Origin of the sequence: Natrinema hispanicum (assembly GCF_900111485.1) — an archaeon.
GTDB classification, from domain to species: domain Archaea; phylum Halobacteriota; class Halobacteria; order Halobacteriales; family Natrialbaceae; genus Natrinema; species Natrinema hispanicum_A.
Genome location: NZ_FOIC01000015.1, coordinates 1 through 82,881, shown reverse-complemented (window position 1 = coordinate 82,881; position 82,881 = coordinate 1). Strand labels below are relative to the sequence as shown.

Below are 82,881 nucleotides of genomic sequence, written 5' to 3'. Positions count from 1 at the left end.
TGCACAGAAAATCCACGACCAACGACCGATACTACAGGAGACGCTCGCAACCGCTACACAACCGAGGGGTGAGGCTTAGCTAAAGACGCATGATATCATCGCATTCGTTTCCAGATGAGGGGGAAACGTCGCTGGTTACTTGCTGTCGGGGATCAACGTTTAGAGTATGATGTTTCGCATCGTTCTGGCGGTCTTTGGCGTCATTGAGTTGCTCTTCCCAAGACAGGTCATTGACTTCATGATGGGTGTTACGACCACGGCGGAGACTACATACGAGTTCAAGTCGTGGGTGTACAAACTCGCCAGACTCGAAGGACTTGTCTTCGTTCTGGCCGCATTCTGGTGGGGCAAGAACCGGGCTGAAAGCAGTTAGAAAGGCGATCTCACGGATAGTCCTACTGCTATGCATATCCGAACAGTATAACCCGGAAGGCGATACTCGGCCAAACAGATCACACGTGTGTTGAATTATGGCTCATTATGGCTCTATATTCAGCAGGCGGCTTTTGGCATAGTTCGGATAGATCAATAGCCACTTCGGTAACTGCTTGCCCTGTATCGATCACTTCGGTCACTTCGAAGCGTACGAGAAGCATTCTATGACATGCTGCAGTATCGTACCCACTGCAACGATGTCTACACCGATCACAAGGCAGTCCGCGCAATCGGGTGTGAGTGACGATTAGTCCGCGGCCCTTTCGCTGTGATTTGGGGTAACTGTTACCAATGTCCGTGTAGAACTGTCGTCTATGAGTGACGAGTCACCGTTCGAGTCAATCACGCTGACGAATCAGGCAGTCCTGCTTACCGTCGCCGAACTCGCCCGTCAGAACGAAACGCCAGTTCAGACACATGATCTTCGGAAACACTGTCAGGAGCGACTCGCCGATGTCGAGACGGAAGTCATCGGCACGATCTCAGAGGCCGACATCATCCGCTCGCTGTACCAACTCGAGGACGAAGACCTCGTCAACGAGATTCACCAGTCGGCGACGTCGCCGACGGGCAAGGGCCGACCAGCGTATACCCTCGCTGTCTCCGAGACGACGGTCTACGACAAGATCGACGAGCGACTACACGAGACGCTCGTCGAATAGCCGTCGAGTAGCCCGGCTGGCTGTCCGGCGTCGCCGACCCCGCCGTCACGATGGGGTTCCGAGAACGGCGATATCGTAGCTGGCAACAGCGACCGGAGACTCGAGGACAATCACCTGGAAGGCCCACCTCGAGCCACCGTTGAGGTCGCCGGTGCTAGCGAGATAGCGCCCGAGCATGCTCTCGTCGTCGTCGTAGACACGCGTCCGTACTTCGACGGTCTGAATCCGGCTGGAGCCCGTGTTCTCGACGATCCCCTGAATGGTCGACCCGAGATAGCCGCTCTCGACGACGAACTCGTGATCGCGCAGCGAGAGCGGCTCGAGCGGCGTCACCGAGTCGCTGGGTTGTTGCTGGGCGAGTGCCGCTGCCGCCGACAGCTGTGTTGCCGATCGATTGGAGACGTTGTTCGCGTTGATGCCGCTGACGGTGCCGTCCTCGTAGGTCGGCTGGCCGCCGAGGTCGCCGCTCCCGAGACAGCCGGCGGCCGCGGCCGCGACCCCCGTCCCTACTGTCGTGAGTACTCGCCGTCGGCTCGTCGACTCCGGGCGGCTCATTGCCGTCGCGCGTTCGTCTGCGAGGGAGTTCCGTCACGGTACATGTGTCGGAGCGACGCCACGGACCCATTTCAGTGTGGGCCTTGAAGCGGCTGTGCTCGTCCGTGGGTGGACGGACTGCTGGCGCAGCTCGTCGAGCCCCGCCCGTCCGTTTATAGTGTCGGACAGAAGTCAATACGAAGTCGGTCGCGGATTCGCGGCCGTCTCCACCGGTGACGGCCGCAGCAGAGCGACCGATCTTCACGTAGTTCTGTCCGGCAGTATTAGTACCGGCGTGTGGCGATGTGCAACGCAGGCCCTTATTGCCGGGTCGGTTGGACGTGTGGCTATGGGATCTGCCGAAACCGACGAGACGCTCGAGTCGTACGGGGCCGATATCGGTACCCGTGGGGGAGTGTTGACGCGGTTCCGGGAGTGGATGCTTGTCGACGGAAACCGGTTATCCGTCGCCGCGATCGTCTTGCTAGCCGTCTTTGCGGTGGTCACCGTGTTGTACGAACTCGGCGTCATCACCTTCGTCAACCCGAACGCCGTGACGCGCGTGGCAAGCGGCATGATCGCGGGGACGTTCTCGCTCGTGACGCTGGTCGTCTCGGTCAACCAGCTCATCCTCTCCCAGGAGTTCAGCGCAGCGGGCCGCGCCCGCGACCGACTCGAGGACGTCATTGAATTCCGTCGAACCGTCGCGGACGATGCGGCCGTCCCCGCGAGCCCGGCAGCCCCCACGCGGGTCCTCGGATTGCTTCTCGAATCGATTCATCACGACGCAACGGCATTCGCCGATGCGGTCGGGGATCACGACAACGAGTTCTCCGAGACGGTCAGCCGGTATACGAACGGTATCCAAGAGCGAACGAACCGAATCGACGACCGAATCAAGCGCGCCGAATCGGACGCGTTCACTGCCGTTTCGGCGGCGATTACGTACGACGAGTCATGGCACTTGTACGTCGGCACCCATCTGCGCGGCGAGTACGCTGACTCGCTGTCGCCGACCGCTGCCGAGCGACTCGACGACCTGATCGGTTCACTGAAACTGTTTCACGTGGCTCGAGAGCAGTTCAAGACGACGTACCTACAGCAGGAACTCACGCGCTTTTCGCAGCTCACGGTCTACTGTGGCGTGCCATCGATCCTGTCTGCGATCCTCATCGGGTTGCTATACGCCGACGTCACTGGGCCAAGCGTCAGCGCCGCCGTCCTTCCGTACGTCGTGAGCGGACTCTTTCTCGTCGTCTTCTCCCCGCTTGCTCTGCTCGCATCCTACATTCTCCGGACCGCGACCATCACACGGCGAACCGCGTCGGTCGGCCCGATGGTCTCACAAAAGGATCCCGACGCGGGCCCGTTCGACGTGAGCTATGGCCACGACCGGGATCGGTGATCACGGCTTCCCTCTCGGTGCCGTGGCTGTCCACGAGCCGACGGACCGACTCATTCGTATGGCCTCGTCCCCTATCGATGGCTGTGATCGTCATCTGCGGGCCGCCGGGTGTCGGAAAAACCACCATCGCGACCCGCGTCCGTGACCGACTCGCGGAGCGGGACGTTCCAGTGCGACTCTACCACTCCGACGACTTCTCGAGTCGGACCTACGAGCAACTGGCCGAACAGGCCGGTTCGGCCCCTGTAGCCGGCGTGACGCTCGTCGACGGGACGTTCTACCGTCGGCAATGGCAGACGCAGTTTCGCGCCCTCGGCGACGTGCGGTTCGTCCACGTGACCGCGAGCCTTGAGACCTGCCTCGAGCGCAATCGGCGTCGGGACGATTCGATCTCGGAACAGGGCGTCCACGTCGTCTACCGGGAGTTCGAGGCCCCCGACGCCGACCTCGAGATCGATACCGACCGGTGTGAGCCCGTCACCGCTGCCGAGCGAATCGTGACGGCGATCGAAACGTGGGGCGAGCACAACGCGGAGCCACCGGTCGACAGCATGCGTCACTGATCCGCCCACCGCAGCGGTGTCCGCCGTCGATCCCTCCAGCCGTCGGGAACGATCTTATCAGGCAGTAAATACGGGAACGTCGAGTGAGCCGATGACTCGGTTCGTGATCGATCCCAGCAGCGGCTTGTCCGGATCGGAGCGCCCGCGCTTTCCCATGACAACGAGGTCGATATCGTGTTCGTCGACGTAGTCGGTGATGGCTTCGACCGGCGTGTTCGCCTTGACAGCCGTGACACAAGAGACGTCGGCATCGTCAGCAAGGTCTTCGACCTCCGAGACGAACGTCTGACCCTTCTTCTCGAGTCGGCGTCGCGTCTGTCTGATATCGCTTGGCACCGCGACGTAGTCGGCATCACCCATGTCCATCGCGTACAGGACGTGTAGCGTCGCGTCGTTTCGCTGTGCGAACTTGATCGCCTGTTTTGCCCCGTTGCGGGCGGCTTTGCTGCCGTCAGTCGGCACGAGAATGTCGTCGAAGTCGTGTGGCTCGTCCATACGTCCCACACGACGCCGAAATGCGTAATCCTTGCCCACTCCGTTCAGACGGACTCCTGTCAGCCAGTTTCGTAGATATCCGCGACCGCCCTGCGGGTATCCCGAGAATTCGTGATCCCGATCGAACCCGCAGCCGGAGCTCAATGTCACGAAACCGATACGTGATCCGGTGGCGGATGGATTCGGACGGACTGCCCGAGCCCGTCCAGAAGCAGGCCGATCGCAGTTTCGTGTGCCTCCTTCGAGCGGTGGATGTGCTGTGGCCGAACTGGCTGCGCCTCGTACGCATCGAATGCGTCATCGGCCACCATCCCTTCTCGCTCGAGCGCCGCCCGTAATTCGAACAGTAATGCGTGTAGGTGGACGAGTTCTTGCGCGTTCACGCGGCAATGCACACTATTGTTTCTCTTAGTTCTCTCTGTACTATTCTTGTAGTGTCTGTCCGACCGAGACGTGTGGCAGACGACAACATGCCGCGTCGATGTTCGTCTCCGTCGCGTCCCGATTGTGAGTGGCTTACTCGAAGTAGTCGCCAGCCAGCAGGTCGATGCGCTCTCTGGTTTCCTCGGGAATCGCCTCCGGTGGCGTGTTGATCGTCCCCTCGAGTGCAGTCCAGGCCTCGCTTTCGAAGTCGTCGGGCATCGTTCGGATCGCGTGTTCGACGACCGCGTTGATCGACCCCCGGTTCGCCGTGGCGTTTTCGCGGACCTCCTCGAGGGAGACCTCGCTATCCGATTTCCAGACGTCATAGTCGGTGACGCCGGCGATGGTGGCGTAACTTAGTTCGGCCTCGCGGGCGAGTTTGGCCTCGGGGATGGCGGTCATACCGATGATGTCCCAGCCCTGCTCGCGGTAGAACTCGCTTTCGGCTTTCGTCGAGAACTGCGGCCCTTCGATGCAGACGTAGGTGCCGTCCGCTGCAACGTTGGTGTCGGCGTCAGTCGCCTCGCGAGCCGAATCGACGAGATGAGAGGCCAGTGACGGACAGTAGGGGTTGGCAAACCCCATGTGGACGACCATCCCGTCGCCGAAGAACGTCGGCGAGCGGTGTTTGGTCCGGTCGAAGATCTGGTCGGGGACGACCAGCGTGCGGGGCGGCAGGTCCTCGCGGAGGCTTCCGACCGCGTTCGTCGAGATCACCCGATCGACGCCGACCGATTTGAGCGCGTAGATGTTCGCCTGATAGGACGCGTCGGTCGGCGGGTGCCGATGGTCTTCGCCATGACGTGGCAGAAACGCGACCTCACGGCCGGCGAGGTCACCCATAGTAACCGCGTCGCTTGGCTCGCCGTAGGGTGTCGAGACGTGCTCGTGACGGACGTTCTCGAGTGGCAGTGCCTCGTAGATGCCGCTTCCACCGATGACGCCGATTGTCATACTGAGACGTGGGCGGACGACCCTCCTAATACTGCCGGACAACACGGGTCACACAGCGATCGCGAGAGACGCTCGAGTGTTCACGGACTGTTGTTCGACAGTCTCAGCTGTTCCGTTCGATCACCGTTCGCAGCTGCCGCTCGAGATCGCCCTCGTCGCCGGGTCGAAGCGAGAGCCGATCGTGTCGCTCGTCGGCATCGAAGTGTTCCGCCAGCAGACCACCACGGCGATCGACCTCGAGCAGCAGATCGAAGCCGTCGCCCTCGGGAAGCGTGACGACCTCGAGTTCGTCCAGTTCGCCCGCGAACGGCCCCGATTGGGGGACGAACTCGAGTTCCTGGACGAAGCGATGGTCGGCGAACAGCGACTCCGTGGCCTCGCACTTGGCCGAGCGGAGCGTAAAGCCGAGCGACTCGAGGGCGTCGAACAGCGCCTGCCGGAGCGGGTCGGGCTTGATCTCGACGGGGTCGCGGTCGTCGGGGTCGACCGCCCAGTCGATGTCGAGCCCGGTGTCGAGCCAGACCTTCGTTTTTCCCAGTGTGACGGGCGTGTGGTACGGGACGTCGACCGAGACGGTAAAACTCCGCTCCTCGTCAGGCTCGATGGTAAACGAGTCCGCGAGACGGAACGTGTCGATCTTCGCCGTTCCCGTGCTGTCGTCGGTCTCGTAGCGCGTCTCGAGCGCGAAGTAGATCCCGTCGACCTCCTGGCTGTCGTTGCCGCCGGTGACGTCGACGCGTGCGTCGACGGATTCGCCGGCCGTGAGCGTCGTTGGGAGAACCGTATCGACCGTCGCCGCACCGATGCCGAGACTCGTGAGGACTCGTTTCATACGTCGAGACCAGTCACAGCCAGTCCATAAATACTTGTCCCGTTGACACTCGCGAGTACTGATCATTGCTCACGATATCGGACGGTCATCCCGTCGATCACCTCGAACGAGCGAGCACTGGCTGGTAGTCGCCAGTATCGCGTCCGGCAGAAGCGGCTCCTGTGGGAGGGCTGCGAGACCTACTCGCCGATGAGCGTCCACTCGTCAGCCCCGGTCGACTCGAGCACCTCGCGTCGTTCCATCTCGGCGAGGACTTCGGGGAGCCGGTCGGGCTGAGCGATCTCCATCTCGATGCGGTCGATTCCGTGGTACGCCGCGAGGAAGTGACGGAGCTCCTCGTTCGTGAACGTCTCTTGGTCGGCCTTTTCCATGGCGCTCGAGGTCAGATCGATCATGTCCTCGATGAAGTTCCACGGGTAGACGACCCAGGTCCACTCCTCGAGTCGTTCGCCGATGTAGTCGGGTTGGAACTCGCTGGTACCGAGCAGTTGCAGGGTCGCAGTGCGGACCTCGCTGGCCTCGCGGTCCATGACGTACTCGTAGGCGTGGCTGATCGAGCCGCCGGTGTCGGCGATGTCGTCGATGATGAGGACGTCCTTACCCTCGACGCTGCCTTCCGGCATCGGATAGCGGACAGTCGGTTCGTCGGCCTTCGCGGCGGTACCGACGTAGTGTTCCATCTTCAGGCTCGTCAGGTCGTCCAAACCGAGGAAGTCACAGAGACACCGGCCCGCGAACCAGCCACCGCGGGCCAGCGCGACGACGACATCCGGCTCGAATTCGTCGTCGCGGACGTCGTCGGCCACGTCTCGGCACAGGCCGTAAATGTACTCCCAGTTGGTTATGGTACAGTCGAAATCGTCCGGTAGATCGGACATCTGATGGCCACCTATCCGGTGTCTCGAGCGCGGTCCCCTTAAGTTGGCTGAAACGGCCGTCAATCACTGCCTTCGTTTGATCGGATCGTTCACGGCCGTAGACAGTTATTTATAACTTGATAATACAACCTAGTTATCGATGGCGCAGACACAGCTTCAGGCCGCCCGCGAGGGGACGGTAACACCCGCAATGGAACGCGTCGCCGAGCGAGAGAACCGCGATCCCGAGTTCGTTCGCGAGCAGGTCGCCGACGGACAGGCCGTCATCCCGGCCAACCACAACCACGACACGCTCGATCCGATGATCATCGGCCGCGAGTTCGCGACCAAGGTCAACGCTAACATCGGCAACAGTGAGACGACCAGCGACCTCGAGACGGAACTCGAGAAGCTCCACACCGCGGTCCACTACGGCGCGGACACGGTGATGGACCTCGGAACGGGCAGTGACTTAGACGAGATCCGCGAGGCCCACGTCGCACACTCGCCGGTGCCACTCGGGACGGTGCCGCTGTACGAGGCGGTCAAGCAGGCCGGTCGCCCCGAAGACATTACGAAAGACCTGCTGCTCGAGATCATCGAAAAGCAAGCCGAGCAAGGCGTCGACTACATGACGATCCACGCCGGAATCCTCGCGGAACACCTACCGCTGACCGACGGCCGGAAGACGGGCATCGTCTCGCGAGGCGGCTCGATCATGGCGTCGTGGATGGAAGCACACGGCGAGCAAAATCCCCTGTATCAGGTGTTTCCGGAGATCTGCGAAATTTTCGCCGAACACGACGTGACGTTCAGCCTGGGGGATAGCCTCCGGCCGGGCTGTCTGGCCGACGCCTGCGACGATGCCCAGTACGCCGAACTCGACACGCTGGGTGAACTCACACGCGTCGGCTGGGACCACGGCGTCCAGGTGATGGTCGAGGGTCCGGGCCACGTCCCGATGCACAAGGTCGCCGAGAACGTCGAGCGCCAGCAGGAGGTCTGTGACGGCGCGCCCTTCTACGTCCTCGGCCCGTTGGTGACCGACGTTGCACCGGGCTACGACCACATCACCAGCGCCATCGGGGCCGCGATGGCAGCGCAAGCGGGTGCCGCGATGTTGTGTTACGTAACTCCGAAAGAACACCTCGGGCTCCCCGAGGAAGAAGACGTCCGCGACGGCCTCGCAGCCTACCGGATCGCCGCCCACGCCGCCGATGTGGGCACCGAACGCCCCGGCGCACGCGACTGGGACGACGCCCTCTCGGAGGCCCGCTACGCGTTCGACTGGCGCGAGCAGTTCGCCCTCGCGCTCGATCCCGACCGTGCCCGGTCGTTCCACGACCAGACGCTTCCCGGAGACAACTACAAGGAGGCCCGCTTCTGCTCGATGTGTGGCGCGGAGTTCTGCTCGATGCGGATCGACCAGGATGCCCGCGCTGACGGCGAAATGGACGCGCTCGCGGACAACGAAACCGACCTCGAGACCTCGCCCGCGGCCGAAGTCAACCGACCACCCGTCGGCACCCACGCGTCGGGTGACTTGCCACCGATGGCTGACCACGACGGCGTCGATCGGCCCGCGGAAGCGGGTGACGACTGAAACTGCTGTCCGACGACCGAGGATTCATACGCCAGTCGACCGAGCCACGTCGTATGGAGACGACTCGAGTCGTGCAGGTCGATGCGTTTACTGACGAACCGTTGACCGGGAATCCGGCTGGCGTCGTGCCGGACGCTGACGGACTCTCGGCAGAGCAGATGCAGTCGATCGCCGCCGAAATGGCGGTCAGCGAGACGGCGTTTCTCCGCTCGAGCGAGCGCGCCGACCATCGAATCCGCTATTTCACACCCACTCAAGAGGTCGATCTCTGCGGGCACGCGACGATTGGAACGTTCGCACACCGCCACGACGAGGGACTCGAGCCTGGGACGACGACCCTCGAGACGAACGTCGGCGTCCTCGAGATCGAGGTCGACCCCGACGGGACGGTCTGGATGGCCCAGGACGAGCCGACGATCCGCGAGGTCGACGTCGGGTACGACCGCGTCGCCGACGCGCTGGGCGTCGATCGAGCCGCCCTCGAAGGAGCGAGCGCCGATCTTCCGCTAGCGGTGTCCTCGACCGGCCTTCCCTTCCTGATCGTCCCGATCACGTACCTCTCGGACGCCGGCAGCGCCGAGCCGGATATGGCTGCGATCGAGGCGGTGACCGACGCGGTCGACGCGACCGGGATCTATCTCTTCACGTTCGACGCGCTCGAGCGCGAGTCGACGCTCCACGGCCGGATGTTCGCGCCGGGCGCTGGCGTGTCGGAAGATCCCGTCACCGGCACCGCAAGCGGGGCCGTCAGCGCGTACCTCGATCGCTTTGGCGCGTTCGACGACGACCTGCCCGAGGAACTCCGTCTCGAGCAGGGCCACTACGTCGACCGGCCGGGAACAGTCCGCGTTCGCCTCGACGACGGGGTTCGAGTCGGCGGCCGCGGAGTGACCGTCCTCGACGGCTCACTCGTCATCCCCGACGACGAGGAGGACGACATCCTCGAGGCCTGAGTCCGAATCCGAGTGGACGGTCGACGGGTGGTCGCGCTATAGCCGACGGGAACGCCGATCGTGATCGCTGTCGGTGTTCGCTTGCGTGAGTCGAATCGAAAATACATCTCGATTACGTCTATCGGTGTTGGTACTATCGTCTCGGAGTCTAGTTTTTGTTTTCCATCGCAGAAATAACTGCGCTGGCACCGATCGACGGGTAGACAGGAAACCCCTATTTGGTGAGTATTCTGACTCCGAGCGGCCGTTCGCAACCTTCTTTATTCGGTCCACTGTCTCTCCCAATAGAGATGGCTGTACTCTGGCTGGACGAGATCGGTGCCGACGACCTCGAGAAGGTCGGCGGTAAAGGTGCCTCCCTGGGCGAACTTACGGGTGCAGGGCTACCCGTCCCACCGGGATTCGTCGTAACCGCCGGGACTTATCGTTCGTTTATCGAAGAAGCCGAGATCGACGAAGAACTGTTCGCAGCCGTCGACGTCGACGTCGATGACTCGGCCGCGCTGGCCGACGCTGCAAACCGCGCACAGGAACTCATCCTCGAGACGCCGTTCCCCGACGAGCTTCGCGAGGAGATCCTCGAGAGCTACCGCGAGGTCGGCGACGGCGAGGCGTTCGTCGCCGTCCGCTCGTCGGCGACCGCAGAGGACCTGCCCGACGCGTCCTTTGCCGGCCAACAGGAGACGTTCCTCAACGTCACCGAAGACGAGCTCCTAAAGCGCGTTCGCGAGTGCTGGGCGTCGCTGTTTACCCAGCGGGCGATCTACTATCGCCAGGAGCAGGGCTTCGACCACTCCGTCGTCAACATCGCGGTCGTCGTCCAGCAGATGGTCGACGCCGAGAAGTCGGGCGTGATGTTCACGAGCCACCCCTCGACTGGCGATCCGACGATGATCATCGAGGCCGCGTGGGGACTCGGCGAAGCCGTCGTCTCCGGTGCCGTCTCACCGGACAACTACATCATCGACCGCGCTGACCGATCGATGGACGTCACCGTTGCCGAGAAGAAGGTGATGCACGAAAAAGACGAGGAGACCGGCCAAACAGTCGAGAACGAGGTCCCAGAGGACAAGCGAACGGCACGGGTCCTCGACGCCGAGGAGATCGACGAACTGATGGATCTCGGCGAGCGCGTCGAGGACCACTACGGCGAGCCACAGGACGTCGAGTGGGCGATCGTCGATGGCGACGTTTACATGCTGCAATCGCGGCCGATCACGACGATCGACGAGAGCGACACTGACGCCGCGACGACCGAAGGCGTCGACGTCTCGAAAGGCGTGACCGACGGCAGCGGGAGCGTCCAAGCCGCCACGGCCGGCGACACCGATGTCGGTGACGAGAGCGGCTCCGGCGACGTGCTCGTCGACGGACTCGGCTCGAGTCCGGGGACCGTCAGCGGCCCCGCCCGGATCGTCGCCAAACTCGACGACCTCGCGAAGGTCGGCGAAGGCGACGTGATCGTCACCGAGATGACGATGCCCGATATGGTGCCCGCGATGAAACGCGCCTCGGGGATCATCACTGACGAGGGCGGCATGACCAGCCACGCCGCCATCGTCTCCCGTGAACTGGGTGTCCCTGCGATCGTCGGGACGACCAACGCGACGACGACGTTAGAGGATGGCCAGGTCGTCACGCTCGATGGTGACAAAGGTGCCGTCCTCGAGGGCTCGACGGTCGAACCCGACGAAGAGACCGAACCGGTCGAGGAGGTCCGTCCGCAGTCGCCGGTCAAGCCAATGACCGCGACGGAAGTCAAAGTCAACGTCTCCATTCCCGAAGCCGCCGAACGCGCGGCCGCGACGGGTGCCGACGGCGTTGGCCTGCTCCGGACGGAGCACATGATCCTCTCGTTGAACCAGACTCCCGAGAAGTACATCGAAGAAAACGGTACGGACGCCTACATCTCGGAACTCGTCGACGGCATCCGCGGCGTCGCCGATGCGTTCTATCCGCGTCCCGTTCGCGTGCGCACACTCGACGCACCGACCGACGAGTTCCGCCAGCTCGAGGGCGGCGACGACGAACCCGAAGAGCACAATCCCATGCTTGGCTACCGGGGTATCCGCCGCTCGCTCGACCGGACTGACGTCTTCGCCCACGAACTCGAGGCCTTTTGCCGGCTCTACGAGATGGGCTATGACAACGTCGAGATCATGTTCCCGCTGGTCAACGACGCCGAAGACGTCTATCGCGCCAAAGCGTGCATGAAAGAGGCCGGCATCGACCCCGAGAAGCGCCGCTGGGGTGCCATGATCGAGACGCCAGCCGCCGCGCTGTCGGTCGAAGAGATGGCCGAAGCGGGGATCGACTTCGCCTCCTTCGGGACCAATGACCTGACCCAGTATACGCTCGCGGTCGACCGGAACAACGAGAACGTCGCCGACCGCTTCGACGAACTCCACCCCGCCGTGTTGCGTTTGATCGGCAACGTCATCGAGACCTGCCGCGAACACGACATCGACACGAGCATCTGTGGCCAGGCCGGCTCCAAACCCGAGATGGTCCAGTACCTCGTTAACGAAGGAATCAGCTCCATCTCCGCGAACATCGACGCTGTCCGTGACGTCCAACACGAGGTCAAACGCGTCGAACAGAAGCTGTTGCTCGACTCGGTCCGCTAACGGGTTCCGGCACTGATTTTCGACCGTCGCTGTCGTTGTGATCGCTCGAGTGATGCGTCTCGAGCGGGGAAAGGCCCATGCTGTCGGCCGCCTTCTGGTCAGCCATGAGCGACCGCTCGGACGAACTGACCGAGCGTCGGAACCGGGACGTGCCCGCGACTGACGACCTCCTCGAGGAGACGGACCGCCTGCGTTCAGAATCCGGCGTCGCTGGCGTCGACGAGTCGGTCGCGTCAGCAGGAGACAGCTCGAGTGTGGCGGGTGGAGAGACAAGCTCGTGGTATTCGCCGCTTACGGCACGGCTCTCGCTTGGGCGCTATTTTTCGCCAAAAGGGTACGCCGCGCTCGTGGCGCTGCTCGGTGTCGGGTTACTGGTCGGCGCGACCGTACTGCCGATCGCCGGACGCATGATCGGCATGTTCGTCACCGCCTTTCTCATCGGGCTGGTCGCATCGAAGCGGCGCTATCTCGAGGTGACGGCAGCCGGCATCTCTGTCGGTGCTATTACTGCCGTTCTCAATAACGCGATCATCACCGTGGCTGGTTCCGGCCAAACGGTCGTCGCCATCGGAGCGACGTTCGGACTCTTCGCCTCACTCGTCGGGTACTACTTCGGCCGGGACCTGCACGACGGCCTCAACCGCGACCTCGAGTGAGCGATCGACACGTGCGCCGATCGGTGACCGTGTGTCACTTGCCGCTTACCCGTTTGTCGTCAGCTCCCAGCCGTGTTCGGTCCGGCGAACCACGCCGTTGTCCGCCATCACCTCGAGTAACTCGGTGACGACCTCGCGTGGCGCGCCGAGGTCCTCACTGAGTTCGCCGACGGATTTGGGCTCCGAGCGGACACTCGCGAGCAGATCGGCGTAGATCCGACTTTCCGAACCGGCCCCGACGGCCTCGGAGATATGATCGAGCACGTCAGAGAGGCGTCCCTGCACCCAGCGCTGGGCCAGCGAGAGTTCGTTTTCGAGTTGCTCTAACTCATCGAGGACGGCCAGCAAGTCGTCGAGGTCGTCCGTCTCGTCCCAGGCGACGTCGAGCGAGAGGTGCCGACAGGCCGTGATATCGAAGCTGTTGTTGGCCGGATAGGCGCTTTTGCTCGCGAATCCGTACGGGGAGACGGTCACCTCGAGCCTGACGTTGCGGGCGATGTGAAAGTACTTCCGTCGCTGGTCGTCAACGCGGCTCTCGACCAACCCCGCTTCCTCGAGTTTGCGCAGGTGTTCGATGACTGCCTTGGGACTCACGCCGAGGTAATCAGATATTTCGGTGACGTAACACGGTTTGCGGGCGAGCAACCGAAGGATTCGTCTTCGGTTTTCGTTCCCGAGTAGATCCAACAGCGCGGCGGAGTCCATTACGCAAGCGTTAGTGACTGTCGCTGAAAAGCGTGTCTGCTCGAAATACGACCGGGGAATCGGTGGTTCGGCACACGGTGCCACACGTTAGTTGTCAGCAGCGCCGCGCGAGCCGCCGGACTCGGTGGGTGAGGTACCGCCACCGTTCGATTTGTCTGTCGATGGACTGGTTGGTGTCTCCGTGGGACGACCTGGCGACTGGTCGGTCGAATCGCTCTCCGATGGTTGATTACCCGAATTGCTTTCCGATGGCTGATCAGCAGAACCGCCCTCCGATTGCTGATTACCCGAATTGCCCTCTGATTGCCGATCAGCAGAACTGCTTTCTGATGGCTGAGTAGCTGAATTGCCCTCTGATGGCTGCTCAGCTGGACTGGCCTTCGACGGTTTGTCATCCAGCCCGCCTGCCGGCGACTGCTCGGTGTCGGGGCCACGCTCGCTCGGCGGTCCAGTGGGCACGTCAGACGGAGCGTTGCTAGCGATTCCCTGAGCGACTGCCGCGACGCCTGGACGGGCTTGCTTTGCGGTGTTCTGCCGGACTGCAGCCACGTCTCGCTGCAGGTCAACAAGTCGATCTTCCGCGACGCCGACCTCCGCGGCACGACGTTCGGTCCGTTCGATCGACCGCTCGAGAGCAGCGAGTTGTACCGTCAGTCGGGACAGCTGTGACTGGTAAGCACCCTGCGAGAGCTGTTCGCGGTTCGCGTTCAGTTGTTCGCGTTCGGCCTCGAGGGTGGCGACTTTTTCCTCGAGTTCAGCTGCGCGGTCGCTGACGAGTGTCGCCTTACTCTCGGTATCGGTACGTTCGTAGGCCGTCTCGAACAGTTCGGTTTCGATCGCGTTACTCGTGTCGGCTGCGCTGGCTTGCATCATCGTGCCGACGGACGCGTTCGTCGAGGCCGACTGGGTTTCATCGGTGTCGGCCGCGGTGAACGTGCCCGCGACGACACCGCTCGTAACTGGCGCGACCGTGAGGCCGATGATAGCGAGGGTCACCAGGAGGGCGACAGACCGCGTGGTTCTCATCGATCGTATTGTCGTTCAGAACATCCTAAAAAGACAGACCTTCGTTCGAATCGTTTACTCGGATCGTTCGACCGTTGAAATCCGTTTTGAGCGTTCACAACGGGCTGACGTTCCGTGATATTCTCATCCGGCTGTCGACCGCGTGACCCAGCTGTCACAGTGGCTGACAGAGCGTACACGCAGTTTCATTATACGGTTTCACGAAATCAATCACGTCTATACTGTGACTTGGCAGTAGCTGTCGGCCGGAAACCCCATTGATAGCGCGTCGTTGTAACCCTGTCCGAAAACAGTTATGCCGCTCCAGTCCTTGTTACTAGCTAGCATGTTCGAGCTCTTCTCTCGAGGCTACTATCTCGGACGGCTCTACGTGACCCCGACCGACGGGGACCACGCGCTCATGCACAACGAGCAACACGAGCGGATCAACGAGGAGGTGTACGCGACCGGCGACGGACTCGAGCGGCTCGATACGCCGCTGGTGATGAAACTCGAGACGCGTCATTTCCCGGTTCACGGGGCTGCCGACGTTCCGACGAATACGCTTGCGCTGCCGGAACCGATACTCGAGGGAACCAGCGTACGGAATCCGCCCTCGCTTCAGGAGGTGTTTCTGGCCCGTCGGGAACGCGCTCGCCAGCTGCTCTCGATTGCTGGCGGCTGGCAGGCCGACGACGCAACGTCGTCTGACGACTGGCCGTCGACTGCCGGAACCTAGAAGTAGTCTCGCTTCCCGATTTCGGCCGCATGCTCGACGAGTTGCTCGGCCGCGCGTCGCTCAAACAGCGTATCGACGAGCTCGAGGCGGAAACCGAGCGGTTGCGAAAGCGCTACGAGGCCGAAGCCGAACGCCGGGCTGAAGCCGCCACTGCCCGACAGGAGGTCGAAGAGCGTAACAATCGGCTCGAGGACCGGATCGCCCAGCTCGAGGGCGAACTCGAGCAGTTCGAAGACGACGAGACTGCACTCGAGGTCCGCCGCCGTGAACAGCTCCGTGGGGCCCGACTCGAGGACGTCCTCGATCGACTCGCGTCGTTTCAAACAGGGCCCGAGGGAGCGCTGACTGCCGTTATTGACGACGAGGTCCCTGACACGATCCGCGACGACCTTGCGGACGTCCTCGGTGAACGGGTCGCCCTCATCGACGAGACTGCGCCGTGTCTCTGCTGTATCGACGATGCCGGCCTGCTGGCAGTGACGCTCGAGCCGCCGATCACCCCCGACGTCGACGCGACCTGGGGCGATCGATTCGAACTCGAGCGCGAGTGGTTCCTACCGACCGGCCGCCACGCAGTCGCGCTGGTCCGGACCGACCTGTTCGCCTGCGGCGTCTATGAGGGCGACGAGCGCGTCGACTACCGCGGTTTCGAAAGCGACGTCAAAGGCAGCCACTCGAAAGGTGGCTTCTCACAGGCCCGGTTCGAGCGGATCCGTGACGATCAGATCGACACCCATCTCGAGCGCTGTCGCGAGGCGCTTGCGGCGTACGAACCTGGCGGCGAACGCGCCGAGACGCCGCTCGTTCTCGTGGGCCAGCGCGGGATCGTCGACACCCTGGTCGACGAATCGGGCCTCGAGCCGACCGCGACGGCCGCCGTCGACGCGACCGGCGATCCGGAGCCGGCGCTTGCAGACGCCGTCCGCTCGTTTTGGACGACGGAGTTGCAGGTACTGTGAGAGGAAGCACACGCGGATGACAGCGACCGAGACGGGTGATGTCGCCATCGGCGACGGCTCTCGAGATGCGCTCGAGTCGTCATCGACCCGTGTCCGGCAGTCTGACTCCTGTGGGACGTCAGTAGCCGCTGCCGTCGGCAAAACAGCGACCGCATTTGGTCACGTCCGCATCGGTGACCGCTCGCTCGATAGCGATCAGACGGAGATTGTCGTGAGCGACGTGGATGGTTGCGCCACAGGTCGTCCGGAAGTCAGCACAGCCGGTCTCGTGTCTGTGTATCTTGTTTGTCGTTTCGTTCAGGACGCCATCCATGCTCAGTGGTGCCGTCTCACACTACAATAAGCGCACCGACCGTTGCACCCGCGACGGACGGCAGCCGGCTCCCATCGGGACCGTTCGTGCCCGAGACGTGGCCATGCAACGCGCAGTTGACACCAGCACCCGTCATAGCAGCGTCCGACGATGGCCGCGGTAGCACGCTACTACTTAGCAAGGTAGTTTCATCCGTTTCGTTTCAGCCGGGTTCGATACGCGTTTGCTTCTCACTGGCATTCCGCCAGTCAGGTAGTTCAAGTACTCCCTCGTCTATCTCACACGTATGCGTATCGCAATTCTCGCTCACGAGAAATTCCCCACCAACGCCAAAACCGCACTCGGGATCCTCCGCTATGCTGACCACGACGTCGTCTCGATCCTCGATCGGACGGCCGATGGACACCGCGTCTCCGATTTCGTTTCTGACGTGCAGGATGCACCGATCGTCTCCGAGATGGCCGCCGTAGAGCCCGACGCCGTCGACGCCCTCCTGATCGGCATCGCGCCGATCGGTGGCGGCTTCGACGAGAGCTGGCGCGACGACGTTCGGACGGCACTCGAGTACGGCTGTGACGTCATCTCTGGACTGCACTACTTCCTCGAAGACGACGAGGAGTTCGCCCGACTGGCGGCCGAGAACGACTGTGACATCTGGGACGTTCGGAACCCGCCCGAAGACCTCACGGTCGCCAAAGGCGTGGCCGACGAGGTCGACGCCGAGGTAATCCTCACCGTCGGCACCGACTGCTCGGCCGGTAAAATGACGACGACGATGGAACTCGCCCGCGACGCCCGCGCGGCCGGTCACGACGCTGCCGTGATCCCGACCGGCCAGACGGGAATTATGATCGAGGGGTGGGGCAATCCGATCGACCGCGTCGTCAGCGACTTCACCGCGGGCGCGGTCGAGGAGATGATCGTAGAGAAAGGCGACGAGCACGACTACCTGTTCGTCGAAGGCCAGGGCAGCATCGTTCACCCGGCGTACTCGGCGGTCACGCTCGGCATCCTCCACGGGTCGATGGCCGACAAACTCGTGCTCTGTCACAACGCCGGCCAGGAGGCGATCCACGGCTACGAGTCGTTTGCGCTACCGTCGATTCCAACGTACGTCGACCTCTACGAGAACGTCGCTGCCCCAGTCGCGGAGAGCCAGATCGTCGCCGGCGCGCTCAACACGTCCGCCATGGATGACGACGAGGCGGCTCGCGACGCCGTCGACGCGTACGCCGACACGCTCGACGCACCCGCAACCGACGTGATCCGCTTTGGGACCGACGCGGTGCTCGACGAACTCCTATGACCCTCGAGACGGCGTTCGAACGGCGCTCGCTGCCACTCGAGTACCCGTTCGGGATCGCTCGCGGCACGACGACTGAATCCGACGCTGTCTTCGTCCGAATCGAAGACGACGAGGGCCGGGTCGGTATCGGCGCTGGCACACCATCGTCACACTACGGCGAGACCCCAGCAACCGTCACGACCGTCCTGCCCGACCTGCTGTCGGTCGTCGAAGATGTCGGTGATCCCCACCAGCTCGAGCGGATCGAACGCCGTATGCGTGAGACGGTCCGCAAGAATCCGGCCGCTCGGACCGCGGTCAGCATCGCGCTTCACGATCTCGTCGCCAAACGACTCGAGATCCCTCTCTACCGCTACTGGGGACTCGACCCCGACCGAACCCTCGAGACCTCCTACACCATCGGGCTCGACGACACGGCAACGATGCGCGAGAAGACCGAGACAGCCGTCCAACGCGGTTACTCCACGCTGAAGGTCAAGCTGGGCACTGACCGCGACCTCGAGATCGTCGAGACGATTCGGTCGGTCGCCCCCAACGTTCGGCTGTTCGTCGATGCGAACGAGGCCTGGACGCCCCGCGAGGCCGTCACGAAGATCGAGCGGTTAGCGGACTACGACCCGGCGTTCGTCGAACAGCCAGTTCCTGCCGAGAATCCAGAGGGACTGCGGTTCGTCTCCGAACGATCGCCGCTGCCGATCGCCGCCGATGAGTCCTGCGTGACGCTGGCCGATATTCCACGGATCGCGGACCGCTGTGACATCGCGAACCTGAAACTGATGAAATGCGGCGGCCTGCTCGAGGCCAAACGGATGATCCACGCCGCTCGCGCCCACGGGCTCGCGGTGATGTGTGGCTGTATGACCGAGTCAAACGCCTCGATCGCGGCGGCTTGTCACCTCGCGCCACTGCTGGACTACGCCGATCTCGACGGCTCGCTGCTGTTAGCCGACGATCCCGCCGACGGCGTCCCGATGCCTGACGGTCGGATCGACCTCGCCGGCCTCGAGCGCCCCGGGACTGGTGCCGTCCTCGAGTCCGACATCGACTAACAGCACAGGCGGCGACTCCACTCTCAGACGGACTCCGCTCAGTCAGTGCCGGCGCACCCGCGACCCGTCCTGCGGGTGCGCCGGTATCCGTGATAGCAGACCGTATTAGTCAGCGATCGCTTCGCTCGCGTCCGACTCCACCGTCGCCTCCTTCACCCACAGGTCGCCGAACAGATCGTCCTGCTCGAGGGTTACGCGGCCCCGATGGGCCAGAAAGAGCAACGCGAGATACGTCATCACGCGCGAGCCACCGACCGTATCGATCTCGCCGTACAGCACCTCGTCGCGGCCCCGTTCGTAGTGGGTCTCGAGTTCGGCCTCGACGTCGTCGATGACCGCTTCGATGTCCTCCTCGTGGGTCGTGTGGGTGACGTCGTCGCTGGTCGGCTCGTCGTCGACTCGGAAGTCATCGCCCGAGTGGTAGTTCAACTCCTGGACGCCGCGATCGTAGCCGCTGGGTGAGTCGCTCGTATCGTAACTGCGGGATTCCTTCCACCAGCTGTCGCGCTCGGCCGTTCTGAGCTCGCGAACGAGTTCGTCCAGCGTCTCCGGTTTGCCGCGGGCGTGCTTGCGCTCGAGGCGGCGTTCCATCTCGTCCTCGAGGTTCTCGACAGGATCGAATCCCGGTGGGTAGTCCTGACCGTCGTCGTCGTGCGCAGCGTCCGCCGGCCTGTCGTCGGCGAACGGCGCTTCCCACGGCGGGAGTTCCTCCTCGTCGGGGTCGTCGGCCGCGAACAGCTCGTCGCTTTTCATCCGCAAGAGGACGCTCGCGTAGAACAGCGCCCGCCCGGACGTTCGCAAGTCGACGTCGTCGATCGCCTCGAGGAACTTGTCGGTGACCCGGACGACGTCGATGTCCCAGGGGTCGATCTCGCCGTCTTCGGCAAGTTGGACGAGCAGTTCGACCGGTTCGACGGTCGCCTCGTCATCGTCGGAGTCCGTCGACTCGGTGTCGGTGAACTCGAGGATGCCGTCGGTCTCGTCGGGCCGGTCGCGATCCTCGTGGCCCGTGATGTTCAGCGGAATCTCATCGTCAGTCATCGGCCGGCACCTCGCCGCTGCTCAGGTCGATGCCGGTCACCGCGCTGACGTTGTCCTGTTGCATCGTCACGCCAATCGCCCGCTCGGAGCGATCGAGCATGGCCGACCGGTGGGAGACGACGACGAACTGGGCCTTCTCGGAGAGTTCGTCGACCATCTCGCCGATCCGCTCGGCGTTGACGGCGTCGAGGAACGCGTCGACCTCGTCTAAGGCGTAGAACGGGGCTGGGTTGTGCCGTTGGATCGCGAAAATAAAGGCAAGCGCTGTCAATGACTTTTCTCCGCCGGACATCGCGTCCAGTCGCTGGATTGGCTTGTCGCCCGGTTGGGCTTTCATCGTCAGGCCGCCGTCGAACGGGTCGTCCTCGTTCTCGAGGTGTAACGTCCCCGTTCCCTCCGAAAGCTTCTCGAAGATCTCCGTGAAGTGGGCAGCGATCGCGTCGTAGGCGTCCATGAACGTCTGTTTCTTCTGGGTTTCGTACTGCTCGATCCGGTCACGGATGCCCTCCGCTTCCTCGACCAACGTCGCCTTGCCGTCCTCGAGTTCATCGAGATCCTCGCGAACCTCGTCGTATTCGTCGATCGCGAGCATGTTGACCGGCTCCATCGCCCCCATGTCCGCACTCAGCAGGTCGATCATTTCGATGACGGTGTCGTGATCGGGGACGGTCTCGGGATCGTAGTCACCGACCTCCGACTCGAGCGATTCGATCTCCCACTCGAGGTCGCTTACGCGTTCGCGAGCGTCCTCGAGTTTGCTTTCGACGGCGTTGACCCGGTCTTGCTGCTGGTCGCGTTTCGTCTTCGCGTCCGAGAGTTCCTCCCTGAGTTCGCTGCGTTCGGCCTTCAGTTCGGTCAGTTCCTCTTCTAACTCCTCGACGGCCTCGCGCTTTTCCGCGAGTTCGTCGCGTTTTGCGTCGATTTGGGTCTCGTACTCCTCGATCCGATCTTCGTGCTCTGCCTTGCGATTTTGCGCGGCCTCGATGTCGTCGTGGAGGTCCTCGATAGCGTCCGCAGCGTACTCCTTTTCGAGGGAGAGTTCGTTGAGCTCGCTGTCGAGATCCTGAATGCGGTTTTCTCGCTCGTCGATCTCGGCCTCGAGTGCGTCGATCTGATCGGTCAACTCGGGAATCTTCGAATCGGCGAGTTCGGTCTCGAGCTCGTCGATCTCGGCCTCGAGATCCTCGACCGTTGCCGTCTTCGCCTCGATCTCGTCGGCGATCTCGTTCATCCGCTCGTCGACGGACTCACGTTCCTCACGAAGCTCTTCGAGGTCGGACTCGAGGTCCTCGATTTCCGTCTCGATGCGCTCACGCTTTTTGTCGAGTCCCTCGAGTTCGGCTTCGATCGAGCGGACTTCGTCGGCTGCGTCGCTCTTGCGATCGCGAGCGTCGTCGAGCCGCCCTTCGACGCCGCGTAGTTCCTCGCGGAGGGAGTCGCGCTCGTCTTGGAGTTCCGTGATCTGTTTGGCGACGCGCTCGAGTTGGCCCTCGCCACCGCCGGTAAACGAGTACCGGGAGCCGCCGCCGGAGCCGCCGGTCATCGCGCCGCTCTTTTCGACCAGATCGCCGTCGAGGGTGACCATCCGGTAGTCACCCATGTACGAGCGGGCGGTCTCGATGTCCTCGACGACCAGCGTATCCCCGAGAACATAGGAGAAGACGCCCGCGTATTCGCTGTCGAAGTCGACAAGGTTGTACGCGAAGTCGACGACGCCCGGATCGCTCGGTGCCGACGGTAGCCGGCGCTGGCTCATATCCGTCAGCGGCAGGAAGGTTGCCCGGCCCGCGTTGCGCGACTTGAGGTGTTCGATACACTGCTGGCCGACGACGTCGTCGTCGACGACGACGTTCGCCAGTCGACCGCCGGCGGCGGTTTCGCAGGCGGTCGCATACTCGCCGGGAACCGTCCCCAGTTGGGCGACCACGCCGTGTACCCCGTTGATCCCCGAATTGAGGATCATCGTCACCGCACGGCCAAACGAGGAGTCGCCGCTCTGGCCGGCGTTGGCCTCGAGTTCTGCGTACTCCTGTTGTTTGGCCTGCAGATCGTCGTCGATGTCGTCGAGATCCGACTGGAGCCGGCGTTTCTCGCCTTTGAGGTCCTCGACGACCTCGGCGATGTTTTCCCGGTTGCGCTCGGCCTTCTCGAGTTCTCGCTCGAGGTCACTTCGCTCGCTTTCGATCTCGGGGATCGACTCGCGTTTGGCCTCGATCGCGTCCTCTTTCTCGCTGATGGCGTTCGAGCGTCGCCGGGCCTCGTCGAGTAAGCGATCCTGCTCGCGCTGTAGGTCGTTTTTCTCGGTTTTGGCTGCCTCGAGGTCGTCCTTGCGCTCGGCGAGTTCGGCCTTGAGTTCGTCGAACTCGGTGTCGACGGCTTCGATCTCGGCCTCGAGCTCGTCGCGTTCGGCTTCGCGTTCCTGGATTTCGCTCTTTATGGAGGCTTTCTCGAGTTTCTGCTCGCGGATCTCGGCCTCGAGATCGTCGATCGTCTCCTGTTTGCGGTCGATCTGGACGAACGCCTCGCGACGCGTCGATTCGGCGTCTTCGATCGCCTCCTCGCTGGCTTCGATCTTGTCCTCGAAGCGTGAGATTTCGCCTTTGAGCTCTTCGATCTCGCTTTTGATCCGAAGCTGTTCGTCTTCGCCTTTGCGCTCGATTTCGGCATTAAGATCCTCGAGGTCTTCGGCTAAGCGGACGACTTTGCCTTCGCGTTCGTCGAGTTCCCGCTGCAGTTCGCGGCGTTCGTCTGCGAGGTCGTCGACCTCGGCTTCGACCGACGCGAGTTCGTCGCGTTTCTCCTCGAGTTCGCTGGCTTTCTTGTAGCCCTCGTACTCCTCTTTTTCCCGGCGGAGCCGACGGTAGCGCATGGCTTCCCGGCGTTCGTCCGCGAGCTGCTCGAGCCGATCGCGTTTCTCCTCGATGCGGAGTGTTGCCTCATCGATCCGTTCCTGGACCGTCTCGAGTTCGCCGAAGGCGTCTTCCTTTTTCGCGTCGAACTCCGCGACGCCCGCGATCTCGTCGATGATCTCCCGGCGGGCGTGGGGCGTCATGTTGATGATCTCGGTGACGTCGCCCTGCATGACGACGTTGTACCCCTCCGGGGTGATGCCGGCCTGGGCCAGTAGGTCTTGGATGTCCGAGAGGTTGACCGAGCGATCGTTGAGATAGTAGTAGGAGTAGTAGTTGTCCTCGGTCTCTTTGACGCGCCGTCGGATGCGGATCTCGTCGACGTCGCCGACATCTTCGCTTCCCGCAGCATTGACGACCTGCGAGCGCGCTAAGGTGCCATCGGAGTTGTCGAGGACGACCTCGACGGTGGCCTCGCGGGGGCCACTGGACGTGTTCCCGTCCTCGTGACCGGGGTTGTAAATCAGGTCGGTCAGCTTCTCGGCGCGGATCCCACGGGTTCGGGCGAGTCCGAGCGCAAAGAGGACGGCGTCGATGATGTTCGACTTTCCAGAGCCATTTGGGCCTGTCACCACCGTGAAATCCTCGTAAAACGGGATCTTGGTTTTCCTCCCAAAACTCTTGAAATCGTCGAGGATGATCGCCTTGATATACATTCTCCTTGCGCGGCCTCCGTGTCGTCGAACGCCGTCAGTCGTGGGTACTCCTTACGGCTCCGTTCCCCGCCCCACGGCGTCGCCTGCAGTTATGCTACGATAATGTCGTCGCTACCTGAGTCTTCCGTTTCGTCACTGCTCGTGTCCGCCTCATCTTCGGCATCGGCCGCCGCTTCGGCGACGTCGTCGGGTTCGGCTTCGGGAGTCTCGTCCCCATCGGCTGGCTCCGCCCGTCGCTCAGGAACGCGCGTCGGCGTGTCGGCATCGAGTTCGGCCTCGAGAACACGGATCCGCTCTTTCGCCTCGATCAATTCCTCCGTCAGGCCCGTTACCGTCGACTCGAGTTCCGAAACCGTCGATTCGAGCTGCTCGACACGGTTGTTCGACATATCTGCTAGGGGGCCGTCCGGCCACATAAACGTACGTCAGACGAATATAAGCTATCTTATATACGGTCCTCCGACGACCGATCGGTCCCGAACACGCGGGCAGACAACCGACCGGGGTACTCGAAGACGTCACAGCCGAGTGCGACGACTTCGTCCCGTTACGTTTTACCCCTGTGGGGCCGAATCGATGTCCAATGACTGCCCAGACCGTCCAGCAGGGCGACCTCGTGACCGTTATCGGGCTCGAGGTTCACGTTCAGCTGGAAACCGATACGAAGATCTTCTGTGGCTGTTCGACCAACCAGACCGACGACCCCAACGAGAACGTCTGCCCGGTCTGTCTTGGCCTGCCGGGGGCGCTACCGGTGTTAAACGAGGCTGCCGTCGAGGCCGCCGTCAAAATCGGGAAGGCGATCGACGCCGACATCCCCGAGGAGACCCGTTTCCACCGGAAGAACTACTACTATCCCGACCTGCCCAAGAACTTCCAGATCACCCAGTACGACGAGCCGATCTGTGCTGACGGCGAACTCGAGGTTGCCGTCGAGGGCCAGCGCCGTACCATCACGATCGAGCGCGCTCACCTAGAGGAGGACCCGGGCAGCCTCCAGCACGTCGGCGGCGGTGGCGGCATCGACTCGGCCGAGTACACCTTAGTCGACTACAACCGTGCGGGCACGCCGCTGATGGAGATCGTCACGGCCCCCGACTTCCGCAGCCCAAGCGAAGTGCGAGCCTTCCTCGCGGAACTCGAGGAAGTGCTCGAGTACCTGGGCGTCTTCGATGCCGAGCGCGACGGCAGCCTGCGGATCGACGCCAACCTCTCGATCATTCCCGAGGACGAAATCGACGGCGACGGCGTCGACGAGATCGGCGAGGAAGCACTCGCGGCAGCCAACCGGACGGAGGTCAAGAACATCTCGAGTCACAAGGGCGCAGAGAAGGCGCTGGCATACGAGGAGACGCGCCAGAAAAACGCCATCCAGCGCGGCCGCGCGGTCGAACAGGAAACCCGCCACTGGGACGAGAGTCGGGGCATCACGGTCTCGATGCGCTCGAAAGAAGAAGAGAAAGACTACCGCTACTTCGAGGAGGCCGACCTGCCGCCGCTGCGCGTCTCCGGCTGGAAAGACGAGATCGCGATTCCGGAACTCCCCTCGGCCCGCCGCGAGCGGTTCCAAGAAGAGTACGGCCTGAACGAGGAGGCCGCCTCGAAGCTCACCTCGACGAAACAGGTCGCAGACTTCTATGAGAACGTCGCCGGCGAGTTCGATCCCGACCTCGCCGCCACGTGGGTTGCGGACAACCTGCTTGGCGAACTCAACTACCGCGACATCGAGATCACCGAGATCGAGGACAGACTCGAGGAAGTCACCCGACTGGTCGAACTCGTCGCCGAGGACGAGATCACGGCGAAAAACGCCCGCGAGACCGTCCTGCGGTCGATGCTCGATGACGGCCGTACGCCGGACGAGGTCGTTGCTGAGGAAGGCTTAGGCAAGACCGGCGAAGACGAGGTCCAGAAGGCCGTCGTCGAAGCCATCGACGAGAACCCGGACGCCGTCGACGACTACGAGTCGGGCGACGACGGCGCGATCAACTTCCTCGTGGGTCAGGTCATGCAAAAGACCGGTGGCAGCGCCGACCCAGGTGACGTCAACCAGCTCTTGCGGGCCGAACTCGAGGGCTAGGTCCGAATCTAGTTCCTACTGAGACGGTTGTACAGTTTCTCGAGCGGTTTTGTCGCAGCCAGTGTTAGACACCGGATGGGCTGAAGTCCGGATAGACGAGAAGGACGATTCCTGGGAGCAGTATCAGTAGCGCATTATACGGGACTGCAAGCGGGCCACTGACCATCGTCGAGAGGCCGACGAGCGTAAGCGGGATCCCGACGATCGTCGTAGCATGGCGCTCTTTCGCTGACACCAGTTTGTGATGGGGCTGGTCGGGATTCTCGAGGAGTTTCAGGACTGCACGGCCGACGAAGACAACGACGATACCCGCTGACAGAACGTTCAGCAGCCCAGTAAACAGACCCATACGACTAACGTGAGGATCGCTGGTAATAAACTGTACTGCCAGACGACATGAGCTCCATACCGATCTGACGCGACCGACCGTCGCCGTCGGCGACAGGCGTGGGATACGTCCGTGCGACAAGATACAGACAGAATGGAACGAGTCCGTGTAAGCCACTCTACAGACCGTCTTGCAGCGCCTCGAGATCCTCCGTGGCGTGCCCACAGCACACCCGCGCGTCATGGCGGCGCTCGAGGTCCTTGAGCGTCCGGAGGCTCTCGTGCCAGTCGCGGTTGCTCCAGAGTAGGCCGCCACCCATGGGGTGTTCCTGCTCGTAGTTCACTCGAGAGTAGGCCTGATCGCCCGCGAGGATCACCGTGCCGGCGTCGTCGAGTTCGAGCACCACGCCGAGAAGGCCGGGCGTGTGGCCGGGCAAGTGGATGAGCTCGAGGCCGTCGAACAGTTGTCGACGGTCGCCGTGGACGGGCTCCCAGTTCAACTCACGATCGAAGTCGCCGGCGAGGTAGGCCACGTCGCCCGCGTCGGTTTTGGCGCTGTAGTAGGCGTATTTCAGCTCCGCTTCGTGGACGACGATCGGCGTATCGGTGTCCTCGAACGCGTAGAGGCCGCCGGCGTGGTCGAGGTGCAGATGCGTCTGGATCACCATGTCGATGTCAGCGACTGCGTAGCCGGCGTCGGCCAAATCGTCCTCGAGCGGCCGGAGGCCGGTGTGTTCAAAGGCCGCATAGAGGTCGGCGGGCCAGTGGCCGTCTGCGGCGTCGGGATGGGAACCGGTATCCCAGAGGATCGTCGCCTCGGGGTGGTCGATGACGACGTTGTAGACCGGCGCGTCCTCCATGACCGTCTCGGGATTTGGCTCGGCGGCAGTTCCGAGGACGGCTCCCTCGATAATGTTGTTGACGTCGGCGGTGATCGTCCCGCGATCGATCGGTGTGAGTGTTGCGTCGACCATATCCACATCATGAGTGGGATGCGCTTATGGGTGCGGACTCGATATCGGCGCGGCCGGCTCCTCGGAGCGATCCTGCCCTGCCCTGTCCTGCCCTGTCCTGTCTCTCGTTCCGATCTCGTTGTCAATGCCTGCCGTGAGTCTTCCTGTCGTCGGGCCGTCGTGTCCACATGATCAGAACTTCGACAATTGTGCTCGTCGTCGGTGTTGGATTGCTGTTCGTCCCGATTCCACCCGTGGCGACGATCCTCGGCGCAATCGTGATTCTCGTTGGGGCTGCGCTTAGAATCATAACAGATCACTAACCGTTTCACGATCGCCGCTGGCTTTCGGCTGGTTCGATTTGCACGCGTTGCATCGTTAGGTCCACGGTTTTATTGACTGTCGTTCAATCAGTACGTATGGCTTCACCCCCGCACGTTCTCGTCGCCGGCGGCGGTCTCGCTGGACTCGTCGCCGCCCGGCACCTCGCCGGCGGCGGCGTCGACGTCACCTTGCTCGAGCGCCGCGAGACGGTCGGCGGCCGCGTCCGCACTGTCGAGCGCGACGGCTACCGGTTCGATCGCGGCTTTCAGGTGCTGTTTACGGCCTATCCCGCAGTGCAGCGAGAACTCGATCTCGAGGCACTCGGCCTACGACGATTCGCGCCGGGTGCCACCATCGCAGGCCCCGACGGCCGATCGACGCTCGCAGACCCGCTTCGAGAGCCCGGCACGATCCCGGCGACGCTGTCGAACCAATCCGTTTCCGTTGGCGACGCGCTCCGAATCGCTCGACTCTGGTGGAACCTCCGTCGAACCGATCCGGAGCGGATACTCGAGGAGGGCACCGACGAGACGATCCGGGCATACCTCGATGAACGCGGGTTCTCAGCCCGGTTCGTCGACGAGTTCGTCGCCCCGTTTTACGGCGGGATTACCCTCGATCGCTCGCTGTCGACCTCGAGCCGTGTCTTCGAGTACACGTTCCGGACCCTTGCGGCGGGTGAGATTGCCGTCCCTGCAGCAGGAATGGGTGCAATTCCGCGCCAACTCGCAGACCGCGTCCGCGAGGTCGGCGGCACCATCGAAACCGGGGTCAGTGCCGAGTCGGTTACAGCGACCGGGGGCAACTCGAGCGGATCGGACGGTCCCGTCAGGGTCGAGACCGATACCGGGACCGTCGAAGCTGACGCGGTCGTCGTCGCGACCGACCCACCGACCGCACGCGAGCTGACCGGCGTCGATGCGATCCCCACGGAGGCACGCGGCTGTGTCACCCAGTATTACGCGCTGCCACCTGGCGTCGACCTCGAGACCGACCGCCGGCTGCTGTTGAACGCGACCGAAACGGGGCCGAACCACGTCGTCCCGCATAGCGCGGTCGCTCCGACGTACGCCCCTGACGGGACGACCCTCATCAGTGCGACGTATCTCGGCGGCGAGGGCCATCGCCCCTCGAGGCAGAGCGGCGCGAGCCGCGGAGCGGCGGAACGCGACGCCGAACTGACCGAGCGAACGCGGTCGACACTCGAGTCGTGGTATCCCGACTACGGGTTCGACGGGCTCGAGACCCTCCATACAGAGCGCGTGCCGTTCGCCCAGTTCGTCCAGCCACCGGGCTTTCGCGAGCGGCTGCCCGACGTTCGCGATCCGGCAGGAGCAGTCTATCTGGCGGGTGACTACATGCGGTGGTCGTCCATTCAGGGTGCGATGGAGAGCGGCCGACAGGCTGCGAAGGCTGTCATCGACGATCTGTCGGGATCACGGGGCCGGTGACGGACCGGTCACGACGCAATCGTTAAGTCGCTGGTCGCTGACGTTCCGGTCTGATTTCTCTCATGAAACTACTCGTACTCGGGGATCTCCACCTCGGCGAAGACGGGTACGCCGGCCGCCCGCACCCGTCGTGGGAGCGGTTCGACGCCGTCCTCACCGTCGGCGACGTCGCTCACTCTCGCGTGAGCGTCGCAAACGGGACGCTGCAGCAAGAAGAACTGGTCGGACTCGAGGAAGCGACGGCCTTCTTCGAGCACTTAGACGAACTCGACGTCCCAGTTCTAACGGTCCCCGGAAACCACGATCATCATCGACACGAAGAGTTCATCGACGGTTCGACAGGGGGACGGAACCTGCACCGAGCGACGGCCGATATCGGCTCATACCACGCCTTTGGCTTCGGGAGCGACCTGCTCGACGACGGTCCGGAAGTCCGATACAATCCCGACGAGATGACTGGGATCGACGACCCCGACGCGTGGCTCGCGCGAACGCTCGACCGTGCCACAGGTGATGACACGGAAGCTGCCGCCGCGTTGTGCGACCGACTCGAGGGGTTCGACCAGCAGTTTGCCACCTACAGTGATGGATACGAGACGCTGACGTCGCTCGCGACGGCTGACGAGGACAGCCACGGGACGATCGGACTCACACACGTCCCACCGTTCAACACCACGCTCGATCGGGTCGCCGAGTCCGTCCCCCGTATCGGCGGTCGCCACTGGGGATCGATCGCACTCAGGAACCTGCTGGCCGATCACGACATTTCGTTCGTCGCGTGCGGACACATTCACGAGGCCGAAGGCGTCGAAACAGTCGCCGGCACGCCCTGTCTCAACGCCGGCTATCGGCGTGCCTACGACGTGACCCTCGAGAACGGCGACGTCTCGATCACCGACGCCGAACCACCGGTCGAGTGAGCGCGTCGGAACGCAGCCGACGTGCGCTCACAGCTGGTTCACAGCAGTTTTCGGAGTTCTCCCAGCGGCGGAAACCACAGCGTCTCGCCGCTCGAGTCGTCCCGAACCGCGGGATAGAACTCGTCTGCGTTCCGGACGAGCGGCGTCTGAAACTCGCGGCCAGCCATTCTATTGACGGTCGCGCCAGCGGCGAGTCGGGTAAACGCGGGAAGGACGAGCACGTCCGCACCCTCGTAGGCATCGGGGCCATAGAGGACACACGGTCGTTTGCTCCCCTCGATCGACAGCGCGGGATGATCGTGACCGACAACGTACCGCTCGGCTGTCGTCTCCGGGCGCTCGTGGCCGTGACAGACCACTGTCTCGCCGTCGGCCAGTTCGTATTCGAGTGCTGTCTCGCCGTCGAAGGCAGCCTCGAGCATCGTGTCGTGATTGCCAGGCGTGACGACCAACTCGGCTTCAGCCGCGTTGACGACATCGATCAGTCGCTCGAGATCGCGTTCGACGCCGCGTGGAAGGCGCGAAAACGAGTCTAACAGGTCGCCCGCAACGACAACCGTGCTCGGCTCGGTCGCCACGAGTAGGTCCGCGAGTCTGTCGCAAACGTCGGCACCGTCGTCGATCGGGGCGTCGACGCTCGAGGCGGCTGCTTTCCCGAGGTGAACGTCCGCGAGGACGAGCGTCTCGGCAGCGGGAACGAAGACAGCGCGGTCGTGGACGGCAAACGGAACGTCGATCTCGACGCCGGTGTCAGTCATCGCCCGTTTCGGAGCGGGCCGTGCGTGCCGCCGCGTCGGTCTCGCCCTGAACGTCCGTGCCGAGGGCGTCCGCGAGGTCGTACTCCGTCCCGGTCAGGATGTAGATGACTTCCTCGAGGGGCTCGAGCACTTCGGGGAGCAGGCGGACGACAAGGTACGTAATGCCAAGCAAGGCGACGATCGACAGCGACTGGGCGATGAAGTTGTGGGCGACGAGATAGGAGGTTCGGTCGGCGGGTGCGCCCATGAACTCCGTGACGAAGTAGACGAGGATGTCCTGCTGGAACCAGCCCCACGGCGAGGCCAGCCCGATGAAGACGTTCCGGACGAGATTCAGAAACCAGATGACGCCGATCGAGAGCACGAAGGGTGTGACCTTCCGCTTGAACGGTGCGTCGACCGCTGCGATGAGGCCGCCGAAGATGGCCATGCTGCCGATGCCGGTACAGGACATGATAATGTAGGTCGTCCGGCCGGTCACCGTCTCGTTGGGATCGAACCCGAACTTGCTCATGTAGCCGTTGCTCCCTTCGATGATGCCGGGACTGTAGCCGAACAGTTCCATCCCGAAATGCGTCTGGGCGGCCGTCGTCTCGATCAGCCACGTGCGAACGACGGGGATCGTCTCCGCGGGCAGATAGAAAAGACCCATGAACGCGACGGCATTCGACAGTACGAGCAGTGACTCTCGTCCCTGAACGAGCAGATACCCGGCATAGACGGACAACGGCAGTGCAGCCAGTGTCAGCAGCGTCTGAATCGGGCTTTTGACCTCGAGATAGTAGTGTGGGACCATCGTCAGCCAGAAGAGGCCGAAGACGACCCAGGCACCTGCGGCGAGATAGCGTGCAGGATCGACGAAACCGCGCCACTCGAGGAGCATCGCTGCGACGAACGCGCCGATCGCGGTCCAGGCGAGGACGTCTCCGAGCGGAATCGAACCGATAGTCACCGCTGTCGACGCGGGTAGGGTCGGCATGTTCACCTCAATCCGATGGTCTCTCCGGCTATCAACTTGACGCCTCGGTACGGCCGATCGACACAGCGGGCCGACCGCGTCCCTTTTTGCCGCGCACCGAAATATAGCGGTATGGTCGACGTCCTCGACAACAAGCGGGCCGCGACGCGGTTCCGGATTCTCGTCCAGATCGCCGAGCGCCAGCCCGCGGTCAGCCAGGGTGAGATCGCCGAGGAAGTCGGCGTAACGAGTCAGGCCGTCAGCGAATACATTCGCGAACTCGTCGAGGAAGGATTCGTCGAAAAGGAAGGCCGCTCTCGCTATCGCGTCACTCGCGAAGGCGTCGACTGGCTCTTCCGTGCTGCCGACGACGTTCGTCGGTTCGCCGACCACGTCACCGGCGACGTCCTCGGCGCGATGAGCGAGGATGCGTACATCGCTACCGACGACATCGAGGAGGGCGAGACGGTCTCGCTGACCGTTGAGAACGGCCTGCTTCATGCTACGCCAGGGAATGCGGGTCCCGCGACCGGGATCGCGACCAGCGACGCCGAAGCCGGGACCGATGTCGGTGTCACCAGCTTCGAGGGTGTCATGGAGCTCGAGCCCGGCTCCGTCACCGTCCTCCAGGTGCCATCGATCCGTACCGGCGGCAGCCGTGCGATCGACGATGAGACGGTCACCGGCGCGTGTGCCGACGCCGATATCGTCGTCGCCACCGGTGTCGAGGCCGTCGTCGCCTGCCGGCAGGCCGGTACTGAGCCTGCGGTCACCTTCGCCGTTGGTGACGTCGCGGCTGACGCTGCAAGTCACGGCCTCGCAGTCACCGCCGTCGCGACGACCGACGCCGTCGGCCGCGTCACCGATGCACTGCGTGACGCCGACGTGTCCTACGAAGTCCTCGAGGGCTGATACGGACACCCGCCGGTCAGTTCTGGCGTCTCCATACCCCGCCGCGGATGCGCCGGGACACAGTGACGGGAGACCGTATAAGCGGTCCGGCCGTCAGTCCCGTCTCCCAGTTCTAGAATGTGCAGCTCACTCAGCGACACAACTGGCTGCAAGAACGAAGCAAATCGAGTCGTTACCCGATGTAGCGCAGGTCGTCGTCGGTCGGCACGTCCATGCTCTGTTGCTGTTCCATCTCCTGGATCTTGCCGATGACGTCTTCCATCTCGTCGGCTCGCTCGTCGAGGGATTCATAATCGAGGTCGAAACCGAGGATGTCCGCAAGCACCTCGAGCACCGATCGAGCGCTTTTCGGATCGACGAGATAGCCACTGGTCTCGCCCATCAGGCAGGCCGCATCGAAACCACGGCGCTCGCCGAGTCCCAGCAAGAGCCCGGAGACGCCGACGATGCCGCCGGCGGGTTCGTCATCGCGGAACTCGACGCCAGCGTCCTCGAGTCCCTCGAGCAACGACTCGTCGCTGACGGCCCCGACGACGGCGTACTCGTCGATGAGTTCACCGGTCGGGACGCCACCGAGTGCATAGACTTCCGTCGCGCCGAACGCCGCGGCGATGTCGAGGAAGGCGTCGGTCAGCGTGTAGTGACCGGCGTTGCTCTGGGCCTGATGATCGCCAGTCAAAAGGAGGAGGTCCCTGCCGTCGGGAACGTCGACAGCGTAGACCTCAGCACAGGTCAGTTCCGAGACGCCGTTCTCGATGCTCACTTGCGGCGGGAACTCGCGGGAGTAGACCCGTCGGACGAGCGTGCTCTCGCCTTCGAGTTCCTCGAGCAAGTGCTCGACGGCGAGCGTGCCGACGTGTCCAACCCCCGGCAACCCCTCGACGAGGACGGGGTCGTCCAGTTCGACCTCGGCGACTGCGTCGATCTCGAGTTCGTCCATACCGTATCAGCGATGGCGACGTTTAAGAGCGCGTCGGTACTCGCCGTGAGGATCGTCGGGATCGAACGGTGCCGGCGCGCTGTTTTCGGCGTCGGCACCGCAGTCAGGACAGGTCTCAGAAAGGGTATACACCGGGCGGTCGTGGGCCGTCTGCCACGCCGAGCACACCCGGATATCCGATTTCATTACTCGTCGTCGGTGCGTCGCTCGCGGTGGTACTCGCCGCTGCCGTCGTGACCTTCGATCGCGGCGATCGCGCGGTCAGCGCTGTCCTCGAGCTGGGACTCGGCGGTCTTGTAGTTGGGTGCTTGGACCTCGATGCGGTACTCGGGTGCGCCGACGTAGCTCACTTCGAGGTCGACTTCTTCGGGCACCCCGCCATTGCCTTCGGCAGCCTCGAGAGCCTCGCGGATACCGTCGACGCCGCTTGGCGAGGGGTTCTCTAAGTCGACATAGCCAGTGACGTTGACGTAGGGGACCGAGACGTTCTCGCGGGCCGTCTCGACGATCGCGTCGATCTCGTCGTCGGCTAGATCGGTGTCCTCGAGAGCTTCCTCACCGTGGATTGCGGCCTGCTTGAAGCCGTCGTAGAGGCTTCCGTGGGCCCCGATCAGTTCGTTGGCGATCGCGGTGTAGGCCTCGTCGTCGATTTCGTCGCCGAAGGCCAGTTCCATCCAGTTGTCGGCCTTCTGCTCGTTTTTCCACTCCTGAATCTTGTCGGAGCGCTGGTGGTCGTTGACGTCTTTCAGCGAGAGGTCGATCTGCTGGGAGCTCTCGTCGACATCCAGGACCTTACAGACGACGATCTGGCCCTCGCGGACGTGATCGCGGACGTTTTTGATCCAGCCGCTTGCGACCTCGGAGATGTGGATCAGTCCGCGTTTGTCCTCGTACTCCTCGAGATCGACGAAGACACCGAAGTCCTCGATTTCGTCGATCTTGCCGACGACGAGTTCGCCGGGGTCGGGCCAGCCGCTGTATTTCATCGTGACTCGACTGTGTCGATGATCTCGTGTTCGATCTCGGCTTTGCCGCCGGTCGGTCGCGCAAGCGTCGTGCCACAGACGGCACAGGCGACCTCCGTGGAGGCCTTGCCGAAGACGGTCTGTTCGTTCTCGCAGTCACCGCATCGGACGCTGTAGAAGTTTCCTGCCATTGAAATCACTCCTGGAACTCGAGTCGGCCAGCGCGCCATCCCTCGCGGAGGTGGGCCTTGCCACATTCGTTGCAGCGGTACTTGAGGTCGGTCTTCTTGGTTGGCTTCTCGCCACCGGGCACCTTCGAGAAGCGACCGGAGTTCCCGATCGACGCGCTGTTGCGCCGGGTACGGCGAGCGTCCCATTTCATACCCGAGGAGCGGCCGGTGCGGGACTTTTCGACTTCGTGTTCGTGGTGTTCGTTGCAGTGCGGGCAGTACGTATTGAATCGGCGTGGCATCTGCATGGTTATCTCACTTGCTGTGGCCTATGGCAGCGCTGTTTAAAAACCGTTTGATAGCCGCCGGGCCACCGCCCACTGGCGACGACGCGCTGGCCTGCCACGCTCGCTGTTGACTTGCAGACGAGGCTGCGCTCCGTCGTCCGGCTTGCGAGGCGACAGCAGCCTCCGAAGCGTTTAATCCGCTCTCCTGTGAAGCTGAAGGCATGAAGCAGCTCATCATCCACGGCGATCCCGGCATTCGAAATGGGGCGATCATCCGATACGGGGAGTCGGAAGTGGTCTGTTTTGGGATCAACAGAAACGGCGAGTACCACGGTCCCGACCGGGTCCAGCTCTGGTGTACCGTCGGCGAGGAAGACGAGTACGAGGACTACGAGCGGCGAAACTACATGCCACACTTCCTCGATGTCGACCATGTCGAGGCCGAGGATGTCGAAGTTATCCGGCCGAAAGCCGATCTCGCGATCTGATCGACATCGGTACACCCTCGTCCCGAGTCCTGTCCGCCCAGTCCGTCCATGACCAGCTTCCAGTGGCAATTCAGGCAGCGTGCTCGAGTTCGCAGATCTGTATTTTAATTGCTATTTTTACGCGGCGACCGGAAGATGGAAATCCGAGCCGTCGACAGTGACGGGTACGCTCGAGACCGAATACGACGATGAGTGATTCCCTGTCAGAGGCCGTCCGGATGCGGGTTCGCGCGCTGTGTTCGACGACGCGATTCGGGCAGTTCGTCGGCGTTGGTGCCGTCGGAGCGGCCGTCGACAATGTGGTTCTCGTGTTGTTAGTCGAGGTGACAGTTCTCGGTCCGGTCATCGCGAAAGTGCTCTCTTGGGAGCTCGGCATCGCGGTGATCTTTGCGATCAACGAACGATGGACGTTCTCTGACTACGGAAAGAGTGGCTTTCGACCCCTGGGGAAGCGATTCCTGCGTTCAAACGTGGTCCGATTCGGTGGGTTTCTCGTGACGCTGGCGGTACTAGCTGTTCTGGTTCGCCGGTTTGCGATCTGGTATGTGCTGGCGAACGTCGTCGGGATCGGCGTCGGCTTCTTCGTTAACTACACCTGTGAGAGCCTCTATACGTGGCAGGTCCATCAGGACTGACGGGAGAAACCCGCATACGGCACCCGAATCACAACCCTTAACTAGGCGACTCGGGTATGAACAGGTAGCGGGATGGGATAGCCAGGAGATTCCGGCGGGCTCATAACCCGCAGACCGGTAGTTCAAATCTACCTCCCGCTACTTTTGACGAATTCAACGACAAACGACGAGTGGAGCGAGGAGCGAGTCCAGAATTCGTCGAAATACGACGAGTAGATTTGAACTAGACGACGAGGGAGCGAAGCGACCGAAGTCGGCGTGGTTCAAATCTACCTCCCGCTATGTTTTGGCACAAACAAACTCGTGAGCGCCAACCATAGCACCGGTACAGTTTGAGCCAAGGGGCAGCTTCGTTGCAACCGTGCCGTCGAAACCACCACGTTAGCTGACAATTTCGATGACAGCAGTGTCAACGAGTCCATGAGCAGCAGCATCCGAACGCGTGAGGCCGACTGCGATCGTGTACCGACCGGGATCGACCGGCTGCCAGTCGTCTTCGCTGACCTGCATTCGCTGGTGCCACTGCCGCTGGAAGCGTTTGCGTTCACGCCGCGTGAACGAAAACGCGGCGGGCCGGTCGGGCACCGCTCGAGGCACCTGTGACGCCGATCGGAGTCCGTCGACGGTCCAGTACCAGTAGTTCGGCGAATCCGTCCGAATCCGGATCGGGATCGGAAGCCGGTTGCGAAACGTGATCGTGATCTCGACCGGCTCGCCGGGTTCGTACCGCCGTTTGTCCGTCGACACGCCGACGTCGATCGCCCGATAGCGCAGCGCCTGCGGCGTCACCACGTGGCTGAGTGTTGCCCAGTCGATCGTTCGCGTGCGCTCGTCGGTCGCGCGCTCGCGTGGGCGGGCGTCTCGAGTCATTTGTCGGTCGATCGGGTGCCGGACTCGGCGGCGTCGGTATCTCCTGTGAACCGGTCGTCGAATCGGTGACAGGCAATCGGATGGGATGCTGACCCCGGCGTTAGCACCGGTTCGGTCGTTTCACAGGGTGTCTCGAACGCCGACGCGAGTCGGGTCCGTGTGGCCTCGAGATTCCCGTCTGCGGCGGCCTCGAGCGCATCCGCGAGCGCATCGTCGGCGTCCGGGTCGGAGAGCTGCCGTGGGATGTCGTAGGCATCTCGGAGCGCAGCCGGATCGGCTGTGTGGTCGTCACCTCGCGGGAGCAGCGCCGCGAGTCCTGCGTCGGCGTCAGCGTCGCTCAGTCGGGTTCGCAGTGCCATCACGGCGCGGAACTCGTCGTCGCCGAGGTCGGACGCCGCGGGCGGGAGTACCCGCGGACAGCGCGTGTGGAACGGACAGCCCGGCGGGATGTCGGTCGGCGACGGGGCGGCACCCTCGAGAACGACCCGGTCGCCGTCCCAGCGGGGGTCGGGTTCGGGAATCGCAGACAGCAGTGCCTCGGTGTAGGGATGGGAGGGGGTGGCGAAGACCTCGGCGGTCGTCCCCGTTTCGACGAACCGACCCAGATACATCACGGCCACCCGGTCGGCGAGGTGCTCGACGACTGAGAGATCATGGGTGATCAGCAGATAGGAGAGTCCAAACTGGTCTTGCAAGTCGGCCAGCAGGTTGAGAATCCCGGCCTGAACCGAACCGTCGAGCGCGGACACCGGCTCGTCGCAGATGAGTACCTCGGGCTCGACGGCAAGCGCGCGGGCGATGCCGATCCGCTGGCGCTGCCCGCCGGAGAGTTCGTGTGGGTATCGGGTCGCATAATCGGCCTGCAGGCCGACCGTCTCGAGCAACTCCCAAACTCGTTCGTCGCGGCGCGCCGGCGGGACGACGTCGTGGACTGCGAGCGCTTCGCCAATGCTCTCGGCGACGGTCAACTGCGGATTCAGACTCGAGAGCGGGTCCTGGAAGACGTACTGGATCTCGCTTCGCAGCTCCCGAAGTGCACCTCGAGAGCACGCGGTGAGGTCGGTCCCACGGTAGGTGACCGAGCCGGCGGCGGGCTCGAGCAGTCCGACGAGCGTACGGCCGAGCGTGGTCTTGCCACAGCCGCTCTCGCCGACCAGGCCGACCGTCTCGCCGGCATGAAGCTCGAGATCGACGCCGTCGACTGCCCGAACGGTCTCGCCGCGCCCGAGCAGCCGATCGAGGATGCCGTCGGCAGTGGTGTAGTGTGTCGCGAGCCCTTCGGCGCACACCAGCGGCTCGTCGCCGTCGTCTGTCGTCATCGCGGTTCACCCTGCTGTTTCCGCTCGCGGCAGTCACTGTCCGCAGCATCTCGCACCTGCACCTCGTAGTCCAGCCCGGCCTCGAGGTCGCCGGTGTACTCGAGGCAGGCGGCGACGTGAGTCTCGGGATCGCCGTTGTCCGGACGACCTGACGCGGGATCGACAAGCGACGGGCGACGGCTGGCACAGCAGTCCTCCGCGTACGGACAGCGCGGATGGAACCGACAGCCTGTCGGCGGGTCGATGAGATCGGGGGCTGTCCCCGGAATCGTGGGCAGGCGCTCGCGGTCGTCGCCGAGCCGTGGCGTCGCGGCTAACAGCCCGACGGTGTAGGGGTGTTTCGGATCGTAGTAGAGGTCGTCGACCGGCGCGCGCTCGACGATCTCGCCGGCGTACTGGACCAGCACCCGATCGCACAGCTCCGCGACGACGCCGAGATCGTGAGTGACCAGCTGGATCGCCGTCTCCGATGTGGCTGCGAGCTCCGCGAGCAACTCGAGGATGCCGGCCTGGACCGTCACGTCGAGTCCGGTCGTCGGCTCGTCGCAGATGAGCACGGCGGGATCGCAGGCAAGTGCCATCGCGATGACGGCCCGCTGTTGCATCCCGCCGGAGAGCTCGTGAGGGTAGTCGGCGTATCGGGCAGCCGGGTTCGGAATCCCGACCCGATCGATGAGGGCGATCGTCCGGTCGCGGGCCTCGCTGTCGGTGACATCCTTGTGGGTGCGGATCGTCTCGGCGATCTGTTCGCCGACGGTGTAGACGGGGTTGAATACCGCGCCGGCGTCCTGAAAGACCATCGCGATCTCGTCGCCACGGATCGCCCGGAGGTCGTCGACCGATAACTCGAGGATGTCGTGTCCGCGAAACCGAATTTCACCGCCTACGATCTCACCTGCCCCGTCGAGCAGGCGGAGCACCGCGCGGCTGGCGGCGCTTTTCCCGGCCCCGCTCTCGCCGACGAGGCCGACCGTCTCGCCGGCGCGGATCTCGTAGCTGATGCCGTCGACTGCCCGGACCACGCCGTCGTCGGTGTAGTACTGGACGACCAGATCGTCGACCTCGAGCAGCGCCATCAGCGCATCCGCCTCCGGTCGTCGCGTCCGTCACGGTCGGGCTCGAGCGCGTCGTTGATCCCATCACCGACGAGGTTGATCGCCAGCACGAACAGGAAGATCGCGAGTCCAGGGAAGACAGTCACGTGCCAGTCGCCCCGGAGCAGCGAGCTGCGGCCCTGTGCGAGCATCGCGCCCCACTCGGCGCTGCCGGGCTCTAAGCCCAACCCGAGAAAGCCAAGCGCTGCTGCGGTGAGCACGACCGTCCCGACGTTGAGCGTTGCTTGCACGACAACAGGCGCGATGGCGTTCGGCACGACGTGTCGGCGGATGATCGTTCGGTCGGGGACGCCCAGCGCTCGCGCGGCAGTGACGTACTCGCGTTCGCGCACTGAGAGAACTTCGCCGCGGATCAGCCTGGCGTAGCCGACCCAGCCGGTGACGGCGAGTGCGACCACCACCGTCCAGTAGCCGCTCCCGAGGATCGGCACCGGCTCGAGGATCGGGACGATGGCGATCGCGAGCACCAGAAACGGGAAGGCATAGAGCACGTCGACGACCCGCATGATCGCCTCGTCGATCCAGCCGCCGAAATAGCCGGCGATCGCGCCCAGCTGGACGCCGACGCAGAGTGCCAGCGCGACGGCGACGAGACCGATGCTGAGCGTGTATCGGCCACCGACGAGTACCCGCGAGAACTGGTCGCGGCCCGCCCAGTCGGTCCCGAAGGGATGTGCCAGCGAGGGCGGGGCGTTCGGCGGCCCGACGAACATCGCAGTTGGATCGTCGGGAGCCAGCGAGAACGGCTGCAGCGTGATCGTCACCTCGGCCGTCGACACCGTAATCGGCCGGGCAAAGACCGCGAGCACTGCCATAACGATGATTACTGCCAGCCCGGCCATCGCCGACCGGTTCCGGCGGAACCGCCGCCACGCGTTCTCGAGACGACGTCCCGGCTGAGCGAAAGCCGACGCCGACGTCGACGCTGTCGTCGGATCGATGCCTGTGGCACCCCTCGAGGCGATGCTGGGGTCAGCCGTCGTACCAGCAGCGTCGGCAGTGTCGCTACTCGCGTCGCTGTCTCGCTTCTGTTCGGCGGCATCGTCGAAGCCGACGATACGAATGCGGCCGCGGTCGGTGGTGGGCTGTCGGTCGCTCATCTTAGTATCGAATGCGTGGATCGAGGATCGCGTAGATGATGTCGACGAGTAGGTTTGCAAGGACGATCGCGATGCCAATGACGAGGACGATCGCCTGAATAACGGGGTAATCCCGCCGAAGAATCGACCGTACCAGCAGCCGGCCCATACCCGGCCAGGAGAAGATCCCCTCGACGACGACGGCCCCGTCGACCAGGAACGCGAGCTGAAGGCCAGCGACGGTGACGACCGGCAGGAAGGCGTTTCGCAAGACGTGTTTCAGGATCACTGTCCGTTCCGGGAGCCCCCTCGCGCGCGCGGCTGTGACATACGGTGCGTCGAGCTCCCGTCGCATCGACGACCGGAGCAGGCGCATGACGAGCGCGGCTGCGGCCGTTCCCAGCGTGATCGTCGGTAACACGAGAAACTTCACGGTCGCGAGACTCACGAGCGGTGCGTCCGGTGGCAGAACCCGAAACCAGCCGAGCCGGACGCTGAAGACAAACAACAGGATGAGGCCGAGCCAGAAGTTCGGCGTCGCGATCCCGGCAAGCGCCGCGAGCCGCCCGACTTCGTCGGCCGGCTTGCCCGCGCTGACGGCGGTGACGATCCCTGCGGGAATCCCGATCGCAAGCGCGAGCAGCCACGCCGCCCCACCGAGTGCGAGCGTCGCCGGAAGCCGGCGGCCGATCGTCGCCGACACGTCGCGGCCAGTGACCGGCGACTCGCCGAACTCGAGGGTGATCGCATCACGCAGCCATAACAGGTACTGGTCCCATACCGGCTGGTCGAGGTGATATTCGGCTCGGATCGCCGCCTCGGTCTCAGCACTGACGTCTCGAAAGCCCACGATCGCGTCGACCGCATCACCCGGCAACAGGTGGACGAACGAGAACGTCAGTGCGGTGACGCCGACTAAGACCGGCACCGTGATCGCCAGCCGTCGACCCACGTATCGACCGAGCGACATCGGTATCAGTCCGAGCGAACGTACTCGTTTGCGATTGTTTTCTGAAACGATTCACCGGCGTAGTCCTCAAGCAGCGGTGAGATCGGTGTATACGCCACCTGTCCGATCCCGTGATAGACGGTCTCGAGGGTGCGCTCGCGCGGAACCAGCATGTTACAGCCGCGGCGAACCGACGGCTCGGAAAACGGGGGCAGATAGCAGGGGTACAGAATCATATCGAACCCACCACTGACACGCCGGCCGACGCCATAGTCGTCGTTCGCCTCGAAATCGCTGAGACTCGCCGACGGCAGGTTGTAACTGAAGTGGAGATCACCGCGCTCGAGGGCTGCCTGCCGGGACGATTGTTCGGTGATAATCTCGAGCGTGACGGTTTCGATCGGTGGGGTCGCGGGGACCGTCTCGTCGCCTGCAAACCAGTGGTCGTCGAACCGGCGCAGTCGCCAGTGGCTTCCAGACTCGTGCTCGACGAATCGATACGGGCCGGTCCCGATCGGTTTCGTTTGGAGATCGTGGTCGGCTTCCCCTTCGCCGTCGATCGCGGCCAGCGGGACGATCGAGACGTTGAACAGTGCTGTCTCGAACGGGCCGTACTCCCGCCAGCAGCTGATCTCGATCGTGTGATCGTCGATGACCGTACTGTTCTCGTACCAGTCGTAGACGTCGCTCTCCCGTGTCGTTCCCTCGTAGCGCTCGAGCGAGCGCTTGACGTGGGTGGCGGTAAGCGCTTCGCCGTTGTGAAACTGGACGCCCTTGCGGAGAGAGAAGCGATACGTCGTCGCGTCGAGTTGCTCCCAGTCGGTCGCGAGCATCGGCTGGACCTCGCCGTCGAAGTCGATGCCGACGAGTTGCTCGTAGACGAGCGCCGTCGCCTGACTCGAGACGACGCCGTTTATTTCGACGGGATCGGAGTTCGTGACGTCGCTGCCGAGGTCGCCGACGAACTCGGTTTCGTCCTCGAGTTCGGTGTAGACACCGGCCCAGGGGGCGTACACCGCGTAGTATGAGCCAGGTTGCAGCGGGTACGTCTGCCAGTCGTTGACGACATCGCCATTCCAGACGTGCGTGGCCTCGCGAAACCGGACAAACGATGCCGGCGAGTCCGCGACCAGTTCGTTTTGGAGGTTCCGATACGTCTCGACACGTTCGTCGGAGTCGGTTTCGGTGAGCCCAGCGTCGATGTACTCGTCGACGGTTTCGTTTTCGTAGTGGCCGACGTTGAGTCCGTTTGGCGTCCGGTTCTCCGAGTGAAAAAGCATGGTGACGTAGTTGCTGGGATCCCAGCCGCCGGTCCAGCTCGAAACGAAGATGGCGTTTTCTTCCGTGTCTGCCGCAGCAAGCATCGACTCGACGTGCGAGCCGAAATCCCGCGATTCGATTTCGACATCGAAAAAGCCGGTTTCGTCGAGTTCGCTCTGGAGGAGTTGTGCGAACCGGTTTCGCTCTTCGTCCTGCGTGATGGCGATCGTCGTTTCGAACGGCGGCTCGATGTCCGCTGCCGCGAACCCCTCCTCGATCAGTTCCGCGGCCGGACCGTCGGTCGTGGCGCTGTCGAAGCTGAGACAGCCTGCCAGTCCTGCACCCCCAAGGGCCCCCGCATGCGTCAGAAATGAACGCCGTCGCAGCCGAGTGCGTTCACCTGACCCGACACTATTCCCAGCCATACGCGTGAGATTCCGATTCTGCGACCATATTCCTTGTGTTGGGCCGACATGGACCGATTCGACAGCCGACAGCGAGCCCCGTCGCTACTCGTCGTCCGAACTACACAGCCACCGTTGACACCCAGCCTCTCGTCTGCGTTCGATTCAGTGGCGGGTGCTGGAACAGGCGTCGACGCTCGTTTACTGATCGCCTTCTTCGTCGACGATGACGACCTCACCATCGACGACATCGACGTTGATCAGCGTCTTGACGTCGTAGCCGGCGTCGTCGACCTTGTTTTCGCCGCCGACCTTCTTGATCACGGCGACCGTGTCGATGACCTCCGCACCGATATCGTCCAGTGCGGTGAGCACCGCCGCGAGCGTCCCGCCCGTCGAGAGCACGTCGTCGATGACGAGCACGCGCTCGCCCTCGCGGACGTCGTTGATGTACATCTCGTTCTCCGAGTAGCCGGTCTGCTGGGAGATCGCGACCTCGTCCTCGAGCCCGTACTTGCGCTTTCGGATCACGGTCAGCGGGATGTCGGTCATCAGCGAGACGGCCGTCGAGATGTGAATGCCCATCGCTGCGGGCGTGACGATCCGATCGACGTCCTCGAGTTCGGCCTTACGGATGATTCGGATGACGATCTCGCGCAACAGACCCGGCTCGAGTTTGGGGAGGCCGTCGCTGATCGGGTGGACGAAGTAGTGATAGCCGTTTTTCTCGATGATCGGCGCGTCGAGGAGGGACTGCTTGAGTTGATCCATGTCGTCGGTCGGGCGGTCGGAGAGTAAAAGTTGACGATCCGGCCGGGTGAGCGGCCAAGCGGCGGGATGTGTTTGCTGCCCACACGATCCCGAGTCCGGGGTGGTCGGGGTGTTCACCGCCAGCCGCCAGTCGTCACTCGCTGTAGCTGAGTTCCGGCGGCTGGTCGCCGTGTCCGAGACGCATGTTTCGCTCGTAGTAAATGTGTGCAACCGCTGTGAGCGTGAACATGCCTGCGATGACGGACAGCCAGGTCAGATCCGAGAACTGGCTCAGCGGATAGATCTCCAGCCAGAGCGACGCGGCCAGTGCACAACTGATCGCCCCCAGGGAGAGATACAGCTCCCGCCATGCGAACTCCCGGCCGGGGACGATCTCGAGATAGACGCTGATGTCTCGGGTTCGGTCGGTCGACTCGATGAGGCCCCGATCGGAGTCAAAGCGGAGAATGCCGCTCGAGTCCATTTTCGGGAGGTGGGTCTGCTGGAGCGTCGTGTAGACCCGCTTTCGCTGCTCGGGTGTGACTCCCTCGAGTGTCGTGTCGTACTCCCAGGCGGCGACCTGCTGGGCGAGATCGCCGAGTTCGACCGGTCGATCGTCCTGTTTGAGATACTGCACGACGTAGCGCCGTCGCTGGTTCCGAAGGACTTCGAAGACCTCGCCTTTCGAAAGCGGTTCGTCGGTTACGTCGTGTTCGTCACTGTCGGCCGTCGACGCGTCCTCAGTCTGTAGCTGTTGTGCCACCTCAGTCACCTCCCAGTGCCGGACCGACCCGGCCTTGCACTCCCCTTTGATCAGATCGAATACTCATTAGTTCGAACGAATGAAGTCCATCCATATAATTGTCTTGACGGGCTTGTCGAAAGCGGTGGTGTCACGAGGTCACGGACCAGCCACACGGCGAGTTACATTTGTTGTCCAATAGACATAACTTCCCTTCCGACCTTAGCTGGCCGTCGACCCGACGCCAAGCATCGCCGCGATCGAGTCGGCGATCTCGCCACCTAATCCAGCTTTCGTCCCCTCGTAGCGAGCGGCGTCATCCGCGTGGACCAACAGGGCACACGTCGTCTCCGATCCCATCACGCTCGCGTCGTTGGCGACGACAAAGGCGAGGCCGGCCCGCTCCAAGGTCTGTCTGGCCTGTTCGATCATCGCCCCCTCGTCGCCGGAGGTCTCGGTTTTGAAGCCGACGATCGGCAGCTCCGGATAGTCGGCGCGAATCTCGTCGATGAGTTTCGGCGTCGGCTCGAGCTCGAGGGTCAGCTCCTGCCCTGAACGCAACTTCCCGGCGCTCGCCTCGATGGTGTAGTCGCTGATGGCGGCCACCGAAACGAGTGTGTCGGCGTCGTCACAGGCCTCACGCGTGGCCGCGAGCATCTCCGCGGCGCTTTCGACCTGCTGGACTGTGGCGTAGGGCACGCCGGGACCATCGTGGACGAGCGTCACGTCCGCCCCGCGGACGTAGCAGGCCTGTGCGATGGCGCGGCCCATCTTCCCCGACGAGCGATTCGTGATGATTCGAACGGGATCGATCGACTCGCTTGTCGCCCCGCTGGTCATGACGACGTGCTTGCCTGCGAGCGGCCGGTCGCCGGCTGCGCGAGCGACATCGGAGACGATCGCCTCTTCGCTCGCGATCTTTGCTTTCCCCTCCTCGATCCGCGGGTCGACAAAGTCGACGCCCCACTCGGCGACGGTGTCGATCGCCTCGAGCACGCCGGGGTGGTCGTACATCGGTTCGTGCATCGCAGGGGCGATCACGACCGGCGTGTCGGCACCGAGTGCGGTCGTGGCACACGTTGTCACCGGCGTGTCGTCGACGGCCCCGGCGATCTTGCCGACGGTGTTGGCCGTCGCCGGTGCGATGAGAAAGACGTCGGCCCAGCCATCGTACCCACAGAGGTCGACGTGTTCGACGCTGCCCGTGATCTCCGTGACCACGTCGTTGTCGGTGGCGAACTCGACGGCCCAGGGGTGGATGATCCCCTGTGCACTGCCGGTCATCACCCCGCGAACTGTGGCACCCTGGCGTCGCAACTCGTGGGCCAGTTCGACCGTTTTGACGGCCGCGATCGACCCCGTCACCCCGAGCGCGACGTTGACTCCCTCGAGCATTCGTCTGCTATTCATTCTCGGGGTGTGTTAAGCGTAGCGAGGCGTCGCCGACTGCACCGGCACCTGTTCTACTCCTCGGTCACGAGATCGACCCGATCGGCGAGCCACTCGAGGGCTGCGTCGACGGTTGCGGGATCGGTGCCGGTCACCTTCAGCCGGTTTTGTCGCTCCGTCGCCGGATAACTACCGATCGTCACGTCGAACTGGTCGCGAACGTCGTCGATGGCCTCGGCCATCGTCCCCTCCGGCTGAGGGGTGTATGCGATCTGTGAGATCGTCTCGCCATCGAACTCCGCGGCGACCTGCTCGAACAACGCCCGCATCTCCGCGGGCACGCCCGGGAACGCGTAGACGGTCTCGAGCACGCAACCGGGGCAAAGGCCTTCCGGATTGTGCAGGGGGCGGCTCCCCGCGGGCAGCGCCGCCCACGCGTCGACATCGAAGTCGAGTTCCGCGGCCGTGACCGTCTCTGGGTCGAGGTCTCGGTAGTTCGCGACGGTCTCGATGACGTCCTGTCGGACGGCCTCGTCGACGACCAACTCGCGGTCGAACGCGTCCGCAAGCGCGTCGGCGGTGACGTCGTCGTGGGTGCCGCCGAGGCCACCGGTCACGATCACGGCGTCGACGTCGGTCGTCCACTCCCGAATCGTCGCCGCGATGCGGTCGCGATCGTCCGGGATCGTCAGGATTCGGTCGACGGTCGCGCCGCTGTCGGTCAGCCGGGCCGCGAGCCACTGTGCGTTCGTGTTCGCGATATCCCCGGCGAGTACTTCGTCGCCGACGGTGAGGATGGCGACCTCCATCGTCGGAGTCGATGCACGCATTCGGCAAAAGAATACGGTCGCGTCGCTTACTAGCTCAGTCCTGCTCGACGCTCGGGTGCATCGTCGGCACCTCGTCTAACGGTTCCGCGAAGGCCTCGAGCATGCGCGTTCGCGCCTGTCCGTCACGCGCGCGGCGCTCGTCGTCGTCGATTTCCTCACAGCCCGGTGGCACCTCGCGGCCGCGGCCAGTGAAGTAGCCCTCGGGGACGACCCAGTCGTGATAGAAGTTCGCGTCCGAGTCGTGGATCACGGCGAGGCCGACCTTTGCACCGTGGCCGGCCGCCACGATCGCCTGATGGGGTTCGTCCGCGAGTCGGCCCGCAGCATAGACGCCGTCGACGGCCGTCCGACCGGCGTCGTCGGTGTCGACGAAGTGTTTGCTCCCGCGTTGAATCCGGCCGACATCGAGTGGGACGAGGTAGTCGCTGTCCGACCACGAAGCCGCGATAACACGGCGGGTCTCGAGTGGCTCGCCGCCATCGGTCTCGAGGGCGAAGCCCGCCTCGAGATCGTCCTCATCGATCGGTTCGGCACGCGTCACACGCCCGAGTTCGAACTCTGCACCTGCGTTTCGGGCCTGCTCGCGGGTGAGTTGCAGATATCGGCGGGCATCAACGCCGTCCGGGAAGCCGGGGTAGTTCTCGAGGCTGGCGTTCCGCGCGAGGATCGATTCGCCCCCGTCGATGACGAGGGTATCCAGTCCTGCGCGAGCGGTGAAGATCGACGCGGCGAGGCCGGCAGTGCCGCCGCCGACGATACAGACGTCTCGCATGGCTCGCGCTTGTCGAGGCCGCGTATAGAAGATTGCCATGCTGGACGGCGCTCAGTACGCGACACACAGCTGTGCCAGTCCGTACGTTGTGGTTCGAAGGGGAGAAACCGCGTATCGTTACGTGAGTGAGATAACGAACCCTATACTGGTTACATTTAACCCGTAGAGCGTGGTTAGTAGTGTCATGGGTCACGCAACGGACAGCACGCCTCATTCGTTTCAGGCGCGAAAACGGACGGTAATCAAGACCCTGGGCTATCGGCTCCTGATGATCGCGATCACTGTCGCTGTCGCCTGGGTCGTCCTTGGAGACATACGGCCTGCTATCGACATCGGCCTCGTGGCTAACGTGGTCAAAACCGGGACGTACTACGCCTACGAACGCCTCTGGGATCACATCGCGTGGGGTCGTCTCGCGTGACCGAACTCGAGCACGGCACCTGCTGCCACGATCAGGTGGAGTGTGCAGCCTGCGTTCGGAACTCCTCATCGGAGCGATGGAGGTAGCCCTTGGCGAGTTGGGCTTCGGCTTGCCGAAGCCGATAGGAGACCGTCGATTGGGGCACGTCGAGGACGGCCGCGAGTTCGCTGATAGTGATCTCCCGTGGCGTCTCGTAGTAGCCGTGTTCGATGGCCGCCCGGAGCGTGGCTCGCTGTTCGCAGGGCATCGAGACAGTCGCCAGCGAATCGTAGTTTAACTGTTCGGCGTCGCCGAGGCGACCGATGGTAAATCGGACTCTGTCATCGAGATGGGTTTGGGCCTTTTCCGAGAATACGTCGACGTTCTCGTCCGATGGCATGAGCAGACGCCACTCGTGGCAGTTCCCGCGTCGCTGTGACTGAAAGACGAGCCCGAGGTCGAGGTGCCTGGCCGCGAGGGCTGCCACGGAGTTACAGGTGTGGAGCCGTTTGAGAAACGAGTAGAAGACGAGCGTTGTCGAGGAACGCTCGAGAACCTCGTGTTGTCGAACCGCGCCACAGTCCGTCTCGGTCATCTTTTCGGTCGGCGTGTCCGCCTCGAGTCTGAGGCGCTCGATCTGGTCGAGCGCCGTTTCGGGTCCCACGAACCGCTCGATACACCACAGCCGATCCCGTCGGACGCAACTGGCGATCGAGTCCGAGGACAGCGTTGGATATTCCATAAACGCGTCCATCACGGGATCGACCCCGTCCTGATACTCGAGCGCGAAAGTCAGTTCGCGCATGTGGTAATATACCATGGGTGTGGTTAAATATGTACTATTTATTTTAAGACGCGACTCGTCTTCTCCGTAAGGCTCGAGACGGGCTGAAAAATCGTTTCGATCGTTGTCTAGACCGCCGATCCCAGATGAGTGATCAAACGACGGTAACGTCCCCTGGCGATTATGACCGTGTCTCGAGGGGGGACTGCGATTGGCCTGTGCCAATTCAGATTATATGGGGGCCCGTGGCTTGCGATGGTCTGTACGATGATCGAACGACGCACGTTCCTTCGGACGGCTGTCACGGTCACGATTGGCATGGCTCTGTCAGGGTGTTCCAGTGGCGATACCGGTGAACAGAACGGCACAGACGACGAGAACGGCGGTGTCACCGACGTCGATGTTGGGCCAGAGGGACGCCTCCGGTTCGAGCCCGAAGCGGTCGAGATCGCGGTCGGCGATACCGTCAGCTGGACCGCATTGAGCGAGGGACACAACGTCACGAGCCATCCGGACGCGTCGCCGAAGTGTGAAAATCCGGAGGGTGCCGAGCCGTTTACGTCCTACGAGGGTGACGATCATTTCGCCATCATGGCCGTCGACGAAACCTTCGAACACGAGTTTACCGTCCCCGGCGAGTACGTCTACGTCTGTACGCCCCACGCTGGACAGGGGATGGTTGGGACGGTAACTGTCTCCGAGTAGGGTTGGTGTGGACCAGCCGATGTTTGATATTGTCTACCATGGACAACACATGGTATGTCACGTCAGCAATCGAGCGAGGGGAACGGGGCAGCGGACGGCTCGCGACGCGATCGGTTCGTCGAACGACGGCGGTTTCTGATGGCAACCGGGGCGCTGGCCGGTGTCGGTGTTCTTGCGGGCTGTGCAGAAAGCGGCGACGGCAATGGATCGAACGGCGGGGACGGCGGCGGAGATGGTGGCCCATCACTCGAGGAACGGTATCCGGGGCTACGAATCTTGTCGCCGGAGCCGGAGAACGCGGAGGCAGCGGCTAGAGCGACGTACGCGGATTACATCACGCCGCGTGAGGAACACTACATCCGGAATCATTACCCGACGCCTGACATCGAGGAGTCGGACTGGACCGTCTCACTGACCGGCCTCGTCGACGATGAGGCCGATCTGTCGATGGAGGAGATCAAACACTCCTTCAGCACCGAGTCGGTCACCCACACGATGCAGTGTGCCGGGAACGGCCGGTCGTACTTCGACCCGCAGGTCGGTGGCAACCAGTGGACGTTCGGTGCGGTCGGTAACACCGTCTGGACAGGGACGCCGGTATCGGAGATCCTAGAGTATTACGGAGCCGAGACGGGCGAGGGGTATTTCCTTACCGTGATGGGTGGCGAACACCCGGAAGGGGAAGACGTCTTCACCCGGTCGATCCCGATGGAGAAAGTGTTGGACGACACGTTACTGGCGTACAACATGAACGGGTCGCCGGTCTCACCCGACCACGGGTTCCCGGTCCGGCTGCTCGTTCCCGGCTGGTTCGGCTGCAACAACGTCAAATGGGTCAACCGGATGCACGTCATGGAGACGATGGTCATCGGCGACGAGTGGGAGGAGGAGGGTGCTCCCGAGGACGGGCAGCGCACCTATACCCACTGGCAGCAGTACTCCTACCGGGTCGTCCCCGAAGAAGACGACGGCGCGGAACACTACGAAGACATCCCGGTCTACGACACGCGCGAGCAGATGGAACAGACCGACGCGATCCGCAACGCCTACATGTACGATCAGGTCGAGAAGTCGCTCATCGGCTATCCAGGTGAGGGACAGACCATCTCGCCATCACCTGCCGGCACCATCGAGGTTATCGGCGTCGCGTGGGCCGGCGACGACGGCCTCGAGATGGTCGAAGTCTCGACCGACGGCGGCGACTCGTGGGGCGAAGCCGAGTTCTTCGGCCCGGTCGATGGCAACTCGGGCTGGCGGCAGTTCCGCTACGTCTGGGAAGACCCGTCGACGGGCGACCACACGCTCGCCTCGCGGGCGACCGACGACCGGGGCTACACGCAGCCGGCAACCATCTCCAACCCGGATGACCAACTCCGGAGCATCGCGGACGACCAGTATCCGTGGAACCAGAGCGGCTACGGCAACAACGCCTACATGCCCCACGCCGTCGACTGCACCGTCGAGGAGTCATGATCGAACCCGGCCACATCGCCATCGTCCATCTGACCGGTCGCCTCGTCGACGGCCCGGCAGCAGGAGAGGTGTTCGAGACGACCGATGTCGACGTCGCCCTCGAGGAGGGAATCTACCACGACACCCGCGATTTCAAACCCCTCGAGTTCCGCGTCGGCGAGGGCCACGTCCTCTCGGGACTCGACGAGGCCGTCCTGGAGATGGCCGACGGCGAGACGAAAACGGTCGTCCTCGAGCCCGAATCGGCCTACGGAACCGTTGATGAGAACGCCATCGTCACGATTCCCCGCGAGGAACTCGAGGCCCGTAGCGAGACGACGGCCGAGGTGGGTGAACTCGTCGAGAGCGAGACTGGCGAGATGGGATGGATCGTCGATGTCTCCGACGAGACGGTGACCATCGACTTCAATCACGAACTCGCTGGCGAACGAGTGGCGTTCGAGATCAAAATCTTGGAGACACACGCTACCGAGACCGATCATGACGTCGAGCCCGCCGGCAGCACCGGAGCGTCCTGATCGGTGGCCGGCCGTCGGAGTCGGGACGCCCTGATCAGTGTCGGCTCAGGGATCCAGTGTTGGGGGCGCTGCCTGTCGTCGCTGATATTGCCAGCCGACTGTTCATAGGTGCCGACCGCGTCTCGAGTACAATCGGTGTGTGAACCGTCTTGATCGACACAACTCGCGTTTTAGTGCCCAGCAATCCCCGAGTTACCGTGTGCCTTTTCGACGGACGCCGTGCAGAATGGGAATCATAACTTAGGAAGGTGTTAGCAGAACACAGGCTATGCTCGCCGTCGCTGCGTTCGTTCTCGTCCTTGCGGTCGGGCCGTTCTTCGGGTTTCGAGCGTACGCTCGGCGCGTCGAGGCGATGAACTCCCCGATCGAAGACCGCCTGCACCGTCTCAATCGCGTCCAGCAGGCAGCCGGATTCGGACTGCCGGCCCTCGCACTGCTTGGCGTGTACGCGTTCGGGCTGCTGGAGCGAGCGGCGGCCCCCGTCGAGACGGCAGGACCGGACCTGTTCGGCGTCGCCGTCCTCGAGTTCGCAGTCCACGTCCTGCTTACGTTTGCAATCGTCGCTGTCCCGCTGGTCTCGATGGCACTCGGCACGTATCCCACGGTCCGCACACTCCGAGAGACGACGGCATCGGCGTGGCGACGCGTCAGGCGGGTGCTCGCTGTGTTGACGATCGCCATCGCCATTGCGGTGGTCGGGATCGGCGGGTTCCTCGCACTTGGGTCGGCCGTCAGCGTGTCGCGGTTCGCCCTCGTCGTCACGCTCGGCATACTCGTCGTTGCCGGCTTCGGCCTCTCGCCGTATCTGCTCGTTCTCAGCCGGGAGTACGTCCCGCTGGAAGACCAGCGCCGCGAGCGCGTCGAGCGCCTCTGTGCAAACGCGGGCTACAGTCCCCAGGGGATCTCCCTACTCGAGGGCGAGTCGACCAAGACCGCGAACGCGCTCGTCGCGGGTTCGCTTCCCGGACGACAATACGTCTTCCTGACCGATCACCTGCTCACGGCGTGTGACGACGATGAGCTGCAGGCGATCCTCGCTCACGAGTTCGGCCACGTTGCGGGCCGTCACCTGTGGCAACGCGGGGCGCTTACCGGTGCTGTCATCGGCGTCTGGGCGCTCATCGCTCCGCAGTTCGGGAGCGGCTGGTTCGGGTCGACGTTCAGCGTTGTCGGCTTGCTCATGGGACTGTACGTCCTGTATCGCGTCGTCTTGCTTGGCGCACTCGCGCGCTGGCAGGAGTTTCAGGCGGACGCCTACGCGGCTCAGATGGCCGGCCGCGAGGCGACGATTGCCGCCCTCGAGACGCTGGCCGACGCAAACGACGTTCGACTCGAGGCAGGATTCCTCTACAGTCTTGCGACCCATCATCCGCCGATCGCAGACCGCATCGCTGCGCTCCGCAACGGCGTCGATGGAGACCGGTCACGAACGGCCTCGAGCGACTGAGACTCTCGTCTGTCAGGATGTGTGGCTCCCGAGTGGTCCTATAGAAATCCTTACGTTTGAACGCCTCCTACCATGGGTGTGGACAGGATTCTCCTCAGCACGCTCGCCCACCGGTCACCCGAGGAGGTGTTCCCGCACGTGCGCTCGTTCGCCGACTACCCGCGGTACACGGACCACCTGAAAGAAGTTCGAATCAACGGCAACGGCGACGCCGGCTCGGTCTATGACCTCACGCTCACGTGGTGGAAGCTCAGCTACACCGCCCGCTCGAAGGTGATCGACATCACCCCACCGGAATCGCTCGAGTGGCGGCTGGTCAACGACATCGACGCCCGCGGCGAGTGGCGCGTCGAACCGGAGCCGGAATCGGCACCGGCGGACGCTCCGACGGCGAGTCGGATCTACTTCGATGCCATCTATAACCCCCATTCGGCGAACACGAACGCGATCTCGCTGCCGCGGTTCGTCTCGTTAGATTGGGTCATCGACAAGGTCGAGCCCAAACTCCTCGCAGAGGCGGAAACCGTCGTCGAGCGACTGGTCACCGACATCGAGGGCCAGCGGCGTGACGTCGAGTTGACGGTCCACGAGATGCCCTGACCTTCTGTCGGTGACTGCTTGCCGACGGCTCGCCCGGCCGGTCGGTTCACGAGTCGAGTGCAGGGCCAACCGACTTACTGGCGGGACCCGATAGCGAGACCATGAGCCGGAGCCACGCCGTTTCGCGTCCGCGATCGTCGCGGGTGAGCCGCCGGTGCGCGTGATCGTCGTCGGTGCAGGGCAGGTCGGGTCGAACATCGCCGCTAGCCTCGAGCACGACCACCACGTCGTCGTCATCGACACGGACCCGAGCCGGATCGAGGCGATCACGTACTCCCACGACGTGTTGACCGTCCGGGGCGACGGCACCGCCATCGAGACGCTCGAGGAAGCCGGCATCGAGAACGCGGATCTGGTCATCGCAAGCACCGATATCGACGAGACGAACATCGTCATCTGCGGGGCGGCGAAGGCCGTCAGCGATCCGTTCACGATCGCGCGCGTCAAGCAGACGGGCCTGTTGCGGACCTGGGAGCGATCCGAGGGGGCGTTCGGCGTCGATTTCATGGTCGGGACGAACCTCCAGACCGCCCAATCGATCGTCCGGATCGCCGGCCTGCCCGGCGCACACGATGCTGAGACGTTCGCCGACGGGGTCGTTCAGATGGCCGAGTTCGAAGTAATGGCCGACAGTCCGCTCGCCGGCGAGACGGTGTCCGACGCCGACCGCTACGAATCGCTGACGTTCGCCGCACTCTTGCGTGGCGACAACATCATCATTCCGGCCGGTGAGACGGTTATCAGGGCCGACGATGCCATCGTCGTCATTGGCTCCGTGGAGAGTGTCCGTTCGTTTGCCGATTTCGTGACGCCACCCCCCTCGCTCGAGGATGTCCGCGAGATCGTCCTCGTCGGCGGTGGCGAGATCGCCGCACAGACGGCCAGACTCTTCGAAGCCGAGGGAATCGACACGCGACTCATCGAGCAGGATCCCGCGCGGGCACGGGAACTGGCAGAGAACCTGCCGGAGACGCTGGTCTTGCAAAGCGACGCGACCGACATCGACTTTCTCGTCCGTGAACACGTCGACGAGTCCGACCTCGTCGTCGCCGCCCTCGACAGCGACGAAAAGAACCTGCTGGTCTCGCTGCTCGCAAAGCGGGTCGGTGTCGAGCGAACCATCGGCGTCGTCGATGCCGGCGAATACATCGACCTCTTCGAGACGGTCGGGCTCGACGTCGGCGTCAACCCCCGGCTCGTCACTGCCGAGGAGATCACTCGCTTTACCCGCGCCCGACGAACCGAAAACGTCGCGATGCTCGAGTCAGACCGCGCCGAAGTCCTCGAGGTCGAGGTCGGTTCGGACAGCGTGCTCTTCGAGACACCGATCGAGGAGGCGATGGCTGCCCTTCCGGATGGAATCGTCATCGGTGCGATCACCCGCGATGGGGAGCTAATCACGCCACGCGGGGAGACCGTCATCGAGGGCGACGATCACGTGGTGGTCTTCGTCGATACGAGAGTAGTCGACGAAGCGACCGCCGCGCTATAGGTTGGCGTCGGCGACCCGCTCGCCGACGGCGAGGCCGTTTCGGAGCGCGGCGTGGATACGTCCCTCGCCGGCGACCCAGTCACCGAGACAGTACAGGCCCGCGCGCTCGGCGCGCGCGAGCGGCTCGCGGGGAACCTCCCCTTCCGGGAGCGCATACCGCCAGCCCTGGTGGTCCGTCCAGTCCGGGTCGCACAGGCGCTCGTCGCCGACGAGGTCGGCGGTTAGCGCCGCGAGTTCCGCCAGCGTCTCGGCCGGTGGCTCGTCGTAGTGGTCGACCGACCACTCGTGGGTTGCCTGAACGATCAGCAGCGACTCGCCGTCGGGAACGTGGCCGGGTTTGCATTCCTCGCGGCCAACCCAGCCCACCGCGTGGGCCTTGTCCGAATTCACGAGCGCGTAGTATGGTCTCTCGAGTTCGAACGGGTAGTGGAAGATCCCGGTCCAGACTGTCCGGTAGGGAACGGTATCGGCGGCCGACAGGAGGGCATCGCGGGCGTCGCTCTCCCAGTCAGCCGTCCGCAGCAGGTCAGCGGTCTGAGGGGCTGGCGGGTTCAACAGGAGGGCGTCGAAGGGGCCCCAACGGGTTCCAGAGTCGTCCTCGAGTTGCCACGCCTCGTCCGCAGTTCGGATAATCGTCTCGATGCGCGTCTTGCGGTGGACGGTCGCCTCGGTGCGTGCAAAGAGCCGCTTTGCGATCTGAGTCAACCCCTGTCTGTAGGTCCACTTGTGCTCGTCGCGGCCATCGCCTGGCGACACATCGCCCGTGTGGTCGAACGTCCACACGGGATCGGTTACGTCGACCAGCCCCTCAGTGTCGAGCGTCTCCGTCAGTAACTCGACGACGCGCTCGTCGTCGGATTTGACGTAGTTTGCGCCGTAGTCGTAGACGATGTCGTCGCGGCGTCTGGTCGCGGCCCGGCCACAGAGCCCGCCGGATTTTTCGAAGACCGTCACGGTCACGTCGTCGCGTGATTGCTCGAGCGTATACGTCGCGGCTGCTGCACCGACGCCAGCCCCGACGATCCCAACATGTGTCATGGACGCAGTTTGGGCCTGACCCTACAGGAGACTGTTGGCCGACTCTGTTAGGGTTCGGTGGCGAGTCATCACCGAAGCAAATTGTTTAGCCACCGGTATGGTCGCGGGAGTCGGAGATACCGTTTCTGTTGGGCCTGTATCCAGCCGATCGTTGTCAGGCACCCGGCAGCAAGCGGTGCGATCGACGTGGTGCCCGAAAGCAGGACACTGCTCCCGAGGATCGCCACAGCCGTCGTGAACCCGGCAAGGGTATATAATCGCGTGTATGCAACGTCGGTTCCGTTCTGCCATGCGCGGCCGAACAGGGTCGCACCAGCACCGAACAGAGCCGTGAGGAACACTGTATGCAGCCAGTAGCCGACGTTTGGGACGATGTCGGTGAAGGCAAGTGAGACGGACGGAGTGGCCGCCACGGTCCAGTACAGCGAGTGTGTCGGAGTGGTAATCGCGAGCGTGATGTCGATCCCGGCAAGCAGGGCAACGACGCGATAGACCAGCCGCCGCCGATCGAGAAGCGGTGTGCTACTCGCCGTACTGGCAAACAGCAGCCAGCCCAGGCCGGCTAGAACAGCACCCAACGTCGCGATGCTGAAGAAAAACCCTTTCACGATCGGTCGTGGATCGAGCGCCTGTGCGGCGAACAGCCCGTTCCAAACCGCGACGCCCATGAGAAACAGGATATACGACAGGCCGTTATCGCGGTCGCGGTACGCGATCCCGGTCGCAAGGTACGGATAGGTCGTGAGGACGATGAGACCGGCCCCTGCAATGAGCAATACGGATAGCAATTGGCCGGAATCCATACACCCAGTCCCGTTTCAAATAACTTGTATATTCTGACGTGCGATCGCACGACGGAACTGGCACCGAGGACGCCTGTGGCGGGTGTCGGTGCGACTGCGTGCGTATCGATCGAACGGCTTTTGCGACGCCGGCAGGTAGGAGCGAGCAATGGACGTACTGATCGTCGGCGCAGGGTCGATGGGGACGTGGTTCGGCGATGCCGTCGATGCTCGAGTCGCGTTCGCCGATATCGACTGCGACGCTGCAGCCGCTGCGGCGGACGCCGTCGGGGGCGATGTCGCGGCTCTCGAGGGGGCGACGACGTATGACATCGTCTGTCTCGCGGTGCCGATGACTCACGTCACCGATGCGATCGCTGCCCAAGCCCCCCGGGCTGAGCGGGCGATCGTCGACGTCTCGGGCGTGATGGAACCCGCACTCGCAGCGATGGAACGCCACGCGCCGGACGTCGAACGGGTCAGCCTCCACCCGTTGTTTGCCCCCGAACGGGCCCCCGGCTCGATCGCCGCCGTCTGCAATCGGTCGGGACCGGTAACTGACGAGTTGCTTGCAACGCTCGAGGCTCGAGGCAACGAATTACTCGAGACCACTGCCACGGAGCACGACGAGACGATGGAGACCGTGCAGGCGGCGACCCACGCTGCAGTCCTCTCCTTTGCGCTTGCTGCGGAGTCGGTCCCCGAGGGGTTCGAGACGCCGATCTACGAGACGATGGGACGACTCGCGACACAGGTGACGGCGGGGACGCCGCGAGTGTACGCCGACATTCAGGCGACGTTCGACGGTGCGGACGCCGTCGCCGACGCCGCCGCAGAGATCGCCGCCGCCGACTCAGACGACCTCGAGACACTGTACCAAGAGGCGGCCGCGAACTGGCACGACGAACACGATGAGCGACGCGATAGTGGAGGGGATCCGACATGAGTGACCACCGCGAGGCCGTTCGGTCGAACGCGAAGTATCTACGCAACGTCCGGCCGATCGACCCCGACGAGATCACCGAGTACATCGAAGGAACGCCACATCCAGCGGTCGTCAAACAGCTTCTTCGCGAGGAGGCCGCCGATCTCGGCTTGCTCGAGCGAGACGATGGAACGTTCGTCCCCGTCGACGACGACCCGGTGCGGCCCCGCCGGGGACCGGTCGAGGCGTTCCCGGCCGAGTACGAACATCAGCTCGAGGACCTGCTTGCCGACCGCTATGGCCCCAACTGGTACGAGGGGGTCTCTGGCGACTTACTCCGGTCGACGATCCGGCGGTTCAAAGCCGACTACCTCGACGGCCGCTCGGTCGAGTACGACGACGACGTAGCGGCGGGCTATGCGATCTATCACCTGCCGGCCTACTACGCTGCCGTCCAGTACGCGCTCGACGACCTCGCGGATCGTGGGCTGTTTGGACGCAACCTTCGGGTTCTCGACATCGGCGCTGGCGTCGGCGGGCCCGCGCTCGGGCTCTGTGACTACCTCCCCGAGGATGCGCTGGTCGACTACCACGCGATCGAACCCAGCGCGGCTGCGGACGTCCTCGAGGACCTGCTCGCAGAGACTGGGCGGAACGTCCACACGACGATCCACCGGACCACTGCGGAGGCATTCGACCCGAGCGACACCGCCAGCGACGGGTTCGATCCGACCGTCCCCGACGACGGCTTCGATCTCATACTCGCCTGTAACGTGCTGAGTGAACTCGACGACTCTGCCGCAGTGGCACGGTCGTTCCTCGAGACGCTCGCACCCGATGGGACGTTCCTCGCGATGGCACCTGCAGATAAAAACACCAGCGTGGGCCTGCGCGAGGTCGAACGCGAACTCGAGGGCCAGCGGCTGTGGGACCGGGATGCGGTTGCGCCTGCCAACAGCGATGACGAAACGACGGCAGCCGACCGCCGACGCGGTACAGTGACCGTCTACGGCCCGACCGTTCGGCTTTGGCCCGGTGACACGCCCTCGGATCGTGGCTGGTCGTTCGACGTGCGACCGGATCTGGCCGTGCCGGGATTCCAGCGCCGCCTCGACGAGGCGACGCCGGCCGCCGACGCTGACCACGACCCCGGCGAGTTTGTCAACGTCGACGTCCAGTTTTCCTACTCCCAGCTGCGCCTTGATGGCCGTCGGCGGATCGACATGGCCCTCGAGACCAGCGAGTGGGCGAAGATGGCCGAGATGGAACGCCACGTCACCAACCGGATCGACCTCGTCGCGGCGAAGCTCAGCCGATCGCTGAGCGGTGGCGACGACCGCGACGGTCGCGGCGGTGGCCGCTCGAACCCACTGTTCAAGATTAGCGATGGCAGCGAGGCAATCGACCACTACGCCGTCGTGACATCCGAGACGTCGCTCAACCGGCCGCTGCTCGAGGCCGACTACGGTGAGGTCTGTTCGTTCGAGCGGATCCTCGCACTCTGGAACGACGACGAGGAAGCCTACAATCTGGTCGTCGACGAGGAGACGATCGTCGACCGACTCGCCTGATACGGTCTGCTGTACCGAGTGACTGGTGGGACCGCAGGACGGTCGCGGTCCCACCGGCACTAACGTACAGGAGTCCGTATAACTCAAGTGCCGGAAGCGGTGACCTTTTCGCACCGCTGCCCGACGACATTGACATGAGCGACGACTTCGAGATTCTGCTGACTAACGACGACGGGATCGACAGCACCGGCATCCGGACGCTGTACGACGCCCTCTCCGAACACGCCAACGTGACCGTCGTCGCGCCCGCCGGCGATCGGAGCGCGTGCGGGCGATCGATCTCTCACGAAGTCGAGGTCGACGACCACGAACTCGGCTACGCCGTCCACGGGACGCCAGCCGACTGCGTCGTCGCCGGCCTCGCGGAACTCGGCCCGTTTCCCGACCTCGTCGTCGCGGGCTGTAACAAGGGTGCGAACCTCGGCGAGTACGTCCTCGGGCGCTCGGGAACGATCAGCGCAGCCGTCGAAGCCGCCTTCTTCGACGTCCCCGCGATCGCGACATCGCTGTACGTCCCCGTCGACGACACCCCATTCGAGGACGTCGAGATCACGGCAGAGGACTACGCTGAAGCGACCCGCGTCACGACCTACCTCGCCGAGCGCGCACTCGAGGCTGGCGTCTTCGAGCACGCCGCCTATCTCAACGTCAACGTCCCGCTGCCCGACGGCGAGCCCGCACCGCTCGAGATCACCCGGCCCTCGAAACGCTACGAGATGGACGCCGAACGCGACGGCGCACACGTCACGCTTCACGACCGCGTCTGGGACGAGATGACCCCCGACGCGCTCCCCGATCCGCCGGGTACGGACCGCCGGGCCGTCGTCGAGGGGAAGGTAAGCGTCTCGCCGCTGACCGCACCCCACTCGACGAACCACCACGAGGCCCTCGACGCGCTCGCCGACGACTACGACGGCGTTCGACTCGAGTGAGTCGCCGTTTGCGGTGTCGGCGAACCAGTCGGTCGCCGAAAATGATAACTGACTTGCGGGTCGCAAGGCGGCCGCTATTTGATACCCGCACCGTCACGATAGCTACACCATCTCCGACGGACACTACCCATGCCATCCACAAAACATAAAATCAAGGTAGGTGGGCGTACAAGTTGTGACAGACCCAATGGACGGTGATCAATAGATGGTATTCGATGCACTCCGGGCCCGTCTCTCGTCTCTCCGGCGCAGTTCGACCGACGAGTCCGACGCGGACGAGTCCGGGACGACACCGGACACAGACTCGAGTCCGGCAGCAGATGACGAGACATTAAGTTATGCCGAACAACTCGAGTACGGTGTCGACGAACGCGACCTCCCGGACGAAGACAAGATTCTCAGACTGCTCGTCAAACGCGGCGGCCGCGTCGATCAATCCACCATTCTAGACGAAACTGACTGGTCGCAGGATCACCTCGAGGACGTCATCGACCGGATGGAAGCTGACGACCAGATCAGCGCCATCACCGTCGGTCGCAAGCGCGTGATCTGTCGCCGCGGCTTCGAACCCAAAGGATACCGGTCACATCTCAACGAGTAAGCCCGCTGTCTCTGGCCCGTTCCTGTCGCTCGTCTCCGTGCTCGAGACCGACATCACGGTCACCGCCGTCCAGCGACTTGCGCACTGCTAACTATATTGGTGGGTTTAGTACCATGTTTGTAACCGGTAGAAGGGATACAAGCTCTATTCCCCCAATTTTGATGATTATCGCCTCGAGCATCGTCGATGTTCTGTTCACTCGCAATCAGGTACGTGAGCGCGGCCTCGATCACCACGATCATCGACGGGTCGTCGTAGTCGTCTGCAGCCACGATCGCGTTCGCGCGCTTGCACATCGGCGAACAGTAACGAACGAAATCGGGTTACGGAGCTGTATGGGATGACCAATGGAAACGATAGTATTCGTTCTCGTCTGAAATATACATCTCAGTCCCACCTGCAATTGGCATATCCATTTCTCTCCGTTCTGCTTGGAGTTGCGCAAGAACGACTTCGCGTTGCTCAAATCCGTCATCTTCGTCCGAAGCGGAGATTGAACCGCCGTTTTCCTGCACTTCGTTGAACAGTTCCTGTGTTTCTTCGCTCAGTGATGTCGCATCAACGGCGTACTGGTCGAGGAGGTGTTCTGCAAATGCCGTCGCATTCGCTGCAATCTGCGCTGCTGAGACACGAATGCGTTCGGCAACTGCTGTTCCTTCCTCCAGTTTGGCGAGCTCGATATATTTGCCGTTGTACTCGAGGAAGCGCTGTCGAATACCATCGAAGAGACGTGAATCCGCCTCACGATCCGGCTCAAGGTATCCAACAGTAGTCGTATTGTCAAAGACGATTAATCTTCCCTTGTAAAATTCGAACGTCTCGTGAAGTCGCCATTGGTCATGTGCTGGGAGGTCCGTAAATGGAAGGACCTCGTCTTCGTCTGTTGGCGACACGTCGTCTGGAAGCTTCGCTCCCCGAGAGGCGCTGTATTTCGGCCCAGTGATTCCTCCCGCCGTGAGTCTCTCTCTGGAGATCTCATAGACTGCACTCTCATCTTGGTAGTAAAACGACTCGTCGCTAGAGGGAGGGTCAGTGAGGATTCTGAGTTCTGTTATGGTCTCGAGTTCGACTGCATCTCCCTCAAGGATCGTCGCGATAAGATCGTCAATGAGCAGAGATGGGACGAGGTCGGCTGCTGTTTTCGTTGTGTTGTCCGCAATTTCGGCGTGATTGACGGGATCGAGGGAAACTGAGTGATAGGAAGTTGTCCAGTCAGAACAACCGGCAACGATAGACATCGCTCCGGCTGGGAGACTTGCGAGAAGCGTTCGGCGGTGCATACCGTCGAGTGTTAGGAGAAATATAAGTGTCTTGTGTAGCTGTCCAGTGGATTGAGTGTCCAACACGCTAATCTGTTCAATTACCTGTCGATACGCTCGACGAGATCGAGTTTCCACTGACCGTCATCGGCGTGGCGACTGTGAAGTAGTGGTTACCGTCGATCTCGCCCTCGAGCACATCGCCGCTCGCTTTCGAACTCTCGAACTCTGATGCTCGAGACCTCATCACGGCACCGCCCGCGCGCTGCGAACCGCGCGCGCAGGTATCACAGTCCCCACAGCGGTGGGCTCGGTCCTCGTCGTCACCGAAGACACGTCGGCACCGATCTGTAACATGGCTTCCGCAGTGCTCGCACGTCGAGTGGTCGACCGAGGGCCACGGTGCAACCATCACACCGACCACCCCGCGTTTGCGACGAGAATCGCCTGACGCGGTGGGGCCACAACCCGTTCCCTATTGGGATCAGATTTCGGACCCCTCAGACAGACTGTAGAATCCGATGAAAGTGAGGTACAGAACCCTCCACCGGGGAATTAGAATTAGTCGAGAATCAAGCCGTTTGTGAGTGGGCGCTACAGGATTTGAACCCGTGACAGCTTGGTCCGAAGCCAAGTACTCTGTCCAGACTGAGCTAAGCGCCCTCATCGGTTCGTTTCCGACGGATCCGTATAAGTCACTCGATTTTCACCGGTCCCGACAGGGACCGACACACCCATTGTCGGTGATTTTCATCCACTGACAATCGCCGATGGACGTCTTTTGGACGAGACCTCAGTACCGACAGAGACCATGACTGACACCGAGGCCCCGCTGCTGGACGCTGATCAGTCCGGCACCACGCCACTCGAGTTGCTGGCCGACGAGGAAGACGTCTGGACCGCCGTTCCCGCGGACGCAACCGGCGACGAACGAGTGAGCAAATGGCTCGCAGTCGAGGGCGACCTGCTCTGTGACCTCGAGGAGTGGCGCTGAAACGCTGCGCCAGGAGGGGATCCAAACACGGTCCCAGCGGTCGATCGGATAGCAGTCTGTTCTGCTACTATCGGACAAACGTCAGTGACTACTCGATCGCGTCTCGACGGCTGTCGTCGTCGGCGACAGCGTCTCGAGTGCGATCGATGTCTGAACCGTTTTGTCCGGCAGTATGAGCGTCGGCATCGACACTGCTGTCTACGACGGCGGATCGCACCGTTTAACCAGTTTCCATGACCATGCTCGCGTATGACAGTCGGCGAGACGGGTCGTGGGTTGCTCGAGTTGACGCGGCCGATAAACGTCATTGCGGCGAGCGTGTTGACGTTTATCGGATCGTTCATCGCTGGCGGCGTATCCGAGGAGCCGATGGCGGTCGTCGCTGCGATCGGGGCGACAGGGCTTGCAGTCGGTGCGGGAAACGCGATCAACGACTACTTCGATCGGGAGATCGACCGGATCAACCAACCCGAGCGGGCGATTCCCCGCGGAGCTGTGAGTCCACGCGGTGCGCTGGCATTTAGCGTCGTTCTCTTTGCTGGGGCGGTCGCCTTCGCGCTGACACTGCCACGGTTGGCGATCGGGATCGCGGCCATCAATCTCCTCGCGCTAGTCGCGTACACTGAGTTTTTCAAGGGACTGCCTGGATTGGGCAACGCGCTCGTCGCCTATCTGGTCGGCAGCACGTTTCTCTTTGGGGCTGCCGCGATCGACGGCAGCGGAGTTGGGCCGGCAGTCGTTCTCTTTGTACTCGCGGCGGTCGCGACGCTGACCCGTGAGATCATCAAGGACGTCGAAGACATCGAGGGGGACCGCGAGGAGGGACTGCAGACGCTTCCGATCGCGATCGGGGAACGGCGCGCACTCGCCATCGCAGCCGTCTTGCTCGTGGCGGCCGTCGTCGCCAGTCCGATTCCGTATCTGCGCGCGGAGTTCGGCGTTGCATATCTACTCGTCGTCGCACCTGCTGATGCCATCATGCTGGTTGCCGCCTACGAGAGTTTCGAGAACCCGACCGCCGGCCAATCACATCTCAAATACGGGATGTTTCTCGCCGCACTGGCGTTTATCGTCGGGCGCGTCGCGCTTGAGCTTTCGGTCTCGGTATAGGACACAACAAGCGTGTGAGCAGATTTGGGAGTCCGTTTCGATCTGTAATTGATCAGTGAGCGTTCTAATCAAAAGTTCTATAAGCCGCTTCGCATAGGTCCACATAACACGCCGGCTACTGGGTGGGCTGTGGTCCCAGCTCGTTGCCATGGCGATGGATGTGAGTATCCCGTATGTATGACCTTGCAGATGTCCTTCCGGACGTTGAGCTCGATCCGGGGACGAACGTGCTCGTCACAGGCCCGCCATTGGCGGGCAAACGGCAGATCGCTTACGACATCCTTGCAAGTGGTGCAAACCGCGGTGATGGGTCGATCATCGTGACGACGAAAGACAGCGCTGACAAGGTTCTCAATGGGTTCGATACCCGTCTCGACGACGGGCGTGAGCCTGATATCGGCGTCGTCGATTGTGTGACGAAACAGCGCGGTATCGGAACCATCGACGACGATCCGCGGATCAAATATGCCTCGTCGCCCGTCGATATGACGGGTATCGGAATCAAACTCTCCGAGTTCCTCCAGGACTTCTATGAGACGCGGGGGCACACCGAGAACCGCGTGCTTTTACACTCCGTTTCGACACTCCTGATGTACTCCGATCTTCAGACCGTGTTTCGATTCCTCCACGTGTTCACGGGTCGCATTCAAAGCGCCGGCGCGCTTGGTCTCTACGTGATCGACTCGACAGCACACGACGACCAGGCCATGAACACGCTCAAACAGCTGTTCGACGCCGTCATCGAACTCGAGGAATCGGCCAACGGCGACGAGCCCACGATTCGGACGGCTGGGCTCTCGCCGTAAGGTCGCGCGGTCGTCACTGACGCCGGATTTTCGCCCAGCCGTTGCTCCTACCAGCGCTGAGAGACCGGTATGTTCACACACAGGGCCCACGAAAGTCGCGTATGGACCAACCACGACGAGCGTTCCTCGAGACGTTGCTCACGACCGCGACACCGTCTGGCTTCGAGGCGGCCGGCCAACGTCACTGGATCGAGTACGTCGAGGAGTTCGCTGATGAGGTGCGGACTGACGCGTACGGAAACGCTGTCGCCGTTCTCGAGGGAGGTGAGCCGGCCATCGCACTGGCCGGACACAGCGACGAAATCGGGTTTATGGTGCGGGATATCGAGGACAACGGTGCGATTCGAATGACGGCGATCGGGGGCGCAGATCGGACGATTTCGAAGGGACAGCACGTCCAAATTCATACGGATGATGGCCCGGTGCCGGGTGTCATCGGCCAAACGGCGATTCACATGCGCGACCGCGAGGATGAATCGATCGATGACATCGACGAACAGCACATCGACATCGGCGTCGCCGATGCGGACGAGGCTGCGGAGCTAGTCGAGCGTGGTGATCCGATCACGTTCGAGCAGACGATCAACGACTTGGAAAACGACCGTATCACAGCGCGAGGGCTGGACAACCGCATTGGGGTGTGGGCTGCGGCTGAAGGCCTTCGCCGGGCAGCGAACGCAGGCCCCGACGCGACGGTCTATGCCATCTCGACGGTGCAAGAAGAGGTCGGCCTGCAGGGTGCGAAAATGGTCGGCTTTGATCTCGAGCCCGACGTCGTCATCGCGACGGACGTTACCCACGCGACGGACGCGCCGGGGACACCCTCGGGCGAGAAAAACGGGATCGAACTCGGTGACGGCCCGGTCGTCACACGCGGCAGCGCGAACCATCCACGGGTCGTCGAGGCCGTCCGTGAGGTCGCAGCCGACGCCGACATCGACGTGCAGTTACAGGCCGCAGGGAGTCGAACCGGGACGGACGCCGACGCCTTCTACACTTCACGCGGCGGGATTCCGTCGCTCAACCTCGGCGTGCCAAACCGCTATATGCACACGCCGGTCGAAGTCCTCGATCTCGACGATCTCGACGCGACGGCGACGCTTCTCGGGGCGTTCGCGGCCGCAGCCCACGAGTTCGAGTTCGCGGTCGATCTCTGATCGCTGCACACGGGGAGCGCCACTCATTTATTGCGACCGTCGCCGCGACCCAGAGACGTTTCCCGCTCGCGTCCCTACACCGCGGCATGGCAGTCGACTCCACGGACGACCTCGAGGCCGTGCTCGGATACGAGACGATCGCAGTCGTTGGCTGCTCGAGCACGCCCGGAAAGGCAGCCCACAACGTACCGAAGTACATGCTTGAGCACGGCTACGATATCGTTCCAGTCAATCCGTTCGCGGACGAGATCTTCGGCCGCGAGGCGTACGATACCATCACAGCTGTCGAGGAGACGATCGATATCGTCTGTGTGTTCCGACCTAGTGAGGAAGTCAGTGATGTCATCGACGCCGTTCTCGAGCGCAACGACGTGAACGCGATCTGGACGCAATCGGGCATTCGTGACGACGAAGCGGCGGCCCGTGCGGAAGCCGACGGCAGAACCGTCGTCCAAGATCGGTGTCTGAAAGTCGAGCATCGCCGGCTCGTCGCCTGAGAAGGACTTCGATGACGAAACGGCGTCGAGGGCAATCTCGGTTGAATCAGCCGCTCCACAGCGAAGTCACGGGAGACCTCCTCGAGGCGCTATTCGGCGGTCGTGTCGCCGGAAGCCGCCCCGGACGCTGCATCCGTGTTCGTTGCTGAATCAGCATCAGCGTCGGCAGCTGCCTCGCGTTCGGCGTCGTCGATCGCCGCCTCCGCGAGGATCGCTTCGCCGTCGAGTCCCTGTTCATCCGCAAGCGCGAGCAAGAGCGCGCGCTGTTCGGAGAGCTGGTGGTCCATGCGCGTAACCGTTTCGTGGGTTTCCTCTGCCTTCTCCTCGAGTCCAGTGACCCGCTGCTGGAGTTTCTGGACCTGCTTGTACATCGCCTCGGCTCGGTCCGAGAGGCTCTGAATCTTCTTTGCAGTGCTGCCGAGTCCCATACCAGACAGATATGTCGTGGCGCTAATGGGCTTTTTCCCTCTCCCGCTTCGATCGGAGGCTCGGAGGGCCGACTGATCGATCGGCTGTTCTCACCGGACCATCGGGTCACTCCGGTCGATCCCGGTTCGGCTCACCGCCCTCCTGCAGTCGGTCGATTTTCGAGGCGAAAGGCCCTTAAGTACTGATTGCCTACAGTAAGTTGGATAGGTTGGGCAGTTAGGCCCTGCTCACTACCCGCGCTATGGTCTTTAGCGGGGACCGAACACCGCAGGCGTCCGGTCAGACCGGCCGGGGCCTCGGGAGCCAACATGGAAGCCTCGTCCGTCGGGGACAGCGGTCTACGATGGCCGTCCGCAGGGACGTCCCATCGTAGTTAGTCGGCGACAGCCCATCAGGCGCGGAAGCGAGCAGTGGACCGCCGGACACCTGTCGCTCGACGGGTCGCGGGGTGGAGAAGGCAACCGAGATTCCCCCGGACGGAACGCCGGGCAAGGGCGGCCTTCCACATTCATACAAAATTTTACGCTGCGCGAGCGGCGGCGCTATGCGCCTTGCTCGCTCGGCAAAATTTTGATTAAAAGCGTTCCTCCTTCCGTTCGTTCCTTCCAGTCACTCACATCAGTCGTCAGCCCGCTCGCTCCCTGCGGTCGCTCGCGGTCATTACGCTGTAAGCGCCTGCCCCCCCCGTTGAGCGGACGCGGAGCGCCCGCGATGCTCGGAAGAGCGTGCTCTTCCGTTGGGTCGCGCGCCTCTCACTCACTATCGTTCGAGTCGCGCTCGCGGCCACCTAGTTTGAGACTCGAGGTGATCTATACTGATCCGAAAACCAATCCGATCGAGCCGCGTTATTCGGCTGGCTGGACGACGCTCCGACCGCTGCCGCTTTCGAGGTGAAGGCCGCCCTCGAGCGTGCGGACGGGGTAGGGGATGTCGATGCCCTCCTCGTCGAAACGCTGTTTGACGGCGGTGACGTACTCGCCGCGGATGCGGACGAAGTCGGCTCGAGACGGGTCTGCGATCCAGAAGCGCGACTGGAGGCCGACGTCGGACGAGCCGAGTTCCGTCAGCCGGACGGAGGGTGCGGGATCGTCCATGATGTCGGGATGGCGTTCGGCCTCATCAACGATGATGTCGGTCGCCTGTTGGATGTCGTCGTCGTAGCCGATTCCGAAGACGAACTTCAACCGGAGCGTATCGGCGTCGACGGGATTTTTGAGGACGTCCTCGGTAAGCACCGAGTTCGGTACCGTCAGCAGTTCGTTGTCGAACGTGCGCACGCGGGTTACGCGAAGGCTAATGTCCTCGACAACGCCCGCATACGTCCCGTTGTCCCACTCGATCCAGTCGCCGATGCGAAACGGTTTGTCGGTGTAGATGAAGACGCCGGCGACGAGGTTCGAGATCACGTTCTGCATCGCGAGCCCGATCGCGAGCGCGCCGGCCGCTGCGATCCCGGCCATCGAGACGAGGAAGTTCCCGTACCCGGCGAAACCGAAGGCAACCGAGAGCGCGAGGAAGGCGAGGCCAAAGCGTGTCAGCAACAACAGCGGGTTCTTCGCGTGCTCATCGAGGTCCCGCCTATCGAGGGCCCGCTCGACCAGCGGCACGAGGAGCAGTCGGCCAACGACCCAAATCACGGCGAGCGCGACGACGAACTTGATCGCACCTTCCGCCGTGCTGGCCTGTGCTGTGGTCAGCCCCACGTCCTCGAGGGCGTTGCCGACCGGACCGAGATTGACAGCGTTCTGGAGCGGGACCACGGAACCGCTCATCGATACAACACTGCAGTGTGCCCGCGTGTATCAACGAGCTCGGCGTTGACACGTTCGGCGAGATCGGCCGCTTTCTCGTCGGTCGAGCTGCCGGCGCGGGCTGCCCGCAGGAATTTTACTTTCACGAGGTCTCTGTCGGTTAGCTGATCATCGAGTTCGTCGACGACGGCATCGACGCCGCTTTTCCCGACCCAGACGGTGACGTCGAGATCGTGTGCGCGGCGCTTTCGTTCCTGAGTGTCCATATCAGCTTCTAAGAGAGCCGAGCGGTTTCAATCTTCCCGAACGGCACAAGGATACCGGATCGGCCGCGTCGACTCCTGGTTAGTCGTAGGGATATCTCGCCTGCGCACCGCACTCACAGGTAATGACGACGTGCCCGTCCTGCAGTCTGATGCGAGCGTTGTCCCCCGGTCGAAGATACGCATCACACTTGTCGCACGTAAACCGGCGAAACGATCGCGGCAGCGTGAGCCGGTTTCGCTCCGCGACTCGCCGCGCGAGCCGAACGTAGTAGCGAGCCCGGTCGGGCTCACCCTCCGCCGCTGCCGCTCGAGCAAGCTCGTGAAGTCGCTCGATCCGTTCGGCAGCGATGTCCATGGCGTTCGTTTCGTCGGTGTCCCTATTGATGTTGCGCTCCAGCACGAGACGTCCTCATCAATTGATACCGCGAACGAAGTTTATTATCATCGAACCAAACAACTCGAATATAATGTACCCCTGATTGAAAAGATTCTTTAGTGTGACAGGTATTGGATTAGAGTACGCAATATTGTTATATATCAAATGATAGGAGGTGTTACACAACGATATGAATTGGGACCCCACTTCCCCTGATACCGGCGTCAGTCGCCGTTCGTTTCTGGCGGCCGGTGCAGCGGGAGCGACACTTGCCACAAGCGGCTGTGTCGATAGCGTCCAGAACGTCGTCGGGAAGACCGTCAACGGACAACTGTCGCTGTCGATTACCACGCTCCCAGCAGACGCAGACAGGCAGGGCATTCAGATTGCCCGACAACTCGAGGCGAACCTCCAGCAGGTCGGGATCGATGTCTCGATCGACATGCGGTCGCCGTCGGAGCTACTGAAAGCGGTGCTGATCGAACACGACTTCGATCTCTACGTCGGCCATCATCCCGCCGGCTACGACCCCGATTTCCTCTATGAGATGCTCCACTCTTCGTTCGCCACCGAAGCCGGCTGGCAGAACCCCTTCGGGTTCACCAATATGGTCTTCGATACGCTACTCGAGGACCAACGGCGAGTCGACGGAGCACAACGGAAACGACTCGTTCAGTCGGTCCTGACGGCGCTGGCAAAGTCCAAGCCCTTCGAGCCGATCTGTCGGCCCGACGAGTATCGCGTCGCCAGCACGGATCGATTCGACGGCTGGGGCGAGGCTGCGCTCACGACCCGCCACGGCTACCTCGAGCCCGAGCCAGCCGACGGCGTCAACGAGTTACTCGCGCTCAAAACGGATTCCCGTCCAACGAGCAACCTCAATCCGCTGTCGGCGACGATGCGAGAGCGGGAGACGATAATCCAACTGCTCTTCGATTCGCTGGTGACCGTCCACGAAGGCGAGGGACAGCCATGGCTCGCCGAGGACATCACGTGGACGGCCCTCGAGCCAGCCGACGGCGAGCAGGGGCCGACCCTGACTGCGACGGTCTCCCTTCGAGAGGGGTGTCTGTTTCATGCTGACGAACGGCTGGCCGGCGATGACGAACAACTAGCCGACGAGGACAGGCGACTGACCGCAGAGGACGTCGCCTTTACCTATCGGTTCCTCAAGGATACGTCCCTTGGACGAGCGCCGACTCCCTCGCCAGCACCGCGGTATCAGAGCCACGTCAGCGCGGTCGATCGCGTCACCGTCGACAGCGAGTACGAACTGACGTTCTCGATGAACGCGAGTCGGCCGGTCGCCAAACGGGCACTTACCGTGCCGATCCTGCCAAAACAGTTCTGGCGTGGGCTGGTCGACCGGCGGGCGGCCGACGGCGAGTTTACCGCACCACAGGGACGGTGGATCGCCGCGACGGGCGATCACGTTCCGCCGATCGGCAGTGGGCCGTACCAGTTCGAAAGCCGGATCGAAGAGGATCAACTCGTTCTCACACGCTTTGACGATCACTTCACGCTCCGAGACGACGTCGACTTGCCCAGCCCGCCCGTCGACGAGCTCCGCTTCGATATCGACCCGAGTAGTGCGTCGGCGGTCAGGCGGATCGCAGATGGTAATGCGGACGTGACGGCCTCGATGCTCGACGCCTACACGCTGGATGGGATCCCAGACTCATCGGATGTCGAGCAGCTACACCGCCCATCGCGGACCTTCTACCATCTCGGGTTCAACGTCCGAAACGCACCCTTTAGCAACACCCACTTCCGCCGCGCAGTCGCGCAGTTGATCCCCAAGCAAACGATCGTCGACGACGTCTTCTATGGCTATGCAACCCCGACTGCGACGCCGGTGACGGACGAATGGGCCCCCGAGCGGCTCACGTGGGACGGCGAGGATCCAGTGACTCCGTTCCTCGGGTCCAACGGCGAACTCAACGTTGCAGCGGCAAAAGCAGCGTTCGAGACTGCCGGCTTCCGGTATGATGATAACGGTCGCTTGCTTGGAGGCTACTAGAAGCGATGCTCGCCGAGGTGCTGACGCAGCTCGCTCTCGTCATTTCGATCCTGGTGCCGATGTCGGTCATCGTTTTCATCGGCCGTGAGCGCCTCGCTCGGACGCGGTCGGAGTGGCGAAGCCGACTCAGAACCGCTGGCCCGGTGATTGCCGTGTTAATCGGCGTGTTACTGGTAAACCGCGTCGCCAGACAGACCGCACCGGAGCTCTCGCGGCAGATCGGGTTTCGCCTCTCCGGGGCGTTTTACGAACTCGAGGGAGAGTTCATCCTGATCTTCCAGTCGATCCAGACGCCGGAGACGACGGCGTATTTCTCGACGATTTACGTCTACGGGTACACGTTTCTGCTGATCTTCCCGGTGATCGCATACTTTACGCTCTCCGATACCCGGATCTTTCGGCGACTGTTGACGGCCTACACGCTCAATTACGCGATCGGTTTGGTCCTCTATATCCTCGTGGTCGCGTACGGTCCCCGGAACCTGATGCCCGGCGAGCTCATGGAACGAATGCTGTACAATACCAATCCACAGTACCAATATCTCACGAGCGAGGTCAACACCAACACCAACGTGTTTCCATCGCTTCATACCTCGCTGTCAGCGACTGTCGCAACGTTCGCATGGAAGACCCGGTCGGAGTTTCCGAAGTGGTTCCCCATCGCAGTCGTACTGGCGGCAAGCGTTGCAATCTCGACGATGTATCTCGGGATCCACTGGGCACTCGACGTCGTCGCAGGCACGATGCTCGCGGCAGCCTGTGTCTCCCTCTCTGATCGGCTCGTCGGCCGCTGGTCAGTCGCGGAGCTTTCGGCGCAGTTCGCCGATCGGCTGCCCTGGCCCCAGAACCAGGACTGACACCGACGTTCCCGATCAGTGGTATCGATACTTGTGACAAGCGTCTCGGCCTCCATCGGCATCCAACCTCGCGCGAACATAATACTGTTATATCGTGATGCCGAATCATGGTAGAGTAACAACATGAACGGAGGACAGGCCGCCCAAGAACCAGACCGTGCTGGCGCTGACGGCACGCGTCCCAGTCGTCGGGCCGCACTGGCAGCGACGGCCGGTCTGACGGCCTCGGTAAGCGGCTGTGCCGGCCGACTCCGCGACCTCTTTACGCAGCGCAACATCAGACAGCTCTCGCTGACGATCACCACCCTCCCTGCCGACAGCGATAGAGAAAGCATCCGGATCGCAAACAAACTCGAGCAGACCCTCACGACGGTCGGGATCGATGTCTCGTTCGACGTCCGCTCCGGGACCGAGTTCAACCGAGCGGTGTTGTACGATCACGAGTTCGACATCTGTATCGGCCGTCATCCGGGCGGGACCGATCCCGACTTCCTCTATGAAGCGTTGCACTCGCTGTATATCGATGAATCGGGCTGGCAGAACCCCTTTGGCTACGCGAACCTGGCCGTCGATGATCTCCTCGAGAAGCAACGTCACGCCGACGGGGCGGAACGACGTGACGCCGTCACGAACGCACTCGAGGCGATCGCGACCGAACAGCCGTTCGTTCCCATTTGCGTTCCCGAGGAACACCGCGTCGTCAGTACGGATCGGTTTACCGGCTGGGCTGACGGTCATCTCGCGACCCGGAGCGGCTATCTCGGGCTCGAGCCCACAGCGGACGTCGAGACCCTGCGGGCCGTCCACACGGATAGTCGCCCGACGAAAAACCTCAACCCGCTCGCGGCCGACTATCGCGGTCGGGGAACGATTACCCAGTTACTCTACGACTCGCTGGCGACCGACGACGCGACTGGGGAGATCCAGCCGTGGCTCGCGTCGTCGTGGGAGTGGCGCGGGGCGACGCTCGACGTTCACCTTCGGAACGGCTGTACGTTTCACGATGGCGAGCCGGTGACCGCCGCCGATGTCGAGTTTACGTACCAGTTTCTCGCGGACATGTCCGGCGACGATGACGACCGCGTCGCTCCTGCCCCCCGCTTTCGCGGCTGGATCGACGCCGTCGAGGCGATCGACGTTCGGGACCGCGATCGCCTCGAGCTCACGGTCGATGCGGGGCACGCAGTCGGCGAACGCGCACTCCTCGTCCCGATACTGCCCGCACACATCTGGCGTGAGCGGTCAGCGAGTCCGATGGGACTGGGCGGCAGCGTGCTCTCGCAGGGCACCACGACGGCAGTCGTCACGAACAACGTTCCGCCAGTTGGCAGCGGCCCCTACCAGTTCGTGACTCGATCCGAGGGCGACCAGCTCACACTCGAGCGGTTCGACGATCACTTTACGCTCCGGTCCGGCGTCGAGCGGCCGGCCCCGATGATCGATACGTTTTCGATCGATATTTCACCGAACTCGGAAACGGCGATTCAGGCGGTCGAAAACGACACTGCCGATGTCACGAGCGCAGCCCTCGATACGAATCTCGTCGAGAGCGTCGACGACGACGGCACACAGCAGTTGCTCGAGTCGCCGTCATGGACGTTTTATTACCTTGGGTTCAACACGCGAAAGGCACCGTTTGGGAACCCTCGGTTCAGGCGGGTCATCGCACGGTTGCTCGACAAGGAATGGCTGGTCGAAAACGTCTTTTATGGGCACGCGCGACCGGTTGCGACGCCGGTTACCGAGCAATGGGTCCCCGACACCCTCACGTGGGACGGCCAGGACCCCGAAACGCCATTTTTGGGAGCGAACGGTGAGGTAGACGTCGATGCAGCACGAGCGGCGTTCGAAGATGCCGGCTTCCGGTACGACGATCGGGATCGACTCCGTGTCAGACAATAAGACTGCCAGCCAACGCAGGTCACACCCCGATCACGCTCGAGACAGAAGCACGGAGACTGTTCTGGACGCCTGCTCGCGTCATCTCCCATCGCAGGACAGACATCGCTCAGCGGAACGGATGACCGGCGAAAACGGGGTGCGATGAAACGGGTCCGTTACTGCTCTTCGAGCGCGTCGGCGATGCGCTTGAGCGCGCGGGTCTGATCGCGCATTTCGTCACGCAGCTGTCGGACTTCGCGGACGAGTTCCTCGTTGCTCTCGTCTTGTCCGCCGCGACCACCGGGGCCAGCGCCGGGGCCGCCGCCCATCATGCCACCCATCATTTGGGCAAAGGGGTTGCCGCCGCCGCCCATGCCGCCGGGACCGCCACCGCCACCGAACGGGCTTTCAGGGGCTTCACCTTCGCCCTCGCCCTCTTCGGCGCGCTTTTCGCGAATCTCTTCGACCCGCTCGCGGAACGATTTCTCTTCGCTGTCGTCGCCTGCGTCGCCGTCGGAATCGGGTTCGTCTGTCATACCATCGGATTCTCCTGCGTCGGGGAAAAGGATTGCCATGTCTCGGATCGGCACGCTCCCTACAGTGATGATGAGCCTCGAGCACAGGGACGAATAGAGCAGCGGAGCAGAACCGACCTGCGAGCACGGGAGGAGTCACGACAAACGAGCAGACCGATTCTACAGGCGGAGCAGGCCGAGTGCCTCGGGGCTTGACCCCGAGGCGGTTCACCCGAACGAGCCGAGCGAGGACTGGAGGTTCCGATCCGACCGGCCCGCCTCGAGGTCGTAGCCAACGAGATCGCGCATATCCACGGCGTAGGTCGTCCCGCTGTTTTCGAGCACCAACAGCCGGCCTTTGACGCCCACAACGGTTCCTGACGCAAGCGTCTCACGGACCGGTCGCGTCTCGAGGTCGAGCCCGTAGTCGAAGTCGAATCGCTCGATGACGTCGAACTCGGCGAGGACGGCCTCCCAGGCGTCCCCGTCGATGTCGGCGGCGAGTCCAGCCACTTTGGAACCGGTTCGAACCCGGTCGACGAGCCGCTGGGCGATTTCGGCCTCGAGTTCGCGGGCGAGCCGGCCGTTCGAAACGGTATGGACGTGGGCCGCGTGATCGGCTCCCTGTTCGCGCAGTCGGGTCTTGAGACGCCACAGCTTGGTGACGCCGACCTTGAACGTCTCGGGGGCGAACGCGGCGATGTAGACGGCGTGGTCGTCGTAACAGTCCATCTCGTCTTTCAGGCAAGTGCCGGTACAGCGGGCACAGACCCACGTGCTCGTGTGATACTCGCAGTAGGGGGCAGACGGCCGGTCACAGGCGACGTGCGTGCCGGTCTCGTCGATCGTCCCGGCACAGTGGCGCTCGCCGAGCGTGTACGCGAGGTCGTCGCCAGCAGCGAGTGAGCGGTGGTCGATCTCGCCGCTGCCGTCGCTTACGAGCAGCGCCGAGCCCCGCCCACTCGGTTCGTAGCCCACCAGTTGCACGACCGCGAGTTGTCACCGGGCGCAAATAGCCGTACCGCTCTCCGGACCCAAGCAGCGCGTGTCAGATCGTCGGACCCGGCGACGAGGACCGGCAGCGAAGACCCTATACCGGTACTATCCTAAGCGCCGTCCATGCAAGCGCTGGTCATCGCGGCACACGGATCGCATCTGAATCCGGACGCCTCGGATCCGACCTACGCCCACGCGGATACGATCCGCGAGACGGGCGCGTTCGACGAGGTCCGCGAGGCGTTCTGGAAGGAAGAGCCACACTTCCGCGAGGTGGTCCGCACGCTCGAGGCTGACGAGGTGTTCGTCGTCCCCCTCTTTATCAGCGAGGGCTATTTCACCGAAGAGGTCATTCCGCGGGAACTGCGGTTGGATGACTGGGATCCCGAAAAGTGGGACTCCGACGGCACAAGCGCCTCGCAGGCCACGCTCGAGGCTGACGATGTCGGCAAGACCATCCATTACTGTGGGCCGGTCGGTACCCACGACGCGATGACGGACGTGATCGTTCAGCGGGCCGAGACCGCCACTGGCGATCCAGCCGTCGGCGAGGGCGTCGGGCTGGCCGTCGTCGGCCACGGCACCGAGCGCAACGAAAACTCCGCGAAGGCGATCGAATACCACAGCGAGCGCATCCGCGAGCGCGGTCGCTTCGACGAGGTCAAGGCGCTGTTCATGGACGAGGAACCGGAGGTCGACGACGTCACGGACTTCTTCGAGAGCGACGACATCGTCGTCGTCCCACTGTTTATCGCCGACGGCTACCACACTCAAGAGGACATCCCCGAGGACATGGGGCTGACCGAGGACTACCGCCTGGGGTGGGACGTGCCAGCCGAAGTCGACGGCCACCGGATCTGGTACACCGGTGCCGTCGGCACCGAAGACCTCATGGCCGACGTCGTCCTCGAGCGCGCGGCTGATGCCGGTGCGGATATCGGCGACGCTCGCGAGACGGTCCGCGACATCGCCGGCTCAGTCGCCGACGCCGACCACGAACCGAGCGCGGGAACGGGTGCGGGTGACTGACACGTGACGATCGCGACTGCCGACCTCGAGCCGCTGCTCGACCGCGCATCCGCTGGTGTCACGTTCGACGGCCTCCGTATCGACGAGGAAGACGGCAACTACGTCCTCGAGACGCCCGCCGACGAGTGGCACGACCTCGACGAGACTGCCCTTCGAGAGGCCCTCGAGACCTGCGAGGAGTACGTGACCAACTGGCGTTACTGGCAGGAGACCGTTGGCGGGGAGGGAACCGCCCGGCGTGCGTTCCTCCGGTGGTGTGAGCACGCACCGATCCCGGACGCCGGCGAGCATACGACCACGACCGATGGCCTCGCGGTGCCAGCACGGTACGACGCGCTCCGCGAGGGCATCGACCGGCGGTGGGGTCAACTATCGATCACGGCCCGCTTCGTCGACGTCGACGACCCCGACGGCGAGCGCGTCTACGATCTCTGGCACGTCGACGACGCCGACAGCGATCTCGCCGACCTCGAGGTCTACGACGACCCGCGTGACGCTCGCGAGATCGCGACCTACGATGAGGACGGCCGCTACCGGCCGCTGAAGACCGCACCAACGCTCGTTTCGGGTTGGGCGTTTACCGGCCTCTCGGGTGCGGAACTCGTCGAAACAGTCGGTTTTCTCTACCCCGCGACGATCGCCAACTGGCATCGCGAACTACGTGGCAATCTGGACGTCGACCACTGGACCGAGACCGCCGAGCGCCAGACCGGCATCTACGACGTGATCGACGAACTTCCGCGTGAGGCCGTCGACTGGATGGCCGAGGCCTGCTGTGTCGACTCGCAGTGTCTGCGTCGTCGAGAATGGGGATACGACGAAGACGACGACTTGGACGTCGATGGCGGTGACGGCCCGTTCCCCTGCCGGGAACCCTGTTCGCTCGTCGTCGCCGCCGCCCGCAAGTGGGCCATCCTCGAGTCCGAGGAGGAACACACTTATGAACTCGAGCTCACGACCAGCGAACTCAACCAGCTCGAGGAACTGATCGATGCAGTCGCGGAGGGCCGCACGGATGAGATCCGCGAGGCAGACGTCTACGACGGGGCAAACCGCTATCGGGCGCGATACCTCCGGGCGAAGCGAGTCGGCGAGGACGGCCTCGAGGCGACGCAGGTCGACGAGTAACTCGCTCGCGGCGTCTACCGGAGTAACAGAACCAGCGCCACGACGACGCCGGCGACGACGCTTCCCAGGCCGGCCGTCGCGATCGGACTGCCGATCGACGCCGTTGTCAGCGTTGCAATCGTGAGCGCGACCACGCCCAGCGCCAGCACCGCCAGCGTTCCCGTCTCGACCCCGCGGACGGCAGTAATTCGGCCGACTGCCTGTTCGAACACCGTCGGCTCGGGTTCCGAGCGGGCGGGTTCAGCAAGCGATTCGTCGATGTCGACGTCCGGCGGCCCCGGGACGACGGTGACGTCGATCGTAACTGATTCCGAGCCATAGCCCGTCAACACCTCGAGCCGACCGTCGACTGGCTGCTCGATCGCGTCGGTGTCGACGGCGATCGGAACGGCCGTGACGCTGTCTGGCTCGACGTAGTAGTTCGTGCCGTCGAGCGATGCGATCCGCTCGAGATCACCGTGGAGACGACAATGGACGTGGGCAGGCGACTCGTGTCCTGCAAGCAAGAGCCGAAACGAGCCGTCGGTCTCGAGCGCGGTGCTGGCCGGCTCGAGCGCGTCTGCGGACCCGCGGTTGACGTGGACGGTGACCTCGGTTGGTGACACGGTTTGTGTCCGTCAGGCCGGCGTTTCGTCGCGCATGTCCGGCGGCAGCAGGTTCGGGATCCCGTCTTCGATCGGGTAGGCCTCGCCACACTCTGTACAGACGAGTTCGCCGCCGACGACCTCGTCGCCGTCGTACTCGGCGTTCTCGAGTTCCAGATCGTGTTTATCGAGCGGACAGCAGAGAATGTCCAGCAACGACTCCTTCATACTACGTAGGCTCGTCGCCTGCAGCAAAAGGTTTCGGGAACGTTGCTCGTGACAGGGTACCCGCCCAATCCGAGCGAGTGCATCGGAGTTGTACGACTTTGCGATTCGAATCAGTCCTCTATGGCCGCTTCAGATGTATCACTCGTCGGTTCCTGCGCTAATTCGAGCGATTCGGATGACTCATCGGTCTCTGGGACCTGCCGTGGCAGAAACGTCGAGACGACGAGCAAGAGCAACACGAACAGCGCAAGGAGCAGGAGCGCTGCCTGCTGGGCATCGACCATCGCGGTCTCGAAGATCCCCTCGAGTAATCGTCGTTCTGCCGGCGTAAGTTGGGCCAGAAACGCTTGCTGCGTGGCTTCGGTTGCCGTCTCCGCGGCGTCCTCGAGTGCCAGCACCAGTTCGATTCGTTCCTCCACCGACACGGTCGCGTTTCTCGCTTGGAGGACGCCATCAACGACGCTGCCGTAAAACCGGCCGAGCAGGACCGAACCGACGACTGCTGTCCCCAGGGAGAACCCCATCGAACTGCTCGCGTTCAAGACCCCGGACGCCTCGGCGTAGTTCGCGGTGGGGACAGCAGAGAGCGTCATATTGACGAGCTGGCCCATGAGCAGCCCGAGACCGGCTCCGACGAACGCCATCGGGATGGCCATCCCGCGGATCGTCTGCTCGGGGCTCGTCTGCCCGTACAGGAGAATCACGCCGAGGCCCATACACGCGATGCCAGCCTGGACGAGCGTCTTCGGCGAGAGTGACGCACGCCAACTGGTCGTCACCGTCGAAAAGATGAGCGTCGCGAGAGAGTATGGAAGCATCGCAAGCCCGGCTTCGAAGGCGGTGTGACCGAGTGCCGACTGGAGGTAGACCGGAACGACGAACATGAAGCCAGCCATGACGACCGAGCGGACGCTGTACGTGGCAACACCCGAGAGAAAACGGCTGTTCATCAGGATACCCATTGGAACGAGGGGCGATCTCCCGGCGCGTTCCAGTCGGCGTTCGTACTGAACGAACGCGGCGAGCGTAAGCAGTCCAAGCCCGAGAAACCAGATCGCGGGTGATGTCCCAAACGGATTGAATTGCACCCCGCCGACGGCGAACGGCCGCCGTGCGAGCAGCCACCCGTACTTCCCGCTCAAGAGGAATCCCGTGACGAGCGCCGTTGCTCCGGCGATAGAGAGGACTGTCCCGCCGAGATCCAGTGAGCGACGCGTGTCCGTCAGCCGGCCCGCGCTCACATACCGGACGAAAACGAGTGTCGCCCCCACGACGACGAGTTCCAGTGCAAACCCCCATCGCCAGCTAGCGTACGTCGTGACTGCCCCGCCGAAAATCGGGCCAACGGCTGCGCCGACCGCGCTCACACCGGCCAACAGTCCGAGCGCCGTCGCCCGATTGTCCGCTTCGTAACTGAACATCAACACGGTGTACGTCAGGGGGAGTAACACGGCGGCCCCAATACCCATGATGAGCGACCACCCGATGGTGAGCACCACGACGTTCCAGCTGAGCGCTGCCAAGAGCGTCCCGCCAGCATAGACGATCAGTGCGGCTGTCATCACACGTCTGACCTCATAGATGGCCGGCAGCGTGCCGCCTGGAAGGATCAACGCGCCGAGCACCAGCGAGTAAAACGAGATCGCTCCCTGAATGACGGTGACCGTGGTGTCGAACTCCGCGACGATCGCAGGAACTGCCACGTTCATCAGCGCCGAGTTGATCGACACGACGAACATCGCTAGACTCACTGCGATCAGTGGCCCCCAGTAGCCCACCCTCGAGTGCCGATTCTCAGCTGTGTCAGTATTTCCACTGGGATCGGACCCGGCTGCCATATGGTCTCAATACGTCCGAGCGAAAAATAACGGGTGTGTGCTGGCGACAGCGATTCAGCCGAGGCTGACGAGGTGATATCATTCGGACACCGGTTCGACCACAGCTTCGGTGCGAACGGGAAAACAGCGGTCGTCGGGAATCCCAACGAGAGCGTTATTCGTACGGGTTCTCGACGATGACGGTCTCCTCACGGCCGGGACCGACGCCAACCGCATAGATCGGCGTTTCGAGTTCGTCGCTGATGTACTCGAGGTAGGTCCGTGCGTTCTCGGGGATCGCCTCGTAGCCCTCGGCGGCGACTTCGGCCCAGTCGACTTCGGGCCAGCCATCGAAGGACTTGAACGTCGCTTCGCAGCGGCCCCAGGCTTCGGTCGTTGGGGGCATCGTGAAGATTTCCTCGCCGTCGAACTCGTAGCTGTGACCGACTTTCACCTCGTCGAGACCGGCCAGCACGTCGATGTGGTTGATCGCCAGTCCCGTAAAGCCGTTCGCACGGGTTGCGTGGCGCAGCATTGGCATGTCGAGCCACCCGACACGACGTGGACGGCCGGTGACAGTCCCGTACTCGCCACCCTCGTCGCGGATCCGGGTCGCGAGTTCCTCTTCGTCTTCACCGGCACCCTCGCTTGCGTCGTAGTCAGGGGTCTGATCCTCGACGCCGCCGAGTTCGGTCGGGAGCGGACCCGTGCCGACCCGCGAGAGATAGGCTTTGACGATGCCGATAACGTCTCCCTGTCCGACGACGGTCGGACCGAGGCCGGTGCCGACGCTTGCGCCACCAGAACTCGGGTTCGAGGAGGTGACGTAGGGGTAGACGCCGTGGTCGATGTCGAGCGACGTTCCCTGTGCACCCTCGAGCATGACGTTGTCGCCGGCGTCGATCCGTTCTTGCAGGAAGTCTCCGCAGTCGACGGTCATCCCTTCCTCTTCGAGGCGTTTGCCGTATTCGCGGTAGGTCTCGTAGAGGTGCTCGATGTCGAACTCCTCACCGGTCTCTTTCTCGAAGACCTCCTCGGCGAGGGCCTTCTTTTGGGGGACGACGTACTCGAGGCGCTCGCGCAGCGCGTCGGGGTCGAGCAAGTCGCCGATCCGGACGCCGCGGCGGCCGGCCTTGTCCTCGTAGGTCGGGCCGATGCCGCGTTTGGTCGTGCCAGCGGCGAGGTCGTCCTTTTCTTCTTCCTCGATGCCGTCGAGTGCGCGATGATAGGGGAGGATAACGTGTGCGCGCTCGGCGACACGGACGTCCGGCTCGAGACCGCGGTCGCGGAGGGTGTCGATCTCGTCGAACAGCGTCTCGGGGTTGACGACACAACCGTTGCCGAGGACGCCGACCTTTCCTCGGACGGCTCCCGATGGCACGAGCGACAGTTTGTACTTCTCTCCGTCGTGAACGACGGTATGGCCAGCGTTGTCGCCGCCCTGATACCGGGCAACGACATCGGCGGCGTCGCCGTACAGGTCGACGACCCCACCTTTACCTTCGTCGCCGAGTTGCGACCCGACGATAGTGACGGTCATAACAGCGACGGGTTCTTGCCCGGTCGATAAACAGATTACGGTATACGGGTGTCGACACAGTGGTCCACGACACACATGGCAGACAGGATTTCCACCGCAACCGGAAAGACACGTCCTGTAACAGGAATTTGGTCACACCGGAAGCGTTAACTACTGACAGGAACCACCGTTTTATTGACAGGGTCGTTTCAGCGCTCGAGAGTAACTTTTAAAAGGCCCAAAGACAAGTTAACAAATGCCATGATAGACCGACTTGAGAAGGAAGTCGATATGTTGGAACGACATCTGCAGGTCCTGAAGATGGTCATCGAGAACGAGCCGATCGGGATCGTCAAGATGTCCAACGAGACGGGCTACCCACACCACAAGGTTCGCTACTCGCTTCGCGTTCTCGAGGAAGAGAACCTCATCGAGCCCTCGAGCCAGGGTGCGATCAAGACCGAGCGTACCGCCGAGTTCGTCGACGAACTCGACGACAAGCTCGACGACATCGTCGACAAGCTCGACGGCATGAAGATCGAAGACGTCGCCGAGATCGAAGGATAGACTCTCGTCCACGTCGGACGTTGTCGCCCATCCCCGCGATCGACGCCGGTACGACACGGACAGCGTACACTTTTTGCAGCCATATATCGGCCAGCCTCGAGCTGCGCGTGCGATCTGCCAGTCACTGACGAGACTGCACTCGAAAACGACACAGAATACAGTGTTGAACGCAAGACAGCGCCACCATGGGAATTTTGACATTCACTTTTCCACCGGTAGCTACGCTCTATCGGTAGGTTCTGAGATCGGACGATTCGATTTCAGCCGACTTGTGCAGTGATTAAAACATCAGTTTCACAAGATGCTGCACGAAGTGTGAGATGGACGATGGCGATGCCTCTCTCGAATACGTCCGGAGAAGGGGAGCAGGCGGCGAGCCTTAACTCGCCGCCTGCGCGAGGTTATGGACGATGCACTTCCGTGTGAGCTCCCGGAACTGGCCATGCCAGCTCCGGGAGCGGATCTCGTCGCCGTCGTCCTTCAGCATCGCAAATACGGT

General features: G+C 63.0%; 88 protein-coding genes, 2 tRNA genes, 1 other RNA gene and 2 pseudogenes. 43 read left to right on the top strand and 50 right to left on the bottom strand.

The window, feature by feature from the left end:
- Positions 1-166 precede the first annotated feature (166 nt).
- Both BSG09_RS13725 and BSG09_RS13720 read left to right on the top strand, forming a co-directional pair.
- Positions 167-373 (top strand): hypothetical protein, encoded by a 207-nt coding sequence (locus BSG09_RS13725; RefSeq protein ID WP_092934050.1) that lies wholly within the window; start codon positions 167-169, stop codon positions 371-373.
- Positions 374-749: 376 nt separating this feature from the next.
- Complete coding sequence (locus BSG09_RS13720; protein WP_092934047.1) at positions 750-1,097, top strand: hypothetical protein; 348 nt, start codon at positions 750-752, stop codon at positions 1,095-1,097.
- Positions 1,098-1,142: 45 nt separating this feature from the next.
- Here the strand turns inward: BSG09_RS13720 and BSG09_RS13715 are convergent, their stop codons facing one another.
- Entirely contained in the window at positions 1,143-1,652 is a 510-nt protein-coding gene (locus tag BSG09_RS13715; RefSeq protein WP_092934045.1) for an FxLYD domain-containing protein, read from the bottom strand.
- 328 nt (positions 1,653-1,980) lie between these two features.
- Between BSG09_RS13715 and BSG09_RS13710 the strand changes: the two genes are divergently transcribed.
- Both BSG09_RS13710 and BSG09_RS13705 read left to right on the top strand, forming a co-directional pair.
- Positions 1,981-3,036 (top strand): hypothetical protein, encoded by a 1,056-nt coding sequence (locus BSG09_RS13710; RefSeq protein ID WP_092934043.1) that lies wholly within the window; start codon positions 1,981-1,983, stop codon positions 3,034-3,036.
- Positions 3,037-3,113: 77 nt separating this feature from the next.
- A complete protein-coding gene (locus BSG09_RS13705; protein ID WP_092934041.1) occupies positions 3,114-3,599 on the top strand; it encodes an AAA family ATPase in 486 nt (161 codons plus the stop codon).
- Between the two features lie 57 nt (positions 3,600-3,656).
- Here the strand turns inward: BSG09_RS13705 and BSG09_RS13700 are convergent, their stop codons facing one another.
- The 5 genes from BSG09_RS13700 to BSG09_RS13680 form a co-directional block, all read right to left on the bottom strand.
- On the bottom strand, positions 3,657-4,094 hold the full coding sequence (locus tag BSG09_RS13700; RefSeq protein ID WP_092934039.1) for a universal stress protein: 438 nt from the start codon (positions 4,092-4,094) through the stop codon (positions 3,657-3,659).
- A 146-nt stretch (positions 4,095-4,240) separates the two neighbouring features.
- Positions 4,241-4,477 carry a UPF0058 family protein gene (locus tag BSG09_RS13695; RefSeq protein ID WP_092934036.1) on the bottom strand — a complete coding sequence of 79 codons (237 nt, stop codon included), beginning with the start codon at positions 4,475-4,477 and terminating at the stop codon, positions 4,241-4,243.
- A 133-nt stretch (positions 4,478-4,610) separates the two neighbouring features.
- Positions 4,611-5,471, bottom strand: coding sequence for an S-methyl-5'-thioadenosine phosphorylase (mtnP, locus tag BSG09_RS13690; protein ID WP_092934034.1), 861 nt, complete (start codon positions 5,469-5,471; stop codon positions 4,611-4,613).
- Between the two features lie 103 nt (positions 5,472-5,574).
- On the bottom strand, positions 5,575-6,303 hold the full coding sequence (locus BSG09_RS13685) for a sporulation protein (protein ID WP_092934032.1): 729 nt from the start codon (positions 6,301-6,303) through the stop codon (positions 5,575-5,577).
- Between the two features lie 179 nt (positions 6,304-6,482).
- The gene (locus BSG09_RS13680; RefSeq protein ID WP_092934030.1) at positions 6,483-7,181 is read right to left on the bottom strand and encodes a phosphoribosyltransferase; all 699 of its coding nucleotides are present in this window, start codon (positions 7,179-7,181) and stop codon (positions 6,483-6,485) included.
- A 139-nt stretch (positions 7,182-7,320) separates the two neighbouring features.
- Here BSG09_RS13680 and thiC point away from each other — a divergent pair, with 139 nt between their 5' ends.
- The 4 genes from thiC to BSG09_RS13660 all read left to right on the top strand — a co-directional run bounded on the left by thiC (position 7,321) and on the right by BSG09_RS13660 (position 12,999).
- Entirely contained in the window at positions 7,321-8,763 is a 1,443-nt protein-coding gene (gene thiC, locus BSG09_RS13675; protein ID WP_092934028.1) for a phosphomethylpyrimidine synthase ThiC, read from the top strand.
- A 53-nt stretch (positions 8,764-8,816) separates the two neighbouring features.
- Entirely contained in the window at positions 8,817-9,716 is a 900-nt protein-coding gene (locus BSG09_RS13670; protein WP_092934026.1) for a PhzF family phenazine biosynthesis protein, read from the top strand.
- 290 nt (positions 9,717-10,006) lie between these two features.
- Complete coding sequence (ppsA, locus tag BSG09_RS13665; RefSeq protein ID WP_092934024.1) at positions 10,007-12,343, top strand: phosphoenolpyruvate synthase; 2,337 nt, start codon at positions 10,007-10,009, stop codon at positions 12,341-12,343.
- 104 nt (positions 12,344-12,447) lie between these two features.
- Positions 12,448-12,999, top strand: a complete 552-nt coding sequence (locus BSG09_RS13660; RefSeq protein WP_092934067.1) for a hypothetical protein — start codon at positions 12,448-12,450, stop codon at positions 12,997-12,999.
- 45 nt (positions 13,000-13,044) lie between these two features.
- On the opposite strand, the gene BSG09_RS13655 is transcribed toward BSG09_RS13660, so the two are convergent.
- Positions 13,045-13,704, bottom strand: a complete 660-nt coding sequence (locus BSG09_RS13655) for a metalloregulator ArsR/SmtB family transcription factor (protein WP_092934022.1) — start codon at positions 13,702-13,704, stop codon at positions 13,045-13,047.
- A gap of 87 nt (positions 13,705-13,791) precedes the next feature.
- The gene (locus BSG09_RS13650; RefSeq protein ID WP_092934020.1) at positions 13,792-14,730 is read right to left on the bottom strand and encodes a hypothetical protein; all 939 of its coding nucleotides are present in this window, start codon (positions 14,728-14,730) and stop codon (positions 13,792-13,794) included.
- A 325-nt stretch (positions 14,731-15,055) separates the two neighbouring features.
- Here BSG09_RS13650 and BSG09_RS13645 point away from each other — a divergent pair, with 325 nt between their 5' ends.
- On the top strand, positions 15,056-15,448 hold the full coding sequence (locus BSG09_RS13645; RefSeq protein WP_092934018.1) for a DUF5802 family protein: 393 nt from the start codon (positions 15,056-15,058) through the stop codon (positions 15,446-15,448).
- Between the two features lie 29 nt (positions 15,449-15,477).
- On the top strand, positions 15,478-16,407 hold the full coding sequence (locus BSG09_RS13640; RefSeq protein ID WP_092934016.1) for a Vms1/Ankzf1 family peptidyl-tRNA hydrolase: 930 nt from the start codon (positions 15,478-15,480) through the stop codon (positions 16,405-16,407).
- 118 nt (positions 16,408-16,525) lie between these two features.
- Here the strand turns inward: BSG09_RS13640 and BSG09_RS13635 are convergent, their stop codons facing one another.
- Complete coding sequence (locus BSG09_RS13635) at positions 16,526-16,720, bottom strand: hypothetical protein (RefSeq protein WP_092934014.1); 195 nt, start codon at positions 16,718-16,720, stop codon at positions 16,526-16,528.
- Between the two features lie 286 nt (positions 16,721-17,006).
- On the opposite strand from BSG09_RS13635, the gene BSG09_RS13630 reads away from it, so the two are divergent.
- Together BSG09_RS13630 and BSG09_RS13625 are read left to right on the top strand one after the other, a co-directional pair.
- Positions 17,007-18,026 (top strand): DUF1611 domain-containing protein, encoded by a 1,020-nt coding sequence (locus BSG09_RS13630; protein ID WP_092934012.1) that lies wholly within the window; start codon positions 17,007-17,009, stop codon positions 18,024-18,026.
- On the top strand, positions 18,023-19,075 hold the full coding sequence (locus tag BSG09_RS13625; protein ID WP_092934010.1) for a dipeptide epimerase: 1,053 nt from the start codon (positions 18,023-18,025) through the stop codon (positions 19,073-19,075). The genes BSG09_RS13630 and BSG09_RS13625 overlap by 4 nt, the downstream gene beginning before the upstream one ends.
- A gap of 105 nt (positions 19,076-19,180) precedes the next feature.
- Here BSG09_RS13625 and BSG09_RS13620 read toward each other — a convergent pair whose 3' ends face one another.
- From BSG09_RS13620 to BSG09_RS13610, 3 genes are all read right to left on the bottom strand, one after another.
- Positions 19,181-20,116, bottom strand: a complete 936-nt coding sequence (locus BSG09_RS13620; RefSeq protein ID WP_092934008.1) for a segregation and condensation protein A — start codon at positions 20,114-20,116, stop codon at positions 19,181-19,183.
- Positions 20,109-23,681 carry a chromosome segregation protein SMC gene (gene smc, locus BSG09_RS13615; protein WP_092934006.1) on the bottom strand — a complete coding sequence of 1,191 codons (3,573 nt, stop codon included), beginning with the start codon at positions 23,679-23,681 and terminating at the stop codon, positions 20,109-20,111. Before smc ends, BSG09_RS13620 begins: the two co-directional genes overlap by 8 nt.
- An 89-nt stretch (positions 23,682-23,770) precedes the next feature.
- Complete coding sequence (locus tag BSG09_RS13610) at positions 23,771-24,070, bottom strand: DUF7518 family protein (RefSeq protein WP_092934004.1); 300 nt, start codon at positions 24,068-24,070, stop codon at positions 23,771-23,773.
- Between the two features lie 194 nt (positions 24,071-24,264).
- Here BSG09_RS13610 and gatB point away from each other — a divergent pair, with 194 nt between their 5' ends.
- Complete coding sequence (gene gatB / locus BSG09_RS13605; RefSeq protein ID WP_092934002.1) at positions 24,265-25,761, top strand: Asp-tRNA(Asn)/Glu-tRNA(Gln) amidotransferase subunit GatB; 1,497 nt, start codon at positions 24,265-24,267, stop codon at positions 25,759-25,761.
- A 64-nt stretch (positions 25,762-25,825) separates the two neighbouring features.
- On the opposite strand, the gene BSG09_RS13600 is transcribed toward gatB, so the two are convergent.
- Both BSG09_RS13600 and BSG09_RS13595 read right to left on the bottom strand, forming a co-directional pair.
- Positions 25,826-26,110, bottom strand: a complete 285-nt coding sequence (locus tag BSG09_RS13600; RefSeq protein WP_092934000.1) for a hypothetical protein — start codon at positions 26,108-26,110, stop codon at positions 25,826-25,828.
- Between the two features lie 157 nt (positions 26,111-26,267).
- The gene (locus BSG09_RS13595) at positions 26,268-27,062 is read right to left on the bottom strand and encodes an N-acyl homoserine lactonase family protein (RefSeq protein WP_092934065.1); all 795 of its coding nucleotides are present in this window, start codon (positions 27,060-27,062) and stop codon (positions 26,268-26,270) included.
- A 167-nt stretch (positions 27,063-27,229) separates the two neighbouring features.
- Here BSG09_RS13595 and BSG09_RS21315 point away from each other — a divergent pair, with 167 nt between their 5' ends.
- From BSG09_RS21315 to BSG09_RS13580, 3 genes are all read left to right on the top strand, one after another.
- Positions 27,230-27,364 carry a transporter gene (locus BSG09_RS21315; RefSeq protein ID WP_092933999.1) on the top strand — a complete coding sequence of 45 codons (135 nt, stop codon included), beginning with the start codon at positions 27,230-27,232 and terminating at the stop codon, positions 27,362-27,364.
- Between the two features lie 96 nt (positions 27,365-27,460).
- Positions 27,461-28,816, top strand: a complete 1,356-nt coding sequence (locus tag BSG09_RS13585) for an NAD(P)/FAD-dependent oxidoreductase (RefSeq protein WP_092933997.1) — start codon at positions 27,461-27,463, stop codon at positions 28,814-28,816.
- A gap of 62 nt (positions 28,817-28,878) precedes the next feature.
- On the top strand, positions 28,879-29,736 hold the full coding sequence (locus tag BSG09_RS13580; protein ID WP_092933995.1) for a metallophosphoesterase family protein: 858 nt from the start codon (positions 28,879-28,881) through the stop codon (positions 29,734-29,736).
- A 38-nt stretch (positions 29,737-29,774) separates the two neighbouring features.
- On the opposite strand, the gene BSG09_RS13575 is transcribed toward BSG09_RS13580, so the two are convergent.
- Both BSG09_RS13575 and artA read right to left on the bottom strand, forming a co-directional pair.
- Positions 29,775-30,494, bottom strand: coding sequence for a metallophosphoesterase (locus BSG09_RS13575; protein ID WP_092933993.1), 720 nt, complete (start codon positions 30,492-30,494; stop codon positions 29,775-29,777).
- On the bottom strand, positions 30,487-31,473 hold the full coding sequence (gene artA / locus BSG09_RS13570) for an archaeosortase A (protein WP_092933991.1): 987 nt from the start codon (positions 31,471-31,473) through the stop codon (positions 30,487-30,489). Before artA ends, BSG09_RS13575 begins: the two co-directional genes overlap by 8 nt.
- 111 nt (positions 31,474-31,584) lie before the next feature.
- Here artA and BSG09_RS13565 point away from each other — a divergent pair, with 111 nt between their 5' ends.
- Positions 31,585-32,364, top strand: a complete 780-nt coding sequence (locus BSG09_RS13565) for a DUF7839 domain-containing protein (protein WP_092933989.1) — start codon at positions 31,585-31,587, stop codon at positions 32,362-32,364.
- 172 nt (positions 32,365-32,536) lie between these two features.
- On the opposite strand, the gene BSG09_RS13560 is transcribed toward BSG09_RS13565, so the two are convergent.
- Genes BSG09_RS13560 through BSG09_RS13540 form a run of 5 tightly spaced genes read right to left on the bottom strand, consistent with a single transcriptional unit; the run spans position 32,537 to position 34,747 of the window.
- Complete coding sequence (locus tag BSG09_RS13560; RefSeq protein ID WP_092933987.1) at positions 32,537-33,304, bottom strand: proteasome assembly chaperone family protein; 768 nt, start codon at positions 33,302-33,304, stop codon at positions 32,537-32,539.
- Positions 33,305-33,310: 6 nt separating this feature from the next.
- Positions 33,311-33,490 (bottom strand): RNA-protein complex protein Nop10, encoded by a 180-nt coding sequence (locus tag BSG09_RS13555; RefSeq protein WP_092933985.1) that lies wholly within the window; start codon positions 33,488-33,490, stop codon positions 33,311-33,313.
- A complete protein-coding gene (locus tag BSG09_RS13550; protein WP_092933983.1) occupies positions 33,490-34,290 on the bottom strand; it encodes a translation initiation factor IF-2 subunit alpha in 801 nt (266 codons plus the stop codon). The genes BSG09_RS13555 and BSG09_RS13550 overlap by 1 nt, the downstream gene beginning before the upstream one ends.
- Positions 34,287-34,460, bottom strand: coding sequence for a 30S ribosomal protein S27e (locus BSG09_RS13545; RefSeq protein ID WP_008009490.1), 174 nt, complete (start codon positions 34,458-34,460; stop codon positions 34,287-34,289). The genes BSG09_RS13550 and BSG09_RS13545 overlap by 4 nt, the downstream gene beginning before the upstream one ends.
- 5 nt (positions 34,461-34,465) lie before the next feature.
- A complete protein-coding gene (locus tag BSG09_RS13540; RefSeq protein ID WP_092933981.1) occupies positions 34,466-34,747 on the bottom strand; it encodes a 50S ribosomal protein L44e in 282 nt (93 codons plus the stop codon).
- Positions 34,748-34,947: 200 nt separating this feature from the next.
- Here BSG09_RS13540 and BSG09_RS13535 point away from each other — a divergent pair, with 200 nt between their 5' ends.
- The 3 genes from BSG09_RS13535 (at position 34,948) to BSG09_RS13525 (ending at position 35,990) form a co-directional block, all read left to right on the top strand.
- The gene (locus BSG09_RS13535; RefSeq protein ID WP_092933979.1) at positions 34,948-35,214 is read left to right on the top strand and encodes an HAH_0734 family protein; all 267 of its coding nucleotides are present in this window, start codon (positions 34,948-34,950) and stop codon (positions 35,212-35,214) included.
- 188 nt (positions 35,215-35,402) lie between these two features.
- Positions 35,403-35,849: a GtrA family protein gene (locus BSG09_RS13530; RefSeq protein WP_092933977.1), complete on the top strand. Its 447-nt coding sequence runs from the start codon at positions 35,403-35,405 to the stop codon at positions 35,847-35,849.
- Between the two features lie 66 nt (positions 35,850-35,915).
- Positions 35,916-35,990 (top strand) — tRNA-Met (locus BSG09_RS13525).
- Positions 35,991-36,230: 240 nt separating this feature from the next.
- Here the strand turns inward: BSG09_RS13525 and BSG09_RS13520 are convergent.
- The 11 genes from BSG09_RS13520 to BSG09_RS13470 form a co-directional block, all read right to left on the bottom strand.
- The gene (locus BSG09_RS13520; protein WP_092933975.1) at positions 36,231-36,719 is read right to left on the bottom strand and encodes a hypothetical protein; all 489 of its coding nucleotides are present in this window, start codon (positions 36,717-36,719) and stop codon (positions 36,231-36,233) included.
- Positions 36,716-38,038 carry an ABC transporter ATP-binding protein gene (locus BSG09_RS13515; RefSeq protein WP_092933973.1) on the bottom strand — a complete coding sequence of 441 codons (1,323 nt, stop codon included), beginning with the start codon at positions 38,036-38,038 and terminating at the stop codon, positions 36,716-36,718. Before BSG09_RS13515 ends, BSG09_RS13520 begins: the two co-directional genes overlap by 4 nt.
- Positions 38,035-39,114, bottom strand: coding sequence for an ABC transporter ATP-binding protein (locus BSG09_RS13510; protein ID WP_092933971.1), 1,080 nt, complete (start codon positions 39,112-39,114; stop codon positions 38,035-38,037). Before BSG09_RS13510 ends, BSG09_RS13515 begins: the two co-directional genes overlap by 4 nt.
- Positions 39,114-40,253, bottom strand: a complete 1,140-nt coding sequence (locus tag BSG09_RS13505; protein WP_092933969.1) for an ABC transporter permease — start codon at positions 40,251-40,253, stop codon at positions 39,114-39,116. Before BSG09_RS13505 ends, BSG09_RS13510 begins: the two co-directional genes overlap by 1 nt.
- A gap of 1 nt (position 40,254) precedes the next feature.
- Positions 40,255-41,202, bottom strand: coding sequence for an ABC transporter permease (locus tag BSG09_RS13500; RefSeq protein ID WP_092933967.1), 948 nt, complete (start codon positions 41,200-41,202; stop codon positions 40,255-40,257).
- 5 nt (positions 41,203-41,207) lie between these two features.
- The gene (locus BSG09_RS13495; protein WP_175542207.1) at positions 41,208-42,866 is read right to left on the bottom strand and encodes an ABC transporter substrate-binding protein; all 1,659 of its coding nucleotides are present in this window, start codon (positions 42,864-42,866) and stop codon (positions 41,208-41,210) included.
- A 180-nt stretch (positions 42,867-43,046) separates the two neighbouring features.
- Positions 43,047-43,616: a hypoxanthine/guanine phosphoribosyltransferase gene (hpt, locus tag BSG09_RS13490; RefSeq protein WP_092933965.1), complete on the bottom strand. Its 570-nt coding sequence runs from the start codon at positions 43,614-43,616 to the stop codon at positions 43,047-43,049.
- Positions 43,617-43,749: 133 nt separating this feature from the next.
- Entirely contained in the window at positions 43,750-44,367 is a 618-nt protein-coding gene (locus BSG09_RS13485; RefSeq protein WP_092933963.1) for a DUF7344 domain-containing protein, read from the bottom strand.
- 192 nt (positions 44,368-44,559) lie between these two features.
- Positions 44,560-45,732: a bifunctional phosphopantothenoylcysteine decarboxylase/phosphopantothenate--cysteine ligase CoaBC gene (gene coaBC, locus BSG09_RS13480; RefSeq protein ID WP_092933961.1), complete on the bottom strand. Its 1,173-nt coding sequence runs from the start codon at positions 45,730-45,732 to the stop codon at positions 44,560-44,562.
- A gap of 68 nt (positions 45,733-45,800) precedes the next feature.
- Complete coding sequence (locus tag BSG09_RS13475; protein WP_092934061.1) at positions 45,801-46,535, bottom strand: competence/damage-inducible protein A; 735 nt, start codon at positions 46,533-46,535, stop codon at positions 45,801-45,803.
- A gap of 55 nt (positions 46,536-46,590) precedes the next feature.
- On the bottom strand, positions 46,591-47,328 hold the full coding sequence (locus BSG09_RS13470; RefSeq protein ID WP_092933959.1) for an NAD(P)/FAD-dependent oxidoreductase: 738 nt from the start codon (positions 47,326-47,328) through the stop codon (positions 46,591-46,593).
- A 184-nt stretch (positions 47,329-47,512) separates the two neighbouring features.
- Between BSG09_RS13470 and BSG09_RS13465 the strand changes: the two genes are divergently transcribed.
- A complete protein-coding gene (locus BSG09_RS13465; RefSeq protein WP_092933957.1) occupies positions 47,513-47,749 on the top strand; it encodes a DUF2061 domain-containing protein in 237 nt (78 codons plus the stop codon).
- Positions 47,750-47,780: 31 nt separating this feature from the next.
- Here BSG09_RS13465 and BSG09_RS13460 read toward each other — a convergent pair whose 3' ends face one another.
- The gene (locus tag BSG09_RS13460; RefSeq protein ID WP_092933955.1) at positions 47,781-48,533 is read right to left on the bottom strand and encodes a helix-turn-helix domain-containing protein; all 753 of its coding nucleotides are present in this window, start codon (positions 48,531-48,533) and stop codon (positions 47,781-47,783) included.
- Positions 48,534-48,779: 246 nt separating this feature from the next.
- Here BSG09_RS13460 and BSG09_RS13455 point away from each other — a divergent pair, with 246 nt between their 5' ends.
- The 6 genes from BSG09_RS13455 to trkA all read left to right on the top strand — a co-directional run bounded on the left by BSG09_RS13455 (position 48,780) and on the right by trkA (position 54,747).
- Positions 48,780-49,217 carry a plastocyanin/azurin family copper-binding protein gene (locus tag BSG09_RS13455; RefSeq protein WP_175542206.1) on the top strand — a complete coding sequence of 146 codons (438 nt, stop codon included), beginning with the start codon at positions 48,780-48,782 and terminating at the stop codon, positions 49,215-49,217.
- A gap of 54 nt (positions 49,218-49,271) precedes the next feature.
- Positions 49,272-50,690 carry a sulfite oxidase gene (locus BSG09_RS13450; RefSeq protein WP_092933953.1) on the top strand — a complete coding sequence of 473 codons (1,419 nt, stop codon included), beginning with the start codon at positions 49,272-49,274 and terminating at the stop codon, positions 50,688-50,690.
- Positions 50,687-51,208, top strand: coding sequence for an FKBP-type peptidyl-prolyl cis-trans isomerase (locus tag BSG09_RS13445; protein ID WP_092933951.1), 522 nt, complete (start codon positions 50,687-50,689; stop codon positions 51,206-51,208). The genes BSG09_RS13450 and BSG09_RS13445 overlap by 4 nt, the downstream gene beginning before the upstream one ends.
- A gap of 268 nt (positions 51,209-51,476) precedes the next feature.
- On the top strand, positions 51,477-52,655 hold the full coding sequence (locus tag BSG09_RS13440; protein ID WP_092933949.1) for a M48 family metalloprotease: 1,179 nt from the start codon (positions 51,477-51,479) through the stop codon (positions 52,653-52,655).
- A 78-nt stretch (positions 52,656-52,733) separates the two neighbouring features.
- The gene (locus BSG09_RS13435) at positions 52,734-53,255 is read left to right on the top strand and encodes an SRPBCC family protein (protein WP_092934057.1); all 522 of its coding nucleotides are present in this window, start codon (positions 52,734-52,736) and stop codon (positions 53,253-53,255) included.
- A 154-nt stretch (positions 53,256-53,409) separates the two neighbouring features.
- Complete coding sequence (trkA, locus tag BSG09_RS13430; RefSeq protein WP_092933947.1) at positions 53,410-54,747, top strand: Trk system potassium transporter TrkA; 1,338 nt, start codon at positions 53,410-53,412, stop codon at positions 54,745-54,747.
- Here trkA and BSG09_RS13425 read toward each other — a convergent pair.
- Both BSG09_RS13425 and BSG09_RS13420 read right to left on the bottom strand, forming a co-directional pair.
- The gene (locus tag BSG09_RS13425; protein ID WP_092933945.1) at positions 54,742-55,785 is read right to left on the bottom strand and encodes an NAD(P)/FAD-dependent oxidoreductase; all 1,044 of its coding nucleotides are present in this window, start codon (positions 55,783-55,785) and stop codon (positions 54,742-54,744) included. The genes trkA and BSG09_RS13425 overlap by 6 nt on opposite strands.
- A 68-nt stretch (positions 55,786-55,853) precedes the next feature.
- Positions 55,854-56,588 carry a histidine kinase N-terminal 7TM domain-containing protein gene (locus BSG09_RS13420; RefSeq protein WP_092933943.1) on the bottom strand — a complete coding sequence of 245 codons (735 nt, stop codon included), beginning with the start codon at positions 56,586-56,588 and terminating at the stop codon, positions 55,854-55,856.
- A gap of 148 nt (positions 56,589-56,736) precedes the next feature.
- On the opposite strand from BSG09_RS13420, the gene BSG09_RS13415 reads away from it, so the two are divergent.
- The 4 genes from BSG09_RS13415 (at position 56,737) to BSG09_RS13400 (ending at position 60,596) form a co-directional block, all read left to right on the top strand.
- Entirely contained in the window at positions 56,737-57,513 is a 777-nt protein-coding gene (locus BSG09_RS13415) for a prephenate dehydrogenase/arogenate dehydrogenase family protein (protein ID WP_092933941.1), read from the top strand.
- Complete coding sequence (locus BSG09_RS13410) at positions 57,510-59,063, top strand: small ribosomal subunit Rsm22 family protein (RefSeq protein ID WP_092933939.1); 1,554 nt, start codon at positions 57,510-57,512, stop codon at positions 59,061-59,063. The genes BSG09_RS13415 and BSG09_RS13410 overlap by 4 nt, the downstream gene beginning before the upstream one ends.
- Before the next feature lie 134 nt (positions 59,064-59,197).
- Positions 59,198-59,995: a 5'/3'-nucleotidase SurE gene (surE, locus tag BSG09_RS13405; RefSeq protein WP_092933937.1), complete on the top strand. Its 798-nt coding sequence runs from the start codon at positions 59,198-59,200 to the stop codon at positions 59,993-59,995.
- Between the two features lie 205 nt (positions 59,996-60,200).
- Positions 60,201-60,596, top strand: a complete 396-nt coding sequence (locus BSG09_RS13400) for a helix-turn-helix transcriptional regulator (RefSeq protein WP_092933935.1) — start codon at positions 60,201-60,203, stop codon at positions 60,594-60,596.
- A 59-nt stretch (positions 60,597-60,655) separates the two neighbouring features.
- Here BSG09_RS13400 and BSG09_RS21855 read toward each other — a convergent pair whose 3' ends face one another.
- The 4 genes and pseudogenes from BSG09_RS21855 to BSG09_RS13380 all read right to left on the bottom strand — a co-directional run bounded on the left by BSG09_RS21855 (position 60,656) and on the right by BSG09_RS13380 (position 62,518).
- A complete protein-coding gene (locus BSG09_RS21855) occupies positions 60,656-60,892 on the bottom strand; it encodes a DUF7386 family protein (protein WP_092933933.1) in 237 nt (78 codons plus the stop codon).
- A 27-nt stretch (positions 60,893-60,919) separates the two neighbouring features.
- Complete coding sequence (locus tag BSG09_RS13390) at positions 60,920-61,876, bottom strand: hypothetical protein (RefSeq protein ID WP_092933931.1); 957 nt, start codon at positions 61,874-61,876, stop codon at positions 60,920-60,922.
- Positions 61,877-62,102: 226 nt separating this feature from the next.
- A pseudogene (locus BSG09_RS21850) lies at positions 62,103-62,279 on the bottom strand (DUF7563 family protein); the annotation flags it as partial.
- A gap of 164 nt (positions 62,280-62,443) precedes the next feature.
- Positions 62,444-62,518: transfer RNA gene (locus BSG09_RS13380), tRNA-Arg, on the bottom strand.
- Between the two features lie 148 nt (positions 62,519-62,666).
- Between BSG09_RS13380 and BSG09_RS13375 the strand changes: the two genes are divergently transcribed.
- From BSG09_RS13375 to BSG09_RS13355, 5 genes are all read left to right on the top strand, one after another.
- Positions 62,667-62,849 carry a DUF7511 domain-containing protein gene (locus BSG09_RS13375; protein ID WP_008009540.1) on the top strand — a complete coding sequence of 61 codons (183 nt, stop codon included), beginning with the start codon at positions 62,667-62,669 and terminating at the stop codon, positions 62,847-62,849.
- Between the two features lie 249 nt (positions 62,850-63,098).
- On the top strand, positions 63,099-63,959 hold the full coding sequence (locus BSG09_RS13370; RefSeq protein ID WP_092933927.1) for a geranylgeranylglycerol-phosphate geranylgeranyltransferase: 861 nt from the start codon (positions 63,099-63,101) through the stop codon (positions 63,957-63,959).
- 173 nt (positions 63,960-64,132) lie between these two features.
- Positions 64,133-64,765: an RAD55 family ATPase gene (locus tag BSG09_RS13365; protein ID WP_092933925.1), complete on the top strand. Its 633-nt coding sequence runs from the start codon at positions 64,133-64,135 to the stop codon at positions 64,763-64,765.
- A 101-nt stretch (positions 64,766-64,866) separates the two neighbouring features.
- Entirely contained in the window at positions 64,867-65,922 is a 1,056-nt protein-coding gene (locus tag BSG09_RS13360; RefSeq protein WP_092933923.1) for a M20/M25/M40 family metallo-hydrolase, read from the top strand.
- Between the two features lie 86 nt (positions 65,923-66,008).
- A complete protein-coding gene (locus tag BSG09_RS13355) occupies positions 66,009-66,419 on the top strand; it encodes a CoA-binding protein (RefSeq protein WP_092933921.1) in 411 nt (136 codons plus the stop codon).
- A gap of 89 nt (positions 66,420-66,508) precedes the next feature.
- Here BSG09_RS13355 and BSG09_RS13350 read toward each other — a convergent pair whose 3' ends face one another.
- Complete coding sequence (locus BSG09_RS13350; RefSeq protein WP_092933919.1) at positions 66,509-66,847, bottom strand: DUF5798 family protein; 339 nt, start codon at positions 66,845-66,847, stop codon at positions 66,509-66,511.
- Between the two features lie 197 nt (positions 66,848-67,044).
- Between BSG09_RS13350 and ffs the strand changes: the two genes are divergently transcribed.
- Positions 67,045-67,356: signal recognition particle sRNA (gene ffs, locus BSG09_RS13345), an RNA gene on the top strand.
- Between the two features lie 337 nt (positions 67,357-67,693).
- Here the strand turns inward: ffs and BSG09_RS13340 are convergent.
- The 3 genes from BSG09_RS13340 to BSG09_RS13330 form a co-directional block, all read right to left on the bottom strand.
- Positions 67,694-68,620: a mechanosensitive ion channel family protein gene (locus tag BSG09_RS13340; RefSeq protein WP_092933917.1), complete on the bottom strand. Its 927-nt coding sequence runs from the start codon at positions 68,618-68,620 to the stop codon at positions 67,694-67,696.
- Entirely contained in the window at positions 68,617-68,865 is a 249-nt protein-coding gene (locus tag BSG09_RS13335) for a YhbY family RNA-binding protein (protein ID WP_008009553.1), read from the bottom strand. Before BSG09_RS13335 ends, BSG09_RS13340 begins: the two co-directional genes overlap by 4 nt.
- Positions 68,866-68,944: 79 nt before the next feature.
- Positions 68,945-69,220: a ribonuclease P protein component 4 gene (locus BSG09_RS13330; RefSeq protein ID WP_092933915.1), complete on the bottom strand. Its 276-nt coding sequence runs from the start codon at positions 69,218-69,220 to the stop codon at positions 68,945-68,947.
- 211 nt (positions 69,221-69,431) lie between these two features.
- Between BSG09_RS13330 and BSG09_RS13325 the strand changes: the two genes are divergently transcribed.
- The 3 genes from BSG09_RS13325 (at position 69,432) to BSG09_RS13315 (ending at position 74,020) form a co-directional block, all read left to right on the top strand.
- Positions 69,432-71,261, top strand: a complete 1,830-nt coding sequence (locus tag BSG09_RS13325) for an ABC transporter substrate-binding protein (protein WP_092933913.1) — start codon at positions 69,432-69,434, stop codon at positions 71,259-71,261.
- Between the two features lie 5 nt (positions 71,262-71,266).
- Positions 71,267-72,118: a phosphatase PAP2 family protein gene (locus BSG09_RS13320; RefSeq protein WP_092933911.1), complete on the top strand. Its 852-nt coding sequence runs from the start codon at positions 71,267-71,269 to the stop codon at positions 72,116-72,118.
- 123 nt (positions 72,119-72,241) lie between these two features.
- Positions 72,242-74,020 (top strand): ABC transporter substrate-binding protein, encoded by a 1,779-nt coding sequence (locus BSG09_RS13315; RefSeq protein WP_092933909.1) that lies wholly within the window; start codon positions 72,242-72,244, stop codon positions 74,018-74,020.
- 155 nt (positions 74,021-74,175) lie between these two features.
- Here the strand turns inward: BSG09_RS13315 and BSG09_RS13310 are convergent, their stop codons facing one another.
- Both BSG09_RS13310 and BSG09_RS13305 read right to left on the bottom strand, forming a co-directional pair.
- Positions 74,176-74,535, bottom strand: a complete 360-nt coding sequence (locus tag BSG09_RS13310) for a hypothetical protein (protein ID WP_092934054.1) — start codon at positions 74,533-74,535, stop codon at positions 74,176-74,178.
- Between the two features lie 207 nt (positions 74,536-74,742).
- On the bottom strand, positions 74,743-75,501 hold the full coding sequence (locus BSG09_RS13305) for a DUF2797 domain-containing protein (RefSeq protein WP_092933907.1): 759 nt from the start codon (positions 75,499-75,501) through the stop codon (positions 74,743-74,745).
- Between the two features lie 132 nt (positions 75,502-75,633).
- Between BSG09_RS13305 and BSG09_RS13300 the strand changes: the two genes are divergently transcribed.
- Entirely contained in the window at positions 75,634-76,539 is a 906-nt protein-coding gene (locus BSG09_RS13300) for a CbiX/SirB N-terminal domain-containing protein (protein WP_092933904.1), read from the top strand.
- 3 nt (positions 76,540-76,542) lie between these two features.
- Positions 76,543-77,667 carry a DR2241 family protein gene (locus tag BSG09_RS13295; protein ID WP_092933902.1) on the top strand — a complete coding sequence of 375 codons (1,125 nt, stop codon included), beginning with the start codon at positions 76,543-76,545 and terminating at the stop codon, positions 77,665-77,667.
- A 14-nt stretch (positions 77,668-77,681) separates the two neighbouring features.
- Here BSG09_RS13295 and BSG09_RS13290 read toward each other — a convergent pair whose 3' ends face one another.
- From BSG09_RS13290 to BSG09_RS13275, 4 genes are all read right to left on the bottom strand, one after another.
- Positions 77,682-78,272 (bottom strand): DUF7524 family protein, encoded by a 591-nt coding sequence (locus BSG09_RS13290; RefSeq protein ID WP_092933900.1) that lies wholly within the window; start codon positions 78,270-78,272, stop codon positions 77,682-77,684.
- Positions 78,273-78,284: 12 nt separating this feature from the next.
- Positions 78,285-78,479, bottom strand: a complete 195-nt coding sequence (locus BSG09_RS13285; RefSeq protein WP_008009572.1) for a methytransferase partner Trm112 — start codon at positions 78,477-78,479, stop codon at positions 78,285-78,287.
- Between the two features lie 110 nt (positions 78,480-78,589).
- A complete protein-coding gene (locus BSG09_RS13280; protein ID WP_175542205.1) occupies positions 78,590-80,317 on the bottom strand; it encodes an MFS transporter in 1,728 nt (575 codons plus the stop codon).
- 154 nt (positions 80,318-80,471) lie between these two features.
- Positions 80,472-81,836, bottom strand: coding sequence for an adenylosuccinate synthase (locus tag BSG09_RS13275; protein WP_092933898.1), 1,365 nt, complete (start codon positions 81,834-81,836; stop codon positions 80,472-80,474).
- A 240-nt stretch (positions 81,837-82,076) separates the two neighbouring features.
- On the opposite strand from BSG09_RS13275, the gene BSG09_RS13270 reads away from it, so the two are divergent.
- Positions 82,077-82,382: a hypothetical protein gene (locus BSG09_RS13270; protein WP_008009576.1), complete on the top strand. Its 306-nt coding sequence runs from the start codon at positions 82,077-82,079 to the stop codon at positions 82,380-82,382.
- Positions 82,383-82,761: 379 nt separating this feature from the next.
- Here BSG09_RS13270 and BSG09_RS20210 read toward each other — a convergent pair.
- Positions 82,762-82,881 (bottom strand): annotated as a pseudogene (locus tag BSG09_RS20210) (IS5/IS1182 family transposase); the annotation flags it as partial.

Coding starts and splice junctions, on each gene's coding strand:
- BSG09_RS13725 (WP_092934050.1), top strand. CDS start 167: ATGATGTTTCGCATCGTTCTGGCGGTCTTTGGCGTCATTGAGTTGCTC.
- BSG09_RS13720 (WP_092934047.1), top strand. CDS start 750: ATGAGTGACGAGTCACCGTTCGAGTCAATCACGCTGACGAATCAGGCA.
- BSG09_RS13715 (WP_092934045.1), bottom strand. CDS start 1,652: ATGAGCCGCCCGGAGTCGACGAGCCGACGGCGAGTACTCACGACAGTA.
- BSG09_RS13710 (WP_092934043.1), top strand. CDS start 1,981: ATGGGATCTGCCGAAACCGACGAGACGCTCGAGTCGTACGGGGCCGAT.
- BSG09_RS13705 (WP_092934041.1), top strand. CDS start 3,114: ATGGCTGTGATCGTCATCTGCGGGCCGCCGGGTGTCGGAAAAACCACC.
- BSG09_RS13700 (WP_092934039.1), bottom strand. CDS start 4,094: ATGGACGAGCCACACGACTTCGACGACATTCTCGTGCCGACTGACGGC.
- mtnP (WP_092934034.1), bottom strand. CDS start 5,471: ATGACAATCGGCGTCATCGGTGGAAGCGGCATCTACGAGGCACTGCCA.
- BSG09_RS13685 (WP_092934032.1), bottom strand. CDS start 6,303: ATGAAACGAGTCCTCACGAGTCTCGGCATCGGTGCGGCGACGGTCGAT.
- BSG09_RS13680 (WP_092934030.1), bottom strand. CDS start 7,181: ATGTCCGATCTACCGGACGATTTCGACTGTACCATAACCAACTGGGAG.
- thiC (WP_092934028.1), top strand. CDS start 7,321: ATGGCGCAGACACAGCTTCAGGCCGCCCGCGAGGGGACGGTAACACCC.
- BSG09_RS13670 (WP_092934026.1), top strand. CDS start 8,817: ATGGAGACGACTCGAGTCGTGCAGGTCGATGCGTTTACTGACGAACCG.
- ppsA (WP_092934024.1), top strand. CDS start 10,007: ATGGCTGTACTCTGGCTGGACGAGATCGGTGCCGACGACCTCGAGAAG.
- BSG09_RS13660 (WP_092934067.1), top strand. CDS start 12,448: ATGAGCGACCGCTCGGACGAACTGACCGAGCGTCGGAACCGGGACGTG.
- BSG09_RS13655 (WP_092934022.1), bottom strand. CDS start 13,704: ATGGACTCCGCCGCGCTGTTGGATCTACTCGGGAACGAAAACCGAAGA.
- BSG09_RS13650 (WP_092934020.1), bottom strand. CDS start 14,730: ATGAGAACCACGCGGTCTGTCGCCCTCCTGGTGACCCTCGCTATCATC.
- BSG09_RS13645 (WP_092934018.1), top strand. CDS start 15,056: ATGTTCGAGCTCTTCTCTCGAGGCTACTATCTCGGACGGCTCTACGTG.
- BSG09_RS13640 (WP_092934016.1), top strand. CDS start 15,478: ATGCTCGACGAGTTGCTCGGCCGCGCGTCGCTCAAACAGCGTATCGAC.
- BSG09_RS13635 (WP_092934014.1), bottom strand. CDS start 16,720: ATGGATGGCGTCCTGAACGAAACGACAAACAAGATACACAGACACGAG.
- BSG09_RS13630 (WP_092934012.1), top strand. CDS start 17,007: ATGCGTATCGCAATTCTCGCTCACGAGAAATTCCCCACCAACGCCAAA.
- BSG09_RS13625 (WP_092934010.1), top strand. CDS start 18,023: ATGACCCTCGAGACGGCGTTCGAACGGCGCTCGCTGCCACTCGAGTAC.
- BSG09_RS13620 (WP_092934008.1), bottom strand. CDS start 20,116: ATGACTGACGATGAGATTCCGCTGAACATCACGGGCCACGAGGATCGC.
- smc (WP_092934006.1), bottom strand. CDS start 23,681: ATGTATATCAAGGCGATCATCCTCGACGATTTCAAGAGTTTTGGGAGG.
- BSG09_RS13610 (WP_092934004.1), bottom strand. CDS start 24,070: ATGTCGAACAACCGTGTCGAGCAGCTCGAATCGACGGTTTCGGAACTC.
- gatB (WP_092934002.1), top strand. CDS start 24,265: ATGACTGCCCAGACCGTCCAGCAGGGCGACCTCGTGACCGTTATCGGG.
- BSG09_RS13600 (WP_092934000.1), bottom strand. CDS start 26,110: ATGGGTCTGTTTACTGGGCTGCTGAACGTTCTGTCAGCGGGTATCGTC.
- BSG09_RS13595 (WP_092934065.1), bottom strand. CDS start 27,062: ATGGTCGACGCAACACTCACACCGATCGATCGCGGGACGATCACCGCC.
- BSG09_RS21315 (WP_092933999.1), top strand. CDS start 27,230: ATGATCAGAACTTCGACAATTGTGCTCGTCGTCGGTGTTGGATTGCTG.
- BSG09_RS13585 (WP_092933997.1), top strand. CDS start 27,461: ATGGCTTCACCCCCGCACGTTCTCGTCGCCGGCGGCGGTCTCGCTGGA.
- BSG09_RS13580 (WP_092933995.1), top strand. CDS start 28,879: ATGAAACTACTCGTACTCGGGGATCTCCACCTCGGCGAAGACGGGTAC.
- BSG09_RS13575 (WP_092933993.1), bottom strand. CDS start 30,494: ATGACTGACACCGGCGTCGAGATCGACGTTCCGTTTGCCGTCCACGAC.
- artA (WP_092933991.1), bottom strand. CDS start 31,473: ATGCCGACCCTACCCGCGTCGACAGCGGTGACTATCGGTTCGATTCCG.
- BSG09_RS13565 (WP_092933989.1), top strand. CDS start 31,585: ATGGTCGACGTCCTCGACAACAAGCGGGCCGCGACGCGGTTCCGGATT.
- BSG09_RS13560 (WP_092933987.1), bottom strand. CDS start 33,304: ATGGACGAACTCGAGATCGACGCAGTCGCCGAGGTCGAACTGGACGAC.
- BSG09_RS13555 (WP_092933985.1), bottom strand. CDS start 33,490: ATGAAATCGGATATCCGGGTGTGCTCGGCGTGGCAGACGGCCCACGAC.
- BSG09_RS13550 (WP_092933983.1), bottom strand. CDS start 34,290: ATGAAATACAGCGGCTGGCCCGACCCCGGCGAACTCGTCGTCGGCAAG.
- BSG09_RS13545 (WP_008009490.1), bottom strand. CDS start 34,460: ATGGCAGGAAACTTCTACAGCGTCCGATGCGGTGACTGCGAGAACGAA.
- BSG09_RS13540 (WP_092933981.1), bottom strand. CDS start 34,747: ATGCAGATGCCACGCCGATTCAATACGTACTGCCCGCACTGCAACGAA.
- BSG09_RS13535 (WP_092933979.1), top strand. CDS start 34,948: ATGAAGCAGCTCATCATCCACGGCGATCCCGGCATTCGAAATGGGGCG.
- BSG09_RS13530 (WP_092933977.1), top strand. CDS start 35,403: ATGAGTGATTCCCTGTCAGAGGCCGTCCGGATGCGGGTTCGCGCGCTG.
- BSG09_RS13520 (WP_092933975.1), bottom strand. CDS start 36,719: ATGACTCGAGACGCCCGCCCACGCGAGCGCGCGACCGACGAGCGCACG.
- BSG09_RS13515 (WP_092933973.1), bottom strand. CDS start 38,038: ATGACGACAGACGACGGCGACGAGCCGCTGGTGTGCGCCGAAGGGCTC.
- BSG09_RS13510 (WP_092933971.1), bottom strand. CDS start 39,114: ATGGCGCTGCTCGAGGTCGACGATCTGGTCGTCCAGTACTACACCGAC.
- BSG09_RS13505 (WP_092933969.1), bottom strand. CDS start 40,253: ATGAGCGACCGACAGCCCACCACCGACCGCGGCCGCATTCGTATCGTC.
- BSG09_RS13500 (WP_092933967.1), bottom strand. CDS start 41,202: ATGTCGCTCGGTCGATACGTGGGTCGACGGCTGGCGATCACGGTGCCG.
- BSG09_RS13495 (WP_175542207.1), bottom strand. CDS start 42,866: ATGGCTGGGAATAGTGTCGGGTCAGGTGAACGCACTCGGCTGCGACGG.
- hpt (WP_092933965.1), bottom strand. CDS start 43,616: ATGGATCAACTCAAGCAGTCCCTCCTCGACGCGCCGATCATCGAGAAA.
- coaBC (WP_092933961.1), bottom strand. CDS start 45,732: ATGCTCGAGGGAGTCAACGTCGCGCTCGGGGTGACGGGGTCGATCGCG.
- BSG09_RS13475 (WP_092934061.1), bottom strand. CDS start 46,535: ATGGAGGTCGCCATCCTCACCGTCGGCGACGAAGTACTCGCCGGGGAT.
- BSG09_RS13470 (WP_092933959.1), bottom strand. CDS start 47,328: ATGCGAGACGTCTGTATCGTCGGCGGCGGCACTGCCGGCCTCGCCGCG.
- BSG09_RS13465 (WP_092933957.1), top strand. CDS start 47,513: ATGGGTCACGCAACGGACAGCACGCCTCATTCGTTTCAGGCGCGAAAA.
- BSG09_RS13460 (WP_092933955.1), bottom strand. CDS start 48,533: ATGCGCGAACTGACTTTCGCGCTCGAGTATCAGGACGGGGTCGATCCC.
- BSG09_RS13455 (WP_175542206.1), top strand. CDS start 48,780: ATGATCGAACGACGCACGTTCCTTCGGACGGCTGTCACGGTCACGATT.
- BSG09_RS13450 (WP_092933953.1), top strand. CDS start 49,272: ATGTCACGTCAGCAATCGAGCGAGGGGAACGGGGCAGCGGACGGCTCG.
- BSG09_RS13445 (WP_092933951.1), top strand. CDS start 50,687: ATGATCGAACCCGGCCACATCGCCATCGTCCATCTGACCGGTCGCCTC.
- BSG09_RS13440 (WP_092933949.1), top strand. CDS start 51,477: ATGCTCGCCGTCGCTGCGTTCGTTCTCGTCCTTGCGGTCGGGCCGTTC.
- BSG09_RS13425 (WP_092933945.1), bottom strand. CDS start 55,785: ATGACACATGTTGGGATCGTCGGGGCTGGCGTCGGTGCAGCAGCCGCG.
- BSG09_RS13420 (WP_092933943.1), bottom strand. CDS start 56,588: ATGGATTCCGGCCAATTGCTATCCGTATTGCTCATTGCAGGGGCCGGT.
- BSG09_RS13415 (WP_092933941.1), top strand. CDS start 56,737: ATGGACGTACTGATCGTCGGCGCAGGGTCGATGGGGACGTGGTTCGGC.
- BSG09_RS13410 (WP_092933939.1), top strand. CDS start 57,510: ATGAGTGACCACCGCGAGGCCGTTCGGTCGAACGCGAAGTATCTACGC.
- surE (WP_092933937.1), top strand. CDS start 59,198: ATGAGCGACGACTTCGAGATTCTGCTGACTAACGACGACGGGATCGAC.
- BSG09_RS13400 (WP_092933935.1), top strand. CDS start 60,201: ATGGTATTCGATGCACTCCGGGCCCGTCTCTCGTCTCTCCGGCGCAGT.
- BSG09_RS21855 (WP_092933933.1), bottom strand. CDS start 60,892: ATGTGCAAGCGCGCGAACGCGATCGTGGCTGCAGACGACTACGACGAC.
- BSG09_RS13390 (WP_092933931.1), bottom strand. CDS start 61,876: ATGCACCGCCGAACGCTTCTCGCAAGTCTCCCAGCCGGAGCGATGTCT.
- BSG09_RS13375 (WP_008009540.1), top strand. CDS start 62,667: ATGACTGACACCGAGGCCCCGCTGCTGGACGCTGATCAGTCCGGCACC.
- BSG09_RS13370 (WP_092933927.1), top strand. CDS start 63,099: ATGACAGTCGGCGAGACGGGTCGTGGGTTGCTCGAGTTGACGCGGCCG.
- BSG09_RS13365 (WP_092933925.1), top strand. CDS start 64,133: ATGTATGACCTTGCAGATGTCCTTCCGGACGTTGAGCTCGATCCGGGG.
- BSG09_RS13360 (WP_092933923.1), top strand. CDS start 64,867: ATGGACCAACCACGACGAGCGTTCCTCGAGACGTTGCTCACGACCGCG.
- BSG09_RS13355 (WP_092933921.1), top strand. CDS start 66,009: ATGGCAGTCGACTCCACGGACGACCTCGAGGCCGTGCTCGGATACGAG.
- BSG09_RS13350 (WP_092933919.1), bottom strand. CDS start 66,847: ATGGGACTCGGCAGCACTGCAAAGAAGATTCAGAGCCTCTCGGACCGA.
- BSG09_RS13340 (WP_092933917.1), bottom strand. CDS start 68,620: ATGAGCGGTTCCGTGGTCCCGCTCCAGAACGCTGTCAATCTCGGTCCG.
- BSG09_RS13335 (WP_008009553.1), bottom strand. CDS start 68,865: ATGGACACTCAGGAACGAAAGCGCCGCGCACACGATCTCGACGTCACC.
- BSG09_RS13330 (WP_092933915.1), bottom strand. CDS start 69,220: ATGGACATCGCTGCCGAACGGATCGAGCGACTTCACGAGCTTGCTCGA.
- BSG09_RS13325 (WP_092933913.1), top strand. CDS start 69,432: ATGAATTGGGACCCCACTTCCCCTGATACCGGCGTCAGTCGCCGTTCG.
- BSG09_RS13320 (WP_092933911.1), top strand. CDS start 71,267: ATGCTCGCCGAGGTGCTGACGCAGCTCGCTCTCGTCATTTCGATCCTG.
- BSG09_RS13315 (WP_092933909.1), top strand. CDS start 72,242: ATGAACGGAGGACAGGCCGCCCAAGAACCAGACCGTGCTGGCGCTGAC.
- BSG09_RS13310 (WP_092934054.1), bottom strand. CDS start 74,535: ATGACAGACGAACCCGATTCCGACGGCGACGCAGGCGACGACAGCGAA.
- BSG09_RS13300 (WP_092933904.1), top strand. CDS start 75,634: ATGCAAGCGCTGGTCATCGCGGCACACGGATCGCATCTGAATCCGGAC.
- BSG09_RS13285 (WP_008009572.1), bottom strand. CDS start 78,479: ATGAAGGAGTCGTTGCTGGACATTCTCTGCTGTCCGCTCGATAAACAC.
- BSG09_RS13280 (WP_175542205.1), bottom strand. CDS start 80,317: ATGGCAGCCGGGTCCGATCCCAGTGGAAATACTGACACAGCTGAGAAT.
- BSG09_RS13275 (WP_092933898.1), bottom strand. CDS start 81,836: ATGACCGTCACTATCGTCGGGTCGCAACTCGGCGACGAAGGTAAAGGT.
- BSG09_RS13270 (WP_008009576.1), top strand. CDS start 82,077: ATGATAGACCGACTTGAGAAGGAAGTCGATATGTTGGAACGACATCTG.